Origin of the sequence: Neorhizobium puerariae (genome assembly GCF_042429745.1) — a bacterium.
GTDB classification, from domain to species: Bacteria; Pseudomonadota; Alphaproteobacteria; order Rhizobiales; family Rhizobiaceae; genus Neorhizobium; species Neorhizobium puerariae.
The window spans coordinates 1-107875 of record NZ_JBHMAA010000032.1; the positions used below are offsets into that span (position 1 = coordinate 1).

The following is a 107875-nucleotide window of genomic DNA, read 5'->3' on the forward strand; positions in this document are numbered from 1 at the left end:
CAAGCTCAAACAATTCCGACGTGTCGCCACACGATACGACAAGCTGCTCGCAAACTTCATGGGCTTCGTCAAAATCGCCGCTATCGCCATCTGGCTCAAATAGTTAATTCGTCGCTACGGCCTAGAAGACGGTCCTGTTATCCCCAACGCCAGAGTTTTCCGAAGAAATGGAGGCTTGGCGGGAGCGCCGCTGTCATAATCATCCTGAAACGGACTGGCGGCGCTTCATCACCTCGAACGGTGGTGTTCAAATCAGGCGGCAATGTCGCACCTGCGGCCACCTTTTGGGAGGGCCGCGCAAGCGCGAACCTGGGGACGATCAACTTCCCCTCGCAGATGCGGAGGGTGAGAAGACTTACGAGGCTGCAAGGAACGCGGAGTATGAGCGAATTTTGCAGAAGCATGCTCGCCTTCAGTTCGAGCGCGATAACTCGTGGTTCAGAGACTACAACGCCTACCTTGAAAGTGATGCGTGGAAGGAAAAACGGCGTCTGGTATTCAAGCGTTGCAGTGGAATTTGTGAAGGCTGCGGCATTGCCCCGGCGGATCAGGTGCATCACCTGACTTATGCGCATGCCAAACGAGAATTTCTGTTCGAGCTGGTCGCCGTGTGTGAAGCGTGTCATACGCGCCTGCATGACGGTGATGATGGATCGGCCATTGACGCACAAAGCGACTCCTCCGCAACCGATCCGACGTGGAACGAACATCCATGCAATGGCTGTCGGTTTACGGGTGAGGATAAGGGACAACATTCGTGCTTCATTTTGGATGAGCCGATTGCGGTTGCCCTGTCTGACGACGGTGGATGCGGCCCTAAGCGGGCACTCTTTGAAGAATTGAAGTGATCGTCCAATGACAAAGTGTTAGAAGGACTTCATCTGGGCACGCGATGACTGGTGATGGGTCCAGGTAGCTCCCCGGAACGAGAGCCGGATCACCCCGGCCTCATTCAGAGCTTCAAGGCCTAACGCGGTAGAGTTTTATGGCGCGGTTTGACGCGAAGCATGGGACCGACGAACAGCGCCACGCTGCGGCCATCCGAGAAATCGAGCGTCCCGCCGTCACTGATGTGGTCGCAAACCTCCTGGTAAATTCGAAGCGCACACTTGATCAGAGCCGCCTCACCCGTTTCGTGCTGTTTTGACGGGTCGGATCGACATTCGTTAGAAACGGCAGCGGGCAGCGGTTTCTAACGCGACCGGAGGGCGAGCGGCATCGAAAGGCGATTACAGCTTGAAGCCTTTCGGACGCGGCAGGACGCGCAACATGGGACCGACGAACAGAGCAACGCGCTCGGTTTCACCACTGAAATGAAGGCTGTTGCCGTTGCTGAGATGGTCGCAGACTTCCTGATAGAGGCGCAAAGCGCACTTGATCATATCGCCATCTTGGAGCCCCTGCTGTTTGGCGAGCAGTCGGAATATAGATAGCTCGGCTTCACTCAGGCAAACCGAGATTGTGTTCGCCGTGGTGCCATACAGGAGATAATCAACGGTCACCTTGGTCTCTAGCGCCGCCGTCAGGATCAGTTCCATATGGATCGTGTCGCGGTTGCGCCAGCGGTAGAAGATCGACTCAGCCACATTGAGGTGTTGAGCCATCTGCCTTTCGCTGGAGAAGCCGTAAGCCTTCTTCATGCGAGCAATGATTTCGTCAGGGTTAAGGGACGGATGCTTCAACGCAGTACCTCTTTCAGATCAGGCCACAGAGACGGTCAATCGATTTGCCATCCAGTTTGGGTTCGCGACTTCTAACGGTGCCCGGCTTTCGGAGCACCGCGTCCGCCTCGTGGAATGTTATGCCCGCTTCTACCGTCCTCAGCGTGCCGTGCTTGACGTAGTAGGTTTTCCAGCCTCGCAAAGTGTCGGGCAGGACCCCAAGCCGAGAGGCTGCCACGCCGATGCGGATTTCACCATCGATCAGCAGCTTGATGTAGCGCTCAACCTTGGGAAGTTCCGCAGGATCGATCTTCGGCCCGCCAGCCCGACAGCCGATCTCGCGAGCGGCGTTCGCGGTCCCGCAGATCGACAGGATACGGCGGACCTGACGATCCGTGACGCCCATGGCTTCCGCGATCTGGCGATTGGTCATTCCCGCCGATGCCATTGCGACATACTCATGGTCACGATTGGGGCGACCGTTGCGCGGGATATAGATTTTCTCGCCCGAGAAGTGTTTGCAGAACATCCGGGCGCGTTCGAAGCCGATGGCTTCCACGAGCCGGTGACGATCATGAAGGGTGTAGAGGTTTTGCGGAACCTTGATCGTCTGCCCACCGAGAGCGCTTCTCAGTTGCTGCCAGGCGGCGATGCCGAGAAGAGAAATAACTGTGCTTACGAAATCGTCGCTGGCGGCAGTCGCGTCAGTCTGGCTGATGGTAGTTCGTGATCTCAAGGTTATTTCCCGACCAATGTCGATGGCCGGACAATGTCCGGCACTGGGCAAGGAATGCGACCGGACGTGAGTTCCGGCATTCTGCCACCGGATCGCGCCCAATCTGAACGGCGTAAGTGCATCGGGTTGTCCGGGCAGCAGTGCGACAATCCGATTTCCGCCCTCACCCACTTCGCCGCCATGCAGTGTAGGTGGGGACCGGACTGGCGGTCGGCATGTGGAACAGACAAGCCGACCGCCGCTACTCGTCTTGCGTTTTCGGCTCTTCCCGCAAAAGTTCCAAAATGCGTTTGTTGAGCGGCCAGCTATCCGGTGTAATCTGCTGGCTATGTTCGCGGCCAAGAGCATAGGATTGTTGAACCAGCGTCCTTACATCACTTTGCGAAAAGCGTTCCGTCTCAATGATGTTCCCAACGAGAATGAGGCCTATGCTGATGTCCCGTTTGACGCAAAGGGTAATAATCGCCTCATAGGGAACGGTGTCGCCCAAGACGAGAGCAGCCACGGAAGTGCGCGATGAAAAGCCCAGCGCCTTTGAAAGCGCATAGTCAGATGGGAGGTTGAGCGCCCATTTAAGGCGATCAAACACCATTCGCGGTGTGGCTTGGGTTTTCAGGTATTCGTCCCAGTTCGTTTGTTGCACGTCATTTCCTTTCGACTAGATCGCCACAGAGCCACGCAGGCGCGATCTTGGGGATGTCATGGGAATTGTGCCGGAAAATCCGGCGATGCGCGTTAGGGTGCCGTTAGAAACGGCAAGCATGGCATCCAATCTGCAATGGCAGGGCAGATCAGCCTTGCGCGGTCGTTTTCTTGCGCCTGACCATGTTTGTCAGAGCACCAATCACCTTGTGAGCACCGTCCGCCTGGAGCCACTGGATACCGTGACCATGACGATGTTTTTCCATCCAGTGGCGCAAGCTCGTATCGTCACCTGTCCCATCGGTGAATTCGGCCCATAGCTGCCTGATCTTGCGGAGCTGCGCATCAGAAGCCTTGCCGGGACGGCGGGAAAATTCTTTCTTCTTCGCAGTGGATAGAAAACCCATGGCCTCGAAATGCGCCATGACCTTTTTAGACGACTTTGCATTGAGGCCTGTGGCACTCTCCTGCCCGGAAATCCGATGCAGGACTGCGCGGTAATCGTCATCCGAAAGTCCGAGTTGCGCCTTGGCGACTCGAAGAATGGAAAAATGCCTACCAGTAAGGTCAGCCATGGCGATGACCCTTTGAAATAAGGCTTTCCAACCGCTCGGCATCGGTCGCCAGTGGCCCGAGCTTTTCAGCAATCAGGTTGAGAATGATGACCGGGACGCGCGAAAGCTGTTCGTTGTCCTTATCGCGGCTGAATGCATGATGCCAAAGCTCCTCGCATCCCCAAGCCAAAGCGTCGATATCCCATTTGAGGAGCGACAGGCCCTTGTCAAGCCGGAGGGAAAGCTCAACCGCCGATGGCTCGCAATTATCGGCTGGTGCTGTTTTAAAAGCGGTTTTGGTCATGGTGTGGCTCCATTTTGATAATGCAGATGAAGCGCAACGCGATACAAATGCGCAGGACAGGCTCAGTCTTCCGCATGCTCAAGCAGCTTGAGGGCGGTCGTCTTTCCGTTCAGCGCCAGAAGCGCCGTGCGAATGTGATTGAGGCGAAGGGCTGCAGTCGGACCGGCCATCTTTCGGGCCTGCTGGAAGACCATGCAAAGCGTCCGGACATTGGTCTGAGTGCCGAGGTTTTCCACGGCCTCATAGGCATCCATGCCTTCGAGGCCGTAAGCCGCGCCGATATCGACGCATTCAGGCCGCGTCAGCGCAGGAAGAAAAACCCGCATGCCGATCCGGCTTTCGATCTGCTTCAGCGCCAGAGCGTCTTTCTTGCCCGAATTGGAGCTTGTGATCCGTTCCGCATTGCCGCCGAGCACAAGGGCAAGTCTGCAATCTTCCTGAATTTTCAGAAGCTCTCGCTTGGCCCGATCTTCCAGCGCCTGAAACTCGTCAATGATAATGAGGGGGCGGGAACCGTCGAAACTCCGGCTTTTCAGGGTGCTGACGAGCCGTTCGTATTGGTCCCGCTCGTACGGCCCCCAACTGTAGCAATCCAGCGCCTTCAGAAGTCCACGATACAGGCCCGATACGGATTTGGTCTGGTCGGAGATTTGGAGGAAAGCGCCGTTCTCGGCCTGAGACAAATAGTGAAGCGCAGTGCTCTTTCCATATCCCGGATCGCTGATGATATAGGCCGGATACTCGCTTTCTAACGCGTACTGGATGGCACCGCGCGTCCGCTTGACCGCGCCGATCTCGATGAAGATCGGATTGATGTAGGGTTGAAGGATAAAGGTCATTGCGCCTTCCTTTCGGTATTCCAGCCCAAGGCGGCAGCGCGGGCCTCGTCAATCAAACGAGCTTCCTCTTCGGCTGCGGCACGGCTGTTCTTTTTGGCTGGGACTGGCAGGATAGCCCGCTTGGACGATCCGCCGCGATTTAGGGAAATCACGCCGTCCGGCTCGTTAGGAACCACTGGCATCTGTTTGGCCGCATGCGCGGCGAGCTCGTGCAGCACGTCGATTGTCGGGACCGACTTCTTGAGGCGCGTCAGTTCCTTGTTTCTAACGGAGGTACGGCGGGCGCTTTCCTTCGCGCCGCGCTGATCGAGTACATGGAACGGCTCGTCGGCAACGGCGATACCGATCTCATTGCCCTTGTCATCGGTAATCAGAAGCTCCTGATATCCGAAGTATTTCGGGATATGCACCGTGACCTTGTTGCCCATAAAGCGGAGCAAGCCGTCGCAGGTGTAAGCCCTGCCGTCGACATCGATACCGTGATTGCGGACAACACGCGTATCCGCCCTGGTGAACACGCTGAGGAGTTCGGTCGGATCGAGAAGCGTGGCTTTCCAGCCTGCCTCGACGTGACCACGGAATGTTTCGGCGGGCGACTGCCCGTCCAGTGCGCCCCTCTGCGGCATCACCTCGTAGGCGTGAAGCAGGTCGCGAACTTGCTGGACGAAGGCGTCAAACCCGCGGTCAAACGGATCGGGAAGCTTGCCAAGCTCGGGCCGCTTCGGGTTCATGCGGTCATCATCGATCCAGCCCTTGATAAGCCGGAAATACTGGCGGTTCATTTGACCAAACCAGCCTTCGACATGCTTGGCGGCAGCGTTATAAGGCTTCGCCCGGATGACGCGCCTACGCTCATCCAGATCGTTAAAACCTATGACTTTCGTGCCAAGTTTTAACGCGTCGTTGAGATCGTCCGCGAAACCGTACTCGGAGCCGTTGTCGACATAAAGGTACTGAGGAACGCCATAGGCCGGATCGCGGCACATGTTGACGAAGGCCTGGATGATATCGGCGTTCCTAACGCCACCCTTCTCTTCGAATAGGACGATCTCGCAATAAACGCGGTAAGTCGCAAGATCGTGGAAGGCGAGCAGTTTCGCCGTCGCATTGGTCCCATTCTCACGGCGTACCAGCACGTTGATATGGTGCACATCCATGACCACGACTTCCATGGGCACCATGCCCTTCGTCGTGCGCCGGATACGTGGCTTGGCATCCTCGCTGCCCTTGCGGTCAACCTTGTGCCGATAGACCTTCTGGAAGTGCTTTTCCGCCCGCCAGAAGGTGATTGGCAGCGTAAAGATCGCTTTCGCATAGGCGTCCGAGACCTCGAAGCCGTGAGCCGCCGACATGGCCCGAAGCTCTTCACCGCATAGAACGAGCGCAATCTTGCGCTGGGCACCATCAAGAATAAGACCACGAAGATATTGACGAAGATCGCTCTCGATCTGCTCGCACACGGCGGCGTCAAACGGGACGGCGCGCTGCCACTGGCGGCTGATGCGGGCGGCTTTCTTGCCCTTGTCTGCTCGGACACGCTTGGCGAGGCAGAGGTTTAAACCTCCGTTAGCCTCGTAGGTGCGAACCCAGAGGTAGAGCGTAGAAAGAGCCAGCTTTACAGGTTTTCCAAGCCAGCCAGTCTTCCTGATGCCAGCCAGTTTGAGATATTCGGCTTTGCGCTCCGGTGAGCCGACCGGAGCCGCAAGAATTGGTCGGATGACATCGAGCTTCCACCGATGTTCGGCAGCGCCACCATCATCGAGGCGGAGCGTCGTCAAATCGAGAGCCTGCCTACCTGTTTCCCGCCAAGAGGATTGTATCTCAGGGGGGAGCGTATCGAGGTTAACGACGAAACTCTGACCGGATATGCCTCCACCTTGGGTCGTTGGTACTGTCCGCACGTCCAGCGGCGAACCAGACCACGATTGCGATCCGATCATCCGCTGAACGTGCCGTAGCGAGAGGCCCGAGGCCTCTGCTACATCATGAGGTGAAAGCCATTCCGACATGGTATCAGGCACTCAGCAGGCGGGTTTCAGGAGCTTTTTTGATGCCGAGTTCAACTGCGATTTTGTGGCTTACGCCTCGCTTGCACGCCAGCTTGCCTTGAACGACAGCGTAGACGAGACGAGGCGCGTAACCCCGCGCCTCAGCCCACTCTTTCATGGAAATGCCTTCAGCTTCGAACTGGAGGCGCACTTGCTCATTAGGTGTCATGCCGATATCCTTTCGTTTCCACTTCCTTCGATTGGAAGTACAATTTAGTAAACTTGAGATTGGTTTATGTCAACTAATGATACGTTAATTTTGGACGGTGTCGAAATTGACCCCGATGCTGTCATTGATCGCCTGCGAAAAGCGATGGGTGTGGACAGCGACACCGACCTCTCAACCGCCCTTGGTGTGAATAAGTCTACAGTTTCGGCGTGGCGAACGCGAAAGCGCATTCCCTACGCTGAGGTAGTGCAAGTCGCATTCAAAACGCGGGAGAACATCGAATGGCTTCTAACGGGCAAAGAGCGCACTCAGATGCTGCCCGGGGTGTACGGCGGGGAAATTAACGTCAGGCTTCTAGCTGCGACGATGTATGACGTCTGGAATGCGCGGATTTTCCAAGAGGCGTTTGGCCCAGGCACTGACAAGTGGAAGCAAGCCAGTTTCCGCGCAAAATGGATCGCAGATCGCTATAATCACTTCCAATTTTTAATGAACGACATGACCGCAGGCGGTCGCATGACGCAGGAAGAATTCACCCATCACCTAATTGATATGCTCGAGGTGAAAGAGCGCGACGAGGACACGCAAAAATAAGCAATAAACGCGCCCACAACCATGTCGCCACCTCGTCGCCACTGGCGAGTTTTTCGGGCACCCTGAGAGAGTGATGTCCTCAAAAAACGTAATGTTTTCTAATGCGGTACGAGCTACGTTAGATTCGCGAGATTTTGAAATTACCCATTTCGGGTGGCGACATGATATATTCAGGCAAATCAATGCTTTGAGCGCGGTTAATCTAATAGAGCGAATTCCGCCAATCTAAAAAAGCAAATTCCCGCGCAATACTTCACGGAAATTTAGGGACTTGCGGAACACATATGGAACATATAGTGTCCGTTCTGGATTTGTTTCCGACTCTCGGGGTGCCAAACATGCTCACGCGCAAACAGCAGGAACTGCTTCTGTTCATTCACGAACGCATGAAGGAGTCCGGCGTCCCCCCTTCGTTCGATGAAATGAAGGATGCACTCGATCTTGCATCGAAATCCGGCATCCACCGGCTGATCACGGCGCTCGAAGAGCGCGGCTTCATCCGCCGCCTGCCGAACCGCGCGAGGGCCCTCGAAGTCATCAAGCTGCCGGAAGCCTACCAGCCAAGCCTGCAGCCGCGCCGCGGCTTCTCCCCGAGCGTGATCGAAGGCAGCCTCGGAAAACCGCAGCCGGTCGCCGCCGCTCCCAGGCCGGTGGCAAACAACGACACCTCCAATGCGACTACCGTTCCGGTCATGGGCCGCATCGCCGCCGGCGTGCCGATCTCGGCGATCCAGAACAATACGCATGACATCGCGGTGCCTGCCGAAATGCTCGGCTCCGGCGAACACTACGCGCTGGAAGTCAAGGGCGATTCGATGATCGAAGCGGGCATCCTCGACGGCGATACGGTGGTCATCCGGAACACCGGCACCGCCAATCCCGGCGACATCATCGTGGCCCTGGTGGACGACGAGGAAGCAACGCTCAAGCGTTTCCGCCGCCGTGGCGCGTCTATCGCCCTCGAAGCGGCCAATCCGGCCTACGAAACCCGCATATTTCCGCCCGACCGGGTGAAGATCCAGGGCAAACTGGTCGGCCTCATCCGTCGCTATCATTGATCATCTGCTGAAGCGGTTCTGGCAGCGTGGTGTCTGAGGTGCCACTTCGCCAGTCGTAATGGCGATGCTGCATCCAGGGGCGATCCCGGTTGGCAAGGGCTGCGTGGATCTGCCAGAATTCCATATCCGTCGCCCCGCGAAGCGCGATCTCCAGAGCGCCGGTCTTTCGAAGGGTTTCGCCGTTGAACATCAGCGCGCCGGAGCGGCAATTGTCGAAACGGGCGCGTGGAGCGATGACGATATCGGCGACATCGCAGGCCGGGCCGGCATAACGGCTGTCCTCCACGGCGGCGATAATGGCGCCCTCCGCGGTCCTTGCCGCGCACCATGATCGCGCCGAACAGATGAACCGGCCTTCCGGCGCTTGCCGGATGCCGGATCGGGCGGCGTCCATTTCGGCCGGCTTGAGTTCGCGACGCTCCCCGGATTTCGCGCCGGAAGACTTTTCACCGGACGGAGACATCTCCGGTTTCGACGGATCGCCCAGCAGAAGCGCCCGCCGCCATTGGTCGTAGATGAAATCGGGAGGGCGCGCGCGATTGGTGGCGACCCGGTCGCCGGCCAGCAGGGCAACCATCGTTCCATCCTCGGATATCAGAATGTCCGGAAGCGGTTTCGATCGCTCCTGCCATGACAGCGCCAGCGCCGACGCAAGGAGCGGAATGCCGAGGAGCCGAAGCCTGGTTCTCAGAAGCGTCAGGAGGAGAAACCCGATGGTGGCCACGCCCATGAACCAGGGATGCTGCCTGCCGACAGGCACGTCGCCACCCCAGGCCGCGACATGCTTTGCTATCGCGATCACGGCGTCGAGCCCAAGGCCCATCAGTTTCAGGAACGGCGCATCGAGCCCGAAGGGCATCAGAAGCATGCCGGCAAGGCCGGCGGGCATGACCACGAAGGAGATGACCGGCATGGCGGCCAGGTTCGCAGCTAGGCCATAGGTCGCGATGCGATGGAAATGCTCGACGGAAAAGATCGCGGTCGAGACGCTGCCGATCAGGGACGTCACGAGGATACCCGACGTGAATTTCCAGAAAGCCAGTGCCGGCATCAGTGCGGGAAACCGGAACGGCGAGGGTTCCGGATCGTGTTTCCTCGATCGGTTCGTCCAGAAGGCATAACCGGCGACCAGGGCCGCAGTGGCGGAAAACGACATCTGAAAGCTTGGACCCAGAACCTCCGACGGCGAGAGGGCAATGATGATGAGAGCCGAGAGCGCCACATTGCGCAGGCTGATCGACGGCCTGTCGAAAAGCACCGCAACCAGCATGACGGCCATCATGATATAGGCGCGCTCGGCCGAGACCCCGAAGCCGGAAATCAGGTAATAGGCAGTCACCATGGCAAGCGCGCCGAAAGCGGCGAGCTTCTTGACCGGCCATGCCTGGGCAAAACCCGTAAACAGGGAGAGCAGGCTGCGCGCACCAACGAAGAAGATGCCCGCGGCAAGCGCCATGTTGAGCCCCGAGATCGCGATGATATGGGCAAGGCCGGACAGCCTGAGCGCCTCGGTCGTCTCCTCGGAGATCGCCCGACGCTCATCCGTGACGATCGCTGCGGCGAAGGCGCCGGCGTCGCCGGGCACAGTCTCGCGAATATGGTCGGCGATGGTACTGCGCAGATCGAAAAGCCGGCTCTTGAGTTCCGCACTCCAGCCATCCGTCGATTGCGAAATCCCCTCGTTCTTCGGCGCTCCATAAAAGAAGCCGACGGCGCCGACGCCATCGAAATAGGAAGAGAAGGCGAAATCGTGGAGCCCCGGCAGGGCCGGTCCCGACGGCGGGGAAATGCGCACCCGGCCGACAAGCCTATCGCCGGTTTCGGCGGGCTTGTGCCGCGCCCTTGCCAGCAACGATACGCGCTGCGGAACGCGCCGCACCTTGGGATCGGCAGTCCGCTCGACGCGGAGAACATAACGCCAGCGCCCTTCCCCATCGATCTCCCGCCGTTCGACGACGCCTGCCAGTTCCGTCGTCACAGGCGTATCGAGGATGACCGTGCCACGCCGCCACGTTTCGAGCTCCGCCAGCATCATGCCGCCGAGAAAAAGCACCGCTCCGAGCGGCAGGACGCGCGCCCGGCCGACATGGTGACGCGTCGCGAAGGCAAACGCGAAAAAGGCGGCAAAGGCCAGGCAGAACGGCCAGAACGCCGGATCTTCCGACAGGACGAACCAATACACGGCCCCGGTCCCGACGAGGACGGAAGCAAGAAGAAAGCCGTGTCCGTATGCACCCTCCTCTTCCAGCATGGACGGCACATGGCACCACAGCCGGCCTGCCCGCCGCATCGTCCGGCGCAAGGGGCCGCCCTGCGTGTGGGTGAGTGTCCGCCGTTCGAGGGCGGGAGAAAGCTCGTAGAGATGTCTCGGTCCGGCCGAGTCGGATGCGCCTCCGCTCAAGGCGGAATCCGCCAACCGGGATGCCGATCTCCCGGCCTCGGTCAACTTCGGAAACACAGTGTCTTCCGACATGGAACGCCCAGCCCGCCAGCCACAGGAATATGCGGCAATGCAACCTGCGCGTTTCTTGCTCCACCGTCAACCGCTCGGGAAATCTTAGCAATCCCAGAAGGCTGAAACGGGTTGCAACAGAAAGTTGGACATCCAAGCAAAAGCGGCTGCCCAATATGCTTTCGCGCTGCACAAAATGCTACCAACGACAGCTTGGCATCAGCTTTCGGATCATATAGCAAGGCATGGGACGCTTAATTCTTGTGGCGCTTTCAAGGCGCCACGCCGCCAAAAGGTTGGAGGATCAGCATGACGGATAAAAGCGCAAATCTGGTAATCGGCGACAGACAAGTCGATCTGGCGATCAAGTCGGGCTCCATCGGCCCGGACGTAATCGACATCGGCTCTCTCTACAAGCACACCGGTGCCTTCACCTACGACCCGGGTTTCACCTCGACGGCGTCTTGCGAATCCAAGATCACCTATATCGACGGCGACGAAGGCATCCTTCTGCACCGCGGCTATCCGATCGAACAGCTCGCCGAACATGGCGACTTCTTGGAAACCTGCTACCTGCTTCTTTACGGCGAACTGCCGACCGCCGCCCAGAAGAAGGACTTCGACTATCGCGTCACGCATCACACGATGGTGCATGAGCAGATGAGCCGCTTCTTCACCGGCTTCCGCCGCGACGCCCACCCGATGGCCGTCATGTGCGGCTGTGTCGGCGCACTCTCCGCCTTCTACCACGACTCGACCGACATCACCGATCCGCACCAGCGCATGGTCGCCAGCCTGCGCATGATCGCCAAGATGCCGACGCTCGCGGCCATGGCCTACAAGTACCACATCGGCCAGCCCTTCGTTTACCCGAAGAACGACCTCGACTACGCATCGAACTTCCTGCGCATGTGTTTCGCCGTTCCCTGCGAGGAATATGTGGTGAACCCGGTTCTGGCCCGCGCCATGGACCGCATCTTCATCCTGCATGCAGACCACGAACAGAATGCCTCCACCTCGACGGTCCGCCTCGCCGGCTCCTCGGGCGCCAATCCGTTCGCCTGCATCGCCGCCGGTATCGCCTGCCTGTGGGGCCCTGCCCATGGCGGCGCCAACGAGGCCGCGCTCAACATGCTGACGGAGATCGGCACGGTCGACCGCATTCCGGAATATATCGCCCGCGCCAAGGACAAGAACGATCCGTTCCGCCTGATGGGCTTCGGTCACCGCGTCTACAAGAATTACGATCCGCGCGCCAAGATCATGCAGAAGACCACGCATGAAGTTCTCGGCGAGCTTGGCCACAAGGACGATCCGCTGCTGCAGGTCGCCATGGAGCTGGAGCGCATCGCGCTGACCGACGAATACTTCATCGAAAAGAAGCTCTACCCGAACATCGACTTCTACTCGGGCATCACGCTCAAGGCGATGGGCTTCCCCACCACCATGTTCACCGTGCTCTTCGCGCTTGCCCGTACCGTCGGCTGGATCGCGCAGTGGGCAGAGATGATCGAAGATCCGCAGCAGCGCATCGGCCGTCCGCGCCAGCTCTATACCGGCGAGCCGAAGCGCGACTACCTGCCGATCTCCAAGCGCTGATCCAGGGCACGCCGCCAAGGCATGCCTGCAGCCGGGGAACTGACCCCGGACTGGTTCTGGGATTCGAAACCGCTCGCGGCACGTCGCCGCGGGCGGTTTTCGTTACCGAAACAAGTATCGGGAGGGCGGAGGTTCCACGGTGAATGTCGGCATTGAACCGGCCTCGGCCGGAGACAGACCATATCTGAGGGATCTTCTTTCCAGGCACCTCGAAGAATTAAGCCGGTATGGAAACGTCGATCTGAATTACCGCTATTTCGACGCCTATTGGAAGGAACCGGAAGGCCGCTGGCCCTATCTGATCCGGGAGAATTCCCGACCTACGGGCTTCGCATTCGTCAACACATGGTCTCCGTCCGGAAGAGGCACCGATTTTTCGATAGCGGAATTCTACGTCGTCCCGGATGCGCGCATGCGGGGAATTGGACGCGGTGCCGCAAGAGCACTTCTTCGGACACGTTCCGGCATCTGGGAAGTGAATGTGATGACATTGAACGCGACCGCTCAGAAATTCTGGCCCCGCGCCTTGGATGCCGCCGGGGCAAAGGACATGGAGCGGATCGAAGTGGATCGCGAGACCGTCTATCGGTTCAGGATCGCATAGGCAACCTTGGCTGCGCTGGCCGGGATAGTGCCGTCCTCTCCTCCAGAAGCCGGAGGACGATGCCTGCGGCCGCTTCGCCGGGCGGCACGGGCACCTGCAGGCGTTGCCAGGTGAGGTCGAACCCCTCCATCATGGCCCGACGCTGGGCGGTATCGAACGAGAGCCTTTCGGCCCAGCGGCAGAGACTGCCCGCCCGAACCACTTCGTTGATATATTCCGGCACGACAGCATAATCGGCGATCAGATTGGGCAATGCGCCCGACCATATCTTGATCCGCTTCGACATCAGCGTGATCAGCCAGTCGGCCTTGTAGGCGGAGACGACCGGCACGTTCGAAAGGCCGAGTTCGAGAATGACGGTGCCGGAAGCGGCGATCGCCGCATCGGCCTGCGCGAAGGCCGCCCACTTGCTCTCGGTATCCGTGGTAATTTCCGGCCTGATCGGAAGTGCCGCCGCCATTTCCCGCACCAGCTTTTCCTGACGCGGAACGGTCGGCAGGAGGAAGCGGGCCGGTCCGTTGCGATCGACGAACTCACGCGCGGCCTCGCCGAAAACCGGCAACAGCGCCCTGATCTCGGCCGAACGCGAACCGGGCAGGAGCAGGATGGTCTTCTCGTCGTCCTTTGTCTTCACCGGACGTTCGATACGCGCGGCCCGGACCTTCAGCAGCGACGGATCGTCCGTCAGCCGATGGCCGACGAATGTGGTCTCCGGCCCGCCAAGGCGTTTCATCGCCTCCGGCTCGAAGGGCAGCACCGCAAGCACATGATCGACATAGGCGAGCATCGCGGTGGCGCGATATTCCTTCCAGGCCCAGACGCTCGGGCAGACATAGTCCACGATCGGCAGATCGGGCAGAGCCGCCCTCACCTTCCTTGCGACACGGTGGGTGAAATCCGGGCTGTCGATGATGACGAGAACGTCAGGTTTCGCCGCGACGATCGCCGAAGCCGTCTGGTTGATACGCTTGATCAGGTTGGGCAGGCGGGCCAGCACCTGCGTGAGCCCCATGATCGAAAGCTCCGAGAAGTCGAAAAGCGAAACCAACCCCTCGTCCGCCAGGGCATCTCCACCGACGCCGACAAGTTCCACCGGACCGTCATGAGCTGCCTTCAATGCCGCGATCAGGTCGCCGCCCAGGAGATCACCGGAGACTTCACCGGCGATCACCGCCACCTTCAAGGTCCTGTTCATGACAATCCTCCGTTCGGCAGCCCCCAGTCCGGGAGACCGGGATCGATGCCGCAGACGAAAATACCCGCCGCGTCGGCGGCCGCGATCAACTTCGCCTCCTCCAGGATCAGGGCGCGCCCCGCCTCCACAGCAACGCCCGCCAGACCGGCTTTCACCGCGTTCTCGACGGTCGACGGACCGATAGCCGGCAGGTCCGCACGCATGTCCTGCTGCGGTTTGCACAATTTGACCAGCGAGCCCCTGCGGCGCGAGGAGATGCGGCCCTCGGCGCGCAACGCCGCCACGCGCTCCAGCATCCTGTCAGTGCCCTCGACGCCTTCCAGCGCCACGACCCGGCCGCCGACGCTCACCGCGCCCTGGCCGATATCGAGTTCCCCCAGGCGCCGGGCGGCTTCCGCGGCCTTTGCGACATCGCGCCAATCTTCCCCGGTCGGCGCGTGGCTGCCGAGCGGCCCTGTTCGCGCCAGCAGGCCGGGCGCAACCTCGTGCGCGCCGATCACCCGGCATCCCTGGGCCTCGACGATACCGATCGCCACCTGCAGCAGCGCATCGTCGCCGCCGGACATCAGCGTGCGAACCAGCAATGGCAGCTTGCGCAGGGCCTTCCAATTGGGGCGGATGTCGCGCCAATCCGGCCTGCGCGTGACGCCACCGGAAAGAACAACGCGGTCGACCCCTTTCTCCCGGAAAATCCGCGAAAAACCCACAATATCGGCAATGCTCGCCGCAGCGGTTTCAAAATCTCCGAAATCCTGGTCGGACTCGTTGCGAAGCCGGATGATGAACGGGTCCTCGCCGGCCGCCCGCGCCGCCGCCGCAAGATGAACAGGCAGAAAACCGTTTCCGGCGATGATCGCCAGCCGGCCCTTCGGCGCAGGGCTGGGAAAGCCCGGCATGGCGGGTCAGCCCTTGCCGCGGAAGGGAGAAGAAAGCGCTCTGTCGCTCTCGGCCGCGATGAAATCGAGAATCTCGATCACCTCCTTGCAGTCGGCATAATCACCGCGGATTGCCGCCGCATTGGTGCGGATATTGCCTTCGCCCTCAAAAATCTGCTTGAAGGCCCGGCGGATCGTGTGAATCGTCGAACGTTCGATGCCGGCGCGGGTCATGCCGACCACGTTCAATCCGCCGAGCACGCCCGGATTGCCATTCAGCATGCCATACGGAATGACGTCGTAGTTGACGGCGGAAAGCCCGCCGATGAACGCCTGCCGGCCGATACGCGTGAATTGATGCACCGCACAGCCGCCGCCAAGGATGGCGCGATCGGCCACATGGACATGACCGGCAAGCATGACGTTGTTCGACATGATGATGTCATTGCCGAGCTGGCAATCATGCGCGACATGGGAATTGGCCAGAAGCAAGCAATTGTTGCCGACCACGGTCCTGCCGCCGCCGCCCACCGTGCCGCAATTTATCGTCACGCCTTCGCGCATCGTGCAGTTGTCGCCGACGGTCAGCGAGGAATTTTCGCCGGCCTCATGAAGACTCTGCGAAACACCGCCGATCACGGCCATCGGGAAAATGCGGCAATTCTCGCCGATCTGCGTGTTTCCGGCGATCACTGCATGCGAGATCACCTCGACGCCGTCCTTCAGCACGACGCGCGGACCTATATGCGAAAACGGGCCAATCCGGACGTTTTCGCCGATCACGGCTCCGTCCTCGACCACCGCAAGCGGATGGATGCGCGCGCTGGTTGCAATCTTGCTCATTCTCCGCCCTTACGCATCATCGCGCCGATATCGGCTTCCGCAACAAGCGCGCCATCGACCTTCGCATCGCAATGGAATTTCCAGATATTGCCGCGCTGCTTCTGCTTCACGACATGATACTCGACCCGATCCCCCGGAACGACCGGCTTGCGGAAACGCGCGTTGTCGATGGTCATGAAATAGACGAGATAACCGCCCTCGCCTTCCTTGCGCGCACAGATGGCACCCGCAGTCTGGGCCATGCCTTCGATCAGCAATACGCCGGGCATGATCGGCCGGTCCGGAAAATGGCCGGTGAAATGCGGCTCGCTGGCCGTCACATTCTTGATGCCGATGGCGGAGTTGTCACCGTCGATCTCGACGATCTTGTCCACCAGAAGGAAAGGATAGCGATGCGGCAGCAGCTTCATGATTTCCTGAATATCGGCCGCGCCGAGCACCGGCTTGGTCTCATCAGTCATTTTTCTTCTCTCCTTTACGCTTCGCCCGCTCATCTACCTGCGCCATCTTTTCCGCCATCTCGCGGAGGAAATCCTTCATCGGCCGGGCGGGAATGCCTCCATAGATTGCCCCGGGAGGAACATTCGCGATGACACCGCTCATGGCGGCGATCTGTGCACCATCTCCGATGGTTATATGGCCATTGATACCGCTGGCCCCGCCGATCAGCACGCCGTTACCTATATGCGTGGACCCCGCGATCCCGACACCGCTGGCTATGCCGCAATGGCGACCGATCCGCACGTTATGCGCGATCTGCACCTGGTTGTCGATCTTGGTGCCCTCGCCGATTACCGTGTCATCCATGGCGCCGCGATCCACCGTCGTGTTGGCGCCGATCTCCACATTGTCCTGGATGATAACGCGGCCGACCTGCACGATCTTGAGCATGCCCCTGGGCCCCGGCGCAAAACCGAACCCGTCCTGGCCGACGCGGACACCATTGTGAATGATCACGCCATTGCCAATGAGGCCGGCCACGATGCTCGCACCGGCCGCAATGCTACAGTTCCGACCGATCTTGACATCCGCACCGATGACGGCACCGGCCCCGATACGCGTACCGCTGCCGACCTCCGCCCGCGCACCGATCACGGCCATGGGCTCCACGTCGACGTCCGCTTCGAGCCTGGCGGTCGGGTCCACGAAAGCTGCAGGCGATATGCCTGCCGGCGATGACGTGACCGGCGACGGCCGCATCGCAACCGGATGCAGGATCGCGCCGGCCAGCGCGAAGGCCGTGTGCGGCGTCTTCGTCAACAGAACCGGAATGTGATCGGGTATGATCGAACTCAGCGCAGGTTCGCAAATGATGGCAGACGCCCGGCACGTTTCGAGTTCGTGCCGGCTCTTGCGGGACAGGATGTAACAGATCTGCCCTTCGCCTGCCCGCGCGACAGGGGCCACCGAACAGACCATCCGGCCGCCGGCGCTTTCATCAAGCAGTTCTGCCCCAAGACGGGCGGCCAGCTCACGCAGGCTCACGCCATCATGGGGCGGAAAGAACTCATTGGGGTCCATAAAGCCAGAACTCCAGAACAGATTTCCGCCCGCCGCAGCAGGCGGAAACGATCAGAACTGGTTCGCCATGCTGAACCGGAATTCCTGGGTTTCGTCGAAGTCTTCCTTGACGACCGGCTTGGCGTAATCGAAGCGGATGTTGCCGAAGGGCGACGCCCACATGACACCGACGCCAACGGATGCACGCCAGGACATGTCCGTGCCTTCCGCAGTGCTGGTACCCAGCTTGACGTCATTGCCGTAAAGCGTACCGGCATCCGCAAAGACAGCGGCGCGGAGACCGAAATCCTCCGGGAAGGCCGGCATCGGCATGGACATTTCAGCCGAAGCCGTGAAGTAGGTCGTACCGCCCAGCGGATCGCCGTGCTCAACCGTGCGCGGACCGATGCCATCGTTCTTGAAGCCGCGAATCTGGCGCCCGCCGATGTTGAACTGATCGAAGACGTGCAGATCGTCACCCGTGGAGACGACATGACCGGCACCGACAGCGACCGAACCAATCAAGTCCGCTTCGGTCGAAAGCGTATGGAAGTAACGAGCGCGACCGGAAATCTTGTAGAAATCGGAGTCGCCGCCAAGGCCCGCATATTCATGCGTGATCGTTGCATAAATACCTTCACGCGGCAGCGTCTGGCTGTCGAGCGTGTTGTAGGTGAGCGTCTGAGAAATCGACGACTGAACAAACTCGCCGTGATTGATCATGCTGATATACGGATCGGACATGTTGTCGTCACCGGTAAACGGCAGCTCATCCGAGCCGTAAGCCCCGTCGTTCTTGTACTTGATCTGCTTGTAGGTGTAGCGGAATGTCGTCGCCAGATCCTCGGTGATCGGCGCCGTCACGCGCAGGGTAACGCCCTGCTCCTCATATTTGTAATAGTCGTTCGATGAAGTCTGGCTCTTGAAGAGGTCGAAACCGGCCGCCAGCCTGTAACCGAGGAAATAGGGCTCGGTGAACGAAATGTTGTAGGTGCGGGCATCGTCGAGACCGCCACCAACGGCGACGCGGATGAACTGACCGCGGCCGAGGAAGTTCTTTTCCTCGATCGAAGCTTCCAGGATGAAGCCATCGCCACCCGCTGAATAACCGGCGCCGATACCGAACGAGCCCGTCGACTGGTCTTCCACGTCGACCACGACGACCACGCGATCCGGCGAGCTGCCCTGGGCGGTGGAAACATTGACGGTCGTGAAGTAGCCCAGCGCCTCAAGGCGACGCTTGGCGCGCGAAATCATTTCCTGGTTGAAGGCATCGCCTTCGCTGAAATCGAATTCACGACGGATGACGTAGTCACGGGTACGCGTATTGCCGCGGATCTCGATACGCTCGACATAGGCGCGCTCGCCCTGGTCGACGAGATAATTGACCCCGATCGTATGGTTTTCCATGTTGCGGTCGCCGCGCGGCGTGACGCGAGCGAAGGGATAACCGGCAGCGGCAACGCGCTTGGAGATCGCTTCCATCGTCTTCTGGATCTCGCGGGCGTCGTAGGTGTTGCCCTGGCGGGTCTGCACCAGACCCTGGAGATCTTCGCCGCTCACGCCCTCGACCGTGGATTCAACCCCGACGCCGCCATACTGGTAGCGCTGGCCTTCTTCCACGGTGAACGTGATGTTGTACTGGTTCTTCGATTCGTCGAGCACGGCATTCGAAGAAATCACCCGGAAGTCCGGATAGCCGTGATTGTAGTAGAACTGCCGCAGCGCATCCTCGTCGGCGCGCAGCTTGTCCTCGCTATAGACGTCCTTGCGGGTCAGGAAGGAAAGCGGACCCGATTCCTTGGTGATGATCACGGACTTCAGGCGGCCGTCGCCATAAGCCTGATTGCCCACAAAATTGATGTCGGCGATCTTGGTGCGATCGCCCTCATTGATGACGAAGGCCAGGTTGACGCGTCCCTGCCCGACCGGCGCGGTCTGCGTGGTAATCTCCACGTCACCACGGCCAATCCCGCGATAGGCCTCACGGAGGCGCTCTATATCCGCGTTAATCATGGTCTGGCTGTAAGGGCCGAGCGGCTGGGTCTGAACGACCGCCTGCAACTTCTCGTCCGTGATCTTGCGGTTGCCGTTGAAGACGACCTGGTTGATGAGCTGGTTCTCGCTGACCGCTACGACCAGCGTGTTGCCGGAGACGCTGATGCGGACGTCGGAGAAATATCCGGTCGCATAAAGCCGGCGCACGGATTCATCGATGTCGTTGTTGGAGAAGGAGACCCCCGGACGGATGGTCAGATTGGAACGAACGGCCTCCTCGCCTGCCCGCTGCGCGCCCCGAACCTGAACGTTCCGGATCACCGCCGCTTCGGCAGAAGGTGCGGAAGCAAGTACCAGTACACCTGCGCCCGATGCAACAACACTAGCAGACAGCGCAACCGCCGACACTGCGTTCAAAAACTTTGAACCAGCCTTCATTTTCAATTCTTACCTTTTCCCGTTGTCCCTCACCGGGTGGAGCCCGACTCCGGCCACGTGTGTCGTTTTACCTTCTTTTGCCCTACAAGCAAGCGATCGCGTTAATTTCTGTTTACTTCCTTCACAGGCGTGACCCATTGGCCACGCAACAGTTGAGAATATGGTAAATAAACAGTTTCTTTCATGATTTGAATGACATCAGCCGATCAGATTGCTGATGTCGTTGAAGGTCGCGAATACCATCAAGCTTAGCACCATCGCAAGCCCTATGCGGAAAGCAATCTCCTGCGCACCGGCTCCCAATGGTCTGCCGCGCACCGCTTCGATCGCATAAAAGACGAGATGCCCCCCGTCCAGGACCGGAACCGGCATGAGATTGAGAAGCCCGATCGAAACCGAGAGGACAGCCGCAAGCTGAACGACGGCGGCGAAGCCGAGCGTCGCCATCTGACCCGACGCCTGCGCCACCCGCACGGGCCCACCCAGTTGATCGGCCTTCATCCGGCCGGTCACGAGGTTGCCGATGTAACGGAAGGTCCCGGTGACGATATGGCCCGTCTCGGTGACGCCTTCGGCCACGGCCTGCAGCGGCGAGAAAGTCTCGACCCGGAAATTGCCGCGCTCTTCGTTGGTGACGATGCCGATCAGGCCAAGCTCGACCTTGTTGCCGAACTGATCAGTAATTTCCGTCCGCTTGGGAACCATCGGCAGATCGATATCCTGACCGTTGCGCTCTACGGTCACGACGATCGAGGTCTCGGGCCTGACGCTGACATAGCGGCGGACGTCGTCGAAGGTGCGGATGCGCGAGCCGTCAAGCGCCACCAGCCGGTCGCCGGGCTGGACACCGGCCACCTGGGCCGCGCTGTTCGGCTGTACTTCGGCCACGACGGGATCGGCGACGACCTTGCCGTAGACGCTGAACAGGACGGCGAAGATCGTGATCGCCAGCAGGAAGTTGGCGATCGGTCCGGCGGCCACGGTCGCGGCCCTTTTCCACAGCTTCGCGCCCGCCAGCGTCTGCGCCTTTTCCTCCTCGCTCATACCCTGGAGCCCGCTCGCATCCGGCAGGCTCGCGGCATCCTCGTCGCCGAAGAACTTCACATACCCGCCGAGCGGAATCGCCGAAATCTTCCAGCGGGTGCCGTGGCTATCGGTAAAGCCGGCGAGTTCCGGGCCAAAGCCGATCGAAAAGGCGGTGACCCGGATGCCGCACCAGCGGCCGACAAGATAGTGGCCCATCTCGTGCACGAAAACGAGCAGCGACAGGACGAGGATGAAGGGGATGATGTAGCCGGTGATCAAGCTGAGGATGGCCATCAAAGTTTCCGTTTCAGACAGTACAATGGCGGCAAGGCTTCAAAATCCGAAAAGGAAGCCCGCGACCGACATATCAAGATGGCCCGTCGAGGCCGAGTAGACAAGGGTCAACAAGAACGCCGCGAAACAGGCGAAAACGAGGCCATCGACCCGATCCATGACACCGCCGTGCCCCGGGATGAGATGGCTCGAATCCTTCACGCCGAACCGGCGCTTGATGAAGGATTCGAAAAGGTCGCCGACCTGGCTGGTGACGGACAGCAGGAATGCGATCGCCACAGTCCAGAAGGATAGCCGGGAAAAGACGGCAAGCGTCAGGGCGGAGCTTGCAACCACGCCGGAAACGGTGCCGCCGATCGCGCCCGACCAGGTCTTTCCGGGCGAAATCCTCGGCGCCAGTTTGGGTCCCTGCAATGCCCGGCCGACAAAATAGGCGAAGATATCGGTTGCCCAGACGACCGCGAAAATGAAAAGCGTCGCGACGAAACCCGCCTGATCCTCCCCGCGGATCGCGGCAAGCGACGTGCCGCTCAACCCGGCATAGACGATACCGCCCGGCAGCCACCAGCTTCCCTTGCGCCACAAAACCAGGAGGATGGCCGTGATGGCGGCGCCGCCGAGAAGCGGCACGGCGAATTCCTTCTCGCCAAAGGCGATATTGTAAGCCATCAGCAGGATCGAGACCCAGCCGAATGCGTTTGCCCGGAAGTCCCGCTCGCCAAGCCGGGTGATCGTCGACCATTCATAATAGATCAGGACGGTCGCCACCGCAGCGGCGATGCGGAACGAAAAGCCGCCGTACCAGGTCGCGGCAAGCACGACAACCGCCAGAACCAGGCCGGAAACGATACGACGCTGCAGTTCCGTGTTCATCACCCGACCACCGCCGCGGCCGCCTTGTTCGACAAACCGCCGAAACGCCGGTCACGCGAGGCGAAAACCCTCAGGGCATCATAAAAGAGGTTACGATCGAAATCGGGCCAGTAATCCGGCAGGAAGACGAGTTCGGAATAGGCGGCCTGCCAGAGAAGGAAATTCGACAGCCGCTCCTCGCCGCTGGTGCGGATGATCAGATCCGGATCGGGAATGCCGGCCGTATCCAGGCTCTGGCTGATTCGATCGGCATCGATGTCCGACGCTTTCAGCCGACCCGCCTCGACATCGCGAGCAAGCTTTGCGACCGCGCGGGCGATCTCGTCGCGCGCACCGTAGTTGAAGGCGATGACGAGCGTGAGAGCCGTATTGAACCGCGTCGTCTCCTCTGCCTCCACGAGCAGCGGCAGGATATCGCCACGAAGGTTCTCGCGCTCGCCGATCACCCGGATACGGATGTTTTCGCGATGGAGCTCCGCGAGGTCGCGGCGGATGAAGCGGCGCAGAAGGCCAAGGAGATCGTTCACCTCGGCTTCCGGACGCCCCCAGTTCTCGGAGGAAAAAGCAAAAAGCGTCAGGTATTTGACACCCACCGCACCTGCGGCGCGCACCGTCTCCCGGACCGCCTCGACCCCCTTGCTGTGTCCCACCGTACGGGGAAGCCCGCGCTTGTTGGCCCAGCGGCCGTTGCCATCCATGATGATCGCAACGTGTTGAGGGATGATCGCAAGTTCTGGATTCGCCATATTCTTCGCGGTTCCTTTGGCGGCCAAGATCAGGCAGAAGACAAACGCCCTTTTAGACCTGCATGATTTCCTTTTCTTTGTCCGCAAGCAAGCGGTCGACTTCGGAAATCGTATCATCCGTCATCTTCTGCACCCTGTCCGATTGCGCGCGGCTGTCGTCCTGGCCGATTACGCCGTCCTTTTCGGCTTTTTTCAGGCCGTCCATGCCGTCGCGGCGCACATGCCGAACCGCCACCTTCGCCTTCTCGGCATAGTCGTGGGCAACCTTGACCAGCGACTTGCGGCGCTCTTCGTTGAGCTCGGGCAGCGGAATGCGCAGATTCTGACCGTCGACGATCGGGTTCAGCCCCAGATGCGATTCGCGGATGGCGCGATCCACGGCGCCCACCATGGACTTGTCCCAAATGGAAACGGACAGCATGCGCGGTTCCGGCACGGTGATGTTGGCGACCTGGTTCAGCGGCATACGCGAACCATAAGCCTCGACCGTCACCGGATCGAGGATGTTGGCCGAGGCCCGGCCGGTGCGCAGCGACGCGATATCGCTCTTGAAAGCCGCGACCGAACCGTCCATGCGGCGCTTGATGTCGTTGAGATCGATTGCTCCACTCATCCGTATAACTCCCTTATTGTTATCTGGGCGGCCGAAAGGCGTCCGTCAGTTGTCGTCTACGATGGTCTTGCGGCCGCCGCCGGTCAAGATTTGCGCGAAGCCGCCCTTTTCATGGATCGAGAAAACGATGATCGGGATCGCGTTCTCGCGGGCAAGGGCGACCGCCGCCACATCCATCACCGCCAGCCCCTTTTCCAGCACCTCGCCATGCGTCAGCGTCTCGAAACGGGTCGCCGTGGGGTCCTTCTTAGGATCGGCCGAGTAGATGCCGTCCACCTGGGTGCCCTTGAAAATCGCCTCGGCGCCGATTTCGGCGGCGCGCAGTGCCGCAGCCGAATCCGTCGTGAAGAAGGGATTGCCCGTGCCGCCGGCAAAGATCACCACCCTGCCCTGCCCGAGATGATGCAGCGTGCGGAGCTGCGTGAAGCTCTCGCAGATTTCCGGCATCGAGATCGCCGAAAGCACCACGGTATCGACATTCAGCTTGCGAAGCGAGGTGGCGAGCGCAAGCGCGTTGATGACGGTGCCGAGCATGCCCATATGGTCGCCCGTCACCCGGTCGCCGCCCTTCGACGCAACCGCCACGCCGCGGAAGATGTTGCCGCCGCCGACGACCACGCCGACTTCCACGCCCATGGCGCGCGCTTCGGCAATATCCGAAGCGATCCGGTCTGCGACATTGACGTCAATTCCAAAACCCTGGCTGCCCATCAGGGCTTCTCCTGAGGCCTTGAGCAAGACACGCTTATAGAGGGGCTGAGGCGACATGGGGGCTCCTTGGAATCGAAACGGCCTGCGGAGGGTCAAACGGCTTGCGGATACACGAAGGGCACCGGCTTGTCACCCGGTGCCCTTCGGTTTTGACTGGTTTAGCTAACGGATATCGATCAGCCCTTGACGGCAGCCGCAACTTCCGCCGCGAAATCCGTTTCTTCCTTCTCGACGCCTTCGCCGAGCAGCAGGCGGACCATGCCGGTCACCTCGATCGGAGCGCCGACTTCCTTCTCGGCAGCCTTGACGGCGGCGCCGACGGTCAGGTCGGGATTGATGACGAAAGCCTGCGAGAGAAGAGCGACTTCCTCGAAGAACTTGCGCATGCGGCCTTCCACCATCTTCTCGATGATGTTGTCCGGCTTGCCGGAAGCGCGGGACTGTTCGATGAAGACGTTGCGCTCACGCTCAGCAACGGCCGGATCAACCTCCTCGGCGCGGATCGCGAGCGGCGCGGTCGCGGCGACATGCATGGCGACCTGCTTGCCGATGGCGTTCAACGCATCCTTGTTGCCGGTCGACTTCAGCGCGACGAGAACGCCGAGCTTGCCGAGGCCGTCGGTAACCGCATTGTGGATGTAGGTCGCGACGACGCCGTCCTCGACCGAAAGCAGGGCGGCGCGACGGAGGTTCATGTTTTCGCCGATCGTCGCAACAGCGTCCTTGATCGTATCGGCGACCGGCTTGCCGGTTGCCGGATAGTTCGCAGCGCCGATCGCCTCTACCGAACCGCTGGTCGACAGGGCAACCTCGGCCACGCCGCGGACAAGGCCCTGGAAGGCATCGTTACGGGCGACAAAGTCGGTTTCGGAGTTGATCTCGACAGCAACGGCCCTGGTGCCGGCGCTGGCAATGCCGATCAAGCCTTCGGCAGCGGTGCGTCCGGACTTCTTGTCGGCCTTGGCAATGCCCTTGGCGCGCAGCCAGTCGATCGCCGCTTCCATGTCGCCATTGGTTTCGGCAAGCGCCTTCTTGCAATCCATCATGCCTGCGCCGGTCTTTTCGCGCAGCTCCTTCACCATTGCGGCTGTGATTTCGGCCATAGTTTACCTCTTGTCGATTCATTTAGCGCCCAAGCCTGACCGGCGGGCGCATGGATTTCGGGACGAATATACCCGGAGTATGACAGCGTGATGTTTCGATCCGCGCCATAGACGGCGGGAGAAGAAGAGGCGGCTCAAGCGCCGCCTCTCCGCAAGAATCAGACTTCGGCTTCGCCTTCGAGAGCCGGCTCGATCGGAGCTTCGGCGGAAGCGCCGATGTCGCGGCCCGAAGCGCCCTGCTGGCGGGCGATGCCGTCGATGGCGGCGCGGGCGATCAGATCGCAGTAAAGAGCGATGGCGCGCGAGGCGTCGTCGTTACCCGGGATCGGATAGTCGATCAGGTCCGGATCGCAGTTCGAATCGATGATGGCGACGACCGGGATGCCCAGGCGCTTGGCTTCGTCGATGGCGATCTTTTCCTTGTTGGTGTCGATGATGAACATCAGGTCCGGGGTGCCGCCCATGTCGCGGATACCGCCGAGAGCCTTTTCGAGCTTCTCGCGTTCGCGCTCAAGGTTCAGGCGCTCCTTCTTGGAGTAGCCGGAAGCTTCGGAGCCGAGAATCTCATCGAGCTTGCGCAGGCGCTGGATCGAGTTCGAGATCGTCTTCCAGTTCGTCATCATGCCGCCGAGCCAGCGGGAGTTGACGTAGTACTGGGCCGAGCGCTTGGCGGCATCGGCGATCTGCTCCGAAGCCTGACGCTTGGTGCCGACGAAGAGAACGCGGCCGCCGCGGGAAACGGTGTCGGACACGATCTGCAGGGCGCGCGACAGCATCGGAACGGTTTGCGCGAGGTCGATGATGTGGATGTTGTTACGATCGCCGAAAATGTACGGCTTCATCTTCGGGTTCCAGCGATGGGTCTGGTGGCCGAAGTGAACACCAGCTTCCAGAAGCTGGCGCATGCTGAAATCAGGCAATGCCATGCCTTTTTCTCCTTTTCCGGTTGAACCTCCGCAAGGCGATCAGCAATCCCGTCGGGATTTGCCACCGGCGGAAAAGCCCGGATTTCTCCCGGACGATCCCATGCCTTACGTGTGGAATGCGGCTGCCCATACATTCGATTCGCCGGAAAAGCAAGGGCATCGCGAAAAAAGCCCGGGCATTCCCGGATATCGCCCCGGATATCGCGAAGGGCGAAGAATATCCGTGGCGCTCAATCCTTCTCGTCTTCGGGGCAAGGCCACTGCCCCGACGCCGCCAGACCGGCCGGAAGCCTGGTGAGGGCATTGCCGCAGGCCATGTCCAGCTGATGCTGGTCCAGCCCGGTCGCGGCGGAGAGATCCATGCCTTCTATCCGCGTCTGGAACAGGAAAGCGTTCTGGAAGTCTATCGGACCGTCGAAAATGGCGGTCGTCAGGTCGGCGCGCGAGAGATTGGCGTAGGCGAAACTCACACCGGTGATTATGGCCCTGTCGAAGATGGCCCTGCTCAGATCCGCCTTCCGGAAGTTGGCGGCCTTCAGCTCCGCCTCGGAGAAATCGGCGCGCTGCAATTCGGCCGCCAGGAAGGAGGAACCGTTTGCGCGAACGCCCTGAAACCCCGCCCGATAGGCCTCCACCCTTTGAAAATTTGCCCTGTCCGCCCGCGCGCCGGCCAGCGCGGCGCGAATAAGCTTCGCCTTCGTCAGGTCAGCGGAGGTAAAGATGGAATTGCGCAGATCCGTATAGCTGAAATCGACTTCGGCCAGATTGGCCTGCACGAAATCGCTGCCATCCAGCATGAGGCTCTTCTTGCCGCATCCGTGCCAGTCGACGCCGGCATAGGGGCTGGACCGACAATCCTGCGCCTGCAGCGGAGTGGCGATAAAACCCGCCACCGCCGCCAGCGCCCATGAAACGATCGTCAGAATGGCCAATTCGCGCCTAGTCACCGAACCTTTTCCCCATGCCAGTTGCGACTACAAACCAAGTCACATTGATATGGGAATGACAACCGAAATCTCACAGAGGAAAATCAACCGGCGCCGCCGGGCATCAGGGCTTGCAATCCGCCTTGTCGAGGAGTTCCAGCTTGACGAGGCTGCCGGAGAGCACGAAGTCGCCATAATCCATGGTGAGGTCGCGGGTGATGCCGTTCTCGTAGAGCTTGAACGACATGTTGTAGACGGGTGTGGGATCGCCCTGCGTGGTTTCGTTGAAATAGGCGATCGTCACCGGCCAGAAAGGCGTGCCGGAAAACTCACCGGCCTTGTCGGCATCGGCATCGTCCTTCTGCGGCTCCTGCTGCTTGCCGATCACCGTCGTCGTCAGCAGCGCCTGATCGCCGTTCTCCGAACCGTCGAAAACGCGCGCCTCGAAGAAGTGTCTGCCCTGCTTGGCGTTCTTGATGACATCCAGCATATGCCCGGTCGGGAAGTCGCTCGCCGGCAGGTCGATCTCGCGTCCGTCCGGCTGGGTGATCTCCACCTTGACGCCCTTCTCCGCCATGCTCGCGTCGCCGCTCACCTGCCGGTCGAGCTGCTCGTCGGTGAAAGACTTCGTCTCGAAATGGAACTGGCGAGCGGACATGTCCTCGAATGTCGTTGTCTGCTGATCGCTGAGACGCGTCTCCTCGCCTGTATCGATCTTGGTCACCAGCCGGAAATTCGTGGAAAAGCCGGTGCAGGCCGAACCGGTGAATTCGTAGACCATGCGGCCCAGCATGCCTTCGATGCCCGAGCGTTCGGACGCATCCTTCAACTTCAGGTCGTAAATGGCGCGATGGGGCACCAGCGCAAAGGCAGCGCTGTCGGTATTCGCGTCCGCGGACGTTGCGACCATGAGGCTCGCACTGCCGGCAAGGATCACCCCGAGGCTCATTCGCAACATTCACATTCTCCTGTTGGACTCAGTTGGCGGTGTTATAAGAACGCCATCCGACCAAGCTATGGCCTTGATGCCGGATTTTTGAAGAATTTACAACAAACGGGAGTCGAAAATGACCGAAGCCATCGAAGGCCGCCTGAAGGAACTGGGGATCGAACTCCCCGTCGCCGCGGCACCTGCCGCCAACTACGTACCCTACACGATCAGCGGCAATATGCTCTATCTTTCGGGCCAGCTTCCAATCGAGGGCGGCAAGGTCGCCGTGACGGGCCTCGTCGGCAGCGACGTGGACGTGCCGGCCGCGCAGCGGGCTGCCGAACTGTGCGCCATCAACATTCTCGCCCAGGCGAAGGCCGCGCTCGGCGGCGACCTCGGCAAGATCCGCCGCGTGCTGAAGCTCAACGGCTTCGTCGCCTCTACGCCTGAGTTCACCGAACAGCACCTCGTCCTCAACGGCGCGTCCAACCTCATCGTCGGCGTGCTGGGCGAGCCGGGCAAGCACGCCCGTGCCGCCGTCGGCATGGCCTCCCTGCCCCTCAACGCTTCCGTCGAAATCGACGCCATCATCGAGATCGAAGCATGACCTGCGCTGCCTGGATCAAGGACCTTCCCGTCGCCCATCGCGGCTATCACGACATGAACCGTCAGGTCTGGGAGAACACGCTTTCAGCCTTTTCCCGTGCGGTCGAAGCGGGTTTTGCGATCGAATGCGACGTGCAGCTTGCGGCCGACAGCGTGCCGGTGATCTTCCACGATCACAACCTCGAAAGGCTTTGCGGCATCAAGGGCGACATTCGCGAACGTACGTCCGCGGAGCTTGGCCTGCTTTCCGTCGGCGGCACGAAAGACAAGGTTCCAACCCTGAAGCAGATGCTCGACCTCGTGAACGGCAGGGTGCCGCTTGTCATCGAGATCAAGGGCCGCGAGGAAGGCGAGGACGACGGCTTTGCCGAAACCGTGCTGGACGTGCTCGAAGGTTATCGCGGCCATGTGGCCCTGATGAGCTTCGACCATCATATCCTGCGCGACCTGAAAAGGGCGAACTCCCCTTACCCGCTCGGGCTGACCGCCATGGGCGACAAGCCGGAGGAATTCTTCAAACATGACGAAGCCATGCAACTTGGCCTCGATTTCATCTCCTACCACTACCCCCACCTGCCGAACAGTTTCATCACAGCCCGGAGAGCGGCCGGAATTCCGGTCATTACCTGGACAGTGAGGGATGCAAACGGCCGCGAACATACCTATAAATATGCAGACCAGATGACCTTCGAAGGTTTCGACCCGCGGGAGTCTTCCTCCCAGTAAAGCAGGATATGACCGATAACCTGACGATCCGCATCGAGAAGTCGTTCTCGGCGATCAGCCCCGAAAGCTGGTCGCGCCTTTCGAGCGCCTCCAAGTCCTGTCCGACGGAGGCACCCTACAATCCTTTCCTCTCGCACGCCTTCCTTTCGTCGCTCGAAGAATCCGGTTCGGCCAACGCCAGGACAGGTTGGCTCGGCCATCATCTGCTCCTCGAAAATGGGAGCGGCGCGCTGATTGGCGCCGTGCCCGGCTATCTCAAGAGCCATAGCCAGGGCGAGTACGTCTTCGACCATGGCTGGGCGGATGCCTTCGAACGCGCCGGCGGGCGTTATTACCCGAAGCTGCAATGCTCGGTGCCCTTCACACCGGCCACCGGGCCGCGGCTCCTCGTCTCGTCGGGTCATGACGGGCCATCGACGGAGCTGACGCTGGCCGCAGGTCTCCAGGAAGCGACACGGCAGATCGGCGTTTCGTCCGCGCATGTGACCTTCATCGCTGAGGGCCAGCTCCCGGCCTTCGAGGAAACCGGTTATCTGCACCGCACCGACAAGCAATTCCACTTCATCAACGAAGGTTATGCGGACCACGACGCCTTCCTGGAAACGCTGGCGTCGCGCAAGCGCAAGGCGCTGAAGAAGGAGCGCCGCGCGGCGGTCGAGCACGGCATCACCATCGACTGGCTGACGGGCCGCGACCTGACCGAAAACATCTGGGACCAGTTCTTCGCCTTCTACATGGATACCGGCGGGCGCAAGTGGGGCCGGCCCTACCTCACGCGCACGTTCTATTCCCTCATCGGCGAACGCATGCCGGACGATATCCTGCTCGTCGTGGCGAAGCGCGGGGGCAGATATGTCGCCGGCGCCATCAACTTCATCGGCGGGGACGCCCTCTATGGCCGGCACTGGGGCTGCATCGAAGAGCATCCCTTCCTGCATTTCGAGGTCTGCTATCATCAGGCGATCGATTTTGCGTTGGAAAAGGGCCTGAAACGGGTGGAAGCCGGCGCGCAGGGAGAGCACAAGCTGGCGCGCGGCTACCTGCCCGTCACGACACATTCCATGCATTACATCGTCCATCCGGGACTTCGCCGCGCGGTCGCCGACTATCTGGAGCACGAACGCGAGGACGTGGAGTCCATGAACGACTATCTTTCCGAGCACAGCCCGTTCCGCAAGGGCGAGCGCCAGCAGGAACAGGACTAGAGCGCCGTGCGACCGAACAGGCGCACCAAGGACGCTCTAGTCCTTTGAATCCAGAGCATCTTATCTGCGCTCAGGCGATTCCACCTGAGCGCAGATAAGATGCTCTGGGCACCGCCCCGTTTCCGGAACGATCAAAACCCGGGACGATCGCAACAAGGAGAGGACACCCATGACCGGCCAAGCCTATGACAGCAACAACATCTTCGGCAAAATCCTGCGCGGGGAAATTCCCTGCCACAGGATCTACGAGGATGCCGATACGCTTGCCTTCATGGACGTCATGCCGCAGTCGCCCGGTCACCTGCTGGTGATCCCCAAGGCCCCGTCGCGCAATATTCTCGATGCCGATCCCGCCGTGCTCGCGAAGCTGATCCCCGTCGTGCAGAAACTCGCCAGGGCGGCCAAGGAAGCTTTCGAGGCGGACGGGATCACGGTGATCCAGTTCAACGAACCGGCATCCGGGCAGACCGTCTATCACCTGCATTTCCATGTCATCCCGCGTTACGAGGGACTGGCCCTCAAGCCGCATTCCGGGCAGATGGAAGACAACGGCGTGCTTGCCGCCAACGCGGAAAAGATCATCGGCGTCCTGGGGAACTAAACCCCGATCCACCAGAGCCCTGCGACCAGCAGGGCCATCGGCACGGCGACGCCGACCGCGACCTTGCGGCCGGTCAGCAGGAAGACGGCAAAGCCGATACCGGCCGCACCGAGCCGCAGCCAGAGCGGCGTATCGGCCAGCATGCCGTTCGGAAAGACGATCAGCTTGGCGGTGACGGCCATGACCAGCGCAGTCGCCACCGCCCTCACCCAATAGAGCGCCTCGGATTCCTCGTTCAGCCGGTTGCCCGCCACCACGCCGAGCCAGCGCCAGATATCCGTCGCCAGAAAACCCGCCACGGCGATGACGACAAAGGTCCAGTAATCTCCCATCATCGCCCTCCTCCGGCGATGCGCTTTTTCCTCCGGCGTCCCCGGTCGATGAGATAGGCGGCGGTGCCGCCGCCGATACCGGCATAAAGCACGTCGAAGCCCGGCGTCGCCACGGCAAGGAGCGGGCCGAGCACGACCCCCATGACGAAGGCGAGCTTCACCACCGGCTGGTGCGCGCTCGCCCAGATGGATGCGTTGAAATAGACGGGCGTCAGGAAGAAGAGCACGCCTGCGACGACGGGCGGAAAGCTTGAGGCGATGTCGTAGAAGATCGCCACGACCAGCGTGCCGCTTGTCGTGAGCGTCACGCCGAAGCCGGCGAAATAGATCGCTCTGTACTCGCGCGGCACATTGCGCAGCGTGGTGATCGCGAAAACCCAGGACGTGATGGCGATGAAATGCGACAGGATCAGCAGCGCCCATGTCGGGGTGCGGCGCGTCCGCATTTCCGGAATGACGGAAGCCACCATGGGCGTCATGCGGATGGAGGAAAGCGTCACCGCCAGAAAACAGGCGGCGATATTAGCGCCGCTCGCCATCGTCCCGACAAGGATCACCTGCGCCGGCAGCGCCCAGATCGCGAAGGACATGAAGACCGCCTCGGCGCGGGTCAGGCCGGATTCAAGCGCGAATGCGCTGAACCCGACGATGGAGGTCATGAGGATGAGAGCCGGCAGCGAAAGAAGGCCTCGCATGCCGGTAAAGAACCAGGCGATGGCGGAACGGTTATCACTGACTGGAGACATCGGCAGCCCGGCGGGTTATCGGCATGAATCGGCTTCTTTAAAACGACGATGCCGGGACAAGCCCGGCATCGCAAGTCTTCTGTGGGAGAGCCTTATTTGCTCTTCGGCACGCGCGGCACCGTACCGCCCTTGCGTGGCGACGCCTTCGGCGCTTCCTCGGCGATGACGTCCGCATCGACCATGGCGCGCGCCTTCACGGTTCCACCGTCCTTGTCCTTCGGCGCCGACTTCTTCGGCGCCTTGGACTTCGATGCCTTGGCCTGGGCCTCCTCGTCGGCCTCTTCCACCTCGGCCTCCGGCTTCGGCTTCACCGGCGCGGCTTCCGGAATGGCGTCGAGAACGAGCTTGTCCTTGCCATCCTCGTCCTTGCCGACCGTGACGCGGACAACACCACCCTTGCGCAGCTTGCCGAACAGGATCTCGTTCGCAAGCGGCTTCTTGATGTGCTCCTGGATGACGCGGGAGAGCGGGCGGGCGCCCATCCTTTCGTCGTAACCCTTGTCGGCCAGCCAGGCAACCGCATCCTCGTGCAGGTCGAAGGTGACGTTGCGTTCCGAGAGCTGCGTCTCGAGCTGCATGACGAACTTCTGCACGACCTGGTGGATGACCTCCGTCGGCAGCGGCGCGAACGGAATGGTCGCGTCGAGACGGTTGCGGAATTCCGGCGTGAACAGGCGGTTCAACGCCTCCTCGTCCTCACCGGTGCGTTTTGACGACCCGAAGCCGATCGCGGCCTTGGCCATTTCCGACGCGCCCGCATTGGTCGTCATGATCAGGATGACGTTGCGGAAGTCGATCTTCTTGCCGTTGTGGTCCGTCAGCGAGCCATGGTCCATGACCTGCAGCAGGATATTGAAGATATCCGGATGCGCCTTCTCGATCTCGTCGAGCAGGACCACGCTGTGCGGATGCTGGTCGACCTGATCGGTCAACAGACCGCCCTGGTCGAAACCGACATAGCCGGGAGGTGCGCCAAGCAGCCGCGAAACCGTGTGACGCTCCATATATTCCGACATGTCGAAGCGCAGCAGTTCCACGCCGAGCGAGGCGGCAAGCTGCTTGGCCACTTCCGTCTTGCCAACGCCGGTCGGGCCGGAGAAGACGTAAGCGCCGATTGGCTTGTTCGGCTCGCGCAGGCCCGCGCGGGCAAGCTTGATCGAGGTCGCCAGAGCGTCGATCGCCTTGTCCTGGCCGTAGACCACCGAACGCAGCTCCTTTTCCAGGTTGGCGAGAACCATCTCGTCATCCTTGGAAACGGTCTTCGGCGGAATGCGGGCCATCGTGGCGATCGTCGCCTCGATCTCCTTCTCGGTGATCAGCTTGCGGCGCTTCGAGGCCGGCAGGAGCATCTGCGCCGCGCCGGTCTCGTCGATCACGTCGATCGCCTTGTCCGGCAGCTTGCGGTCGGAGATGTAGCGGGCCGACAGTTCGACAGCCGACTTGATCGCCTCGTTGGTGTAGCGAAGCTTGTGATACTCCTCGAAATAGGGCTTCAGGCCCTTCATGATCTCGATCGCATCGTCGATCGACGGCTCGTTGACGTCGATCTTCTGGAAGCGGCGGACGAGAGCCCGGTCCTTTTCGAAGAACTGGCGGTACTCCTTGTAGGTGGTCGAGCCGATGCAGCGGATCGCGCCCGAAGACAGCGCCGGCTTCAGGAGGTTGGAGGCATCCATCGCGCCGCCGGAGGTGGCGCCGGCGCCGATCACGGTGTGGATCTCGTCGATGAAGAGAACCGCGCCGGGATATTCCTCCAGCTCCTTGACGACCTGCTTCAGGCGTTCCTCGAAGTCGCCGCGATACCGGGTGCCGGCAAGCAGCGTACCCATGTCGAGCGAGAAGATGGTGGCGTCGGCGAGCGCTTCCGGCACCTTGCCTTCAACGATCCGCTTGGCGAGACCTTCGGCGATCGCCGTCTTGCCGACGCCGGGATCGCCCACATAGAGCGGGTTGTTCTTCGAACGGCGGCAAAGCACCTGGATCGTGCGGTTGACCTCGGCATGGCGGCCGATCAGCGGGTCGATGCGACCGTCGCGGGCCTTGTCGTTCAGGTTGACGCAATAGGCCTTGAGCGCATCCTGCGGCTTCTTGGCCGGGCCTTCCTCCTGGTCACGGGCGGGCTTTGCCTCTGAATCGCTCTCCTCGGCGCCGCGCGGCGTGCGGGCCTGGGAGGAACCCGGACGCTTGCCGATGCCGTGGGAAATGTAGTTGACCGCATCATAGCGGGTCATCTCCTGCTCCTGCAGGAAGAAGGCCGCATGGCTTTCCCGTTCCGCGAAGATCGCGACCAGGACATTGGCCCCGGTCACTTCCTCGCGCCCGGAAGACTGGACGTGGATGACGGCGCGCTGAATGACGCGCTGGAAGCCGGAGGTCGGCTTCGAATCCTCGTCGTAACCCGTGACGAGGTTGGCAAGCTCGTTGTCGACATAGTCGGTGACGGTCTTGCGCAGGCTTTCCAGATTGACGTTACAAGCGCCCATAACCGCCGCTGCATCCGCGTCGTCGATCAACGCCAGAAGCAGATGTTCGAGCGTGGCATATTCGTGATGCCGCTCGTTCGCGAAGGTCAGTGCCTGATGCAGCGCCTTTTCAAGACTAGGCGAAAATGTTGGCACGTCGGGTTCCTCACTTCTTTTCCATGACACATTGCAGCGGATGCTGGTGCTGCCGGGCGAAGTCCATAACCTGGGACACCTTGGTTTCCGCTACCTCATAGGTATATATTCCGCATTCACCCACGCCGTGATTGTGGACGTGGAGCATGATGCGCGTCGCGGCCTCCCGATCCTTCTGAAAAAAACGCTCCAGAATATGGATGACGAACTCCATGGGGGTATAGTCGTCATTCAAAAGAAGTACGCGGTATAAGTTGGGCCGCTTGGTCTTTGGTTTCGTACGGGTGATGACCGAGGTTCCGCGGCCCGCGTTGTCTCCGTCGCCACTCTTTTCGCGTTGCATCAAGATCGGCAGTGCGATCATCTTCATTCATTCCCCAGTCGTCCGGCGACGGTTCAGCAAATGGCCGATCGGTCGAACTTCAGACTTCCTAACTTAGTTCATCGAATGCGGATTTTAAGCCCCCTTTGCGCCTGCGCAATCACTATTCCGCTAGAGAGATCGTCGAAGATGCCGAAAATCAGGGTTTTCCGCATTGGCCTGAATCAAAAAGGCCGGCAGCACCAAATGCCGCCGGCCTTCCAACCTGAAAGGCGTCGTGGAATCAGGGTCTATGTCGAAGTCACGCGGCGTTTGCAGTCACCACGGCCGTCGACTTCGCGACCGGCGCCTCATAGGGCTTGTAGGCGGATTTCGCCAGCTCGGCGTACATGTCGCCCATCTTGCCCGCCTCGGCGATGAAACCCTCGCACGTCGACTTGATGTAATTGGTCTGCAGTTCGTAGACCGCCTCGATGCTGCGGCTCGCGGCAAGCGCTTCCACGAAGGTGGTCATGTCCTGGAAAGACTTCTTGGAATAGTCGCTCGCTTCCGTGGCGATCGCCTGGAAACCCTTGGCGACTTCGGAATAGCTCTTCAGCATGCCGTCCATCGCTTCCTTGCTCTTCTTGCTGGCTTCGTCGAAGTTGAACATAGCTCGGCCCCTTGTTCTATTCGGATGTGCTGATAGAAAAGGGCCGATCGACAAAAGTCAAGGATGATTTGTGCAACGCAAAATCACCTGTGGTTGCATCTATATATATGCATTTGCAGAAATCTGCGGAGCTTTCTGATTTTGCGAAGATATATCAGATTGCCACAACCACCGGGACGCGGCAGCGATGGTTTGCCTGACAACAGTGGCAAAGCGCCGCAACGGAAAAGCGGGCCGAAAAGGCCCGCTTCGCAAGATTTTCAACCTTCCGGCGATCAAACCACACCGAGGAGATCGATCAGAGATCGACATCCAGGATCGCCATGGAAAAGTTGTAGGAGCGGTCGCCGTCCTCGTCATCGATGTAGATGACGCCGAGGAATTCGTCGCCCAGATAGACTTCCGCCGAGTCATTCTTGCGCGGACGCGCCTTGACGATCGCCTGCGGATTGATCACGCGTTTGAAATAAGCATCGAGCTTCTTGATTTCGTCCGGTTTCACGATTCTCTCCGTCAGCGGTTCCGAGTTGCGGGCGCTTTTGCCACGGGACAAAGGCGAAAGTAAAGCCGCAAGAAGACGTTCCTACAGCACTTTTCCCGTTATGGGACCAGTCCGCAAAACTCAGATATCCGCGCCCAGGAGCTGGTCCATCAGGCGGGCCGGCTCCGAACACCCTGCTTCTCCCACCACCTTGGCCGGCACGCCGGCGACGGTCGACTTCGGCGGGACCGGCTTCAGCACGACCGAGCCCGCCGCAACGCGCGAGCACGATCCGACCTCGATATTGCCGAGGATCTTCGCGCCGGCTCCGATCAGGACGCCGTTGCCGATCTTCGGATGCCGGTCCGCGCCCTCCTTGCCGGTGCCGCCGAGCGTCACGCTGTGAAGGATGGAGACGTTGTCGCCGATGACCGCTGTCTCGCCGACGACAAGACCGGTGGCGTGGTCGAGGAAGATGCCCTTGCCGATGCGGGCGGCCGGGTTGATATCCGTCTGGAAGACGCTGGAAGCGCGGCTCTGGAGATAAAGCGCGAAATCGCGCCGTCCGCAGTTCAGCAGCCAATGCGCCAGGCGATGGGTCTGGATCGCGTGGAAGCCCTTGAAATAGAGGACCGGCTCCAGGAAGCGCAGGCAGGCCGGGTCGCGGTCATAAACGGCCTGGATATCGACGCGCAGGATCGAACCCCATTCCGGCCAGTCGGCCAGCATTTCCATGAAAGTCTGGCGCAGCAGCACCGCCGGCAGGTCGGCATGGTCGAGGCGTTCGCAGATCCGGTGCACCACGCATTCCTCCAGCGACTGGTGGTTCAGCACCGTCGAATAGAGAAAAGCGGCCAGCAGCGGGTCCTGCTCGGCAGCGGCGCGGGCTTCCTGGCGCAGCGTATCCCAGATGGGATCGACCGTTGCGACCGGCTCCTTCTGACGGATTTCAGTTCTTGCGGCCATGGCCGTCTCCTCGTTTGCCGTGAGGCATTCCCTGCGAGCGCACTATATAGAATAAGTTTACAGGAAGACCAATGGCTGCAAAATCGCATTCCGTTGATCGTCAGAATGAGAAAAACTGTGGTCTTGCCTGTAGCGACCGCTATCCTGCCGACAGGTCCGCATAGAAATCGAGAACAGCCTTCTTGAAGACGCGGTCGCCGACGGCAAGCATATGATCCCTGCCGGGAATGTCGAGTGCGACCGCATGCGGCATGAGGGCAGCAAGCTCCTGCGGCGAGCCGGCGATGTCGTCCCTGGTGCCCACGCCGATGAGCGTCGGCGCTTCGATACGCGCCATGTCGCCTCGGGCGACGAGATCGCGGGAGCCGCGAATGCATGCGGCAAGCGCGGACCTGTCGCTCCGCGTCTGGTCGGCAAAGGCCCGGAACATCCTTCCCCGTACATGGGTGACCTCCTCCAGGGATGGCGCGAGCAGCGCGTCGGCGATCGGGTCCCAGTCCCCCACCCCGTCCGTCATGCCGATCCCGAGACCGCCGAGCACCAGCGAGCGCAGCCGGTGCGGATGGGCGAGCGCGGCGAAGACCGAGATGCGGGCGCCCATGGAATAACCGAAGACATGCGCTTCGGGAATGCGCAGATGGTCGAGGAGCGCCACGGAATCCTCCGCCATCACCCAGGGACGGTAAGCCTCCGGGTCGAGCGGCTTGTCGCTTGCGCCATGCCCCCGGTTGTCCATCGCGATCACGCGGTATCCGGCATCGCCCAGGGTCTTCAGCCAGCCGGGATGGACCCAGTTGACGAGCGCGCTCGAGGCAAAACCATGGACCAGCAGCACGGGGTATCCGGAAGGGTCGCCTTCGTCGAAATAGGCAAGGTTCAGGCCGTCATGGGAGAAGGAAGAGAAGGCAGGGGCGTTGAGATTCATCGGTAGTCCTAATGGGGGTAGTCCTATGGGGGTCGTCCTATAGAGTCACCCGCAATGGGCATCTTTTTCGGCGGACCATAGGCGATCCGCCTTGCGGTTTGAACCCGGGCACGACATGAATTCGGCGGACCTGCGGCGGTTTTCCCACTACACAATCCGGTTGAGGGGAGATAATGTCCGCCGCAAATCAGAAGCATGGAGACCAGCATGGCCGGGCACAGCATTCCCCATTTCCAGAACGACGGCGGACATCCGGTGATCCAGATCGGCGTTAAGGAATTCATGTGCACCGGCGCTTCGGTGCCGTTCGACCATCCGCATATCTTCATCGACCTCGGGGATGACGTCGAAAAGGTCTGCTCCTATTGCTCGACGCTTTACCGCTACAATCCGTCGCTGAAGGCCGAGCAGACCGATCCTCCGGGCTGCGTCCTCCACGTCAAGGCCGCGTAAGAAACCTCGCCGAACGGCCGACAGGATGTCCATTGAAAGAGTAGCGATCATCGGCGCCGGCATGGCGGGGCTGACGGCTGCGCTCGCCCTCGCGCATCGCGGGATCGCCGCCGACGTCTTCGAAGAAGCCGCCGACCTGGTCGAGGTTGGCGCGGGCCTGCAGATTTCGCCGAACGCGTCCCGCATATTGTCCGGACTCGGCGTGCTCGACGCCCTCGAAGCGGTCTGGACGGAACCCGAGCGGATCGCACTCGTCTCCGGCCTGTCGACCAGGCCGATCGCCCATGTACCGGCCGGCCGGTTCGCCCGCGAACGGTGGCGGGCTCCCTACGGCGTCCTTCACCGGGCCACGCTGCAGAAGACCCTGCTTGCGGCTGTCCGGCAAAACCCGCTCTGCGCCGTTTATCTCAACACGCCGATCCGGGAGAATCCACGCCAGGTCCTGACGGAAATCGCCGGCCATGCCTATCCGCTGATCGTCGGGGCCGACGGGGTATGGTCGAACCTGCGCACCTGCGTCCCTCACGGCCCCGAGCCCGATTTTTCACGCAACGTCGCCTGGCGCTTCACCATACCCGGAAACGCCGTCCCGTCCTGGCTGCCTCGTGACCAGGTCACCGCTTTCCTCGGCCCCTCGACCCATCTCGTCGCTTATCCGCTGAAGGAAGTCGACGGGTTCAACATCGTGGCGATCGCATCGGGCATCAGTCCCGGCGAAACCTGGGACGCGGAAGCCAGCGAGGCCCAGCGCCGCATGCTGCTCGGACAATTCCAGCGCTGGGACCGGCGCATCGTCGGCCTGCTGGAAGGGGCGGAAAAGCCGACTTTCTGGCCGCTTTACCAGGTCAGTCCCGGCCGCTGGCAGAACGGACGGGACATTGCGCTGATCGGCGACGCCGCCCATGCGATGATGCCGTTCGCGGCCCAGGGCGCGTCCATGGCGATCGAGGACGCCTTCGTGCTCGCCAACCGCGTGGCCGCTCCCCTGCCCCTCGCCCAGGCGCTTTCCGCCTTTGAAGGCGAGCGCGCAGCGAGGGTCGCCAAGGTGCGGGCGCGCGGCCTGTTCAACCGCTTTGCGTACCACGCCCGCGGACCGGTCCGGCTCGGCCGCGACCTTGTCCTTTCACTGCGTCCGCCGCAATCGCTCGCGGCGGATCTCGACTGGCTCTACGGCTTCGAAGCCGCCTGATCAGATCTCCGCGGCCGCCGCGAAACCGACCTCCAGGTCCTTCCTGAGATCGGCGGCATCTTCCAGACCGATCTGCAGGCGGATGACCGGACCTTCCGGCGGCGCCTTGCGGATGGTGCGGTCCGACAGGTTGACGTGCAGGGCAAGGCTTTCGTACCCGCCCCAGGAATAACCAAGGCCGAAGAAGGAGAGCGCATCCAGGAAGGCATGCGCCTTCGCCCTCGCATTGTCCGCATCCGCCTTCAGCACGAAGGAGAAGATGCCGCTCGCCCCCTTGAAATCGCGCTTCCAGATTTCATGGCCGGGAAAGCTCGGAAGCGCCGGATGCAGAACGCGGGCGACGTCGTCGCGCGTTTCCAGCCACCTGGCGATATCGAGCGCGCTCTTCTGGTGATGTTCGAGACGCACGCCCATGGTGCGCAGGCCGCGCAGGATGAGATAGGAATCGTCCGGCGCGCCGCAGATACCGAGCGCGATGCGTGCTTCCTCCAGCTTCGGCCAGTATTTCGCGTTGGCCGACACCGAACCCATGATGATGTCCGAATGGCCGGACGGATATTTCGTCGTGGCATGGATCGAGACGTCGACACCGAAATCGAGCGGCCGGAAATAGAGCGGCGTCGCCCAGGTATTGTCCATGGCGACGACGCAACCGTGCCTGTGGGCAACGTCGGCGATCGCCCGGATGTCCTGTATCTCGAACGTGTTCGATCCGGGCGCTTCCGTATGGATCAGCCTGGTGTTCGGCTTGATCAGGGCCTCGATACCGGCACCGATTTCCGGATCGTAATAGTCAATTGCCACGCCCAGGCGCTTCAACATCGTATCGCAGAAATTGCGGCACGGCGTATAGACGGAATCGACGATCAGCGCATGGTCGCCTGCGGAAAGATAGGCAAGGAAGGGCACCGTGATCGCCGCCAGCCCCGACGGCACGAGAATGGTGCCCGCCGCCCCCTCCAGCTCGTTGAAAGCGTCGCAGAGCGCCTCCGTCGTGGGCGTGGCGCGCGTGCCGTAGGTATATTTCTGGGCCCTTTTCTCCATCGTCGCGGCATCGGGGAACAGCACCGTGGAGGCATGCACGACCGGCGGATTGACGAAACCGTGATAGCTCGACGGATCGTTGCCCATATGCGCCAGCCGCGTGTTCGGGCCGGCGCCGGTGAGCAGGGACTCTTTATTCTTCTTCATGTCGGGGGAAGCTTTCGTTGGCAGTCTGTCACCCGGAGTTTTGCCGCCGGAAGAGAGCATGGTCAACCCCGCCCCTCCAAACCGGTCCCGGAAACATCAGGGAGTCTTCCATCTCATGGAAAACGCTCCTCTTTTGATCAAAAGCCGCTCAAACTTTGGGTATCTGCCCATTTCCTGGGCCATGCCGATCAATTTACCTCATTTTGGACGCAATTCGAAAGGGCGACACTTGACCCTGCGTTGTTTTGCGCATGAGATAGTACACGTCCGCACCGGGAGGGTTGGCGGACGGCCGGCCGTATTCGAAGAAAACAGGGGAGCGGCCCGGTGTCACCAAACACACAAAACCAAGAGATAAGGTTGGGAAAATGAAAAAGACGCTTCTGTCAGCCGCGATTGGCGCAGCGGTCCTGGGCTTTGCCTCGGCTGCATCGGCTGCCACGCTGGATAACGTGAAGTCCAAGGGGTTCGTCCAGTGCGGCGTCAACACCGGTCTTGCCGGCTTTGCCGCGCCGGATTCGGCCGGCAACTGGACCGGCTTCGACGTCGATTACTGCAAGGCCATCGCCGCAGCGATCTTTGGCGATCCGAGCAAGGTCAAGTACACGCCGACCACCGCACAGAGCCGCTTCACCGCCCTGCAATCCGGCGAAATCGACGTTCTCGCCCGCAACACGACCTGGACGATCAGCCGCGACACCGCGCTCGGCCTGAACTTCCGTTACGTCAACTATTATGACGGCCAGGGCTTCATGATTCCGAAGAGCCTCAACGTGAAGTCGGCTCTCGAACTTTCCGGCGCCGCCGTCTGCGTCCAGTCCGGCACGACGACGGAGCTCAATCTCGCAGACTATTTCAAGGCCAACAACCTGCAGTACAATCCGGTCGTCTTCGAGAAGCTCGAAGAGGTGAACGCCGCCTATCAGGCCGGCCGTTGCGACGTCTACACGACCGACCAGTCGGGCCTCTATTCGCTGCGCCTGTCGCTCTCCAATCCGGAGGAGCACATCATCCTGCCGGAAATCATCTCGAAGGAGCCGCTCGGCCCGGCCGTCCGCCAGGGCGACGACCAGTGGTTCGACATCGTCATGTGGACCGGCTACGCGCTCGTCCAGGCTGAAGAGTTCGGCATCACGCAGAAGAATGTCGACGAGATGAAGAACTCAACCAACCCGGACGTCCGCCGCTTCCTGGGCGTCGAGAAGGACACCAAGATCGGCACGGACCTCGGCCTGACCAACGAATGGGCCACCAACATCGTCAAGGGCGTCGGCAATTACGGCGAAGTCTTCGAACGCAACATCGGCGCGAACACCCCCCTCAAGATCCAGCGCGGCCTCAACGCCCTGTGGTCCAAGGGCGGCCTGCAATACGCTCCGCCGATCCGCTGACCGGCATGAACCGAGACGGGACGAGGCGACCCCGGCCGCCTCGTCCCCGCCTAAGATAAAAGACGCATAAAAGAAAAAGACCTGCAAAAACAAGGTCACCAGGGGAAAAGGCCAGCATGACAGATCACGCTGCAATTGCGCCTTCCGAGGCACGGACCCTCATCAGGTCCTACATCTACGACCCCAAGTTCCGGGGTATTTTTTTCCAGGCGCTCACCCTCCTCATCGTCATCGCCGCCGGCTGGTGGATTTTCGACAATACCGCCGCAAACCTTGCCCGCTCCGGAACGGCCTCGGGCTACGGCTTCCTGAGGGGCCGCGCCGGGTTCGACATCGGCCAGGCGCTCATTCCCTATACGAGCGACTCGACCTATGGCCGCGCCATCCTGGTCGGCTTCCTGAACACCGTCCTGGTGGCGGTTCTCGGCATCGCCACCGCGACCATCGTCGGCTTCGTCGTCGGCCTCGGGCGGCTTTCGAAGAACTGGCTGATCGCCAAGCTGTGCACCCTCTATGTGGAGGTCTTCCGCAACATTCCGGTGCTGCTCATCATCTTCTTCTGGTACAAGGGCGTGCTGGACTCCCTGCCCCAGGTCCGGGATTCGATCGCGCTTCCCTTCAACGTCTTCCTCAACAACCGCGGCCTTGCCTTCCCGCGACCGATCTGGGGCGACGGCGCTTGGCTGATCCCGGTCGCCTTCGTCGTCGGCATTCTCGCAACCGCCGCGATGGCCCGGTGGGCGAAGAGGCGGCAGGCGGAGACGGGAAAACAGTTCCACACGATCTGGACAGGCATCGGGCTGATCGCCGGCCTGCCGATCCTCGCATTCCTCGTCATGGGTGCGCCGCTGACCTTCGACCTGCCGATCGCCGGCCGCTTCAACCTCACGGGCGGCGCCCGCATCCTGCCGGAATTCGTCGCGCTCTACGTCGCGCTGTCGCTCTACACCGCCTCGTTCATCGCCGAGGTCATCCGCGCCGGCATCCGCGGCGTTGCCAAGGGCCAGGGCGAAGCCTCCTTCGCGCTCGGCCTTCAGCCATCGCAGGCAACGCGCCTCGTCGTCGTGCCGCAGGCCATGCGCATCATCATCCCGCCGCTCACCAGCCAGTATCTCAACCTGACGAAGAACTCCTCGCTCGGCGTCGCGATCGGCTTTCCGGAGCTCTTTTCCACGACCAGCACGACATTGAACCAGACCGGCCAGGCAGTGGAGGCGATCTCCATCATGCTCACGGTCTACCTGGCGATCAGCATCGCGACCTCGGTATTCATGAACTGGTTCAACGCCAAGATGGCGCTGGTGGAAAGGTAAGGCCATGAATACGAAAAACCTCGCCTATGTCCGCCCCAACATGCTGCAGGCGGAGCCTGCTCCGCTCAGCACCAGCACGGTCTCGGGCTGGATTCGGGCCAATCTGCTGGCAACGCCGAAGGACACGGCCCTGACGGTGATCGCGATCGCCTTCCTGGCCTGGACATTGCCCGGCATACTCGAATGGCTCTTCTTCAATGCCGTCTGGTCGGGCTCCGACCGGAGCGCCTGCACGACGATCGCGCAGGGCGGCATCCAGCCGGATGGCTGGAAAGGGGCCTGCTGGGCGTTCGTCGGCGACCGTTTCCAGCAATTCATGTTCGGCCGCTATCCGATGGACGAACGCTGGCGGCCGATCGTCGTCGCGATCCTCTTCGTGGCGCTGCTCGTGCCGATGCTGATCCCGAAGCTGCCGCGCAAGGGCCTGAATGCCCTGCTCTTCTTCGTCGTCTTTCCGATCGTCGCCTTCTTCCTGCTGCATGGCGGCGCCTTCGGTCTCGCGGAAGTGGAAACCCCGCTCTGGGGCGGCCTGATGGTAACCCTCATCCTCTCCTTCGTGGGCATCGCCGTCTCGCTGCCGGTCGGCATCCTGCTGGCGCTCGGACGTCGCTCCAAGATGCCGGTCATCCACATGCTCTGCGTCGGCTTCATCGAGATCATCCGCGGCGTGCCGCTGATCAGCGTTCTCTTCATGGCGAACGTGATGCTGCCGCTCTTCCTGCCGACCGGCTGGACGATCGACAACTTCCTGCGCGCGCTTGTGGGGGTTGCGATCTTCGCATCCGCCTACATGGCGGAAGTCATCCGCGGCGGCCTGCAGGCGATCCCGAAAGGCCAGACGGAAGGCGCCGATTCGCTCGGCCTCAGCTATTGGCAGACGATGCGGCTGGTCATCCTGCCGCAGGCGATCAAGCTGGTCATTCCCGGCATCGTCAACACGTTCATCGGCCTCTTCAAGGATACGTCGCTCGTCTCGATCATCGGCATGTTCGACCTGCTCGGCATCGTGCGGCTCAACTTCACCGATACGACCTGGATCACGCCGGTCACGCCGATCACGGGCCTTATCTTCGCAGGCTTCATCTTCTGGCTGTTCTGCTTCGGCATGTCGCGCTATTCCGCATTCATGGAACGGCATCTCGACACAGGCCACAAACGGTAACCGCCGCAAACCAACAACAAGGGGATAAAAATGGCTGCTGACGCCCAACCCAGGAAAATGACGGTCTCCACCACCGATGTCGCCGTGGAGATCATCGGCATGAACAAGTGGTATGGCGATTTCCACGTATTGCGGGACATCAACCTGAAGGTCATGCGCGGCGAGCGCATCGTCATCGCCGGCCCGTCGGGTTCCGGCAAGTCGACGATGATCCGCTGCATCAACCGGCTCGAGGAACACCAGGCCGGCAACATCATCGTCGACGGCATCGAACTGACCAACGACCTGAAGAAGATCGATGAGGTGCGCCGCGAGGTCGGCATGGTGTTCCAGCACTTCAACCTCTTCCCGCACCTGACGATCCTGGAGAACTGCACGCTGGCGCCGATCTGGGTCCGCAAGATGCCCAAGAAGCAGGCGGAAGAGATCGCGATGCACTATCTCAAGCGCGTCAAGATCCCCGAGCAGGCCAACAAATATCCGGGCCAGCTGTCCGGCGGGCAGCAGCAGCGCGTCGCGATCGCCCGGTCGCTCTGCATGAAGCCGAAGATCATGCTGTTCGACGAGCCGACCTCGGCGCTCGACCCGGAAATGGTCAAGGAAGTGCTGGATACGATGGTGAGCCTGGCGGAAGAAGGCATGACCATGCTCTGCGTCACCCATGAAATGGGCTTTGCCCGCCAGGTCGCCAACCGCGTCATCTTCATGGACCAGGGCCAGATCGTCGAGCAGAATTCGCCGGCGGAATTCTTCGACAATCCGCAGCACGAGCGCACCAAGCTCTTCCTCAGCCAGATCCTGCACTAGGCTGGATGGGCCTGCACGAGGGCTCGTGAAAGATTGGAGAATTGCACCTGACAACGACGGGGCGCTGCGGTGCCCCGTTTTCGTCTCACCACCTGAAGGAATATCGGGCGTTGACGCTGGCCACGGGATCGGGCGCATCCGACACCCGGTCGAGCGCGCCGCTGACGGTCAGGTGCCTGCCGAAATTCTTCTCGACGCCCACGCCGGCGCCGACCACCCTGAAGCCATCACGACCCGAAGTCCGCGCGACCACGGCCGTGCCGCTGGCGCCATGCGAGACGCGGACGGAATGGCTGGCATCGAGACCGCACCATTGCCCCGATGCGCCGTCGTAACGCAGTCCGTAGCTGCTCCGGCGCTCGATATCGATTGCCGGCGTCGCGATTTCCTTCTCGTAGTAATTCATGGCGATCGCGGCGCTGCCGGTATTGCCATCGAGATCGACGCCGACACCGCGATTCATCCGGTAGGCGGGCGTCTCGATCTTGCCGGCCGTAAAATTGCTCCAGAACTTCACCGGCGTCTCGACCGGAGCACCGCTTTTCGTCGTGTTCACACCCATGGAGACACCGGCCTCGGTTTCCAGGCGGGTGGGGAGTTTCATGCCGAGCTTGACGGAATAACTGGTATCGGAGTTGCGGGAAGGCTTCCAGATCAGCGGCCTGTCGTCCGCCAATCCCGGACTGCCCGCGCAAAAGACCACGAGCGCGCAGGCCGCGCCGACGGACAATATCCTGTTCATGTGTATCCCCACTTCGAAGGAACAAAGACAATGCAAAGGGCTTCGGGCAATCGACCTGGAGCCCGCAAAAACCATTTCAATGCAGTGGAGGCGCGCAACAGGCATTGGCCTGCTTTTCCTGCGCCAAGTTTGCCTTCCGCTCGCGTGACGCAACGGAACCGACACCGGCATGATACACGGGAATACGGCGAGAATAGGTTTTATCCCTGCGGCCGCTCCTCGTCCTTCCGTCGGAATGGAGAAATGCCGGCGGCATATCCAGGCCATGGGCACGGACATGATCACTGTCATCCAGCTGACACATGACGATGATGTCTTCGATGCTCAGGTCCGCTGAATCGGGATCATGACCTACCCAGCCCCCGCTATGGCCTCGTCTCGCCTCGGAGTCGCCGTGAATGGAATATTACCTCGCCATCGCCTCGACAGTCCTGCTGCTCGTCAATCTGGTCGGCATAGCGATCGCGGCCTGGCGGCTTTCCCCGAACGGTAGCCCGGCTCCCCTCACGTCCAGCCAGCCGCCCGTCTCGATCGTCATCCCCGCACGCGGGATCGAGAACTTCACGCCGTTGACACTGGCGCACGCGTTCCAGCTCGACTGGCCCCATTATGAACTGATCTTCTGCGTCGCCGAGGACAGAGATCCGGTCATGCCCGCGATACGGGAGGCGATTGCGGCCCATCCCTCGATCCCGGCGCGAATTCTCGTCGGCGACGACCGCATCAGCGCCAATCCCAAGCTCAACAACTGCGTCAAGGGATGGCGGGCGGCAACGAACGACTGGGTCATACTGGCCGATTCGAACGTTCTCATGCCTCCCGACTACATTCGCCATCTCATGGCCGGCTGGCGTCCCGATACCGGTCTCGTGTGCTCGACGCCGCTCGGTTCCCGGCCGGACGGTTTCTGGGCCGAGGTGGAATGCATGTTCCTCAACTCGCATCAGGCCAAATGGCAATATGTCGGAGAAGCGCTCGGATTTGGCTTCGCGCAGGGCAAGAGCATGCTCTGGCACAAGCCGATGCTCGATGCCCGGGGCGGCATCGAGGCGCTGGCGGCCGAGATAGCCGAAGATGCGGCTGCGACAAAGCTGGTGAACGGAATCGGGCGCAAGGTCCATCTGGTCGCCTCGCCTTTCGAGCAACCGCTTGGGCGGCGCAATCTCGAGGAAATATGGGGACGGCAAAGCCGTTGGGCGCGGCTCCGCCGGGTCACCTTTCCCGCCTATTTCGCACCCGAAATCCTGCTTGGCAGCCTGCCGCCGCTTGCCTTCGGAATTGCCGCCGCCGTGATCGCCGACGTCAATGTGGCCGCGGTCGCGGCGGCGATCCTGCTGGCAGCCTATCTCCCGGAACTCTGCCTCGCCAAGGCGAAAAACTGGCCTCTCTCCGCCGCATCCCTGCCGGCAATGATGGTGCGGGATATCATGATGCCCGCGATCTGGCTCAGGAGCTGGATCGGCGGCTCCTTCGACTGGCGCGGCAACACCATGACGATCGGAACAGAGGGCTCGGAACTGAACACGCCTTCGGCAGCCTGACGGCGGAAGGCAGTAACCAATCTCCGCCAACAATTCCCAGGAAAACGGCGTTGCGCACCACGGTCGAGGGGGAAAAGGCGCGGGTTTATCCATGTCTCCGGTATGGACAAGGACAAAGGTGGCGACCCCTGCAGGACTGCCAAAAGTGTCAATTTTATAAATGATTTCAATAAAAACCGCCAATGGTGGGGGGTATTTAGGTGCGATTGTTTCCATTAAAGAATTTTAGGCGATCCCCTCACCCTTGACGTTCCGCCCGATCTACGGAATCTATCCCCTCACCCGTAGGCGGCGGTGACTGATCAACCGGGAAGGCTAAAGCCACCTTTGAGCATGAAGCCTACAGCGCCAGCGATGATGCCACCTATGATAAGCTTCACCACCCATTTGATATTCCCGTCGATGGCGTCGATCTTCGCCAGCATGTTGGCCCACTGTTCGTCACGGCGGGCATCCGCGATATCGGCGGTCTGACGGTGTTTCTCAAGCTCTGTGAGCCTTCGGTGATGATCGGTCAGATCGTGTTCAACTCTGACCATGCGGGGACGCAGATCCATGTCGTCGCTCTGTGGTGTCAACTGTATTCCCTCTTTAGACCGTGATCACGCCATCGAGGCCCATTGCCGTCAGGTTATAGACCTGCACCTCCCCAATGCGCGCCGTGATATTCTGCCCCACGACGACGGAGAGCCTCCACCAGAGCGCCAGACCGGACGAGGCATTCGCCGTGACGACATACATGGACGGCGGGAGGATTAGGGAGCCGCTTTCCCGGAACGTATTGTTCAGGTTCGCACCGGCATTGTTGACGTTGAGGCTCAGGCTGCCCTGTTGCGATCCGCCGCGCGTCGTGCGCCAGTTGCCGGCCGTATCGGTGATTTCCATCCGGCAGGTCACGCCGAGCTTGTCCCCAATCGCATAGGTGCCACCGAGGGAATAGCCCGCCGTCACGGACGCCACAGCTGACGTCCCGTCGAGTGCATATTCGAACCATTGGCCCTTCTGGAGCGTGCCGGACTTTGCCCTGACGTTACGCGTGACGGAGCCGACCGCCGCCTGCTGTGTAAACCAGCCGGTAGGGGCGCTCCCATTGTTCACCGTTCCATTCATGAGCGGATTGGAGACGAGGGTATAGGTCCCGCTCGTCACCGGCAGCGCATCGACGCCGAGAAGGGCCGCCATGTTTACCGCCTGCATGATCGGGGCAACGACTTCCGCGATGGCCAGGTGCCCGAGCGAGTTGAAGTGGACGCCGTCTGCCTTGTAAGCCGCAAGGGTATAGCCGGTGGCTGGATCGACAAGCGCCTGATGGATATCCGCCAGGCGTCCGCCTTCCTTGTGGACGACAAGCTTGAGCCACATGTTGTAGGCTTCGATGAACTTCGACCTGACGGCCAGATCGCCGGCGTCCGAAGCGGTCGGCGGTACGGTACAGACGATGGCCCGGATGCCGTAGGACTTTGCCAGCCGAAGCATGGCGACGATGTTGCCGATGAAGGTGGCAACGGGAACACCGACGCTGTTGAGTGCACTGTCGTTCGTACCGGCGAGGATGACGACGCCTTCGCAGCCGGTATCGATGATATCCGTCTTGAAGCGGGCCAGCATCTGATCTGCGGTTTGACCGCCGATACCTGCGACGGCGAAATCGACGTTCTGCATGCGTCCGGCGAGAATGACCGACTGCGCAGGAAATCCGTAGATGGAGTTCGCAGCTCCGGTGCTTGCCGTGTGGCTATCGCCGATGAAACCCCATTTGCGGCCGACGCCCTGGATGATCGGCATGGAGGCAAGCGCCTGACTGTTTCGGAAAGAACGGGTGGTGACCATTACACGGGCTCCATGAGGTAAGCGCCGTCGTCATCGAGGAGATAGGCGCCGTCAAGATCGGTGAGAAAAACGTAGCCAATGGGTGGTACGAGCCCCCCCGCGCCCTTGTTCAAGATAGGATTGCCGAGAGAGAGTGAAAGGCTGAAACCGAGCATTAGCGGGCTCCATTGAAACTGGTGCGCAAAGTATCGAAATACGATGCGCATCGCCCTGTGCGGGCGTTCTGGCGATCAAGCGCCGCCCTCTCCCTGATGATGATCGACCGCACCTCTGCGCCTTCAGCCAAGGCCGCATGCGCTTCCGTCTTCCGGCAGTCTCCAGGCCATTCAGGAAGGTTGACGCCGGCCTCGATCTTGCCTTGCGCGGTGGCGGCGGATGTCAGCCGGCTAGTCGTGCAGGATTGCGTCGATATCAGCACGATCGAGAGCACAGCGACGGTTCGCCTGAGAGAGGCGGACTTCGTATTCGAGGATCTTGGCTTCACGGTCTTTCTCCCGCTGGACATCTTCGGCGGTATCTTTGGTGATTTTCTCTTGAAGGGATTGCTTGGCGCTGTTTGAGGCCTGCAGCTGGCGCTGGAGTTCGGCCACCGTGGCTTGCGCGGCCGTCTTTTCGGCAAGAAGGACATATCCTTCCCTCGCCTCGCGGGCAGCAGAGGGATATCCGATCAGGGATGCATAGAGATGATAGACCACGAGCCCGATAGCCAGGCCGGATACGATCTTGAGATCGTCGAGGATGCCGAACACTACTTGACCCCCTCAAGGCAAAGCTCCAGTTCGCCCATACGGTTCGCATCGCCATATTCACGACGTAGAACAAGGCCGCGAATTGTCTTACCCCCGGCCTTGTTGAACCAAGTCACGGCTTGGCATGCGCCGGCATAGTTCTTTGCCTCTGCCCGGCGCGCGGCAGTCGAGCGGCAAATTGCACCGGTCCCGACATTATATGCAGCATCGAGCAAAGATGCCTGAAGGCTCAAGGGAAGCTTGTCAAAGCCCTTGACGCATTTCTGGAGCGGCCTGTGATAATCCTTCTCCAGCGTCTCGTAGAGCATTTCCTTGCATTCGGCATCGGTATAGCGATCGTCCTTCTTCACGCCTTTCGTCTCGCCTGTGCACACGGTCCAAACCTTCCCGAGCGCGTCCCAATAGGCGAGGTTCTTCGTATCCTCCCACGGTTCTGTGAGATAGGTTGCCGTCAACGCCACCAGTCCGAGACCGGATGCAAGAGCGGCCTTAGCTCTTTTGCTCATTCGGATATTCCTTTCTGGACGATGAGGCGGGCAACGAAAGCCGCCGCGACGGTGATCCCGGACAGAGCCGCGAAGAGACCGCGAGGCATCTCGAACAGACCGTCGATAAGCGGAAGGGCGACTTCAGCGCCGGACAGAAGGCCAGCCGCTATCATGAGGCGGATGCTCCAGGCACGCCGAAGCACCCGCCCTGCATTGGGGGCGAGTTTCATGGGTTTCCCCTATGATGATTTGAAGAAATGAGCTTTGCTCGGCAAAGCGGCTCGTATATCTTCCGCCGCGCAATCTGAGCGCACGGGTTTATGATCGTTCTACCCCAAGAGGATTTTCTGTCGGGGCTTTCCCTGTCTGTAGGCGGACTGTATGATCGCCCGCCCCTGCACGTCCGCGTGTTCCGAATGGCGCCAGACGGGCTGCAAAAGGAAAGGGAGGTCCGGATAGAGCGAAACAGCTACGATGAGGAAAGCCCTGTCTTTGTCTACTGGAGGCCGATTTCCAATTCCTCTGGCGCTTCCTTCAAGGTCACTGTACAGCGCCTTGATGTTCAAAACAGAGCCGTAGAATATGACCTCGCTGACTCCGAGATCCTGCCGAAGCTGATCTATTCCAACCCTCGTTCATGGCTTCATGTGCCGCAGAGCATAGGGTTTAGCCCCGTCACACAATGCAATTTGAACTGTACCCATTGCATTTCAAAGTTCTCTCGGAAGAGTCTATCGGTTCTTGATGATGCGATCTGGGAGCAGATCAAAGAACATATATCAGTCGGCCACATTACCCACTTTTGCTCCGACTACAGCGGAGACCTGCTGAATAGCGACCGCAAGTATGGCTGGTTGAAGAGGGTGGTTGCCACCGGCGTAAAACTCAACATCGACACTCACGCCAATAACCTGACCGAGGAATCCACCGAAATCCTCTTGGCGTCAAACCTGACCACGATCAATTTCTCGGTGGATAGCCTCCTCCCGGAACAATACAAAACGATCAGGAAAGGCGGAGATCTTCCGACTGTCCTCCGTAATATCCGGCACTTCGTCCACGAAAAAAACAAGCGCCGGCCAGAGATCGCCACCATGATTTCCTTTGCGATGATGAGGAGCACCATGGGCTCGCTCTTCCTCGCTGTAGACCTCGCCGCCGAGATTGGCATCAATTGGGTTCAGGGAAACCATCTGATGGTCTTTACGGAAGACATGGCCGATGAATCTCTTCTGCTTGATCGAACCTACTACGCGCAGAAGCACCGGGAACTGTTGGACTACGCAGCATCAAAGGACGTGACTGTTTCCCTTCCCGAACCTTTCAAGGAGTTGGCTCCGACAAAAGGACATGCTCCTTGTATCGTGCCGTGGGTCGGAGCCCAGATCCTCGGTAATGGCGATGTGATGGCCTGCTGCATGCCGGGCACGAAGGTCGGCAATCTCCACGAACAGTCGTTGCCAGAAGTATGGAATGGCAAGCGGATGCAGGCGTTCCGCAGTCGCGTCAACACTGACACCCCGCCTGGACCATGTGCCAGTTGCCCTATGTATCGCGTGCCAAACAACTTCTCGAGCTATGCCCCTGGCCTCTTCGGCAGCGCCCGCGAAGCATTCGAGCGCCGAGCGGCAAGTGGCCTGATCACCGATCCGGAGCGGCAGGCCAGTTAATGGCGGAAGGGTCTGGATTTTGCTCCGGGAGGTCGCGTAATGCTTTCCGATAATCCGCCCAATTTTGTTTCCACTCATCAGAATGCGATGCTTGAATGCTCGGGACTTCCGTCCAATCCGAATCATCGAGAAGTTGGTCACGCCATGCTCGCGGCCACGGGAGGGCTTTACCCGGCTCCACCCCAGAGTGTCGATCGACAGAAATAACCTTCCCTATGGCCCCGTTCTCGGAAAATGGTTGATGCAGATAATCGCCATCGTTCGGTATTACTGAACGCAAAACGCCGATAATCACCTCGGAAACGGTTCCATCTTCTGCCAATATGGCTACATCCCGACGATCATTGCTCTGCATGTCTGGCACATCGGCGTCGATTGAGATGTATGTTGCTCGAAACACATCATCAGTCATCACGGATGTATCGCCAAACTTCCCCATGACGATCCAATCCGTCGGGTTGGCATTCCGCTTGCCGCCGAAGCAAGCAACGGTGCGGGATTTATCATCCCCAGGAATTTGCGATGCCTCGACTACGGCAGATCCGGAAGGTGTCCGATAGGTTCCCATAGTCATCCTCAATAGGCCGCTGGAGTAGCCGTAAGCGTGTTGACGCCCGCTGTGGCAGCAGTAGTTCGGAGAGCATCTGTGGTGAACATCTGATTTTGTCCGCTGAATTGCACAGACCTGACATTTGCCCCGATGTTTTCACCGACCTTAAGACCGACGAAAACGCTCGGCCCGCAGAATGAACCAAGGCTTCCCGACGAAAAGCCGTTGATGTCGATGCCGGTGCACAGCGTAACAGACGCTTTGATTTGCTCGCCGTTCCAATTGTTGTCGCGCATGAACGTGAATTGGCCCTGCCCCTGGTTAGCGCGAATATACATGCCGTAGAAGGCAGTCCCATCTGTTCCCCAGCCAGAATTACCGATGATCTGGTTATCGTAGATTCTGGCGTTCTTACAGTCTTCGATCCATATCCCGACATATCCGACGTTCGCCTGGCTATTCTGGATAATCAGGCTATCGCCAATATTGACGTTCGTGCTGGTGGCTTTGTACCCAACTTTGCAACCGATCGCATCATTGTTCAGCCATTTCATCCCTTCCCATGCGCCAGACGCCTCATAGCCGGTCTCGAAGAAATATGAGATGCAGTGCTCGAACGAGCTTTCCACAGGGATGACTGTGTTTGAGCCGCTATAGTCGAAACCGCGTGATCCCGTCACTAGGCCAGCCCTTCGGCCTTCGACCGTGCATGCGATAAGCTTCGACAAACGCATGTTTCGTAGTGAAATCCCATAGATGTTGTAGTTGGCGTCACTCGTTGGCTTGACGTGCACGTTCTGTAGGAACGCTGTCTGCTCAGTGACACCACTTCCGACCGTCTCGCTCGCTTGCAGCCGGATCGCCGGCACTGAGGGAATCGCGGCATTCGACATAAGATTGAGATCACGCATTACAACTTTCGCGGTGTCGCGAAGCACGACACTGCCGATGTCGATCTCAATACCTGCAGCCGTCCCATCCAAGATGATCCGACCACAACGGTTCATGCCTTGGATAAGCCACCCCAATGTACCGTTCGCTGTTCTCGACGCTGTGATTTTCCGAGTAACACGGACATCCCCCGGAATAAGCAACGGCGTCCCAGAACGAAGGGCCGATTCGAACCGGTCGCTGTCATCTGTCGTGCCGTCCATCAGGCAGCCAAAGTCTTCGGGAGTACGCCATGCTCGGCCGTATAGCGGCTTCCAGTAAGTCAGAAAGGTCGTCGCATTGCTCTTCCGCTCCCAAGTGACATTATCATCCGAGGAGCCAACGAACTGCATCCTAAGGCGGCGCCAATCGGGCCCGCTGCTTGAGATTTCGACCTCCAGATAGCATGATTGGTTGGCCGACCCAGGAAAGCCGTTGGTCGGATTATAGACCTGATACCTTCCCGCCTCGGTGATGGTTAGAACGTTCGCGCCATCGGCCAAGGCAATCGACTTCATCCACTTGAAGCCATTCGTAGACGACCATGCTGACACGCCGGGTAGCACGAAGTCAGTCTTCTGGACGGCACCAATGATACGGGAATCGTTGCCAGCCGCGACAGTACCAGAGGCGGTCCCCACATCGAGGACGGCAGAATTTCCTAAACCAAGGTTGCTGCGGGCCATGACGACATCGTCGACATCCGCCAAATTCTGATCCGCATGGAGAAGGTTCCCGTCGATATCAGAGCTGAGTGTGGCGGGATTTGAGAGGATGAAACATTCGCCATTATGCCAGAATGAGTGGTCGGCACCCTCGACAAGGTCACCCGGAACAAGATCGATAACGCCGCTTGACGCGACTTTGCAAATCTGTGCTGTCGGCCACTCACCGAACGTAAGGGTGGGAGTACCCGTTGAATTGCTTCGATCGATGCGGAGACGGAGAACCTCGAATTCGTTGATCCTAGGATACGATACTTCCGGATCGACGATATAATCGTCACCGGTTCCCGACGTCTCATAGTAAGGGTTGGCACGTCTCCACCAGCGCTTGACGGCCGCCATCATCATGCGACCCACAGAATCGATGTAGGCCGGCATTCCACCGGGCCAGCCGTTTGGCTGCTGCTCAGTGTTCCTTTCGTCCTGCTCTGTCCAGAACTTCTCCGAAATATCGGGCATATATTCTCTCCATCAATCCGGCATTCGCGCCGTTGACGTCTGTTTCACGGGTGATGTTCTGAAAGATCAGGAGGTCGTTTCGTACCAAGCTAAAGTGGTACCCCCATCGATCCGGTAGTACCAAAAAGGAGGGACCCACATGAGCACCGCTACTCCTCCGAGTACGTACACCGGCATCATGGAGGTGGTCGTCTCCCCAACACTCCCAGAGGCGACTGTGGAAAAGCGTGCGCTGACCAAGCGCCAGCGATCGCCGAAGTTTTGATAATTAGTACCCGCTACTCGGGCACCCGCCACATCCTGAATTGTCCCGAGAATTTGGCCCGGATTGACCAAGCCCCCATTGGCTCTTTGGTAATCCACCACAACCCAGTTCCCGGACCCGAGTGAGATCGCCTCGCATGTGTCCCCGGCCCTCGTGGCGATATTCAAGCCTCCATTGGGGAGGACCATCGACGTGGCGTTTGCAACGATCGAAAGTACATCAGAGAAAACAATCTTCTTGCGTGTACCCGCATCGGCGATACCGAATGAAGTGATTGTATTTGTGCCACTCACCCTAATGAATTGAGTGGACAGAGATCCAAGATTTGTCGTCGCATCACTGGCAAGATCGGCTCGCGGCTGTTGTGTTGCTTGCCTGGTCCTCAGCGGCGTCATTAGGTCTGTATTGTTCGTACCAGCTTCCGCAGCCGGTTGCGAGGCGATCGTGAAGGTTGGCGGAATGCTGGTTAAAAGCTGGAAAGCTGCCAGCGATGTACTGTAGGCGATCGAGTAGACGTTCCCAGAGACAATATCCCCGATGACCAAAGGAACGGGGCCACTTACGCCATTCTTCAATACGGATACCGGGGCTCCGCCCCCCGCCGCCATTGTCATAGGTCCCGTATTGCTCAGCCCAGCGATGAACTGGATCGTCGCACCATCCGTCCCATTGAAGGTTCCGGCTGCAAGGGTCTGCGCATTTGCAGCGCCACCGCTCGTCCCGCCGGCTGATACGATGCCGACGTTTGGCTCGCCTGTAGCCTGGTCCCAGATAAGGTTCCCAAGCGCATCCTTGACAATCTGACGGTATGAACCGGCGCCAAAGATGACCGCCCTTCCCGCGGAATCCAGAATAACCGGATTGGTGTTCAGAATAAGCTGTTGCGAATCCAGATATGTATCCTTTGGCGACATCGTCCCCGGAATGTAAAATGACACGGTGCCACCGGCGAGAGGAATGCCGTTCGCATCGAGGAATGTGGTTTCGCCCGTGGGCAGGATCGTGGCCATTCGTTTTCCCAAAAGAAAATGGCTGTCAAAGGACAGCCCACATCGACTTTTCGGTGATTTCACGTACAATTGCCGCTTCCCTCCTAAATCAGAGAGCGACAGTGATTATCGATCACGAGAACAACGAGAATGCCAAGCTTCCCGCTTTCAACCGCATGAAGAACAGCGAGGCGGTTAGAAGCCCCAAATGGATCATTTTCCACATCGTGTTCGTGTCCGCGATGATCCTCGCTAGCATCCATTTTGAATGGGACATTGACGCGAGAGCCGTCTTCTTTATGGCAGCTCTCGGATCACTCTATCTAGCCGGCATCATTATCGCCGTCCGCGGCGCTGTGCTTCGGATGCTTCGCGCGAGAACACACTAACCGGCACAGTCGCGGCGCTCTGTAGAAGCGGATTTTGCATCGATCGGATAGGGTTCACCAGACGATTAGCCGACGCAGCTGGCGCTATGGCTTCCCGCAAACGCGTCACGTCACCGCTCAGAGCTTCAGCTATGAGACGATTGCGGGCAAGGTCGCGGGCCTGGAGCCCCTTTTGAACGCCCATCCGCCCAAGAGACAGGGCCGCCCCTGCGGCCGCTCCAGGCACCCCGCCAAGGCTATAGCCGCCACCGATCGCCATAGGCGTCGTTAAGCTGATGCCGGGGGTAACCTGTTTTACCTCCGTCAGTTTGTTGACGGCCTGACGAGGTGCCGTCTGGGAACCGGCGAACAATTTGGCATTGGTCTGAGCGATCCGCTGTTCATCCTTGAGGACTTGAGCGAGCTTATCCGTCTCGGCCTTTCCAAGCAGGATCTCGAGGCGATCCCTGTTGAATCCCACGTCGGGAATAGACGAGCCCTTCGCCGCCGCCGACCGGACGGCATTGATCTGCGTATCGATCGCTACCCGCGCCCCCTGCTTGGCTGCTTCCTTTTCAGCGTCCGTCGCCCCCTGGAACCACTGTTTCCAGAACTCGGGACGATCCTCAAGGCCAGCAGAGCCGGTACGAGTGCGAAGGATATCGAGGCCTCGAGAGAATGCGTCTCCGACGGGATCGGTGAATTGCGCCTTCATCCCGTCGATGATCTGCTTTGCTTCCTTATCTCCGATCAGGGCGGCCAGCTTTTTCTGGTTCGCCTCGATATCCGTGAGTTTAGCAATGCGGTCGACCTGATTGGCCGAACTCGCCATCTGCTGCTCTAGCGATGAGCGGGCGCCAAGCTTAAGTGCTGCCAATTCGTCGGGGGAAGCTTTCTTGATCCACGCAGAAATCTGTTCTGGCGTGTTCCCGAGAGCCGCCTTTCCCGTTCCATTGCTGAATAGGCCAAGCCCCTTGGTGAACGCCTCTCTGGCTTTGGACGGCCCAGCCCACGCCCCACGCGCTGCGGCATAATCCGAATTGATCGAATCCAGTTCTCCCAAAAAGGCACGGCGCACCTTATCTATGGCAACGCCCTCCTCCGACAACTTGCCTGTCGTTGGATTTTTCGCCGCCTCGACCATTTCATCGAGGCCCTTCTTGACGACGTTCAGGGTTCGCATATTCGGGACGCTGCCGACGACCGGGTTCCCGGCCGCATCTACGCCTGTAATCGCGTATTCCGTGGGGTTGAAAGCTTTACCTTCAGCAAGTGACTCAAGCCGCTGTATTTTAACTCCTCTTGCCAATCCCGACTGCGTGATAGGATCATCGAGAAACTGCTGAATACGGGGGCTCCAGACGGCACCTGGCGCATTTGCCGTACCGTCCTGCTGAGCCTGACGCAGACGGCTAAGAGCGCCTTCCTTTTGCGCCTTGGCGGCTGCTAGATTTTTCTCTGCCGCAGATGTCGCCGCGTCCGCATCTCGCACGGCGGAAAGTGCGCCACTTGAAGAATAGACGTCATTCCCCGCTCTGGATTCCTGAGCCCGTGCAAGGGTCTGCCGCTGACGTGCGGCCGCCAGCTCCTTGGATGCCTTCGATACCGATTCCGTGGTCTCCGCGAAGACGCCCTCGAATTGTTTTTCCAAGGGGGCCATACTCCCGCCTTCGAATGCTTTTTCATAGAGCGGCCGGCTTTCGGTCGATCGCTGGCTGATGAACTTATCAAGCGCCGATTGAGGATCGGCAGCGTCGCCCATGGCCTTATCGAGCGTGGCGCGCACCTGATCCGGCTTGAGTACAGAAGCCTGCTGCTTTTCGCGGAGGCCGGAAAGAATTTTGACGGTATCGGGAGATTCGCCGAGGGCCTGATCAAAGGCTTCGTTGACGGCACCCTTTGCGCCACCGGCTCGCTGCTGTGCTGCCTCATAGAGAATAGACCGTGGCGCTCCTCCCTGATTGGCGAGGTTCATCGCCATCTGCTGCAAGTTCGGATCGACATCCATTGCCGTCAGGCGCGGATTGAGTGCCATTTCGGCAGCAATATCATCCACCATCGTGCCGGACTGTGCTAGCGCCTCGGTGAGATTGTTAGCGGTTGCGCCACGTGGCGTCATAGCCGTGAGGCGGTTCGCAGCCGTTTCCCCTGCCCTAAGCAGACCTTCGGTAGCCAACGGCGCTGCAATCGCCGCCCCGATCCTTGCATAGGGCTCGAATGCCGTTCCCTCAGTCAGTTGTCCAGCGGCTTCGCTGGAAAGTCCTGGGATAACCCCATATTTCACGGCATTCGCGAGCAGATTTCCTTGGCCTATCACTGTCCCAGGCAGGAACTCTCCCACTGTACCCGCATACTTGCCAGCAGTAGTCTGGGCCTTATATTCAGTACCGCCTTCGGACGCCTTCGATGCAAGATCACGCAATCCGGCTCCGCTCAATGGAGATGGAGGGGGCGCTTGAATGCCAGTACCTCCCCAAAGGCTCGCGATGTCTCCGGTCACCGCGCTCATGCTCTGATCGAAGGCGTTCTGGATCGTGCCAGGAAGGCCAACCAGATCCATCACGCCACGCGCCACGCCAGCGGCACCCGACTTGATCACGTCGGACAAAGTCGATGGCTTCTCTTCGGTAGATGGTGCTTTCTCCTGCGCCTTCTCGATCGATGCGGCAGGAGCCGCGTCTGTCTTGTCGAGGCCCCACGACTTCATCAACGCTTCGTCATTGGCATCCGCTACACCTGAAGACGCAGGGACACTGTCGGCCGTGGCATCGGACAGACCCCATGCCTTCATCACATCTGCATCCGGTTCGCTTTCCGCGACAGGGGGCGCAGGAGCGGCTTGCGGCTGTTGTTGCGGCATCTGGGCCGGCTGCTGCTCGTTGCTGACCAGTGGCGCGAAGACCGGCTTCTGACCGCTGAATGGAGGCGGCACATATTGGGCGTTCTGCACCAGCGCGCTTGCCTGTGGCTGCGCCTGACCGGACGCGAGAGCATTGACCGCACCAACGACCGGAGCATCTTCATCGCTGCGCTCATAGGCATTGACGAAGCGTGATGAAGTAGTGCCCTGCTCTATGCCGCCAGGCAGGCTTGTCCAAATCGGCGCCAGCGCCCTGCCGACACCAGCAATCGTGTCACGGTCGCCAGAGCGGAGAGCATCGAGAAGATTTCCTCCTGTCTCTTCCTTGTATGCGTCCTTCGCCAGTTCCCATGCCGCGAGGTCCTGAGATTCAGGGGAGAAGTCCTTCAGCCCAAGTTTCTTGGCGTACTGATCCCATGTGCCCTTGATGAATTGGTATTTCCCGGCGGCCGAAGACGTCTTCCCCGCGTTCGGGCCGCTTTTGATTTCGACATCCAACCGCGGATGATCGGCAAAATCAGAGAATCGCTGGCCGCCATAGATGACATTGTAGGAGCCCTTGCTTTCCGGCCCTGAAATAGCGTCGAGAAGCGCGTAGGCTTCGGCAGGAAGCTTCATGGCTTATTCCACGGAAGGAGGAGAAACGATGCCGAGACCTTGGGCCGTCTTGAGCGAATTCAGGAATTTGGCCTTCCCGGCCTGATCGAGACCCTTGAAGTATTTCAGGCGCTGCGCACCGTCCATCATGTCGAAGCCATAGGCGACAGGGTCCTGAGAAGCGTTGAATTCGACCGACCACTTGCCGTATTCGGCCGGCGTCTGCCCGGAAGCCTGAAACGCCCGTGTCTGGGCGTTCTGAAGGCGACGAAGCGAGATCGCCGTCTTGACCACGTCGATCGAAGCCGCGTTGGAAATCCCAAGGCTCGGATTGCCAGCGAAGGCCGCGGCAAGCTTGTCGTTGGTGCCGGTATCTCCTGCCTCGCGCGCATACTGGACGAGATATTTTCTGACCTCGTCGAAGTCCTTCACGTCCTGATCGGGCGCGATGATGCCCATGGAAGTCAGGAACGATTTCGCCTCATTGATGGTTTCCGTGCCCGGGCCGGTCCCTGTCGGCCCGAGCCGTTCCAGACCAGCCAGCGCCTTTTCAAGCGGCAGGACATCGGCCTGATAATTTCGCTCTCGGGCGACGTCCTGGGCATACTGTTCGCCGCCTGCCTGCCCCATGACCGTCTGCGCCTGAATTTCGCCGGCCGATGGGCTCGTGACCACACCTCCGGGGGGATTCGTAGGCTGCTGCACCGGTGGCAGCGCGCGTCGCTCGACGGATGTCGGAGGCGCCACAAGCTGATTGTTCGCCGAGGGCTGCGCCGTCATCGGGTTGACGCCGGCCTGCGTCAGGATATTGCCCTTCGGGACGAGGACTGTACGGCCTTGCGCGTCCGTTGTCTGGACCAGATCCGCGCGGCTCTCAGGCGATACGGTGACATCGATCGGTGCGCCGATCTGGCGAACACCAGTGATCGGGCTTACGGTCGCCGGGATGATCCGGCTATTGTCGGAAATCGTCGTCGGCGAGCCGTAGATCTGCGAGAACCGGTTGGCCCCTTCCAAAATGGTGACGTTCATCGTCTGGAGCCATTGCGGGATCTGTGCCGGGTCCTGCGGCATCGTGGCAAGCGCCGTCTGCGCTGCCTCTGGCGTAACAAAACCCTGCTTCACCGCATTGTCGGCATACTGTCGGACCAAAGCCGGTCCTTCCGTCGTCCCGGCACGCGGGTCTTGCGCGATCGAACCGACAAGGTTCGCAAGGCCCTGATATTGCTTATGCGCAAGATCGATCTTCGCCTGGTCGATGTCGATGTTCTGGCGCTGCTGCTGGCCCTGCAGAAGCTTGTTCTGCTCCATTGTATTGCGGATCTGCATAGCCGTGCCGATCTTGTCGATCAGCGAATTGCTGTCCGCGCGAGGATAAAAACTGGTGTCGATGTCAGCCATTTCTCATTCCTCAATAGAGGCCGCCGGGCGAGGATGGATAACCATACATGCCTCCCCTCAAAGCATTATATTGAAGATAGTTTCCAACGCCGTTGGTCAGCGCGTTTGCCGCGCCCGTATACCCTGCGGCCGTCGCTGTGCCACCTGCAATCGTGTTTTGCCCGATCGACTGCGCTGTCTGTGTTCCATATGCGCCAGTCTGAGCGGCCGCGTTCTGACCTGACTGCACGAGTCCCATGAGCCGATTGTAGGCATTTGTCTGGTTGGTGACGGCGTTGTTGAACTGGTTCTGATAAGTTGAATCTGCCAGACCGGTCGCATAAGATGCAGCGCCCTTGAGCGCCGCCCCGGAATTGCCAAGTCCCCGCGCCGCCGCACTGTTTTGCGTCGACTTCAAGCCCTGCTGTAGGTTGAACTGATAACCCGGTGTTTTCTCAAGTGTTTCTTGATCCATCACGACGGGAGACGTTAACTCTGTCAGGCGGTTCTGGAGCGTCTTCAACGCCGACTGGCCGCCCTCGTTGTACGGCAGCAAATCCTCGCGGGTCTGCTGGTACATCGCCATCTGGGAGTCGGACGCTTTCTTCGTGGCCCCCGCCTGTTTCGATGCCCCAGCCATGGACGCTCCAGCGCCGACGACCGCACTCCCGATGATTGCTGTAGCCACCATGAGAATTATCCCTTATCCAGAAACTGCCAGAACATGACTTCAGTCTCCGCGAATCCACAGGACTCCAGCATCCGACGTGCGTGCACAGCATGGCGGGTTTTCATCCCGATCTGCATGAGCTGAACGCCGCGCCGCCGGCATTCGTTGATCCATGTCTTTCCGAGAAGAACGCCACCATCCGCGCCGCGTCTGTCAGGCTTGACGAAGAAGATATCGGCCGTCGCGGTCAGGCAGGATCGATAGTGCATGCCCGGTGCCACGAATGAGACGAGATAACCGATCAACTCGCCCTGATCCCGCAGCGTGACATAGAGCACCTGCCCTGCCGCTGCTCGGGCAAGATAGAGATCGAACTGCGGGTCAAGCGGGATGCCGACGATCTTGTGTTCGCTCAACTCGTCATAATGAGCTGGCAATAGACGCATGATCTCATCAAGCGTACCGTTATTGAGGTCTTCCGTCTGGGCTGTGAGCATCACGCGCACCGGATGTCGACGATGCACACAATGCGATCGTCGGTACTGTTGTTGACCACAGAGTGCTCCGTCTGGTTGTCGATCATCCAGACATCGCCCGACCGAAAGTTCACGGTTTCATCACCAATGTGAAACAGCGCGCCAGGCAGAGATTGAAGAGCGATCTGATAACGGTTGAACCACGTTGCCGGAGCGCCTTGGTCGACATGCGGCGTGATGGTCTTTCCGGGAGGAAGCCTGGTGATGATAACCCTTCCGAGCTGGACACCTTCCACAGTTCTCATCAAGTCAAAGATGATGGTCCGCAACTGTGGAAGGGCCGCCCAAGCAGGAAATGGAATGGTTTCCTTGTCGTCGACAACCCCTTCCATCACCTGATCGAGAGAATTGAAGAAAACGAGGATGTCGCTCACTTCGGCATGCGCCGTACCCGGATGCTGCGTCCGGATCGGGAACCTGTCCCAAAGCTCGGGTTGCCGTTGCAAAGCGTTCATCAGCGGCGTGACATTGATGCCGGCCGCGAGCTGCTGGAAATATTTCATGGGGCCTCACATGGGAATGAAAGAAATCGTTGGAGCCGCCGAATAGGTGATCGTCACCTCATCGCCATTGGCGACCGGGATCAGCGGCGTCCCACCTGGGATGACGACAGTTGCGCCGGCACGTTTGAATGAAACATCCGTCACAGTGCCCCCCATGATCGCCAGAGAGCCCGTCTGGGCCGCTTTGTAGGCAAATGGGCTGGCGGACACCGAAACGGACTCTACGGCTGCCGGAGGGGCAACGAGCGCGTTGAAGAACCGCTGCCATACCGTGGTGACGATGCCGCCGCCCCCGCTGATCGGCTGGACGGAAGACGGGACGACGATCTTGCTCATGTCTCGGCCGCCTCGGTCTCGATCCACGCGCTGTTCAAGCTCGTGCGAACCGGAGCGGACCAGGAGAGCTCAAAGACCCGGTCACGGGCCACGCCCAATCTCCGCCATTGTGGCGACACGAGATATTGTCCTGTCGCACCCATGGACTGCATCACAGGATTTCCGAATGTCGCGCCGCGGTCATTGCTCCACCGAAGCGAAATCATCGGCGGTTCGTCCGACATCATGCCCCCAGACTGGCCGACCTCGATATCTGCGATGAATGACTTGTATTCGATCCGGTTGCCGTTCCCAACCACGTGCGGGAATGTCCGGATGCGCGGGATCGGCTGATCTCCGTCCAGATAATAGTTCTGGTCGTAGACATAGAGCGCGCCGTTCTGGGAATCACCGACATAGCCCTTCCCATACGCGAAGGCAAAAGCGTTCGCTCGGTGGCGCATAATGACACCGTTGCTGTCGACAGATCCACGCTCATGCCATTGACCGGTTGAAAGCTCATAGACCCATGTCCGGTTCGCCGACGGGAAAGTCAGCACGTAGAAAGCATGGCCCTCGATCTGGTGGCAGTAGCCGATCGCATCGCTGATTGTCGTGTATTTCTGGATGTCCTGCTCGATCGCATGCGTAGAGATACGCACCACACCATAACCAGTTGTTTTGACAATGACTGCCGTCCCCTCCCGATCCTGGGTCAGCCAGAACAGGAATACGTCCTGCTTTGCGAGCGAATAGGCAGCGGCACAGCCGTGGTCGACAAAAGCTCCTTGAACGCGTCCGAAGGTGAAATCCGCAGATCCGGTATTGACCCAGATTTCCGATGTCAGTTCGCCAATCAGCCACAGTTCGCCATGGATGGCCGCCACCGTGACAATGTTGTCAGCCGACCCGGTCTTGCCAGCTATATCGAGGGGATCGAAGGCAGACCCGTGCACATTGTCGATGCGGTAGCTGAAGCCAGAGGCGACGGAGGAGACCATATAGCTAAAGCCAGAGCCAGTGCCACCGATACTGGCCGCCACCGCCGATAGAACGTTGGTCGCAGCGTAGCCGGTTCCCTTGGCCGTGATCGTCACGCTTGTAACGGCCCCTCCAGACACGACGACGGTCGCTTGTGCCCCTGTGCCTGCCACACCGGTCAACGGGACGTTGTGGTAGGTGCCGTCGGTATAGGCTGAGCCACCATTGGTGATCGAGCCCGCCGTGATACCGCCGGACCCAATGGCCGCAGAGGTGGAATTAAGGATGTCGCCATTCTCATAGCCACTGCCGGCATTGTTGATCGCCGCACTCGTAACGATACCGCCAGCAATGGTGAGGTTGACCGTTAGACCGGTACCCGCCCCATCCGTAAGGGGGACGTCAGTAAACGCCCCATCGGTATATCCAGCTCCCCCACCGATGATGGTTCCCGCATAAGCGGCACCAGGCGTGCCAGTGAGCATGGCGAAAGTGACGTTCGATAATGAGATGTAGAACTGCGGCGTGCCCGGCCGGTTGAAGATGAAATAGGTATCGAGATAGTCGACCTTATTCGCTCCATAAAAGGTGGGATCGCTGATCATGGCGAAATCCCGCGTCTCCATGTCGACCGCATAGCCAGTAGCTCCATCGACGAGAACGATGACAAGACCATTGTCTGCGAACGACAGTGGATTTGAGCCGGTAGGAACGGTCCCAAGGTCGTTCCATATATAGTCTTCAGCGACGAAATATACCGTCGTGTTGACGACGATATAAAGATCACCATTCGTGGCGCGATAAGCAGACCTGACCCGACCGACGACCGGCGCCTGCGATACCTTGCGAAGCCCTGGCGTCAGATAGTGTGTCACCGGAACCGGCGGCGATGATGCCTTCGGATTGTTCTCCGGGTATAGGTTCACGCAGCGCTGCGCGGCGGCGATCAGGCTGCGCGACTGGTACGCCCCGCCAAGTAGAGGAATGCGCGCCATTAACCGTTCCGATCGGAAAAGATGTTGTAGCGGCCGCCGACGTTGCGCGGCAGATCGGAGGGGAATTGCAGCAGCGGGATTTGCGTGTTGCTGTTCTTCACCGTGTTGGTGGCGATCTTCGCCAGGCCGTTCAGTTGTGGATCGAACGGCAGACGATACGACACACGAAGCCGTACAGCGAGGTTGAGCCGCAGCGCCTCCTCATACTCGGGGGGAAGCGAAACCGCGTCGTTGAGTGTCGCGAAGCTCTGGAGCGGCGATTTCAGCGACAGATGCACCTCGTAAACGCTGCTCGGCACCGGCCAGATGAAAACATGCCCCAAAGGCCAGCCGGAGTCGTAGAACAACACGCTCGGGAACGAGGGCATGCCTTTGAGCGCGATGTTGTTGTAATCCTCTCGCGAATTCAGGATCGTGAGGGGATAGTCGACGAGGTTCCCGGGTGCCCCGACGGTCTGACGAAAGAATGCGGCCTCGATCGAATCGACACGGGCGATATTGATATCGCCACCGGTGCCGAGCGAATAGGAAATTGCCCCCGTCGCCTGAAACGAGACGTCGACAAGGTGATAGACAAGCCAACGGCGGCGCGACCACTGAGCCATCATGGCGTTGAGGTTGGTGAGGGCGTCGTTCATGTCCTCGGCAAGAGGCGTCTGCCCCACGCCGATAACCCCGGCATCCTTCATCGCCAACGTGATCAGTGCGCGCGCCGTGGTCATTATTTGGTCTCAACAGCCTTGGGCTTGCGGCCCCGCTTTGCCTTGGGAGGCTCAACAGCCTTTGGCGCAACGGGCGGCATTGAGAGCGGGATTTTAGGCGCGGAATTGACGCCCCATGCCTCAAGGATTTGTTCTTCCTGCCCGGCGCTGGCTGCGATCTGGTATCGCTTGTCATCCTTGGGATGATAGATGGCCTTCGGATATTCCATCGGAGGTTCCTTCCACGAAAATGAAAGGGGCGGCCGAAGCCGCCCCAATCAGGATCAAATCTTGTCGGCCGTGGCGACGGTCCATTCCGGACGGATGTACTTATAGCCGTATATCACGTCGAGACGGGTCGCGAGCTGGTCCGTACCGATCACGTAGTCGGTGATCATGCGGATGGAGATGCCGTCGTATTCGCGACGCGCGGCCTCATGGACGCCCTTCGGAAGTACGAGGTCCGCAGTCGCCAGGGTGATAGCTTCCGGCGCGTAGGAGATGTTCTTGCGGTAGATTTCGCTCGGCTTATTGACGAGGCGAACCTGGGCCGCATTGGCAGGCGAGGAATCGACGGTCTGGTACTGCACCGCATTGCCATTTACCGGAGGGACGATCTCCGGATAGATGCTGATCGAGGTGCCACCCGACGCTACATCGGCCAGAACGACGAACTGGCGAAGCTTTCCGGTCGTCAGTTTTGTCACGCGGTTGACGGCATAGACGCCATCAATGGTGATGATGTCGCCCTTGTTCAGCGTTCCGGTGAGCGCCGAAACGGTGATCGTGCCACCGGTCTGGCCAGCACTCGACATCGCGCCGCCAGCGGAGAAAGAACCGGTGGTGTGCTTGATGACAGTCTGGTCCATGAAGAAATCGAAGCCGAGGGCGTTCTTGATCTTCCCGGTGCGGTACTGCTGCGAGATTTCCGGCGTCGGGTTGAAGAGGCCGGACAGGGTGTTGACCAGCTTGGCTTCCGTCCACGGATCGAGGACGCTTTTCCAACCGGGTGACGTCGGGGCCGAATTATCGGAGAGATACGCGCCGGCCGACAGAACCGTATCGGAGGTCGGGTTGATGATGTTGCCCGAACCGTCGACATTGGAGACGAAGTTGCAGACGCCGGTTTCGACGCCGGACATGATGTCCGCGGCAATGCCTCCGGCCAGGTTGTTCATCATCGGCATCAGGACGCGTTCGGAATAGTCGTCCAACTTCAGGGTGCGTTCTGCAGAGCTGAAGGCCACGTCGACACCCTTCTGGGTCTGAAGAGCCAGGGAGGTGTATTTTTCCGAGGTATCCTGCGCGGAGAGCGCCGTGCCGGTACGAACAACGAAGTCATTCGGCAGACGAATGCGCAGCGTGTCGCCGATCTTCGCGCCGTCGACCGCGAACTGGTTGTCATACTGAGTGTTGATGTTCTTGATGAACATGTTGCTGTTCTTGAAGAGCGAAACAGCGGCGCGGGTGATCATGTCGATCGTGAGGATCGTATTCGACATAGGATGGGCTCCTTTGAGCAAAAGGGGATCGATCGCAGCCTTTCACTGCGCGTGCTTGCGGAGCCCGGGACCGCGATAAAGGAGCTGGGCGGATGCCTGGATATCGGACCAGTTGCCGAAGGAGCCTTGAGGTGAACCGTTCAAGTCCGGTCAGTTTGCACGGCAAGGTTTGGTCTCCGGCGCTGTGCTGGCGAAGTCAGGTGCAATGAGATACACGGCAATCCAGCACCTGATTGAATTGCCGTAGGACTGGTTATCGACCACGGTTGGCCATATCCGCCAGAAACTTTTCAGCGAACTTATCCATCGGCACATCGGGATCGTCGAGCCGAGTTGAAGCCTGTGTTTTGCCGCCGATGGGCGCGACCGGAGCCGGGGCCTTCGAAATCGGCTTGGGTGTGGGTGCCGCCGGTTTGGTGACCTTTGCGGAGAGCTTGGACAAGGCCAGCGCCTGCTTGACGGGCGGCAGCCTGAGAATGCGTTCCGCCTCTTCCGGATCATCGGCGAGCGCCATGATAACCTTGTGGCCGTCTTCGACGATATCGGCATCGGTCAGGATGCTCATGAACTGGTGCTGCTGGCGGTCATCCATGAAGCCAGCGATGAGATTGCAGGATGCGTTGAAGTCGTCCGCACCGAAGTCCTTCACACCCGCATCAGCCCACGATCGTACACGGGCCTCATATTCGCGCTGCTGGACGATCTGTTGAGCGCGCTGATTGACGCGGCTTTCATCGTCCGGCCGATCGTTGCCCGACTGCTGTTCCGATCCTCCAGCGCGAAGGCGCTCATTCTCCTCGCGAATCCGTTCAAGCTCGCGTTCTGCTTCGCGCCGCTTGTTCGTCTCCTCGTGGATGCGCTTCATTTCCCAGGTCAGCTTTTTCTTGGGCTTCTGCTGTTCCTGGCTGTTTTCTTCGCCGGTTCCTTCGATTCCGGTTCCGCCCTCGCCTCCTTCGGCCGAGCCTTCGATTTCTTCGGTCTCGCTACCACGTTCGGCGTCAGAATGCTGTTCGTCATCGTTCTGCTCCGGTGCAGGAGAATTACCCGGATTGAGCGCAGTTTCGCCTTCCGGCAGGGGCTGCGTCCCCTCCAGTGCATTTGCCATGTGTCACCATGTCGTGAAGCCCTGTGTGCCGCACAGGTACGGTGCCACGGTTACCCGCCGTGTCGGGAATTTTCAGCGGCCATGCAATGTGGCCACTGCTCAGGATCATAGGCGAGGCGCTGAACGCCTTCCAAGCCTTCGTCCTTTGGGTCTGGATTGCGTTTCTGGGTTGCGAAAGCCCGAGTGATGTTGAGGCCCGCGAACATCAGGCGGCGTCGATCACTGCGGTCATCTGACCGGCGCTTGCAGCGAAGTCACGCGTCGTGCCGTCAACGATGAGCCAGGATGTGCCGGCAGTCGCAGTCGGATTGGACCCGAATGTTACCCAGACGTTCCCGCCCGATGCGGTGATCGTCCAGAAATATTGCCTCCCGTCGCTCGGAACCACTACGGTCGTAACTTGCTGAGAGGTGCCGCTTGAGGTCAGATCATCGGAGTCATACGCCGCAGCATCCGCAACCGGCATAACGGCATTGAGGCCGCTATTCGCATGGTTGCTGACAGCGGAGAGAGTGACGGCCACGGTTGCCATTTACTTCGCCTTTCCGCAAAGACCGCTCATCTTTTTCGCTTGTTCGGCGGCCATTTTCTGCACATCCCGCATGAGAGCCTTGTCCTGCTTCAGCTCGTCAGCGCGCATCAGTGTTCGCATCGCATCTTCCGTGCGCCAGCGCTTTTCATCGGCTCGCATGGTATCGATGGACGATGTGACTTGCGGCTTCGATTTTGACTTGTGCGATGTCATCGCAACCTCCTCGTGGAAAGGCTTGGCGTGCGTTCGGTACTGCGCTCGGAGAACTCCGTCAGCGCGTCATAGATGGCTTCCCGCTCGTAATCCGCTGTGCCAGGCATAGCGAGCAGTTGCGCAAGAAGGTCAACTGCGGTCTGAACGTGATCCTTCCACGCAACCTTTACAAAGGCATCCTGAGTGCCAGCATACTGACGGAAGCGCTCGGTGCGGTTCATGTCGTAGAAGGCGCCGGCGATTTCCTGAGCGGTTTTCTTGATGAGTTCCGGAACTTCTCCGGTGCGGATGTTCAGGAGCATCACATCATCCCTTGCGGCTGCATCATCGGCTGCGGTTCAGGCGGCTGCTCGAACCCGGCTTGCGGTTCTTCCGGCCCACCGCTCGAAAGCATCTGCTGGAGAAGCTGCATGAGAACAGGCTGTATCTGCTCCGGCGTAATCGTCGGTCCCGAATTGCCGATCGCAGATATGCGGCGCGTCGTGGCGTCGTATTCCTTGACGTTCAGATCGGCGTCCTTGTCGGTCAGCTTCTTGTTCAGTTCGACGATGGTGTCCTGCAGATGCTTAATCATCTGCGTCATCTGCTGGATTTCCGGCGGCGGACCCTCACCCGTGATGTTCTTCGGAATTATCCGTGACCAGCGCTCGGCAAGCTCGTCGGCCAGCGGGAAGTCGGCGGAGCGCCACATCAGGTCACCGGCTATTTCCATGAACTTGTCGTTCTGCGCCGCGATCTGCGTCATGGCGTTGAAGGCTTCCTGCCGGCGGGTCGCATAACCGGGGCCAACATCGCTCTCGACTTCGTAGCGCCCGACATTCGGATTGAAGATAGCAGCGACCGAATTCGCTTCCTTGGCTTCCTTCGGGCCAGCCTGCGGTGTCTGCTGATAAGCGTCTGTCGCCTTCGGATCGATCTGAATATCGTTCTCCGTCCCATCCTTGGCGAGGATGCGGATCACGCGTTCCGTGTCGTAAATCTTCGGGATCAAGTCGACGAGGATCACGCCGGTGAACCTGATACCAACCGATAGGCCGTCGATGAAATGGTAAGTCGCCGTATCGCCCTGGCGCTGGCGTTCGTTGATCGCCCTACCCGACGTGGCGTTTTCATTCTGCCCGAACTGCGACTGGTACTGACCAGAGGACATCATCATCTGGTTTTCGCATATCTGCATGCCCTGCATGTAGGCGGAAGCCATTTGCGGCGGCTGTTCTCGCTGCGGGCGAGGGATTTCCTTTCCATTATCGGAAAGCGCGTTATACGGCAGCACCGCAGCATTTGACGTATTCGCTTGCTGCCAATAGCTTTCGTAATTCTCGATGGCTTCAGCCGGGGCGACATATGGCGTCTTGGTCTGCAGAGCGACCTGTGCCGTGGCCTCCGACGCCCAATAATTATACATCCGCTGGGCATCCTTCATCGCACGAGTATGGCCCTTGCGATCGAGCTTTCCCTCGATGACCGTCTCTTCGCCGACGATACGGACAATCGGGATATATTTCCCTGGCCATGGTCGGCTATCGACGACGCGGTCCCCGGCGATCTTGTACCACATTATCTCGTCAGTGACGATGTCACGCGAGGTGACTGCGTCCTTCACGTCCTTGACGAGTTCATAGACGGCCTTCTGGTCATCCGTCATCTGGCTTTCGCGCACGATGATCTGTTGGCCAGCCTGCTCATAGCCTTCAGGGATGGAGAAGGCGAGAAGGCGATCCTTCTTGTCTTCCATCCGGTAATATTCGCAGATGCGGACCTTGTCCTTGCCGCCCCAGCAACCCTCAATCCCGAATGATGTGCTCGCCAAATATTCCGACTGGTCCGGATATTCCTTCTTGAACTGCTCCGCGTCGACGTCCTCGAACACAAAGCCGAAACGCGCGTCGGAACCGTCCAGTTCGGCAATATCTGGGTCGAGATAGACCGCCAAAGGGTTTTTCACTCGGCGGATGTAGATTTCCTGATCGAAGCTCTCGTCACTTACATAGTCGGTGACGATGCGCCAATAGCCGATGCCGCCCTGCACCTGAAACATCGAGGCCGTGTCATAGGCTTGCTCCGCGCTCGACTGGTATTCGATGTGCCTGACGACGCCTTCGAAGACCTGGGCCGCGTCGTAGCTCGCCCCGTCGCCCACCGGCTTGATGTTGACGCCCGGCTTGTTCTGCTTCGCATCGTTGGTGATGATGAGATTGTGCTGACGGGTCTTGTTGATTGTCAGGCACGGCTTGTCGTCGTTGACGCGGTTCGTGATGATCGCCGCATCCCACTGCCAGCCATTATCCGGGTCACCATTGGCGAATTTCAGATCCTCAACGAACTTGCGGCGGCTGTCGGATTCCCATTCCTCGCAACGGGTAAATCGTTCCTTGGCCTCCGTAACGATCTTCTCGTTTTCGGCTTGCCGGTCCTGCTTCGAGGCCATGTATTAACCCATCCAATTTTGTGTCTGGCGGCTGAGGTTCAGCTTTGGCCGTTCGCGCGGGAGCGTGACGTTTACGGCGGCGCGAGCTTCGAGAAGCCTGCCGAAAGCCCCGGATGACGCGTCCACTTGGTCTTTGATCGATGATCCCGGAAAAAGGCACAGCTCATCGATGTAATCTTCATTCCAAGAGCCGCGGACAATGTAGACATTCCCGCCTTCGCACTGAGATGCAAACGGTTCCGCTCGCGTAACCTTGTCGCCGGATTCTGGCTGTGCGGAAACGGTGAAGCCCGCGAGCTGCTTGATATAGTCCTGCGCCTGAACCTTTCCGGCTTGCCCAGGGTCTTGCGGCAGGCTGATGCGAACACCGGTTCCGTCAATCTCTGCAGTCATTTGGATGAGCTGCCGAACAGCATGACCTTCGCTTCTGGTCTTCGCTATATGACCAATGACGAATGAGCCGTCTGGCTGCTTCCCCATCTTCACGCCAGCTGTTCTGGCCGATGTATTCCTCGTGCTTGCCGCCAAGTCCCAATGACGCACCCAAACGGTGCCACGCTGAGCCTCATCGACAAAGCGGTCAGAAAACCATTCACGCTTGAACATGCCACCGTCACGCGGAGCGGGACGCTGTTGATATTGTCCGGCCCATGCATACGAGCCTTTGCTTTTCTTAAGCCGCTCGACCTCATCGCGAGGGAACCGCTCCGGGAATAGCAATTCGCCGTCCTGCGTACGCGGGTCCTCAAAGAAGAGATCGCCATTCACATATGTGCGGCACGGCCCACCTGTGCGCCTGCCGTTGGGGCTGACCCGCTCAACCTCGAACTCCATCGGGAGACTGAGGTGAACAAAGCCGATGTCAAGATCCAACGCAACACCAGCCACATCCTGGGTGTGCAGCCGCTGCATGATGATGACGATCGCCGATGTGGTGACATCGTTCAGGCGGTCGGAAATGCCCTCACGGAAGATACGGATCGTCGTCTGCCGCTCTGCATCACTTTCTGCAGTCTCCGTCGAATGCGGGTCATCGACCTTCACCCGGTCACCGCGGCCACCAGTCATCGAACTGAATGGGCGAGCCTCGCTGAACCCGTTCCCGGTATTTTCGAACTTGCCCTTCGCGTTCTGGTCATCTCTGAGCTTCAAAGGCCAGAGGAATTGAAACTTCTCGCTCTCGACAAGCCGCCGGAGTTTTAGATTGTCGCGCAACACATTCGGCTGGCTGTACGACGTCGCCAAGACCTGCATATCAGGCCGGCCGCAAGCGCCCCACTCCCACGCGGTCCAAAAGACCATCAGGAGCGATTTCATCATGCCAGGTGGAACCGTCATGAGGAGGAACTGGATGCGCCCCTCTGTGACCGCCTCAAGATGGCGACACATCGCCCGGAGAGCCCATCCGAACTTTAGTTCACGCTTCGGCTCAAGGACGCTCCAGAACTCCTTGATGAACCCTTCAAGGGTCGCACATCTCGCCCGGATCGCCTCAGCATCCTGGGCGACACGTTCGAGTTCAGCGGCTTTCTCTCTCCTCGCCTTCTCCAGTCGTATCAATCTCAGCATCGTCGCCGGCGGCACCGGCAAGTTTACCGAAGAGAGCTTCGAGGCGGTCGAGGTCATCTGCGCTCACATTCGACAGGTCTACTGTCTGGATTGGGCCGCCATTTGCGCCGGTGTGCTCATGGGATTGCGTCGGCTTCCCATAGGCGCGATCAAGGAGAGCATTTGCAGCGGCCACCCTGGCACTTTCGCTCTCGCCCTTCTTCGCAATATCGACCAAGGCCGTTAGAGCCACAGACGTGTGCGCACGCGCGAGATCGGACAGCGTGGCCTTATGTGCCCTCGTTGCCCTGGATCGCGCTCCTTGGGGTCGTCCGGCGCCTTCGCGCCTGCCCCCACGCTTTCCCGATGCCATTTGAATTCCGTTTGATTAGGCCGAGAGCACGCCGGCTGCGCGTAAGGCAGCAAGCAGCCCGTTGAAATCCGCCTGCGTCGGGCCCGCTTCCGCGAAGGCCGCATTAATGGCCTCGATCATCTGGTTCAGATCGCCGCCGGTTACAAGCCGGAATCCAGGCTGGATCGTGTAGATCAAAACGGGCATGGAAGATCCTTTCCAGATGATGGGAGGACGCGCACCACAGAGGATGCGCGCCCATTGCATGGCTCAGTAGAGCGCAGTGACGGGGCCGACGGCCTGGGTGTAGGTGGTCGGAGGGGTGATAGACGCGCCAGTCCCGAAAGTGCCGGTTGCGGAGCCTGTAGGGAGCGGGAACGTGGGGGCATTGTAGACTGCGAGGCGTGCCGTGGTGCCGTTGATCTGCACAGCGATATAGTAGCGCCCCTTCTGAGCCACATAGGCGGATGTGAAGGGAATACGCTGCCATGCGCCAGCCGTGCCGACGGTGACGCCAGCTGTTGCGGTGGTTGCAACGAGAACGCCAGCGGCGTCATGCAGTTCGAAGATGAAACTGTCAGTACCGCCCGTCGCGCCGATCAGTGCGGCGACGCCGGTGATGGTCGTCGGCGTGTCGATGTCGATCGCAATGTAGTAGCGCGTGCCGGAGACCGGCGTCTTGCTGAGCGTGTTACCATAATAGGCTACAGAGGCCGCAAGCTGAACTAGCGTCATAGCGATGGTCTGGGGAGAGGCCGCGCCAGCGGCGAGACCGGTATCGAGAACAAGCTTTTCCGCGCCGGTGATAATACCAATCTGCGGCACGCCAGAAGTGTAAAGACCAGACATGGTCAGCTCCTTTCAAGGTTTCAGGTGGAAATAGCCGCAGATGCGGAGTTGAAAATCTGCTCCGGGCAAGGTCAAACTCTCATGCTATCTTGTTCAGGACTGGCATGAGCGACCCTTCAAATTTCCGTGGCACAAAAATGATTTCTGCCTACAAGTAGCTTGTAGGCAGTCATGCTTACCTGTATTATTATACCAGAATACGTACAAGGATTCTGGATGGCGCCAAAAGACTTCACCCGCTGGCTTGCGGAAATGAAAGCAGCCGGCCTCTCTAAATCAGATGCCGAGTGCGGTCGCTTATTAGGTGTTTCTGCCAATGCGATTGTTGGCATGAAAAAGAACGGGACTGATAAGCGCACCGATTTAGCATGCAGGGCGCTGCTTCACCGAATGATCCCATACGGAGTTGGCGAATGACCGAGTATGTCTACTTCATCGGCCGTCATGGCTCAGAAGAAGGACCGATAAAAATAGGTGTTTCTGGAAATATCCAATCTAGGATCGACCAGCTTCAATCATTTTCTCCACTACGGCTTAGCTGCCTCGAATACATTGAGGCTCCAGACGGCATGGCTTATGAGATTGAAAGAACGCTCCACAAGCTCGCCCGCGATAAGCGAATAAAAAGAGAGTGATTTGATATAGAGGCAAAAGACATTATGCCTCTAGTCGAGAAGATGAGCTTAGTCCTTGGGCTGGGGTCATTCACTGTCGAAGACCACAAAGGGATACTCCCCTGAAACAATACGCGTTCATCAAGTTTTCATCGAAACGGCCCCTCACCGAGGAAGAAGAGGCCGAAATCCAGAAGATGATCGCATCCGATCCGGATAATCCGGAACTCACGGACGAACAAATCGCCAATATGAAGCCGTTTCGAGAGGTATTCCCCGATCTGGCAGCCAGCATCGACCGGGAAATCGCCAGGCGCGGCAGGCCGAAGGCAGAGCAGACAAAGCAGCCCGTCACTATCCGACTCGATCCCGACATCGTTGATCACTACAAAGCCACCGGTCGGGGCTGGCAGAGCAGGATGAATGATGATCTACGGAAGGCTGCCGGCCTGTAGCCCTCCTCGCCGGCGTTCACACGCCTATCTCGTCTCCGGTGGTCATGGGAACGGCGGAAACGAAAGTCAGCGAATAGACCGCGCCGATCTCGAATTGGTCGATGGCCGCCGGGTTCGTGATGGTCATGGAAAGCTCTCCAGACGGCGTCCACTTCGACCAATCACCATTGCCTTCCGGCAGGCCCTGCAGATAGGTGCCGAATGCGGCGGCCATCTTGACCTCGACATTCACCGCGTCGGGCTGACCGGTAGCGCGGTGATTGATTTCCTTCACGTAGAACATTGCCTGGACGCTCATGCGCCTTCTCCTTTGTTGTGCCCGGTTACCGCCGGGCGCGGATAATTTTGCCGCCACAGGAGCGTCACTGTTCCTGTCTTCCAAGCGCCGGTGCCATTATCCTGCGTATCCGGGGCGGGCTTCCTGAATCGAAAAACCCCGCCATTGCCGACGGGGCTGACGAGACGGCTTCCACGTCTCTCCGGGTATATTGCTCCCGGTGCTTTCAGGTGGTGTGACGTACGGACTTTACCGCCCCGATGCCGACCCCGTCTTAAGCCGTGCGACACCTCCAGCCTCATGGCTGGGCCACTCCAAAAAAAACCCGCCGCGGTGAGGCGACGGGCTGAACTTGTCGGACAATCAAAACACGATCAAATGCCCCAGAGGCAGGCTCCCGGCAGGATTTGAACCTGCACCTTCCGTCCCTCGTCGGGCTGCGGATGCTCTATCCGGTTGCCGCTACGGGAGCCTGCTTGCCCTCTGAGATTTGCCCTTTCGGGTCTTGAGAACGAACAAGCCTTGGCTTGCCGTTGAATGGGGTCGGGAGGACCGTTACCGGCATCTGCTGGCATAGCCAGCTCCGCATGACGTTCCGGCGCCCACCATGCCAGGGACACCTCCCGATTTGGGCGGGAAGGAATTGGGACTGAGGCCGAAGCCGATACCCATGTGTGCGGCGCGAATTATTCGCTGCCGTCCCTCTCTTCCCGATCTCTGCCTATGCGGCTTGTTTCCGCTTGCGGCGACGATTGGCCCTCTCCAGCCGCTTGATCAACGCGATCCTGTCGGGATGCTGCGGATCATTTACCGGCCGGTTTTCGTCGGGCAAATCGTGAAGTTGATATCTGACCAGAGGTGTTCTGATCTTATGCAAATCACTACCCGAATTCGGCATCATTGGCGACACCCTCGCCCAATCCGGCTCATGTAACGATTGAGCGTTTTTAATTATCTCGCTAGAAACATGATGGAATTCAGAAAGAAGCCTACGCTCTGCCGTCCTACGAATTCGGTTGGTTGTACGGCAGAAATCGCGGAATGAGCCGGCGATATGAGGCGCTGCCATGCACATAGACCACCTGCCAATCAGGGTTCGGCGCTCTTCATCTCTGACGAAATCCAGCATCCAACCGTACATCACTTCCTCCGCCCTGGATATGGCGATGGCGCTGGGCCTGTAGCGAAGACGGATCTCATTATATTCCATCGCGTGTTCGGGCCAAAACGCCTTGAGCACCGCGGGTCGGATGCCCTTGATATCGATATGCCGCATGGTGTCAGCGGCTTCGACAAAGCGAGCCTTTACGATGAACGATGCATCGGCGGCGGCGGCAGTTTCTTCCGACAGGTCATCAAACCGCAAGGCGACATTCTGGTTCATCGAGACGCTTCTCCAGTTCCTTGTAAATAAGCATGCGCAGAGACGCCCGGACGGGCCAGGGACGGCGAGCTACGGCCTCGCCACGCAATACACCGAGCGGGATTTCATCGAAGGCAGAGAGCACTTCTGAGGCACGGTCCAAAGCCCAATCCTGACGCTGTATGAGGATATCAGAAATGGCACCGATCGTCTCGCTCCACAGCTCATCGCGGTTGTTGTTGGTCTGCTTGATGCACCTGAGGACAAAGACGAGATGGCCGTCACCATACTGGTTGCGGATTTCATGCATTGTCCCTCGGGCATGGCTTTGGGCAGCCGCACGACGGCGATAGATCGGGACCAGCTTAATGCCGAGGCCGTCGAGGATCGCGTCGAGCTTCCCTTTGCTCATATACCCTCCCGCTTCGGCATGGCACGGCTGGCATGAGGCGCGCAATACGTCTTGCCGCCGGTCTCTGCGCTGCAGAATAGGAAGGGACCGCCTTGGTTCAGCGGCCAGTGGCATTCGCAGCGGCCAAGCTCGTGCAGCTCCTTCGCCACCACCAACCGCTCGGCATCGTATGACGTCGGTTCCGGCAACGCCTCGATGATCAGCGCATCCTCTTCGGCCTCGCGCTTGACGGCTTTCTTCTTGGCCGTGACGGTCATTCCGTCGCGCTTCGGGCGCTCGAAAAATCCGGTGTTTCGGTTGGGCTTGATGGCTGGGACGTTGTGCGGCTTATTGTTCCCCTTTGCGGCATTGCCCTTCTTCTTAAACAGTTTGGGCTTGCGATGTGCCAAGCCGACGATAGCGTTTCGCGACACTCCGAAAATAGGGGCGATCTGCGAAGCGGTCTTTCCGTCGTTCCATAGGTCTGCAGCTTTCAACGTCAATTCCTCTGTCCAGCGGAAGATGATGCCGGATGGCTCTTTCACATTGATATTCATGCCTTGCTCCTTTCCGGCCAGTTCCAGCGGATGCGCATCCGGCGGATGCTTTCTTTGTCCATGCCAAGCTGATCGCTGACTGCCCGGAGGGACATCCCGCTCGCGTAAAGCTCTCGGGCCCGGCGCTCATGGGGCTTCTCAGACCTCGGGGGCTTTGGCTTTGCCCTCACATCCCATTTGCACCGTCGCTTGATCGCCTTCACCGTGCTCAGGCAGACATTGAGTTCAATCGCTATGGCATCGAGCGTCTTGCCGTCGAGGTAGAGGGCTTTGGCCTGCCTATCCCTTTCGGCCATGAGAGCCATGTTCTCCCGTTTGCCGGGGAGATGGCCCAGGATGTACAGAATGGTCGTGTGCTCGCGATTGAAGAGCCGGCCGAGCGTGGTCAGGGAGAGCTTCGGGAACATCTCCTTGGTTTCCTTGACCAGCGGGTTCCGGATCGACACAAGCTCGTCGGTCTTTTCCCGGGAGATCAAGTGCTCATAGGTGATGCCGCGCTCGGCGCACTTCGCCTTGATGAAGTCCACCGGAGTCAGGATTTGACGTTCCAGCTTCACCGGCTCATTGGTGTTGGCCGGCCGCCGGACGGCTACCTTCCTCGCTGCAGCAGCGAACCGCGCCTGACGGGCCTTGTGGGCAGCGATAAGGCTGGCCTGGGTGGGGGTGATGGAAACGTGGGCGTTCATGCCTTGCCACTCCTTACGATCTCGCGCTCCAGTTCATCTCGCGTTGTCTTGAAGTCCCGGTGCAGGATCGCGAATCCTCCTTCGAGCGCCCATGCCTTGGTGTTTCGTTCGAAGTCATCAATCAGGATGTCCCCGCGCGAGTGCATGAACAGCGGCTTATTGCGGCCGCCCATGACGGGCAGGACGTGGCATGAGGTGGATAGATGCTCCCGCACCCACTCCCGCTTCTGGCGAGCGACATGGGGATAGTTCGACCGTGGGCAGGCGGAGAGGATGATCGGGTTCAGCCAGGATATCCGGTCGAAGAACTCTTTCGCACCGAGACACAGCGGCATGTCGCGGAAGTAGGACGGATGAGCGTTGATCGTCGCCCACATTTCATCGTCCAGCATATTCCGATGATCGACACCGAATAGCGCCGGGAAATGAGCGTCGAAGTCGGCCATCACGCCGTCAAGGTCCAGATAAACATTCGGTCGCTTGCTCATGCGCTCTCTCCCATCCGCTCGACCTCGACGACCTTGCCCTTGCGGAACAGCCGGTCTGCGGCCGACTTGGCGGCGAACACGATCTCCCCGTCCCGCTTCATTACCCGCTGCTCGACGGCATAGAGGACACGCCAAGCGGCCACCTCGGCAGCAAGTGCGGTGGTGAAATAAACAGGCCTGCCGTTTAGCCTCACAGGACGCCATGATGACGCCCATACAGGGCGGTACTCTCCCTCGTATCCGTTTACCGTCCAGTTGGACCGTGCGGCGGAATGGTTCATGCTGCATTTTCCTTCATGATCTGCTCCACCATTTCGATCCGGCGGCCGATCCAACGCACCGAGTTGGCCGAAAACCCGTTACCGAGCGTCTTGTAGATCGGTCCGTCGGGAGGTGGGCTCTTGCCGCGCCAGACCACCTCATCAAAGTAGTCGGCAGGAACTCCCTGTAGTCGGCAGCACTCTCGCGTTGTCAGCCGACGGACGGCCCAGCCATGGACCATGGCTGGCGTCTGACATGCGCCAAGAGTTGGAGCGATGCCGGATTCCTCGTCAAAGCCGAGAGACGTTTGTTTGCCGCCAGCTTGATGAGAGAACGCGATGGGTGGTGGATGGCCTTGAGCCGAAAGGGGATGGCAAGGATCACCAGACTGCGGATTGCTGCGATTAGCTACGCTTGTGATCTGGGTCGTATCATAAGGAATGAGCACATGCGGCTTATCCCCGCCGCCCTGGCTTGCTCGGAGAGCGTGAGCAACATCTTCGCCTATCTCTATTGTGCCACCATCTTCCCTGCCGCGGATGGCTATGGATACCGGAACAATCGGCGTTCCTCTCCCGGTGCCATCTTCTGAAGCGTCGAAGCCTTCGGCCCGAAGGCTATGCGCGACCAGGCCAGCGGCTTCCCGGAAGCCGCTGTGAGCATCGCCATTGCTTGTCATGGTATCGGCTACGTCCAGCGCCGCACGAGCGACAACGTCGTTGTCGCTATCGAGACGGTGACTATGCTGCGCCTGAGCGCGTAGCGGATTGGCGACTAAGAAGGTTTCACTGGAGAAATCCACTCGGCCAGCGGGACCGCCGTGAGCCGCCAGTCTGGCGGCTACCGCGACCGAACCGGAGCAGTTGTTGCCTCCATACGCGACGAAATTCTCCGTTTCATAGTCGAGCCGTTGAGCATAGCCCGCTGTGTCACAGCGGGCTACCGTGTCGACATGCGCAGCGGCAATGTCATTGCCGCTGGCTAGCTCGTCTGTTCCTGACTTTGCCCCAAATCCCTGAGTGAGACTGCCCGTAACGCTGAATCCAGTGCTGGAGGCAGAGATTTTCCCCGCTTCTCTGATCGGCGCAGGATTCCCAGACAGGCCTTCCCGCTCAAGTAATACCGCTGCGGCACGTCGCCAGTCTCCAAGATATCCGACAACGAACACACGCCGTCGTCTTTGAGGGATAGCCCGTCCAAAGCCGTCCACTCGGACATATTGAGTGTCAAGCACGCGCCATGCGAGGCCGTAGGCGCGCTCATAGCCTTGGACAATTCCCGCAGATTTCCATCCGCCTGGAGGGACTTCGATTCTCTGACCGGAGAGCAATCCCAAAAGGCTTGCAAAGCTTCGTCCTCGATCGTGCGAAAGGACGCCGAAGACGTTCTCCCAGACCAGCCATCTGGGCCGAAAGCGGCGAGCAATTGCAGCATAGGTGAGCGTGAGGCTACCACGCGGGTCATCCAGTCCTTCTCTGAGGCCCGCGACGGAATATGACTGGCAAGGGGTTCCTCCAATGAGAAGATCGATAGCTGCATCAGGCCATTCCTCGAAGGTTGTCATGTCGCCATAGTTCGGAGGTCCATTCGAATCCACGGGCAGAGACCGCACCGCCTTGATCGCCGCCCGACGGGCTTTCCTCTCATCATCGTCTATCCCTTCCGCCTCAGGCGAAGGCATAAAACGGGGCCGGCCGCTCGAATGATGGTGGTGGAGAACCGTGGACGCGAAAGGATCAATCTCTGCCAAGAACGCTGGCTGCCACCCAAGCGGCGCCCATGCGATAGCCGCGCATTCGATCCCTGATGAAACTGAGCCGTACCGCATCAGAACATCTCCTCTTGCGCCCTTCTGGGCTTCATGGATCGGTAGCGGGTGAACTCAGCCTCGAATTCCAGCGTCTCCTTCAGCGTGGGATCGCCGAACCGGCACTTGACGCTGCCGACTTCCGCAATGCCTTCGAGGTCGCCGACGAAGACGGAATTGATCTTCTTCCAGTCGGAGCCGGTGGCGGCGGTGGCCACGCGCTCGGCTTTGTATTTCTCCGCGCGGTAGAGGTAGAGAATCGCGTCGTAATCTGCTTTCGCCCCTTCCCCGCCATAGAGGTCTGCGGCGATCGGCCGGGGATTGTCGCGCCGGGTGCCGAAGCTGTTGCGCTGGTTGAGGATGAGGACCGAAGCCTGTGTCTCATCGGCGAGCGCCTTGAGCTCGACCGTCACCTCCCCCGAAATCCGGTCGGCGGAGAGCTTCGGATCACGCGGCTTCACCTTGCCGATGTGGTCGATGACGATAAACGCGGTCTTGCCGTTGGCGCGCTTCTTGATGAACCGACGGGCGTAGGTCACCAATCGGTCAACGCCCTCGCGCTGGCAGCGGATGATGTCGAAGGGCTGATCGTTGATCCACGTCGCGAACAGAACGCACTTGTCCCGCTCGTAGTCGGTCATGAGGCGGGATGGTTCGCGCTGCTGCCTGACGCTGATCTCGTGGACCTGGGCGATCATCTGCCGAACGCATTGCGCGGCGGACTGGTCATAGGAGAGGAAGAGGACCGGATGCCCTTCCTTCACCGCGTGGTAGATGAGCTGCATCGTGAGGCTGGACTTGCCCTCGCCCGATGAGGATAGCAAACCGTAGAGGTTCCCGGCCTCGAACACGGGCTCGGAAAGCACCTTGGCGATTTCCGGAAGGGCGATCGGAACACCGATCACGCCATCCCGACGGGCCGACGCCTCGAACATGGATAGATAGGAAGCTCCAGGCGATGCGATGGCCGTCGTTTCGCGGAACCGATTGCGCAATTCCTTGAGCCGGTGCTCCAGATGCTCGATTTCGTCTCCAAGCGTCAGGAGAGTGTGCCCCTCATCTCCGAGCGCCGCCATGAGATGGCCCTCGTGGGCGATACGGCGTCCCATGGCAGCGCTCTTGATGATCTGGAGCTTTGCCTCATAGCTGGCGCGGATATCTGGTCTGGTGCCGAGAACAAGCAACTTCCCGAGGTATTCCGCAGGGGTAAGCTCGACATGCACGTTTCGCCCTTGATCGTCCTTGACCTTGAAAAGTCTGGGAAGGCACGGCTTGAGCGACACGGCATCTACTATCTGGCCGCCGTGATAAAGCACCATGGCCTCGCGAAAAGCAGTCTGGTGGATATCAGTCCCGAAGTCCTCCGGCTCAAGGCCACAGTCGGCGAGAAGAGAGTTGTCGGAAAAGATGCACGCGAAGAAAACCTGCTCCGCTTCGAAGATATCGTCTTCGGTGATCCGGTCGAAATAGCTGCGGTCGGGATTGATGCTCATGGCTCACCACCAAAGTGTGCGGCGAACTGCTCTGGCGTGAAGTCGCGTGGATGGGAGATGACGTTCATGCTGCCCCGTCCATTGCGAAGAGATTGACGGTCTTGGCCTCGTCCAGTTCAGCAATATTCCGCACTGCCTGTCGGAAATAGCTTGGCTTGAGCTCGAACCCGATGCCTTTTCGACCCGCCGCTACGGCGCCATAAACCTCGCTTCCTATGCCAAGGAACGGCGTTAGGACCACATCGCCCGGATTACTCCATAATTCGATGCATCGCTCGATCACGTCGAGCTGCAGAGGGGAAATGTGCTGCTCGTCCTTCTCGTCTCGGCCGGCGCGATATTGAAGGGTGCGGGTCTGGTTGATGTCCATCCACACCGGGGAGGCGTATCGCTGCCAGACCAGAACTGATCGCCATTGGTCCATTGGCCACGGCCGCCAATTAGGATTTCCATCGGGAGGATTGGCGCAGTAGTGCCGATAGGCCTCATCACTGATGTCCAATCCCGTTCCGACATACCGATCGAACATACCATCAACAGGGTCTGGGTTGTCCCCCGGCTTGCGGAACATGAGCATGTAATCGGCGAGCCCCTGCCCGCTGATAGCGCTGTCCTTCGTGATCTGCTTGTGAAGCAGGCGGATGGATTTCGTCCGCTGCTGCGCGACTACAGGGTCTTTCCAGATGCAAACCTCGGAATGGAATATCCACCCGGCGTCCTCGTAGGCACGAACCACTTCGCCCCGGAAATCGCGCATGCCGATATGGCCGTGCCTGATCTTGCTGGTTGGCAGTTGCATGCAATGAACCGCGTGGATTCGGCCGGGCATGGTGACGCGCAAAAGCTCCTGTATGAGGAATTGGTAATGCGTCCAGAAGCCATCGGTGTCGTTGTTCGATATATCCCGATCGAAGTTGCTGAACTTATAGAGCCCTTCGAACGGAGGGGAGTGAATGCCGAAATGAATAGTGTCGCTCGGGATGCCACGGATGAGCTCGCAGCTATCGCCCTCGTAGATCGCATATCGGTCTGTCACCACCTGATTGACCGCCTTGATATTCATGCTGCTTCTCCCGTCAGCCATGCCGGTACGGACATTGGAATTTGAGGATCGTAATCGGGCCGGTCGCGGACCATGCCTCGGACTTCCTGGCTGGATAGGTCAGCCATGTGCATGATCATCGCTGCCGCCATGCGCTCTGCATCAGCCTCTTTGCGGCGAAGGTTGGCGACAACAGCACCTTCCATTTCGGAGGCGATGAAATGCACGTTGACCGGCTTGGTTTGCCCGAAACGCCAGAACCGACGGACGGCCTGATAAATTTGTTCGAAGCTGTCATTGAGCCCGACGAACCCCGTGTCGGCGCAGTGCTGCCAGTTCATCCCGAAACCGGCTATCGATGGCTTGGTGATCAAAACTCGGGTGCGCCCTTCGGAGAAGTCCACCATCTTCCGCTCTTTCACGTCGTCGGAATCGGAACCCGTAAGGTTGACGGAGCCGGGAATGGCCTTGGCAAGCCCCTCTGCTTCCGGGTTCATGTTGCACCACCAGACGAATGGACGGTGATGCGGCGTGATGGAGGCGGCGAGCGCGACACGCTCTCCCACGCTATCCCTGCGGGCTGCTATGCGCTCTTGAAGAGTGCGGGCCTCCATCGGGAACAGAAGGCCGGTTTCCATGCTCGGGGCATAGCCGACCTGAACTTGATGCGATGTGTACCGGAGCGGCGGAAGATCGTATCCACTGTTGTCATATCCGAGGTCCGAAGGCATCCGGAGCATGACCGCCCATGATGCCATCCACTTCCAGAACTCAGTCTCAGCATGCCCCTTCAACCGCCACTTCTGCGTATCCCCTCCGTCATGGGTGAAGAACGTGGCGAGCATGTCGGTATAGGACATGACGCCAAGGAATTCGGCGTGGTTGCCGAGCTCCATAAAGTCGTTCGGCGCTGGCGTTGCTGTGGCCGCCAACCGGAAAGGAACCTTAGCGCATTCCTCGATCAAGCGATTGCGGTATTTCCCGTCGGTGCTCTTGAGGATCGAGCTTTCATCGATGACGATCCCGCCGAACGCCGACAGGTCGAAGTGGTCGATCTTCTGGTAATTGGTGATGTTGATGCCTAGGCCACATTCGGCCTGGCAGGTGACGAGGCGAGCCGCGATGCCGAATTTCTTGGCTTCCCGGATATGTTGGGCTGCTACGGCACGCGGGGCGAAGATGAGAACAGGCTTGCCGGTAAAATCCGCCACATGCTCTGACCATGACAATTCCATCAAGGTCTTGCCGAGGCCCGTACCGGCGAAGATGGCCGATCTGCCGCGTCTGAGGCTCCACCGAACTATATCGCGTTGATGATCCTTGAGGACCGAATGCAAAGATACATCGGCCACGATGCCCGTCGCCGGGTCGATCATACGCTTGCGAGCGAGGAAATCGGCGTAAGCGTTCATGCCGCGCTCCTCTTCTGCTCATATGCCCCGGTACGCAGATCAACGAACCGCCGCTGCATCCATTCGATCTTGGGAACGTCGCACTTATGCCAGCAGGTGCAGATGCCGACGGCTTCGGCCGCGTCCCGCTGCTCGGCTTTGGTGCGGGGAAGCTGGATGCCCTCGCGCTCGCACATCTCGATAGCGAGGTCTTTCCAGTCCTGCTTTTCGGCGGGCTTCAAACCCTTGCCGAAATAGACCGGGCGCCAGGACACGGCGGCGACGGTGCCGAAGGGAATGCGCATCATCATGCAGATGGCGGTAATGGCGCCGGCAATACCAGTGAGCTGAAGGGCTGCCGGGTTGATGGTGGAAACCACCTGCTCTTCGCCGGTCAGGTCCGCCTTGCCCTTCTTCTTGAACTGGCGGACGCCGTGTTCCGGGCGTTCGATCGCAACGAAGTCGGGCTTATGGTCTTTGACGAGCCGGTAGAAGAGGTTGGCGGCAACCGGGTATTTCTCCTCCCACTGGTATTCCTTGACGGAGAAGGTGCCGCACTGGATGGAAGAGCGATGACGGGCACTGTCACGGACAGCCCAGCCGGAAGTAGTCGCAAGGTCGAGGCCCATAACGATCATCGGCCAGCCTCCAACAGAGGCGCCAGCTTGCGGTAATGCCGCTCGACGGTCATGTACGGCATCCGCATGATCGCCGCGCATTGGGCGATCTTCATCTTGCGGCGCATGAGGTCGAGGAGTTGGTCATCGTTCTCCTGCGACCAGCGGCGATGAGCCCCGAGCTGACGCTCGCGAATGCTGCGGTCCTTGATCAGCAAAGCTTCGGACGGATCGGCCTCGACGATCTTGTAGCCTTTCCCCCAGACCGTCTCGATGATCAGGCCGACCTCCGCCAGCGAGGGGCGGATATGGCAGATGATCACATCCATGATCTTCATGCCCGGGCCTTCGCCGTGCTCGTCCATGAACACGTTGTCGTAGATGCCCTCTTTCGTCGCCAGCAGCGGGAAGCAGTCGAGCAGATACTTAGCGAGCTTGAACTGCCGGCGGGTGAGCTTGATCGTCTTGTCCCCGTTGGTGATCAGGTTATTGACGGGATCGGTGAGGAACCTTGCGCCCTCGACGAACTGTAAGCAGCACGGGCAGATCATCGAATTGCGCTTGGCTGGTATTTCTTCGGCGGTTGTGGCCTGCAGCATGCGAAAGCGCTCCGAGTGGGGAAAGAAAGGCGCCGCATTCGCGCGGCAGGTGGGCGGCCTCTGTGTGTGATCAGGCCGCCGGGAGGAGATCAGTGGAGAACAATGCCGGGCGGTGCGCCTCGCGGCTTTCGCTTCGCCGGCTTGTCGATGATCTTGGCCGCGTCGAGCGCGGCGGCGATGCCGTTGTCAGGCTCCAGCCTGCAGAAGACCGTATCGGGCTTCTTGCTGCCGTCGGCGGGCCGGGCAAACGCAAGGCTGAACATCAATCCGTAGCTGGGGTTATTCCAGACACCGGAGAACCGTCCGACATATTCGGCGCCGTCGCGGAAGGTGATCACGATCCATTGACCCGGATGAATTTCCGTCCCGCTCGACTGGACGATCGCGTGGTTTGCCATGACGGTTAGTCCTCACCATCTGGGAATGGATCATCGTCTCCAGACGGTGGCTCTTCCTTCGAAGCCGCGGCCTCGATGCGAGCCATGATGTCGGGGATCTCGGTCTCGTACTCGGACTTTCCGGCATCAAAGGATTCGAGCCAGAGCTTGTCGTCGGCGCTGCCGCCGTCGTAGCCGGAGACGCGATCGAGACCGTTCAGTCCGGCGAAGTATCCCTTGGCGCGGATCATCCCTTCGTTGTCGACACGATCGACGCGGGAGAAGAGATCACCCTTGATGCTCGGATCGGGGATGAGCCCGAGGTAGGCCAAGTTCTCCATGTCTCGTTTCAGCTTGTCGACCGGCTTCTGCTGATCTTCGGCCTTGAACGATTTGAGGAGGTGATCGAGCTGCGACGACGGGATACCGGCAGCTTTTGCGTTGAGGCGGTTCTCTTTCTTCTCCGCAGAGATAGATGCCGCTCTGGCATCAAGATCACGATCCTTGCGATGATAATGTGCAAGCGTAACGCGCCTCGTTCTTTCTTCCTTGCTGTTGTCGCCAATTGTTGCTGCTGGCATTGCCATCTCCTCGGTTGTCGGAAAAATCCGAAGGTTTCGGACACAAAAAAGGACGCCGCTGTCAGGCGTCCTCATCCAGTTCAGGGGCGATCCTCAATGCCAAGAGCGACAATGAACGACCGAAACGCAGCAACGAACGGGCGATGGAAATCCGCCTCCGGGCCATCCAGCAGTGCGTCTGCCCGGGCAATGAGTTCGTCGATGGATCTGATTTGTGCGCGGCCAAATTTGACACCTGCTTTTTCCTCGATTGCCCGCAATTCTTCGGCGCTGATCGATACGCGCGGGTCGGCGTACCAAACGTCCTTGGTTCTCGTGAAAGACCAATTGAGACGCGCTGCCGCGACGCGAATACGGTCCTTCACACTTTCGCCGCACGATCTGGGAGCGATGTGCCGCTTGAGAGCAGTGGAAGCAAAATCGACGCTGGACATTTCTGATTTTTCCGATGCTTTTTCGGACATTTCCAATTTTCCCTGTGCCACTAATCCGACGCGGCCAGGGTGGTGATTGAAAGGAGCCGCCGGCCGAAACCGAAGACCGATGCTGAGAGAGAGCGGCGCGAAGTTTGCGAGACCGGAGCGCCCTGCTCTGCTCGAAATTCAGAGGAACGAGTTGTTCCCGAAATCGATCTCGTCCCGCGCGTCCTCGCACTTGCGTCCGGCGATGCAGAAACACACGACCGACAGGACGCAGAGAAGGACGAAAACCGCAAAGATGATGGTGCACGCGATCAGCATGTTGCTTCTCCCACGATGGAAATTGCCCGCGTCTTGTTCGGCAGCCGCCGGATGACGCCGCGCACCTCAAGTTCGCTGAGGAGGTGGTGAACCGTCGTCTTGGACGACACGCCGAGGAAGGACTTCATCTCGTCGAAGTTCGGAGCCACGCCGGAGTTCTCGCGGATGTAGACCTTGATGAATTTGAAGAGCTTGTTCTGACGCTCGGTCAGCCCAACGGCGGCCGGCGCTTCCGGCGTGAATGGTTTGCTGCAGTGTGGGCAGGTGATCACGACCACTCCCCCGTGCGTATCGACTTGACCTGCGCGATAGCGAGCAAGATCAGGCCGGACAAAACGACAAGCGCCTCGGGCGCCCCAACCGCGTACACGACTGGCAACGACCGAAATGCAACAAGTGCCGTGCCGAAGATGCCGAGAAGGTTGAAGATGCGAGTGAAGGTCTTCATGCCGACCTCCCCGGTCTTGCGACCTGCTTCCTGTCCAGCCCGACGCCGCGTTCAATCGCGCGCTGGGCCATTGCGTCTTCAGGATCGTCGGGAAATTCCTCCGCGAACTTCTCGCGGAACTCAGCAAGCCAGTCGTGGCCGATTGGTTCGCGTTGCGTGGTCATGCGCCGCTCCCAACATCGTCGAGGATGAAATGAGGTGCCTGTCTCTCCAGGCTGTCGCGTCCATCATCAGACGTTGCAGGCTGGTAACCGCGTCCAGCCTCGCCTACTCGCATCTCCCGGCCAGCGGCCCGCATCGTGGGGTGATCGCTGCGTTGTTCGACGGATGCTTTCGCTTCGGGATCGGTATTCGGGTGCACCGGTACGATGTACGGCTGCCACGCGAGTGGCGGCTTTCCTGTCGTTGCGAAGCCGGCCCACTGGTTCCGCTTGCCGTCCCAGGCGGTCAGGCCGATTACCTTCCCGCATTCGGAGGCAAGCCAAAGCTTGCGGTCGCGAGGGGCGGAAGCGATATCGTGGTTCCAACCGGTCATTGTACCACCCCGAGCTTCGCCTGATGGTTGGCCGCCTTCGAAATCCAATCCGCCGGCAACCTATGCAGGTTCTCGTTCGCGAGAGCATGACGCTGCTTTTTCGGTATGGCGATCATCTGCTTGTGGAGCTTGTCGAGGCCACCCTTGCGCTTGATGCAGCCGGGAAAGAGCGTTTCAGCCGCCGTCCAGAAATCCGCGTCGGTAACGAGCATGGAGGTCTTGATGCCCCTCGCCCCAAGCATTGCTTGAACGCCGTCATGGGCCGCACGCTGAACCGTCTTCTGCCGGCGCGGCGCGTTACCGCGCGCTGCGATAAACTGCTCAAGCCTTCCGAGTTGGATGCGACCGTTCTCAGGCGAGCGATCGTTGAAATCGAAGCCGCCGAACTCTGCCAACTCTGCATCGCGATATTCCGTCGCAACGCATACTGCGGCCCAGAAATGGTTCATCAGCGGGTCGGTAAGATCGGCGCGCTGGTATCGGAGCTTGTTCGCGCAGGCTGGATAGGCGGAGACGTCGAGGCTCATTCGGCGGCCTCCGGTTGGGGGGCGGCACCGAATACGTCAGGCCTTAACTCATGCCGCGAAACACCAGTCAGCCGCTCGACATCGAGCACACGCTCAGCCGGCACTTTTTTCCATTGGGAAACGGCCTGGGAGCTTACACCCCCAAGTGCCTTTGCGAGGGCGGCAGGGCCACCAGCTTTCTCTTTGGCGATTTCGCATGAATTTTCCATGCACCATTGAAAGCATATCTTTCACACTAATGCAAGCATATCTTTCGATGATTGAAAGCGCCTCTTTCGACATATTGCCGCCCATGACTACCAAAGGCGCACGCATCAAACAGATTCGCGATAAAATGCAGCTCACCCAGCAGGCTTTTGCCGGAATTCTGGGGGTATCGCGCGGGGCCGTCGGCAATTGGGAACGAGATCAGGGGATTAAGGAGGAGAACATAGAGGTCATCTCCGAAAAGACCGGCGTCTCCTACGAATGGCTGGCAACCGGCCGAGGCAGCATGGACCCTAATGAAGTCGTTGCGCCACCGGCTGACGCAGCTGTGGCCCGCCAATTTCGTATTCCCGATCTTGCCATCTATGGCGGGATGGGCGGCGGCGGCGCGCTTTCAGTCATGACTAGCGAGAAAGGTGTACCTCTCGACCCTGATGACCTTCGGGGCTATTGGACGTTCCCCGAGTACATGGTGCGCGCCTTCCGGTCGCTAGAGGGCATCTATGCTTGGGAGGTCCGTGGCGACAGTATGAGCCCAACGTTAGCGGCCGGTTCTGTGGTCTTTGTGGATACCAACCAGAACAAACTTCCCCCTGATGATGTCTATGCGATCGACTATGGGGATGGCCTCGTAGTGAAGTCGCTGCAACTCGTCGGTGGTACCGATAAAGCCCTGGTAATCTCCGACAACCCGAAATACCCGCCGTTTGAAGTGCCGCGGGATTCTGTGACCGTGTACGGCCGAATCGTCGGCTGGTTCCAGTGGAGGGGGTAATGGCTGACGAAGAGGAAGATAAGCTTGGCAACCTGTTGTCTCACGGCTTCGAGATTAAGGCCTATTCGACCGCAATGATGGCTGCAGGTGCGATGGTCCATTCCATCCTTCTACAGAAAGGTATGGACGTGGTGACGGTGAACATTATCAAGACGGGAGCCAAGGAAGTCGGCAGAACCGTCGATGTGTTTTCTCCGCCCCCAGAGAAGAAAAAGGGATGGTTTTCGTGACCAGCCCTAACCGCTTCGATCTCCGCAAAGACGGTTTCGACACCTACGAGATATTCGACGTCCGCACCGGCCGGACGGTGAGCGTCGGCGGTAAGCCGCGGGCGAAGCTCAAGCTTGATGAGGCAGATATCTATCTTGACCTGCTGAACTGAGGGGACCAAGAGGCGGATGAGGAGACGCTGCAGTGAGCAAGCGGAAGACGACACCAGAGGAGATGCTTGAGACGGCTGCGATCATTCACTCAGCGACGACAGCGATCCTCCTGGCGCTGACGAAGACGCTTGAGGAGGCCGGCGTGATTCAGGCGGAGCACTTTGAGGCGAATGTCCGGATGCTGGCTGAGCGCACCGCTCGGGAGAAGTCCAAGCCGATGGCGGAAGTGATGTTCGACTTCGCCGATCAGCTCAGCAGGGATGAGCCGGAGGGGATCGCTTGAGCACGATCACCGATTTCGTTGCAGAATTGGTGCGTGCCGCGAATGAGATCGATAAGCTTGGCGACTTTGAGAAGCGCCGGCTGCTGGAGCGATCGGTCACCACCATCCGCGACATGCGGGATGAGGTTGGAATTCGGCAAAGCCGGACGACCGCTGATGCAGTGATTGATCTGCAAACGACTGCGGCGGCGCTCTATCAGGGGAAGCGCTCCAGCGAGGAGGTAAAGGCCGCCCTGCTCCACGCCGCGGAAATGATCCGGGCGCTGAAGATCATACTGGACGCTAAGGATGAGGTTACGGGCGGAGGGACGACGCATTGACGCCCTAAACGAGCATTTCGCTTGGTTTGCTAGACCAGCACCCAGTTTGCGACATGGAGGGACGACGTTGCGTGTATTCACCCACACTTTGTCGTCTCACCTGCGCTTTATCGACAAAGACGCGCATTTTCTATTAAAACACACATTTTAAGTCGAACCACACTTTTTCTGTTGACCCGCGCCGATCAGGTGTGGCAACGATTGCGTCAATCGCAGCGAATAAAGGTGTGCCCATGAACTCCGGCTTAGACAAAATCATTTCAAATCATGAGGGTTCCTTGTCTGATGGCGCTCATCACAGTTCTCCGAAATTTAGTTATAAGACTTACTGCGTAAGCAATCTTCGCGGGGGCATCGGGAAGTCAACGTTGAGTTTTAATTTGGCATACCTGATGGCGTGCAACCATAGCACACTTGTCGCGGACCTTTGCGCCCAAGGTAATTTAACCGATAGTTTGAATAATCTTCAGGCTGATCTCGACGTTAATATATACGACGCAATACAGCCTCGGCTGCTAGGCCCAGCATTTGGAGATATTCCGGAGGATATTTCCTATCTAATCAGCGGTAAGAATGAGGAATTTAAAGGCATAAAGGCATCGTACTTTATTCCAAGCAGCCCAGGTCTTTTCGCTTTTGCTAGCTCTCTGTATCAACAGCTTCAATTAGCCTCAACGCAATCAAATTCTTCAACAAAAGTAAAGAATATTCTACACACTATAAAGACTACATTAGATAAAGAATCGGAGCTTAAAAAGTGCGATCTTCAGATTCTTGATTGCAGCCCATTTTATACCGGCGCTACACATTTGGCGTGGTGCGCAAGTGAGGCGCTAATCATTCCTGTCCGCGTTGACGAGCACTCTATCAAGTCGCTTGAATTGACGCTCGACATGCTCGGAAACCCGTCCAGCGACTTCAATCAGTGGTTAAAGCGTGGGGGCAATCTGCGTCCTCCCAAGGTAGCCGCAATCGTTATGACAATGGTCGGCGCACGAAGTAATGTAAAAAAGACAAAGGATCGCGCGTCACTTTCATTCATTGAGCGTGCGTATAACGTCGCAAGTCAATATAGCGAACTTTTCGATAAAAAACCTGAAGATGCATTCGCAATAACCGATGACTTTACGTCATCAGGTAGGATCAGCGGTGCGCTCGGCATACCGATACCAAAGCTTCAGATCGGCAAGAGCTACACAATCGAGCCCAAGAAGCGGCTTGAGGTTTATGAGGCTAATAAAAAATACCGGCGGGAACTGGAGTATCTCACCTCACTTTTGTGAGCTTCATGTTTTCCGTTTGAGCCGACACTTCCCTCAGAGAGCCCGCTCCGGCGGGTTTCTTTTTGCCGATTGCACCTCCCCCACCCTTCCAATTACTACCCTCAGAGCAAGAACCTCTGAAAAGAGATAAAACCGTTATTATGATCTACCGTTATTAGGGGGGGCGCTGGTGCACCTTTGGCAAGGGGGCGCTGGTGCACCCTAGAAGGTGGCTTGCCACGCGAAAATGAGCCGGTAGTGATTGACGGCTCGATTGCGGATTCCGCGTTGCACCTGATCCTTTGAGATCAGTCCTTCCTCAATCAATTTCCCTACAGCTCGCTTCACCGTCGAAGGGCTCAAGCCGAGATCCTTCGCGATCGTTTTCTGCTGGTGCTTGGTGTGGTTGTCGCGCCGGTTCATGTGCATGGCGATGAAAATCCCTACACGCTGACAATCCGGTGAAAGGTAGGGGCGCCCCAGGACGTGCCGTATCCATTCGTCGCGGTCGCGGTACCAGTGGCCCGCTTCTGAAAGCTCTTGATCATTTTGCATGCCCGTAAAGCTACGCTTTCGCCAGATTGAAAGCAACGCTTTCTTTTTCGCTTGCGCCGAATTGAAAGATATGCTTTCATAATCTCGTAGACAGCGACCACGAAGAAGCAAACGCCGATCTGGTCGCGGTGAGATGGCAGCCAGCCAGCAACGGGAGGCGGTCATGTGAACAGCAGCTCGCAGAACGCGGTGGGGCGCGGGCCTCGAATATCTCCACCGCACGACAGCCGCCGGACTGATCTGCCCCAGGGCACGAAGAAACCGGCCGGCGCCAGCGGGAGACCGCGCAACTGAGGATGGATGGGGAAATGACGTACTCAATCGAACAGGCCCGCAAGATTTACGCGATGGGCTTCGTCCCGGCGACGGAAGCAGGTTTCAACCCCTGGCTGGCGCTGGAGACCATCCAGAACGCCGCACAGGCAGAGCGGGAAGCCAAGGCAGAAGCCCGCAAGGCGGACCTCAAGGTCGGCATGGTCGTCAATGACGGTCGCCTCGGCACGATCCTCTCGATCGAGGGGAACCACGTGATGCTCCAAGGCTATCTCGCCAAGCGCTCGGCTCACATTGCCGATCTTCACGACTGGTCGCACACGCCCGCAGCCTAACCACACCAACGCTTACGGCGGGCCTGAGTATTCGCGTGGGCCGCACAAATTCCAAACCCTGAGGAAAACAGAGATGGCGAAAATCATCAGAACCAAGACAAGAGCGGAAGGTGGTATCACGCCGGAGGAGAAGGCTCGCATGGACGAGCACGCGAAGCTCTGGATTTCCAGGGCGATGCGAACTGATCCGATTGAGCCGGAGAAGATCATTCCGGCCATCGAAGGACTATATAAAGTCGCTGGTCTGAAAAAGCCGCGCGTTGTCATCGTACCGTCTCCGCTAGTGATGGCATTTGCATATGGAGCATCTGCGGCGATTTGGTACGGCAGGAAGATTGGGCGTCAGGCGACGGATCAGGCGACGCGTCAGGCGACGTATCAGGCGACGGATCAGGCGACGTATCAGGCGACGTATCAGGCGACGGATCAGGCGACGCGTCAGGCGACGGATCAGGCGACGTATCAGGCGACGGATCAGGCGACGGATCAGGCGACGCGTCAGGCGACGTATCAGGCGACGCGTCAGGCGACGGATCAGGCGACGGATCAGGCGACGTATCAGGCGACGGATCAGGCGACGGATCAGGCGACGGATCAGGCGACGCGTCAGGCGACGTATCAGGCGACGCGTCAGGCGACGTATCAGGCGACGGAAGCATGCAGGGATTTAGCCGGAGACTTCGGGGTTATGTGTGCATCGCGTTGGTACAGTGGATACCAGGGCGGCAACATGTGGGCTGGATACGATTGCTACATAACAGCCTGCAGAGACATCCTCGGCCTCGAATTGCGAGAGCATGAAGGATACGCCTATTGGGAGCAGGCGGCGATCCATGGCGGATTTCGTGTCATGCACAAGGAATTCTGCCTCGTATCGGATTTTCCTGAGACGCTGAAGGTTGACGAGCAGAACCGACCGCATTGCGAGAACGGGCCGTCACATCGCTGGCGGGACGGCTGGTGCCTTTACTACTGGCACGGCGTGCAGGTTCCGGCCCATTGGATTGAGGAACGATCAAGTCTTAACCCCGTCGAGGTTTTAAGAGCCGAGAACGTCGAGCAGCGCGCGGCGGGAATGCAGATTTTGGGCGCGCGTATGATCCCGGCCTTAAAGCCGCGCATCATCGACGGAGATCCGGAAAGCGATATGGGCGCTCTCGTGGAGGTGACGTTGCCAGGGTTCCCCGAAACCGGCCTGTACCTTCAAGCAAAGTGCCCTCGAAACGGAACGATTTTCGAGGGCGTTCCCAAGGTATCCGACATTGATGGATTGCCAATCAACACCGCCCTTGCCGCTCAGGCTTGGCGGATCGGCGACCCGCAGTCGGAATATGCCCACCCTCCCCGCAGAACCTAACCAGAATCTTAAACCGAAAGGACCAACCGAAATGAAACAGGTTATTGGACAGCAGGGCGAAGTTCGCATCATCAAGATCGATGCACTTCCCGAAGGTATGCAGACGAAGCCGGCAGAGCGCGTTGCCAAGGGCTTTGTGATCTCTCACAGCGAGAGCGGCCACCATCATTGTGTAACGGGCGGCGATGTCATGGAGCGCGTCGATAACGTGCCGGCTGGCATGCAGAAGTTCTACGCAATCCTCGCCAAGCCGGAAGAGTTCGTACAGGACGCAGCCAACCCGCACGGCGGCTACAAGCTCGACCCTGGCATCTATGAATTCCGGGTAAGCCGGGAGTTCGACCCCTTCTCCGAACAGGCGCGTCGCGTTGCCGACTGATCCGCTTCTGCCTCGCCCATCCGTTGGGCGAGTTGGAAACGCGATCATGGAGAATAACCATGGAAACTGAATATCTCTTCGATGAAATCCACGTTCTCGGCGAAGGCCTGCTGGCATCCGGCAAGGCGATCTTGACGAGCGCCGGTGCCGGATACGAGGGCGAGTTCTACGTCTCGTCCATCACTCTCGACCGCGGCCCCACGATCCGCCGGGACATCCTCAAGATGCCTCCGAGCCTTGAGCAGTTCGTTTTCCAGAACGTCGCTCGCCAGATCGAGGATAGCCGGGACGCGCAGTCGGAATGGGATGATTTCGAGGAAGGCTTGAAGCAGCCCGATCCCGACCGTCTCCACGACGAGCGCCGCGACCGTGCCGCGATGGGGTGGCTGTGATGGACCCGAACAAGCTCAAACGACCGCTTGAACGTTGGGCCGGTTGCGCGGCGTGCGCTATCGCCAGCGGCTCCACCGCACAGATGATGTATTTCGGGGTAGAGGATGCGAAGTCCGACATTGCCGCACTGGCGGCCGAGGTGGCCGCCCGCGATGCACTGCTGCGCGAGGCTTATTCTGCGCTCGCCTTCGCCTTCAAACGAATCCATGGATCGGCCCGCACCCGCGATACCGAACTTGCTAATGATTTCGCCAAGACGCGCGGCAAGATCGAAAAGCTGCTCGGCAAGGAGACGGAATACCGACCGGAAGAAATCAGCCAGTCAGAAGCCCTGAATTTGGGCGTCGGCGGTCGAGGAGTTGTCGAATGAAAGACGCCCTCTCCGCCCTCGACCGCGCCCGCGAGATCAACGCCCGCATGGAAGCCAAGCGGGCCGAAGCAATCAACCTCATCAATCAGGCCGTCGCGCTGATCCTCGTGCTCTGCACCGTCGGGTTTTCGGCGATCGCCTTCGGCATTCCAGAACAGCAGCGGCTCGACCGCATCAACCAGGAGATTGCCTACCATGACTGAGCAGTCCATCGGCGCGCTCGCCTTGGCGCTCGTCAACAAGAGCAGCGGGGATGTCTTTACCGGAGTTGCGCGCTCATCTTCATTCGTGCCGGACTTCTTCGAGCGCTTTTTCGAGCGGTACATTGAAGAACCCATGACCGGGTGCTGGATCTGGTTGGGTTCTCGCGGGAAAGCTGGATACGGCAACTTCACCCTGGATCGCCGCGTCTATTACGCACACCGAACAGCATACGAGGCCACGCACGGCGAAGGCTCATCGATCGGTTATATCGTCAGGCATCGGTGCGATCTTCGATGCTGCGTTAATCCTGGACATCTGGTGGAAGGCCTCCCGATCGACAACGTCGAGGACGCTTGGCGCCGGAATCGGATGAACCCGGCTCGCGGGGAGGCCTCTGGCGCGGCGGTGTTGACCGAGGCCGAAGTGGCCTTGGCTAGGTCGCTGGCGGCGCACGGCACTCCTGTCAATGACGTAGCCGCCTCCCTCGGCATCGCGCGGAACACTATCGAATCCGCGATCACCGGCAGAACCTGGTCACACATCTCAGGCGCCCTAAGCCGCGCCGAGCTGACGCACAGCCCGATGCATCAAAATCACATCAAGGGCGAAGGTCATTACAAAAGCCGCCTCACCACTGAACAGGTTTCAGCCATCCGTACTCGCGTGGCGCGAGGCGAGCGAGGCATCGACCTCGCGGCTGAATACGGTGTGGCAAAATCCACCATCACGGCAATCAAAACCGGCCAAAATAGGAGGCACGGATGACATTTCTGCAAGTTGGCGAAGTAGCAGCGGTATCCATTATCGAGCGATGGGCTTGGTATATGGCAGCGCTGAAAACTCCCGAGAAAATCGGCTCATCTGACCTTCCCATCCACCCGAACGAATACCAGCTTGGGTACTATCGCACGCGGCGCAAGGGTGGCCCCTGGGAGCCGGTCGGAATTTATCCTGACGACGACGGCGTAGTGCATGCCTATCGAAATAACAGGGAAGTATCCGACATCCCGGAGCTTTTCACCTGGTCTTGCCGGTATCCTGTCACTCATCAGGCCTACATCGATGCCCTCGACGGCAAGGGCTGGCCGGATGACGACGAGGTTGTCGCCGCTCAGGTCAAGCCGTCGGAACCGACGATCGGCGACAACTCCGCCCCGGTCGACGAAGCCGACGTGCTCAAGGATCAGATCGAAAACGCCCTCAAGGGCATCGACGCCTACAACAAGATCACCGACGACGCGACGGCCTCGAAGGCTCAGTCCCTCCGCAACCGCCTGAACGAACTATCCGGCGATGCCGACAAGAAGCGCGACGAACTCAAGCGTCCGCATCTCGAAGCCGGCAAGGCGATCGACAAGCTTTGGATGCCGCTGGTCAAGTCGGCCAAGGAAGGCGCCAATGCAGTCAAGGCATCGCTGGACGCTTGGGAGACTGAAAAGCTCCGTCGTCGGCGCGAGGAAGAGCGCAAGGCCGAAGAGGCCCGCATTGCCGCTGAGAAGGCCGCCCGCGAGCAACAGGGCGAGGTCGAGGTGATCGACGCTCCGAAGGTCGAGGCACAGCCCGCGCCTCCTCCTACCGAGCCTGTAGGCCAGATCCGCGCCACCTACGGCAAGGCTGCATCCGTCAGCGTCAAAATCGTCGTTGATCAGGTGACCGATTGGCCCGCCCTCGCCTCCTACATGTCCAACCACCCCGAATGCCAGGACCTCTTGCGGAAGCTCGCCCAGCGCGCGCTCGACGCCGGCCGCACGAATATCCCTGGCATCACGGTAACCGAGAAGGCTGCAGTACGATGACCGATTTGCTCACACCCACACTCGCCGTCGCCGCCGTCAAGTTCAAATGGCAGAAGGACGACAAGAGCTATGACTATCTGGTTCCTACCGGTCTTGATCTCTCTCCCGGCGACAAGGTGATTGTCGAGACGCGCCGGGGAGAGACGGAGGTGGAGATCGTCGAGATCAAGGCCGGGTCCGACAAAGCGACAACAACTATCCTGCGCCGCGCCGACCCGGTCGAGCCGACCGCGCCGGAAGCCAAACCTGCCGAAGATTGGAATTTCTGATGAACCAGATAGCCACTCTGCAGCCATCACGCCTTCCGATCGCTCCGGCGGTCGCCAAGGAATTTGAGATTACCTCAGCCCAATGGCGCGTTCTCGTCGACCAGACGTTCCCAACCGCCAAGACGGTCGAGGCCATAACCATGGCCTTGTCTTATTGCCGGTCGCGGAACCTCGATATCTTCAAGAAGCCGGTCCACGTGGTGCCGATGTGGTCTTCCGCCCTTGGACGCATGGTCGAGACCGTTTGGCCAGGCATCGCCGAAATCCGCACCACCGCCACGCGCACCGGCGAATATGCCGGTATCGACGAGGTTCAGTTCGGCCCGATGACCGAACGCACTTTTACCGGACGCGTGAAGAACGGCAGCAATTGGGAAGAGATCAGCAAGACTGTCCGCTTCCCGGAATGGGCGAGCGTCATCGTCTATCGCTTCGTCAAGGGTCAGAAGATCGCTTTCCATACGAAGATCTTCTGGGAAGAGACCTACGCCAGCATGGGCAAGACGGACGTGCCGAATGACATGTGGGCACGCCGACCGCGTGGCCAGTTTGACAAGTGCGTGGAGGCTGCAGCTCTTCGTCGGGCATTCCCGGAAGAAGTCGGGAGCATGTATGCGGCCGAGGAAATGGAAGGTCGCGTTATCGACCACGATGCTGGAGAGCGCCAGCCTCCGAAACCGCCAGCGCCTCCGAAGCCTCCGGTCCCGCCGGCTACGCCTCGCCCCGTCGAGAAGGAACCTGAGCACGATGAACCGTCGGTCGAGCAGATCGCCGAAGCGAACGAAGAGGTCTTCGACGCGACCGCGTTCTTTGAGGAGCTCGAAGCGGAAATGGCCCAGGCCGCGACTGTCGAGGATGTCGAGGAAGTGTGGACCGCTCGCGATCCCCTCGCCGTGTTCGACGGAGACGACATCAACCAAGGCATCGCGAAGGCGATCAAGAACCGCCGTCTCAAGGAAATCGGAGGCTGATATGTCGAAGGGCGATTTCCCCGCGCTGCGCATGATCGTCGACGGGGGCCGGCTCTCCCCGGCCACCGCCTTCGACGCGGAGCGGCTGAACAGCTACCGCCGCGGCACCGTCGTGTTCTGCAAGTTCACGGAAGAGAAAGACCGTGTCCTTGTCCGGAAGTGGTTCGCGATCATCGGCCTAGTGCTGAAACAGTGCGAGACGCCCTGGAAGAACAAGGACGAAGCCCACGAGGCGATCAAGCTCGCGCTCGGCATCGTCAACCTGTCCAAGACGGTCAGCGGCCAGTGGATGCAATATCCCCGCAGCCTCAGTTACCTTGAAGACCCGGAACTGCAGGAAGCGCTCGAACAGATGATCGCGCTCCTCAGCCGCATGACCGGTGTCGACGTCGAAACGCTCCGCAAGGAAGCCGCCGACGTCGGCCGCGAAATCGAACATTCCAATTCCGACGAGACCGCTCCCCCTCCCGGCCCGTCGGATGATGCTGGTGACACCGCCCTGCCGTCATCAGCCGCAGCGGGCGAGGAAATGGATTCCCCCTCCTCGTCTTCGCCCGCTGCCACCCTTTCGGATGCCGAATGGCTCCAGACCGCCGCCCGCATGCTGTGGGCTGCGACCAACGTCGGAGACGACACCGAGGCGAACCTATCCATCCTCAACGCTCAGCGGCTTGCCGTGGGCGATATCGAGGCCACGCCGTCACAGCCTACCAAGGACAAGGCCGGTTCGGTTTATCGGCAATGTAAGGCTGTCGTCCTCTCCGAGGTCGATCGGGCGACGGCGCTGAAATTCATTGCGAACATGGCCGGCATGGAGCCGAAGGAACTGGAGGTGAACAATGGCTAAGGAACAGCGCACCATTTACAAATGCGATTGCTGTGGGACGCCAGACCTACCGAAAGCCCGCGGACTGCACATCACAATCATGGGGGTAGACAGCGGGGGCTATCCGAATATCCAGGTGAAGCTGGAAGACGTGTGCACCGACTGCTACGGCGAGCTATTCCAGGTTTCAGCGATCTTGCGCGATACCATCGACCGGCTCCGGGCCGCGGCGAAGTCGAAAAAGGCGGGTGCAGTATGACCCGCAAAGCCCGCGCCTTCATCCTCCGCCTCTACGACAAGCGCAGCCCGCTCGGCACCGCCGACGACGACCTTCATGCTTATCTTGTGGCCGCCGGCTACTGCTACTCCACGCCTGACGGAAGGCTTCTCATGCTCACCAGAGACGGGAAGGACTACGCCAGGGAACAGCGGAGGGCGGCGGCATGAGTTTCCTCCTCAAGCGCTATGACGTCACGGTGGCCGGTTTCCGATCTCATCCTTATGACGCTCATTCTCCGGCGGCTGCCAGAGTGCAGGCTTGGCATTCCTACTGTTCCTATCGGCAGGTGTCGTTCAAGGAGTTCCTTAAGATCAGCGCCGTCAAGCGCGGGGCCGATCCGGAAGGATACGGGCGCCAGATCACCGTCAGCGGTGAGCCTGCACATTTTGTCAGCCGCGACAGCCAGTATGTTCGGTTTGTCCGTCCGGGCGAGACGCGGGCTTTAATTTCGCATCCGTTGGACGTGCGGGAGGTCTCGCCATGAGCCTATCCTTCGACAAAGAAGCGATCATGTCGACGATCACCGACGGCATGAAGATGAAATCCCAGATGCTGAAGAAGGGGATCACGTCGGCGCGGGTGAAATGCCCGAAGTGCGACGGGATGCTCCACGCTCGCCTCGCCGGTCGGAAGAACCATATCCGGTTCTGGTGCGACGGCCCTTGCAAACGCCAGATGATGGAGTGAGCCATGGCCCGCACCGAATTCACCCGTAAGACGAAGCAGGAAGCCTTGAAGCGCGCCGGCTACCGGTGCGAGGCATCTGGCACCCGCTACGGCTTCAACGAAGGCCAGCGCTGCAATTGCGACCTGTCGCTCGGCGTGCAGTTCGATCATGCTGTGCCTGATGCACTTGGAGGCGATAACAGCCTCGAAAATTGCATGTCGGTCTGCGTACCATGCCATGGTTGGAAGACGCGCAATGACGTGAAACAGATCGCCAAGAGCAAGCGGCAGCGCGATAAGCACACCGGCGTCATCCGCCCGGCGTCCAAGATCAAATCCGCACCTTTCCCCAAATCTCCGAAGGCAGCGAAGCGGCAGCCCAAGCAGGCATTGCCGCCGCGCCCTCTCTATCAGGAGCCGAACGCATGATCACGAAGGAAATGATTGAAGCCGTTGCATGGTCGCCATCACCTCAGGAAGGAATGCCGTGGGGCATGCTCCTTAATGACAGGGCAATCGAGAACATACTGAACATTGGCTTGGCGAACTGCGCCGCCCTCACCCCCTCTGCTGGTGAAGCGGAGCCGGTGGCTTGGGCGGACCCTCAGACGATAGCAGAGCTTGCGGAGGAAGAAGACGCGTTTCCCAATCCTGTCCTGTCAACGAAGAAGCGCGGCGTGTTTACCGTCCCCCTCTACACCCGCCCCGCGAAAGGAGACATGAGATGAGCGATATCGTGGAGCGCTTGAAGACGATGACGACCAACACCGGCAGAGACTATCGCTCCGGGCAGGAGTTCGTTCATGCTGGGGAGAGCCAAGATATCGTGGATACGATGCGCGATGCCATTGCCAGCATCGAGCAGATTGAGCGCGAGAACGCCGAACTGCGCTCCGAACGCACATCCGTCCGCTCACAGGCGCGGGTAGAGGCGATGGAGGAAGCGGCGAAGGAACTCGACAAAATCTCCGAAGCCTTCACGAGGATAGGAGAGCACCCGGAAGCCAATGAAAAGCGAGCGAATGGAGTCAGCAGCCTTCTAGATGTGGTCGCCGCCGCCATACGTCGCCTTGCGGAGCAGGAGGGGACGGAATGAAGCCGCGCCCGTACCGTTGCCCAGGCTGCGACAGAGAGGCGTTCGTGCACGTCCAGCGGACAACGCTGCATTCGTTCGGCAAAGGCGGTCTGGTCTATTCGATCTCATGCCGGCGCCACGATGACGAATCCATCCTCAAAGGAGGCCGTCTTCCAAATTCATGTTTGGGAGAGTGGTTTTCCGTGCGGCCGTTCACAACCGAAACCAATGCGATCAGCGATTGGAATAACTGCATTATCGAAATGGCGGCGTCAGCGCTCGGCATCACGGTTAAGCAGGCGCTTGCGATCAAGGAAGGCCGAGCCGACCTCCGAGAGGAGCAGTAGATGGGGCGCCGCGCCGTAGCCTTTACCGAGGATTCAGTTTCCCGCGCGATCCGGGCTGTAAAAAAGGCCGGCGTCGAGGTCAAGACCATTCGCATCGAGCCGAATGGTTCCGTTGTGATCAACGGGGATAACGGGGAAATCACAGAAAAGCAGATTGAAGAAAGCGCTGGTGGCTATCTCTGATGCCAGACATGCCCCGTCCTCGTTACCAATACGTTCAGCGACAAATCACCAGACACGGAAAGGTCGTCTGGTATTTCCGAATTGGGGATGGGCCGCGTGAACGACTTCCGGATGAATATGGCTCAAAAGAGTTTGTCGCCGCGTGGAAGGCTCTTATGGCTGGCCAGTCGATCGAGACTCAGCCCGCGGGGAAGCACACGCTTCAATGGTTGGTCGATAAGTACCAGCAGAGCGCTGCGTTCAAGGGGTTGAAGGAATCAACCCAGGCGAACCGCCGAAACATCCTGAAAAAGGTTTGCGAGACCGGCGGGAAACTCCTTATCTCGCAAATCAATCGAACTACGATCGCCGCCGGCCGGGACAGGAGAGCAGACACGCCTCATGCTGCGATCAATTTCATGAAGGTGATGGGCTATCTCTTCGAATGGGCTGTGGATGCAGGCTATGCGAAGGTCAATCCGGTCCGCGATGTCAAGCGACCGAAGGTGAAGTCCAGCGGCTTCAAACCATGGACGGAAGAAGATGTAATCGCCTTTTACAAAAAACATGGAGCGGGGACACAAGAGCGTCTGGCATTGGAGATCATGTTATTCACCGGCCTCCGTCGTTGCGATGCTTACCGGCTGGGGCCACAACACATCAAGAATGGCGTGATTGAGATCCGGGCACAAAAGAACGGGGAAGAACTGTTCATACCGGTTGATCCAATCCTAGCCTCATCACTGGATAGGGTGCAAACTGGTCACCTCGCCTATTTGGTGACACCAAAGCAAGGACGTCCGTTTAAGAGCGAAGCATCATTCGGGAATTGGTTCGGGAAAGCCTGCTCCGATGCAGACGTGAGCGGGCGGGCGCACGGCGTCCGAAAACAACTAGCGCAGAGGCTGGCTGAGGCGGGAGGGAGTAATGCCGAGTTGAAGGCGTTGTTCGGATGGAACTCGGATGCAATGGCGGCGCTCTATACGAAAAATGCGGATAAGCGGAAGCTTTCTCAGGCCGCGGCGCAGAAACTAAAAGCGAACAGTCTATCCCCCCACCCTAATGATGGTGAGGGGTTGGCTGAAAATGATCAAGCAAATACAGATGCTTGAAAAAGTGCTGGCGACCCCTGCAGGACTCGAACCTGCGACCTGCTGCTTAGAAGGCAGCTGCTCTATCCAGTTGAGCTAAGGGGCCGATCCCGTTGCAGCGCCCGACTGTCTGTGCCGGGCGGGCGAATTCAGTGAGTCCAGGGCTGGCTGCGGTTGAAGCGGAAATTATCGGTATAGGAAACAACCTGACGGACCGGCTCCTTCGGCTCGACCACGCGGTATTCGATACCTTCACGTTTGGCGTATGCTTCAGCCTGTTCGCGGGTTTCGAATGTCAGACGCAGTTGCTGCTTCATGTCGCCCGAGGACGTATAGCCGAGGATCGGATCGATGCGGCGCGGCTGTTCCTGATCGAATTCCAGCACCCAGAGATGGGTCTTTGCCTTGCCGGACTGCATGGCGGTTTTTGCGGGGCGATAGATCTTCGCGGACATTCCAGTAACGCTCCATGAACCGGACGGATAAAGGAGCCTCACCTGGAAAGCGTGGTCGGAGTGGAGAGATTCGAACTCCCGACCCTCTGGTCCCAAACCAGATGCGCTACCAGACTGCGCTACACTCCGTTCCTACGTTGGTTGCGAGATACACGGTTCCCTTCTGCGTCGCAACACCAAAATAGAACCTTCCTTACCCGAAAGAAAAGTTGCCGGGGATCACCACTGGTTGCCAATGCGTTTGGCGATAACCTTGTCGCCCACCGCGATGCCGAGGGCCTTTGCACGGCCGGCATTGATCTCCAGCACGAATTTCACCGGCCCCTGCGAGTCGATGATGTCCCGCGAGAAAGGCACCGCATTCTCCCTGATATGGGAGATCGTGCCGTCGCCCTGAATGAATAGCATATCGAGGGCTAGGACGGTGTTCTCCATCCACATGGAGACCCGGCGGGGCTGGCCGAAATCGAACAGCATGCCGTGATCCGGCGCCATCTCCTTGCGGTACATCAGGCCGTGCTGCCGCTGCGCATCGGTGACGGCCAGTTCGATGGAGAACTTGTAGGCCTGGCCGCCCGCCGTCCTGATCGAAAGCTCGTCGCGCGGGAAAGTCATCTCCTGCGCAACCGCGCCGCCCACCAAGAGCAGAAAAAGCGCCGCGAGGGCGCTTTTCATAAAAATGGAAAACGTAACACGCATCAGTGCGACCGGTTTACAGGGTTCGGATTGTCGGGATGGATTTCCGCAGCCATCAGCCCCTTTTCGCCGGGCCCATAGCGAACCAGCACCACCTGACCGGGACGCAATTCCGTCAGGCCAAAACGCCGCAGCGTCTCCATGTGCACGAAAATGTCCTCGGTCCCCTCGCCGCGGGTCAGGAAGCCGAAGCCCTTGGTCCGGTTGAACCATTTCACCAGCGCCCGTTCCAGACCGCTCGTGGCGGTCACCTGCACATGCGTGCGCACCGGCGGAAGCTGCGAGGGATGAACGGCGGTCGACTGATCCATGGACAGGATGCGGAAGGCCTGATAGCCGCGATCCCGCTTCTGCACCACCGCGACGATGCGCGTTCCCTCGAGGATCGTCTGGTATCCGTCGCGCCTGAGGCAGGTGACGTGCAGAAGGACATCCTGCATGCCGTTATCCGGAACGATGAAGCCGAAGCCCTTCGCCACGTCGAACCATTTGACGACGCCGGTGATCTCGATCAGCTCAACCGGCTCTCCCGAGAGCTCCTCGAAACCGGCAACGCCCTTCGATGACATCCTGTCTGCCATATCCTGTCGGCCCCTCGATTACGCGTTACGACGTGACGGTTTTAACTGATTCTTAGAGGATAGATTAACATCCCGCTAACCGTCCAGCGCAAGTCCCCGTCTTGGCTTTATCCACCTTCATCTCTATCCAGGGTGGCTTGCTCCAAGCTGGCGTCCGCGCCATATCCGACAGGCATTTTTCGGAGGGAGACATCACAATGCGTTATCTTCATACCATGGTCCGGGTGAAAGACCTGGATGCTTCGCTTCATTTCTACACGACCGTTTTCGGCCTCGAGGAAATCCGCCGCACGGAAAACGACAAGGGCCGCTTCACGCTGGTGTTCCTTGCTGCCCGCGACGACATCCGGGCCGCGAAGGAAAATCTCGCCCCGTGCGTCGAACTCACCTACAACTGGGATACGGAAGATTACACCGGCGGGCGCAACTTCGGCCACCTCGCCTATGAGGTCGACAATATCTACGACTTCTGCAGACACCTGCAGGACAACGGCATCACCATCAACCGTCCACCGCGCGAGGGCCGCATGGCCTTCGTGAAGTCTCCGGACGGCATTTCGATCGAGCTTCTCCAGAAGGGAGAAAACCTGCCGGTCGCCGAGCCCTGGGCTTCCGCACCGAATATCGGCACCTGGTAATGTCCCCCCATGGTGCGGCGGCTCCGTCGCCGCACCTTCCCGGCCGGTGCAACCTTGCACCAGGCTGACCTCGCACCCGCCCGGCGGCGCCCGACGGCTTGTCCTCATCAGGCTTCCGCGAGAAGCTTTGAGCCATGATTCGCGGCACGACAACCGCGACGCGAGCCGATGGGTCATTCCTTGCCGAAAACACCTTTCCTTCACCCGCATGTCCCTATGGCGCTGGCAATCGCCTGCGCCCTGGCACTGAGCGGCTGCACCACGACCAGCAAGACCGCCGATGCGACGGCCGGGCAGCCAAAGGCGGCCAAACCGGCAAGCGCCAAGGGCATTCTCGCCAAGGGCGGCACGACGGCTTCG

General features: G+C 59.5%; 136 protein-coding genes, 3 tRNA genes and 1 pseudogene (1 of these 140 cut by a window edge). 50 read left to right on the forward strand and 90 right to left on the reverse strand.

The genetic code is table 11. The annotated features are described in order from the left end of the window. Both ACFFP0_RS24225 and ACFFP0_RS24230 read left to right on the forward strand, forming a co-directional pair. Positions 1-103, forward strand: a pseudogene (locus tag ACFFP0_RS24225) (IS5/IS1182 family transposase); the annotation flags it as partial. 64 nt (positions 104-167) lie between these two features. Continuing rightward, a complete protein-coding gene (locus ACFFP0_RS24230) occupies positions 168-848 on the forward strand; it encodes an HNH endonuclease (RefSeq protein ID WP_377264786.1) in 681 nt (226 codons plus the stop codon). A gap of 381 nt (positions 849-1229) precedes the next feature. Here the strand turns inward: ACFFP0_RS24230 and ACFFP0_RS24235 are convergent, their stop codons facing one another. The 8 genes from ACFFP0_RS24235 to ACFFP0_RS24270 all read right to left on the reverse strand — a co-directional run bounded on the left by ACFFP0_RS24235 (position 1230) and on the right by ACFFP0_RS24270 (position 6953). Further along, on the reverse strand, positions 1230-1682 hold the full coding sequence (locus tag ACFFP0_RS24235) for a helix-turn-helix domain-containing protein (protein ID WP_377264787.1): 453 nt from the start codon (positions 1680-1682) through the stop codon (positions 1230-1232). 13 nt (positions 1683-1695) lie between these two features. Continuing rightward, on the reverse strand, positions 1696-2568 hold the full coding sequence (locus ACFFP0_RS24240) for a hypothetical protein (RefSeq protein WP_377264788.1): 873 nt from the start codon (positions 2566-2568) through the stop codon (positions 1696-1698). 70 nt (positions 2569-2638) lie between these two features. Continuing rightward, entirely contained in the window at positions 2639-3040 is a 402-nt protein-coding gene (locus tag ACFFP0_RS24245; RefSeq protein ID WP_377264789.1) for a hypothetical protein, read from the reverse strand. Between the two features lie 148 nt (positions 3041-3188). Beyond that, positions 3189-3614, reverse strand: a complete 426-nt coding sequence (locus ACFFP0_RS24250; protein ID WP_377264790.1) for a regulatory protein GemA — start codon at positions 3612-3614, stop codon at positions 3189-3191. Further along, entirely contained in the window at positions 3607-3897 is a 291-nt protein-coding gene (locus tag ACFFP0_RS24255; RefSeq protein WP_377264791.1) for a hypothetical protein, read from the reverse strand. Before ACFFP0_RS24255 ends, ACFFP0_RS24250 begins: the two co-directional genes overlap by 8 nt. Positions 3898-3959: 62 nt before the next feature. Then, on the reverse strand, positions 3960-4736 hold the full coding sequence (locus ACFFP0_RS24260; protein ID WP_377264792.1) for an AAA family ATPase: 777 nt from the start codon (positions 4734-4736) through the stop codon (positions 3960-3962). Then, positions 4733-6514: a hypothetical protein gene (locus ACFFP0_RS24265; RefSeq protein WP_377264793.1), complete on the reverse strand. Its 1782-nt coding sequence runs from the start codon at positions 6512-6514 to the stop codon at positions 4733-4735. Before ACFFP0_RS24265 ends, ACFFP0_RS24260 begins: the two co-directional genes overlap by 4 nt. Positions 6515-6749: 235 nt before the next feature. Then, complete coding sequence (locus tag ACFFP0_RS24270) at positions 6750-6953, reverse strand: BcepMu_gp16 family phage-derived protein (protein ID WP_377264794.1); 204 nt, start codon at positions 6951-6953, stop codon at positions 6750-6752. Between the two features lie 66 nt (positions 6954-7019). Between ACFFP0_RS24270 and ACFFP0_RS24275 the strand changes: the two genes are divergently transcribed. Both ACFFP0_RS24275 and lexA read left to right on the forward strand, forming a co-directional pair. After that, entirely contained in the window at positions 7020-7547 is a 528-nt protein-coding gene (locus tag ACFFP0_RS24275) for a helix-turn-helix domain-containing protein (RefSeq protein WP_377264795.1), read from the forward strand. Positions 7548-7885: 338 nt separating this feature from the next. Beyond that, positions 7886-8605 carry a transcriptional repressor LexA gene (lexA, locus tag ACFFP0_RS24280; RefSeq protein ID WP_377264796.1) on the forward strand — a complete coding sequence of 240 codons (720 nt, stop codon included), beginning with the start codon at positions 7886-7888 and terminating at the stop codon, positions 8603-8605. On the opposite strand, the gene ACFFP0_RS24285 is transcribed toward lexA, so the two are convergent. Continuing rightward, entirely contained in the window at positions 8586-11006 is a 2421-nt protein-coding gene (locus ACFFP0_RS24285) for a ComEC/Rec2 family competence protein (protein ID WP_377264797.1), read from the reverse strand. The genes lexA and ACFFP0_RS24285 overlap by 20 nt on opposite strands. A 360-nt stretch (positions 11007-11366) precedes the next feature. Between ACFFP0_RS24285 and gltA the strand changes: the two genes are divergently transcribed. Both gltA and ACFFP0_RS24295 read left to right on the forward strand, forming a co-directional pair. Then, positions 11367-12656 carry a citrate synthase gene (gene gltA / locus ACFFP0_RS24290; RefSeq protein WP_377264798.1) on the forward strand — a complete coding sequence of 430 codons (1290 nt, stop codon included), beginning with the start codon at positions 11367-11369 and terminating at the stop codon, positions 12654-12656. Positions 12657-12795: 139 nt separating this feature from the next. Then, entirely contained in the window at positions 12796-13260 is a 465-nt protein-coding gene (locus ACFFP0_RS24295; protein WP_377264799.1) for a GNAT family N-acetyltransferase, read from the forward strand. On the opposite strand, the gene lpxB is transcribed toward ACFFP0_RS24295, so the two are convergent. The 15 genes from lpxB to ACFFP0_RS24370 form a co-directional block, all read right to left on the reverse strand. Beyond that, positions 13247-14455, reverse strand: coding sequence for a lipid-A-disaccharide synthase (gene lpxB, locus ACFFP0_RS24300; protein ID WP_377264800.1), 1209 nt, complete (start codon positions 14453-14455; stop codon positions 13247-13249). The two genes, ACFFP0_RS24295 and lpxB, sit on opposite strands and share 14 nt — an antisense overlap. After that, positions 14452-15351: an LpxI family protein gene (locus ACFFP0_RS24305; protein WP_377264801.1), complete on the reverse strand. Its 900-nt coding sequence runs from the start codon at positions 15349-15351 to the stop codon at positions 14452-14454. The genes lpxB and ACFFP0_RS24305 overlap by 4 nt, the downstream gene beginning before the upstream one ends. Positions 15352-15357: 6 nt before the next feature. Further along, positions 15358-16173, reverse strand: coding sequence for an acyl-ACP--UDP-N-acetylglucosamine O-acyltransferase (lpxA, locus tag ACFFP0_RS24310; RefSeq protein WP_377264802.1), 816 nt, complete (start codon positions 16171-16173; stop codon positions 15358-15360). Next, entirely contained in the window at positions 16170-16634 is a 465-nt protein-coding gene (gene fabZ / locus ACFFP0_RS24315; protein ID WP_377264803.1) for a 3-hydroxyacyl-ACP dehydratase FabZ, read from the reverse strand. Before fabZ ends, lpxA begins: the two co-directional genes overlap by 4 nt. Continuing rightward, positions 16627-17694: a UDP-3-O-(3-hydroxymyristoyl)glucosamine N-acyltransferase gene (lpxD, locus tag ACFFP0_RS24320; protein WP_377264804.1), complete on the reverse strand. Its 1068-nt coding sequence runs from the start codon at positions 17692-17694 to the stop codon at positions 16627-16629. The genes fabZ and lpxD overlap by 8 nt, the downstream gene beginning before the upstream one ends. 51 nt (positions 17695-17745) lie before the next feature. Next, positions 17746-20109, reverse strand: a complete 2364-nt coding sequence (gene bamA / locus ACFFP0_RS24325) for an outer membrane protein assembly factor BamA (RefSeq protein ID WP_377264805.1) — start codon at positions 20107-20109, stop codon at positions 17746-17748. A 198-nt stretch (positions 20110-20307) separates the two neighbouring features. Beyond that, the gene (rseP, locus tag ACFFP0_RS24330; RefSeq protein ID WP_377264806.1) at positions 20308-21429 is read right to left on the reverse strand and encodes an RIP metalloprotease RseP; all 1122 of its coding nucleotides are present in this window, start codon (positions 21427-21429) and stop codon (positions 20308-20310) included. Positions 21430-21468: 39 nt separating this feature from the next. After that, entirely contained in the window at positions 21469-22302 is an 834-nt protein-coding gene (locus tag ACFFP0_RS24335) for a phosphatidate cytidylyltransferase (protein ID WP_377264807.1), read from the reverse strand. Further along, positions 22302-23048, reverse strand: coding sequence for an isoprenyl transferase (locus tag ACFFP0_RS24340; RefSeq protein ID WP_377264808.1), 747 nt, complete (start codon positions 23046-23048; stop codon positions 22302-22304). Before ACFFP0_RS24340 ends, ACFFP0_RS24335 begins: the two co-directional genes overlap by 1 nt. Before the next feature lie 52 nt (positions 23049-23100). Next, positions 23101-23661, reverse strand: a complete 561-nt coding sequence (gene frr / locus ACFFP0_RS24345; protein WP_377264809.1) for a ribosome recycling factor — start codon at positions 23659-23661, stop codon at positions 23101-23103. A 45-nt stretch (positions 23662-23706) separates the two neighbouring features. Next, positions 23707-24429: a UMP kinase gene (pyrH, locus tag ACFFP0_RS24350; RefSeq protein ID WP_377264810.1), complete on the reverse strand. Its 723-nt coding sequence runs from the start codon at positions 24427-24429 to the stop codon at positions 23707-23709. Positions 24430-24548: 119 nt separating this feature from the next. Continuing rightward, complete coding sequence (gene tsf, locus ACFFP0_RS24355; protein WP_377264811.1) at positions 24549-25475, reverse strand: translation elongation factor Ts; 927 nt, start codon at positions 25473-25475, stop codon at positions 24549-24551. A 158-nt stretch (positions 25476-25633) separates the two neighbouring features. After that, the gene (gene rpsB, locus ACFFP0_RS24360; protein ID WP_377264812.1) at positions 25634-26401 is read right to left on the reverse strand and encodes a 30S ribosomal protein S2; all 768 of its coding nucleotides are present in this window, start codon (positions 26399-26401) and stop codon (positions 25634-25636) included. Positions 26402-26631: 230 nt separating this feature from the next. After that, on the reverse strand, positions 26632-27348 hold the full coding sequence (locus tag ACFFP0_RS24365) for a pentapeptide repeat-containing protein (RefSeq protein WP_377264813.1): 717 nt from the start codon (positions 27346-27348) through the stop codon (positions 26632-26634). 103 nt (positions 27349-27451) lie between these two features. Beyond that, the gene (locus ACFFP0_RS24370) at positions 27452-28285 is read right to left on the reverse strand and encodes a cell envelope integrity EipB family protein (RefSeq protein WP_377264814.1); all 834 of its coding nucleotides are present in this window, start codon (positions 28283-28285) and stop codon (positions 27452-27454) included. Positions 28286-28394: 109 nt separating this feature from the next. On the opposite strand from ACFFP0_RS24370, the gene ACFFP0_RS24375 reads away from it, so the two are divergent. The 4 genes from ACFFP0_RS24375 (at position 28395) to ACFFP0_RS24390 (ending at position 31396) form a co-directional block, all read left to right on the forward strand. Further along, positions 28395-28865 (forward strand): RidA family protein, encoded by a 471-nt coding sequence (locus ACFFP0_RS24375; RefSeq protein WP_377264815.1) that lies wholly within the window; start codon positions 28395-28397, stop codon positions 28863-28865. Beyond that, positions 28862-29590 carry a glycerophosphodiester phosphodiesterase gene (locus ACFFP0_RS24380; RefSeq protein ID WP_377264816.1) on the forward strand — a complete coding sequence of 243 codons (729 nt, stop codon included), beginning with the start codon at positions 28862-28864 and terminating at the stop codon, positions 29588-29590. Before ACFFP0_RS24375 ends, ACFFP0_RS24380 begins: the two co-directional genes overlap by 4 nt. Positions 29591-29598: 8 nt before the next feature. Continuing rightward, positions 29599-30795 carry a GNAT family N-acetyltransferase gene (locus tag ACFFP0_RS24385; RefSeq protein ID WP_377264817.1) on the forward strand — a complete coding sequence of 399 codons (1197 nt, stop codon included), beginning with the start codon at positions 29599-29601 and terminating at the stop codon, positions 30793-30795. A 169-nt stretch (positions 30796-30964) separates the two neighbouring features. Further along, positions 30965-31396 (forward strand): HIT family protein, encoded by a 432-nt coding sequence (locus tag ACFFP0_RS24390; protein WP_377264818.1) that lies wholly within the window; start codon positions 30965-30967, stop codon positions 31394-31396. Here the strand turns inward: ACFFP0_RS24390 and ACFFP0_RS24395 are convergent. The 8 genes from ACFFP0_RS24395 to ACFFP0_RS24430 all read right to left on the reverse strand — a co-directional run bounded on the left by ACFFP0_RS24395 (position 31393) and on the right by ACFFP0_RS24430 (position 38438). Further along, positions 31393-31731, reverse strand: coding sequence for a branched-chain amino acid transport AzlD family protein (locus ACFFP0_RS24395; RefSeq protein ID WP_377264819.1), 339 nt, complete (start codon positions 31729-31731; stop codon positions 31393-31395). The two genes, ACFFP0_RS24390 and ACFFP0_RS24395, sit on opposite strands and share 4 nt — an antisense overlap. After that, positions 31728-32474 carry an AzlC family ABC transporter permease gene (locus tag ACFFP0_RS24400; RefSeq protein ID WP_377264820.1) on the reverse strand — a complete coding sequence of 249 codons (747 nt, stop codon included), beginning with the start codon at positions 32472-32474 and terminating at the stop codon, positions 31728-31730. The genes ACFFP0_RS24395 and ACFFP0_RS24400 overlap by 4 nt, the downstream gene beginning before the upstream one ends. Before the next feature lie 92 nt (positions 32475-32566). Then, a complete protein-coding gene (clpA, locus tag ACFFP0_RS24405) occupies positions 32567-35092 on the reverse strand; it encodes an ATP-dependent Clp protease ATP-binding subunit ClpA (protein ID WP_377264821.1) in 2526 nt (841 codons plus the stop codon). A gap of 10 nt (positions 35093-35102) precedes the next feature. After that, positions 35103-35456, reverse strand: a complete 354-nt coding sequence (gene clpS, locus ACFFP0_RS24410; RefSeq protein WP_085425081.1) for an ATP-dependent Clp protease adapter ClpS — start codon at positions 35454-35456, stop codon at positions 35103-35105. A 259-nt stretch (positions 35457-35715) separates the two neighbouring features. Continuing rightward, the gene (locus tag ACFFP0_RS24415) at positions 35716-36066 is read right to left on the reverse strand and encodes a phasin family protein (RefSeq protein ID WP_377264822.1); all 351 of its coding nucleotides are present in this window, start codon (positions 36064-36066) and stop codon (positions 35716-35718) included. A gap of 298 nt (positions 36067-36364) precedes the next feature. Further along, positions 36365-36568 carry a DUF3126 family protein gene (locus tag ACFFP0_RS24420; RefSeq protein ID WP_037087332.1) on the reverse strand — a complete coding sequence of 68 codons (204 nt, stop codon included), beginning with the start codon at positions 36566-36568 and terminating at the stop codon, positions 36365-36367. A gap of 120 nt (positions 36569-36688) precedes the next feature. After that, entirely contained in the window at positions 36689-37513 is an 825-nt protein-coding gene (gene cysE, locus ACFFP0_RS24425) for a serine O-acetyltransferase (protein WP_377264823.1), read from the reverse strand. 139 nt (positions 37514-37652) lie between these two features. After that, on the reverse strand, positions 37653-38438 hold the full coding sequence (locus ACFFP0_RS24430) for an alpha/beta fold hydrolase (protein ID WP_377264824.1): 786 nt from the start codon (positions 38436-38438) through the stop codon (positions 37653-37655). A 207-nt stretch (positions 38439-38645) separates the two neighbouring features. On the opposite strand from ACFFP0_RS24430, the gene ACFFP0_RS24435 reads away from it, so the two are divergent. Both ACFFP0_RS24435 and ACFFP0_RS24440 read left to right on the forward strand, forming a co-directional pair. Further along, a complete protein-coding gene (locus ACFFP0_RS24435) occupies positions 38646-38891 on the forward strand; it encodes a zinc-finger domain-containing protein (RefSeq protein ID WP_377264825.1) in 246 nt (81 codons plus the stop codon). A gap of 25 nt (positions 38892-38916) precedes the next feature. Beyond that, complete coding sequence (locus tag ACFFP0_RS24440) at positions 38917-40080, forward strand: FAD-dependent monooxygenase (RefSeq protein ID WP_377264826.1); 1164 nt, start codon at positions 38917-38919, stop codon at positions 40078-40080. On the opposite strand, the gene ACFFP0_RS24445 is transcribed toward ACFFP0_RS24440, so the two are convergent. Then, on the reverse strand, positions 40081-41271 hold the full coding sequence (locus ACFFP0_RS24445) for a cystathionine beta-lyase (RefSeq protein WP_377264827.1): 1191 nt from the start codon (positions 41269-41271) through the stop codon (positions 40081-40083). It abuts the gene before it with no gap. Positions 41272-41639: 368 nt separating this feature from the next. On the opposite strand from ACFFP0_RS24445, the gene ACFFP0_RS24450 reads away from it, so the two are divergent. The 4 genes from ACFFP0_RS24450 (at position 41640) to ACFFP0_RS24465 (ending at position 45944) form a co-directional block, all read left to right on the forward strand. Next, positions 41640-42662 carry an amino acid ABC transporter substrate-binding protein gene (locus ACFFP0_RS24450; protein ID WP_377264828.1) on the forward strand — a complete coding sequence of 341 codons (1023 nt, stop codon included), beginning with the start codon at positions 41640-41642 and terminating at the stop codon, positions 42660-42662. Positions 42663-42778: 116 nt separating this feature from the next. Then, on the forward strand, positions 42779-43975 hold the full coding sequence (locus ACFFP0_RS24455; RefSeq protein WP_377264829.1) for an amino acid ABC transporter permease: 1197 nt from the start codon (positions 42779-42781) through the stop codon (positions 43973-43975). Between the two features lie 4 nt (positions 43976-43979). After that, the gene (locus ACFFP0_RS24460; protein ID WP_377264830.1) at positions 43980-45137 is read left to right on the forward strand and encodes an amino acid ABC transporter permease; all 1158 of its coding nucleotides are present in this window, start codon (positions 43980-43982) and stop codon (positions 45135-45137) included. A 30-nt stretch (positions 45138-45167) separates the two neighbouring features. Next, positions 45168-45944: an amino acid ABC transporter ATP-binding protein gene (locus tag ACFFP0_RS24465; protein WP_377264831.1), complete on the forward strand. Its 777-nt coding sequence runs from the start codon at positions 45168-45170 to the stop codon at positions 45942-45944. 85 nt (positions 45945-46029) lie between these two features. On the opposite strand, the gene ACFFP0_RS24470 is transcribed toward ACFFP0_RS24465, so the two are convergent. Continuing rightward, positions 46030-46686: a hypothetical protein gene (locus tag ACFFP0_RS24470; RefSeq protein ID WP_377264832.1), complete on the reverse strand. Its 657-nt coding sequence runs from the start codon at positions 46684-46686 to the stop codon at positions 46030-46032. Between the two features lie 398 nt (positions 46687-47084). Between ACFFP0_RS24470 and ACFFP0_RS24475 the strand changes: the two genes are divergently transcribed. Beyond that, complete coding sequence (locus ACFFP0_RS24475) at positions 47085-48227, forward strand: glycosyltransferase (RefSeq protein WP_377264833.1); 1143 nt, start codon at positions 47085-47087, stop codon at positions 48225-48227. 302 nt (positions 48228-48529) lie between these two features. On the opposite strand, the gene ACFFP0_RS24480 is transcribed toward ACFFP0_RS24475, so the two are convergent. The 5 genes from ACFFP0_RS24480 to ACFFP0_RS24500 form a co-directional block, all read right to left on the reverse strand. After that, positions 48530-48805 carry a hemolysin XhlA family protein gene (locus ACFFP0_RS24480; RefSeq protein WP_377264834.1) on the reverse strand — a complete coding sequence of 92 codons (276 nt, stop codon included), beginning with the start codon at positions 48803-48805 and terminating at the stop codon, positions 48530-48532. Between the two features lie 13 nt (positions 48806-48818). Beyond that, on the reverse strand, positions 48819-50057 hold the full coding sequence (locus ACFFP0_RS24485) for an SGNH/GDSL hydrolase family protein (protein ID WP_377264835.1): 1239 nt from the start codon (positions 50055-50057) through the stop codon (positions 48819-48821). Positions 50058-50443: 386 nt separating this feature from the next. After that, complete coding sequence (locus ACFFP0_RS24490; protein ID WP_377264836.1) at positions 50444-50806, reverse strand: hypothetical protein; 363 nt, start codon at positions 50804-50806, stop codon at positions 50444-50446. Beyond that, on the reverse strand, positions 50806-51312 hold the full coding sequence (locus tag ACFFP0_RS24495) for a lysozyme (protein ID WP_377264837.1): 507 nt from the start codon (positions 51310-51312) through the stop codon (positions 50806-50808). The genes ACFFP0_RS24490 and ACFFP0_RS24495 overlap by 1 nt, the downstream gene beginning before the upstream one ends. Then, positions 51309-51524 carry a DUF7940 domain-containing protein gene (locus ACFFP0_RS24500; protein ID WP_377264838.1) on the reverse strand — a complete coding sequence of 72 codons (216 nt, stop codon included), beginning with the start codon at positions 51522-51524 and terminating at the stop codon, positions 51309-51311. Before ACFFP0_RS24500 ends, ACFFP0_RS24495 begins: the two co-directional genes overlap by 4 nt. Positions 51525-51614: 90 nt before the next feature. Here ACFFP0_RS24500 and ACFFP0_RS24505 point away from each other — a divergent pair, with 90 nt between their 5' ends. After that, positions 51615-52964: a radical SAM/SPASM domain-containing protein gene (locus tag ACFFP0_RS24505; RefSeq protein WP_377264839.1), complete on the forward strand. Its 1350-nt coding sequence runs from the start codon at positions 51615-51617 to the stop codon at positions 52962-52964. Here the strand turns inward: ACFFP0_RS24505 and ACFFP0_RS24510 are convergent. The 21 genes from ACFFP0_RS24510 to ACFFP0_RS24610 all read right to left on the reverse strand — a co-directional run bounded on the left by ACFFP0_RS24510 (position 52936) and on the right by ACFFP0_RS24610 (position 75203). Continuing rightward, the gene (locus ACFFP0_RS24510) at positions 52936-53532 is read right to left on the reverse strand and encodes a tail fiber assembly protein (protein ID WP_377264840.1); all 597 of its coding nucleotides are present in this window, start codon (positions 53530-53532) and stop codon (positions 52936-52938) included. The genes ACFFP0_RS24505 and ACFFP0_RS24510 overlap by 29 nt on opposite strands. 8 nt (positions 53533-53540) lie before the next feature. Then, entirely contained in the window at positions 53541-55628 is a 2088-nt protein-coding gene (locus tag ACFFP0_RS24515; protein ID WP_377264841.1) for a hypothetical protein, read from the reverse strand. Positions 55629-55694: 66 nt separating this feature from the next. After that, positions 55695-56903 (reverse strand): hypothetical protein, encoded by a 1209-nt coding sequence (locus tag ACFFP0_RS24520; protein WP_377264842.1) that lies wholly within the window; start codon positions 56901-56903, stop codon positions 55695-55697. Positions 56904-57218: 315 nt separating this feature from the next. Beyond that, positions 57219-60728, reverse strand: coding sequence for a glycoside hydrolase family 24 protein (locus ACFFP0_RS24525; protein ID WP_377264843.1), 3510 nt, complete (start codon positions 60726-60728; stop codon positions 57219-57221). 3 nt (positions 60729-60731) lie between these two features. Beyond that, complete coding sequence (locus ACFFP0_RS24530; RefSeq protein ID WP_377264844.1) at positions 60732-62108, reverse strand: nucleotide exchange factor GrpE; 1377 nt, start codon at positions 62106-62108, stop codon at positions 60732-60734. Between the two features lie 10 nt (positions 62109-62118). Continuing rightward, the gene (locus tag ACFFP0_RS24535) at positions 62119-62778 is read right to left on the reverse strand and encodes a DNA transfer protein p32 (RefSeq protein WP_377264845.1); all 660 of its coding nucleotides are present in this window, start codon (positions 62776-62778) and stop codon (positions 62119-62121) included. Between the two features lie 5 nt (positions 62779-62783). Then, positions 62784-63254: a hypothetical protein gene (locus ACFFP0_RS24540; RefSeq protein ID WP_377264846.1), complete on the reverse strand. Its 471-nt coding sequence runs from the start codon at positions 63252-63254 to the stop codon at positions 62784-62786. Further along, on the reverse strand, positions 63254-63796 hold the full coding sequence (locus tag ACFFP0_RS24545) for an aspartyl/asparaginyl beta-hydroxylase domain-containing protein (protein WP_377264847.1): 543 nt from the start codon (positions 63794-63796) through the stop codon (positions 63254-63256). Before ACFFP0_RS24545 ends, ACFFP0_RS24540 begins: the two co-directional genes overlap by 1 nt. Before the next feature lie 6 nt (positions 63797-63802). Then, complete coding sequence (locus ACFFP0_RS24550; RefSeq protein ID WP_377264848.1) at positions 63803-64132, reverse strand: hypothetical protein; 330 nt, start codon at positions 64130-64132, stop codon at positions 63803-63805. Next, positions 64129-66087, reverse strand: coding sequence for a packaged DNA stabilization protein (locus ACFFP0_RS24555; RefSeq protein WP_377264849.1), 1959 nt, complete (start codon positions 66085-66087; stop codon positions 64129-64131). The genes ACFFP0_RS24550 and ACFFP0_RS24555 overlap by 4 nt, the downstream gene beginning before the upstream one ends. After that, positions 66087-66809 carry a hypothetical protein gene (locus ACFFP0_RS24560; RefSeq protein ID WP_377264850.1) on the reverse strand — a complete coding sequence of 241 codons (723 nt, stop codon included), beginning with the start codon at positions 66807-66809 and terminating at the stop codon, positions 66087-66089. The genes ACFFP0_RS24555 and ACFFP0_RS24560 overlap by 1 nt, the downstream gene beginning before the upstream one ends. Further along, positions 66809-67018 carry a hypothetical protein gene (locus ACFFP0_RS24565; protein WP_377264851.1) on the reverse strand — a complete coding sequence of 70 codons (210 nt, stop codon included), beginning with the start codon at positions 67016-67018 and terminating at the stop codon, positions 66809-66811. The genes ACFFP0_RS24560 and ACFFP0_RS24565 overlap by 1 nt, the downstream gene beginning before the upstream one ends. A 54-nt stretch (positions 67019-67072) precedes the next feature. Further along, a complete protein-coding gene (locus ACFFP0_RS24570) occupies positions 67073-68290 on the reverse strand; it encodes a P22 phage major capsid protein family protein (protein WP_377264852.1) in 1218 nt (405 codons plus the stop codon). Between the two features lie 253 nt (positions 68291-68543). Continuing rightward, positions 68544-69395: a hypothetical protein gene (locus ACFFP0_RS24575; protein WP_377264853.1), complete on the reverse strand. Its 852-nt coding sequence runs from the start codon at positions 69393-69395 to the stop codon at positions 68544-68546. A gap of 205 nt (positions 69396-69600) precedes the next feature. Beyond that, the gene (locus ACFFP0_RS24580; RefSeq protein WP_377264854.1) at positions 69601-69927 is read right to left on the reverse strand and encodes a hypothetical protein; all 327 of its coding nucleotides are present in this window, start codon (positions 69925-69927) and stop codon (positions 69601-69603) included. After that, positions 69928-70140, reverse strand: coding sequence for a hypothetical protein (locus ACFFP0_RS24585; protein ID WP_377264855.1), 213 nt, complete (start codon positions 70138-70140; stop codon positions 69928-69930). Continuing rightward, on the reverse strand, positions 70137-70442 hold the full coding sequence (locus ACFFP0_RS24590) for a hypothetical protein (RefSeq protein WP_377264856.1): 306 nt from the start codon (positions 70440-70442) through the stop codon (positions 70137-70139). Before ACFFP0_RS24590 ends, ACFFP0_RS24585 begins: the two co-directional genes overlap by 4 nt. Beyond that, positions 70442-72568 carry a portal protein gene (locus ACFFP0_RS24595; protein ID WP_377264857.1) on the reverse strand — a complete coding sequence of 709 codons (2127 nt, stop codon included), beginning with the start codon at positions 72566-72568 and terminating at the stop codon, positions 70442-70444. The genes ACFFP0_RS24590 and ACFFP0_RS24595 overlap by 1 nt, the downstream gene beginning before the upstream one ends. Before the next feature lie 3 nt (positions 72569-72571). After that, on the reverse strand, positions 72572-74194 hold the full coding sequence (terL, locus tag ACFFP0_RS24600; protein WP_377264858.1) for a phage terminase large subunit: 1623 nt from the start codon (positions 74192-74194) through the stop codon (positions 72572-72574). 310 nt (positions 74195-74504) lie between these two features. Further along, positions 74505-74675 carry a hypothetical protein gene (locus tag ACFFP0_RS24605; RefSeq protein WP_377264859.1) on the reverse strand — a complete coding sequence of 57 codons (171 nt, stop codon included), beginning with the start codon at positions 74673-74675 and terminating at the stop codon, positions 74505-74507. A 63-nt stretch (positions 74676-74738) separates the two neighbouring features. Continuing rightward, positions 74739-75203, reverse strand: coding sequence for a hypothetical protein (locus ACFFP0_RS24610; protein ID WP_377264860.1), 465 nt, complete (start codon positions 75201-75203; stop codon positions 74739-74741). 330 nt (positions 75204-75533) lie between these two features. Here ACFFP0_RS24610 and ACFFP0_RS24615 point away from each other — a divergent pair, with 330 nt between their 5' ends. From ACFFP0_RS24615 to ACFFP0_RS24625, 3 genes are all read left to right on the forward strand, one after another. Then, the gene (locus tag ACFFP0_RS24615; RefSeq protein ID WP_377264861.1) at positions 75534-75734 is read left to right on the forward strand and encodes a hypothetical protein; all 201 of its coding nucleotides are present in this window, start codon (positions 75534-75536) and stop codon (positions 75732-75734) included. Continuing rightward, entirely contained in the window at positions 75731-75952 is a 222-nt protein-coding gene (locus tag ACFFP0_RS24620) for a GIY-YIG nuclease family protein (RefSeq protein WP_377264862.1), read from the forward strand. The genes ACFFP0_RS24615 and ACFFP0_RS24620 overlap by 4 nt, the downstream gene beginning before the upstream one ends. A gap of 176 nt (positions 75953-76128) precedes the next feature. Further along, positions 76129-76386: a BrnA antitoxin family protein gene (locus ACFFP0_RS24625; RefSeq protein WP_377264863.1), complete on the forward strand. Its 258-nt coding sequence runs from the start codon at positions 76129-76131 to the stop codon at positions 76384-76386. A 16-nt stretch (positions 76387-76402) separates the two neighbouring features. Here ACFFP0_RS24625 and ACFFP0_RS24630 read toward each other — a convergent pair whose 3' ends face one another. The 24 genes from ACFFP0_RS24630 to ACFFP0_RS24745 form a co-directional block, all read right to left on the reverse strand. Continuing rightward, on the reverse strand, positions 76403-76684 hold the full coding sequence (locus ACFFP0_RS24630; protein WP_377264864.1) for a hypothetical protein: 282 nt from the start codon (positions 76682-76684) through the stop codon (positions 76403-76405). 371 nt (positions 76685-77055) lie between these two features. Further along, positions 77056-77135 (reverse strand) — tRNA-OTHER (locus tag ACFFP0_RS24635). Between the two features lie 249 nt (positions 77136-77384). Next, positions 77385-78047 carry a hypothetical protein gene (locus ACFFP0_RS24640; protein WP_377264865.1) on the reverse strand — a complete coding sequence of 221 codons (663 nt, stop codon included), beginning with the start codon at positions 78045-78047 and terminating at the stop codon, positions 77385-77387. Then, positions 78019-78438: a hypothetical protein gene (locus tag ACFFP0_RS24645; RefSeq protein ID WP_377264866.1), complete on the reverse strand. Its 420-nt coding sequence runs from the start codon at positions 78436-78438 to the stop codon at positions 78019-78021. The genes ACFFP0_RS24640 and ACFFP0_RS24645 overlap by 29 nt, the downstream gene beginning before the upstream one ends. Then, positions 78435-78974: a GcrA family cell cycle regulator gene (locus ACFFP0_RS24650; protein WP_377264867.1), complete on the reverse strand. Its 540-nt coding sequence runs from the start codon at positions 78972-78974 to the stop codon at positions 78435-78437. Before ACFFP0_RS24650 ends, ACFFP0_RS24645 begins: the two co-directional genes overlap by 4 nt. Next, entirely contained in the window at positions 78971-79660 is a 690-nt protein-coding gene (locus tag ACFFP0_RS24655; RefSeq protein WP_377264868.1) for a hypothetical protein, read from the reverse strand. The genes ACFFP0_RS24650 and ACFFP0_RS24655 overlap by 4 nt, the downstream gene beginning before the upstream one ends. Continuing rightward, on the reverse strand, positions 79657-80148 hold the full coding sequence (locus ACFFP0_RS24660; RefSeq protein WP_377264869.1) for a 5' nucleotidase, NT5C type: 492 nt from the start codon (positions 80146-80148) through the stop codon (positions 79657-79659). The genes ACFFP0_RS24655 and ACFFP0_RS24660 overlap by 4 nt, the downstream gene beginning before the upstream one ends. Further along, the gene (locus ACFFP0_RS24665; RefSeq protein ID WP_377264870.1) at positions 80145-80429 is read right to left on the reverse strand and encodes a hypothetical protein; all 285 of its coding nucleotides are present in this window, start codon (positions 80427-80429) and stop codon (positions 80145-80147) included. The genes ACFFP0_RS24660 and ACFFP0_RS24665 overlap by 4 nt, the downstream gene beginning before the upstream one ends. After that, the gene (locus ACFFP0_RS24670; protein ID WP_377264871.1) at positions 80426-82237 is read right to left on the reverse strand and encodes a DNA cytosine methyltransferase; all 1812 of its coding nucleotides are present in this window, start codon (positions 82235-82237) and stop codon (positions 80426-80428) included. Before ACFFP0_RS24670 ends, ACFFP0_RS24665 begins: the two co-directional genes overlap by 4 nt. Beyond that, positions 82237-83709 (reverse strand): DnaB-like helicase C-terminal domain-containing protein, encoded by a 1473-nt coding sequence (locus ACFFP0_RS24675; RefSeq protein ID WP_377264872.1) that lies wholly within the window; start codon positions 83707-83709, stop codon positions 82237-82239. Before ACFFP0_RS24675 ends, ACFFP0_RS24670 begins: the two co-directional genes overlap by 1 nt. A gap of 64 nt (positions 83710-83773) precedes the next feature. Further along, positions 83774-84772 (reverse strand): DNA-methyltransferase, encoded by a 999-nt coding sequence (locus tag ACFFP0_RS24680; RefSeq protein WP_377264873.1) that lies wholly within the window; start codon positions 84770-84772, stop codon positions 83774-83776. Further along, positions 84769-86163 carry a DEAD/DEAH box helicase family protein gene (locus ACFFP0_RS24685; protein WP_377264874.1) on the reverse strand — a complete coding sequence of 465 codons (1395 nt, stop codon included), beginning with the start codon at positions 86161-86163 and terminating at the stop codon, positions 84769-84771. Before ACFFP0_RS24685 ends, ACFFP0_RS24680 begins: the two co-directional genes overlap by 4 nt. Continuing rightward, complete coding sequence (locus tag ACFFP0_RS24690; RefSeq protein ID WP_377264875.1) at positions 86160-86780, reverse strand: hypothetical protein; 621 nt, start codon at positions 86778-86780, stop codon at positions 86160-86162. The genes ACFFP0_RS24685 and ACFFP0_RS24690 overlap by 4 nt, the downstream gene beginning before the upstream one ends. Next, entirely contained in the window at positions 86777-87358 is a 582-nt protein-coding gene (locus ACFFP0_RS24695) for a winged helix-turn-helix domain-containing protein (protein WP_377264876.1), read from the reverse strand. The genes ACFFP0_RS24690 and ACFFP0_RS24695 overlap by 4 nt, the downstream gene beginning before the upstream one ends. A gap of 89 nt (positions 87359-87447) precedes the next feature. Then, entirely contained in the window at positions 87448-87756 is a 309-nt protein-coding gene (locus tag ACFFP0_RS24700) for a hypothetical protein (RefSeq protein ID WP_377264877.1), read from the reverse strand. 5 nt (positions 87757-87761) lie between these two features. Then, positions 87762-88316, reverse strand: a complete 555-nt coding sequence (locus ACFFP0_RS24705) for a hypothetical protein (protein WP_377264878.1) — start codon at positions 88314-88316, stop codon at positions 87762-87764. A gap of 80 nt (positions 88317-88396) precedes the next feature. Then, entirely contained in the window at positions 88397-88780 is a 384-nt protein-coding gene (locus ACFFP0_RS24710; protein ID WP_377264879.1) for a hypothetical protein, read from the reverse strand. Positions 88781-88918: 138 nt separating this feature from the next. Further along, complete coding sequence (locus ACFFP0_RS24715; protein WP_377264880.1) at positions 88919-89056, reverse strand: hypothetical protein; 138 nt, start codon at positions 89054-89056, stop codon at positions 88919-88921. After that, positions 89050-89334 carry a LexA family protein gene (locus ACFFP0_RS24720; RefSeq protein ID WP_377264881.1) on the reverse strand — a complete coding sequence of 95 codons (285 nt, stop codon included), beginning with the start codon at positions 89332-89334 and terminating at the stop codon, positions 89050-89052. Before ACFFP0_RS24720 ends, ACFFP0_RS24715 begins: the two co-directional genes overlap by 7 nt. Then, positions 89325-89504: a hypothetical protein gene (locus ACFFP0_RS24725; RefSeq protein WP_377264882.1), complete on the reverse strand. Its 180-nt coding sequence runs from the start codon at positions 89502-89504 to the stop codon at positions 89325-89327. Before ACFFP0_RS24725 ends, ACFFP0_RS24720 begins: the two co-directional genes overlap by 10 nt. After that, complete coding sequence (locus ACFFP0_RS24730; protein WP_377264883.1) at positions 89501-89668, reverse strand: hypothetical protein; 168 nt, start codon at positions 89666-89668, stop codon at positions 89501-89503. The genes ACFFP0_RS24725 and ACFFP0_RS24730 overlap by 4 nt, the downstream gene beginning before the upstream one ends. Next, complete coding sequence (locus ACFFP0_RS24735; protein ID WP_377264884.1) at positions 89665-90039, reverse strand: hypothetical protein; 375 nt, start codon at positions 90037-90039, stop codon at positions 89665-89667. The genes ACFFP0_RS24730 and ACFFP0_RS24735 overlap by 4 nt, the downstream gene beginning before the upstream one ends. Further along, a complete protein-coding gene (locus tag ACFFP0_RS24740; RefSeq protein ID WP_377264885.1) occupies positions 90036-90566 on the reverse strand; it encodes a hypothetical protein in 531 nt (176 codons plus the stop codon). The genes ACFFP0_RS24735 and ACFFP0_RS24740 overlap by 4 nt, the downstream gene beginning before the upstream one ends. Next, a complete protein-coding gene (locus ACFFP0_RS24745; protein WP_377264886.1) occupies positions 90563-90775 on the reverse strand; it encodes a transcriptional regulator in 213 nt (70 codons plus the stop codon). Before ACFFP0_RS24745 ends, ACFFP0_RS24740 begins: the two co-directional genes overlap by 4 nt. A 47-nt stretch (positions 90776-90822) precedes the next feature. Here ACFFP0_RS24745 and ACFFP0_RS24750 point away from each other — a divergent pair, with 47 nt between their 5' ends. The 6 genes from ACFFP0_RS24750 to ACFFP0_RS24775 all read left to right on the forward strand — a co-directional run bounded on the left by ACFFP0_RS24750 (position 90823) and on the right by ACFFP0_RS24775 (position 93817). Continuing rightward, positions 90823-91548 carry an XRE family transcriptional regulator gene (locus ACFFP0_RS24750; RefSeq protein WP_377264887.1) on the forward strand — a complete coding sequence of 242 codons (726 nt, stop codon included), beginning with the start codon at positions 90823-90825 and terminating at the stop codon, positions 91546-91548. After that, positions 91548-91778, forward strand: coding sequence for a hypothetical protein (locus ACFFP0_RS24755; protein ID WP_377264888.1), 231 nt, complete (start codon positions 91548-91550; stop codon positions 91776-91778). The genes ACFFP0_RS24750 and ACFFP0_RS24755 overlap by 1 nt, the downstream gene beginning before the upstream one ends. Then, positions 91775-91930 (forward strand): hypothetical protein, encoded by a 156-nt coding sequence (locus ACFFP0_RS24760; protein WP_377264889.1) that lies wholly within the window; start codon positions 91775-91777, stop codon positions 91928-91930. Before ACFFP0_RS24755 ends, ACFFP0_RS24760 begins: the two co-directional genes overlap by 4 nt. 32 nt (positions 91931-91962) lie before the next feature. Next, complete coding sequence (locus ACFFP0_RS24765) at positions 91963-92214, forward strand: hypothetical protein (RefSeq protein ID WP_377264890.1); 252 nt, start codon at positions 91963-91965, stop codon at positions 92212-92214. Then, positions 92211-92534, forward strand: coding sequence for a hypothetical protein (locus ACFFP0_RS24770; protein ID WP_377264891.1), 324 nt, complete (start codon positions 92211-92213; stop codon positions 92532-92534). Before ACFFP0_RS24765 ends, ACFFP0_RS24770 begins: the two co-directional genes overlap by 4 nt. 233 nt (positions 92535-92767) lie before the next feature. Then, positions 92768-93817, forward strand: a complete 1050-nt coding sequence (locus tag ACFFP0_RS24775) for a ParA family protein (protein WP_377264892.1) — start codon at positions 92768-92770, stop codon at positions 93815-93817. Between the two features lie 201 nt (positions 93818-94018). Here the strand turns inward: ACFFP0_RS24775 and ACFFP0_RS24780 are convergent, their stop codons facing one another. Further along, a complete protein-coding gene (locus ACFFP0_RS24780; protein WP_377264893.1) occupies positions 94019-94516 on the reverse strand; it encodes a helix-turn-helix domain-containing protein in 498 nt (165 codons plus the stop codon). A 143-nt stretch (positions 94517-94659) separates the two neighbouring features. On the opposite strand from ACFFP0_RS24780, the gene ACFFP0_RS24785 reads away from it, so the two are divergent. The 21 genes from ACFFP0_RS24785 to ACFFP0_RS24885 all read left to right on the forward strand — a co-directional run bounded on the left by ACFFP0_RS24785 (position 94660) and on the right by ACFFP0_RS24885 (position 105166). Further along, positions 94660-94959, forward strand: coding sequence for a hypothetical protein (locus ACFFP0_RS24785; RefSeq protein ID WP_377264894.1), 300 nt, complete (start codon positions 94660-94662; stop codon positions 94957-94959). Between the two features lie 73 nt (positions 94960-95032). Further along, positions 95033-96316, forward strand: a complete 1284-nt coding sequence (locus ACFFP0_RS24790) for a DUF6745 domain-containing protein (protein ID WP_377264895.1) — start codon at positions 95033-95035, stop codon at positions 96314-96316. A 31-nt stretch (positions 96317-96347) separates the two neighbouring features. Beyond that, entirely contained in the window at positions 96348-96695 is a 348-nt protein-coding gene (locus ACFFP0_RS24795; RefSeq protein ID WP_377264896.1) for a DUF8820 family protein, read from the forward strand. Positions 96696-96754: 59 nt separating this feature from the next. After that, positions 96755-97087, forward strand: coding sequence for a hypothetical protein (locus tag ACFFP0_RS24800; protein WP_377264897.1), 333 nt, complete (start codon positions 96755-96757; stop codon positions 97085-97087). Next, positions 97087-97458, forward strand: coding sequence for a hypothetical protein (locus ACFFP0_RS24805; protein WP_377264898.1), 372 nt, complete (start codon positions 97087-97089; stop codon positions 97456-97458). Before ACFFP0_RS24800 ends, ACFFP0_RS24805 begins: the two co-directional genes overlap by 1 nt. Beyond that, positions 97455-97661, forward strand: a complete 207-nt coding sequence (locus ACFFP0_RS24810; RefSeq protein WP_377264899.1) for a hypothetical protein — start codon at positions 97455-97457, stop codon at positions 97659-97661. The genes ACFFP0_RS24805 and ACFFP0_RS24810 overlap by 4 nt, the downstream gene beginning before the upstream one ends. Then, positions 97654-98427 carry an HNH endonuclease gene (locus tag ACFFP0_RS24815; protein WP_377264900.1) on the forward strand — a complete coding sequence of 258 codons (774 nt, stop codon included), beginning with the start codon at positions 97654-97656 and terminating at the stop codon, positions 98425-98427. Before ACFFP0_RS24810 ends, ACFFP0_RS24815 begins: the two co-directional genes overlap by 8 nt. After that, positions 98424-99458, forward strand: coding sequence for a hypothetical protein (locus tag ACFFP0_RS24820; protein ID WP_377264901.1), 1035 nt, complete (start codon positions 98424-98426; stop codon positions 99456-99458). The genes ACFFP0_RS24815 and ACFFP0_RS24820 overlap by 4 nt, the downstream gene beginning before the upstream one ends. After that, positions 99455-99727 carry a hypothetical protein gene (locus ACFFP0_RS24825; protein ID WP_377264902.1) on the forward strand — a complete coding sequence of 91 codons (273 nt, stop codon included), beginning with the start codon at positions 99455-99457 and terminating at the stop codon, positions 99725-99727. The genes ACFFP0_RS24820 and ACFFP0_RS24825 overlap by 4 nt, the downstream gene beginning before the upstream one ends. Then, entirely contained in the window at positions 99727-100698 is a 972-nt protein-coding gene (gene bet / locus ACFFP0_RS24830; protein WP_377264903.1) for a phage recombination protein Bet, read from the forward strand. The genes ACFFP0_RS24825 and bet overlap by 1 nt, the downstream gene beginning before the upstream one ends. A 1-nt stretch (position 100699) precedes the next feature. After that, complete coding sequence (locus ACFFP0_RS24835; protein WP_377264904.1) at positions 100700-101545, forward strand: hypothetical protein; 846 nt, start codon at positions 100700-100702, stop codon at positions 101543-101545. Then, the gene (locus ACFFP0_RS24840) at positions 101538-101783 is read left to right on the forward strand and encodes a hypothetical protein (RefSeq protein ID WP_377264905.1); all 246 of its coding nucleotides are present in this window, start codon (positions 101538-101540) and stop codon (positions 101781-101783) included. Before ACFFP0_RS24835 ends, ACFFP0_RS24840 begins: the two co-directional genes overlap by 8 nt. Further along, positions 101780-101971, forward strand: a complete 192-nt coding sequence (locus ACFFP0_RS24845) for a hypothetical protein (RefSeq protein ID WP_377264906.1) — start codon at positions 101780-101782, stop codon at positions 101969-101971. Before ACFFP0_RS24840 ends, ACFFP0_RS24845 begins: the two co-directional genes overlap by 4 nt. After that, positions 101968-102288: a hypothetical protein gene (locus ACFFP0_RS24850; protein ID WP_377264907.1), complete on the forward strand. Its 321-nt coding sequence runs from the start codon at positions 101968-101970 to the stop codon at positions 102286-102288. The genes ACFFP0_RS24845 and ACFFP0_RS24850 overlap by 4 nt, the downstream gene beginning before the upstream one ends. After that, positions 102285-102491 carry a hypothetical protein gene (locus tag ACFFP0_RS24855; protein ID WP_377264908.1) on the forward strand — a complete coding sequence of 69 codons (207 nt, stop codon included), beginning with the start codon at positions 102285-102287 and terminating at the stop codon, positions 102489-102491. The genes ACFFP0_RS24850 and ACFFP0_RS24855 overlap by 4 nt, the downstream gene beginning before the upstream one ends. A gap of 3 nt (positions 102492-102494) precedes the next feature. After that, positions 102495-102899, forward strand: a complete 405-nt coding sequence (locus tag ACFFP0_RS24860; RefSeq protein ID WP_377264909.1) for an HNH endonuclease — start codon at positions 102495-102497, stop codon at positions 102897-102899. Further along, a complete protein-coding gene (locus tag ACFFP0_RS24865) occupies positions 102896-103198 on the forward strand; it encodes a hypothetical protein (RefSeq protein WP_377264910.1) in 303 nt (100 codons plus the stop codon). Before ACFFP0_RS24860 ends, ACFFP0_RS24865 begins: the two co-directional genes overlap by 4 nt. Next, entirely contained in the window at positions 103195-103566 is a 372-nt protein-coding gene (locus ACFFP0_RS24870) for a hypothetical protein (protein WP_377264911.1), read from the forward strand. The genes ACFFP0_RS24865 and ACFFP0_RS24870 overlap by 4 nt, the downstream gene beginning before the upstream one ends. Then, positions 103563-103892, forward strand: coding sequence for a hypothetical protein (locus ACFFP0_RS24875; protein WP_377264912.1), 330 nt, complete (start codon positions 103563-103565; stop codon positions 103890-103892). The genes ACFFP0_RS24870 and ACFFP0_RS24875 overlap by 4 nt, the downstream gene beginning before the upstream one ends. Then, positions 103893-104075: a hypothetical protein gene (locus ACFFP0_RS24880; protein WP_046797163.1), complete on the forward strand. Its 183-nt coding sequence runs from the start codon at positions 103893-103895 to the stop codon at positions 104073-104075. It begins immediately after the preceding gene. 155 nt (positions 104076-104230) lie between these two features. Beyond that, positions 104231-105166: a tyrosine-type recombinase/integrase gene (locus tag ACFFP0_RS24885; protein WP_377264913.1), complete on the forward strand. Its 936-nt coding sequence runs from the start codon at positions 104231-104233 to the stop codon at positions 105164-105166. 8 nt (positions 105167-105174) lie between these two features. Here the strand turns inward: ACFFP0_RS24885 and ACFFP0_RS24890 are convergent. From ACFFP0_RS24890 to ACFFP0_RS24910, 5 genes are all read right to left on the reverse strand, one after another. Continuing rightward, positions 105175-105251 (reverse strand) — tRNA-Arg (locus tag ACFFP0_RS24890). Between the two features lie 43 nt (positions 105252-105294). Continuing rightward, positions 105295-105600, reverse strand: a complete 306-nt coding sequence (locus ACFFP0_RS24895) for an ETC complex I subunit (RefSeq protein ID WP_377264914.1) — start codon at positions 105598-105600, stop codon at positions 105295-105297. Between the two features lie 52 nt (positions 105601-105652). Then, positions 105653-105729, reverse strand: a tRNA-Pro gene (locus ACFFP0_RS24900). Positions 105730-105819: 90 nt separating this feature from the next. Further along, on the reverse strand, positions 105820-106275 hold the full coding sequence (locus ACFFP0_RS24905) for a DUF192 domain-containing protein (RefSeq protein ID WP_377264915.1): 456 nt from the start codon (positions 106273-106275) through the stop codon (positions 105820-105822). A gap of 23 nt (positions 106276-106298) precedes the next feature. After that, on the reverse strand, positions 106299-106877 hold the full coding sequence (locus ACFFP0_RS24910; protein WP_377264916.1) for a cold-shock protein: 579 nt from the start codon (positions 106875-106877) through the stop codon (positions 106299-106301). Positions 106878-107074: 197 nt separating this feature from the next. Here ACFFP0_RS24910 and gloA point away from each other — a divergent pair, with 197 nt between their 5' ends. Both gloA and ACFFP0_RS24920 read left to right on the forward strand, forming a co-directional pair. After that, on the forward strand, positions 107075-107515 hold the full coding sequence (gloA, locus tag ACFFP0_RS24915) for a lactoylglutathione lyase (RefSeq protein WP_377264917.1): 441 nt from the start codon (positions 107075-107077) through the stop codon (positions 107513-107515). A gap of 216 nt (positions 107516-107731) precedes the next feature. After that, on the forward strand, positions 107732-107875 hold the 5' end (the start) of the coding sequence (locus ACFFP0_RS24920; protein WP_377264918.1) for a hypothetical protein. The gene runs 360 nt beyond the window's last position; only the first 144 of its 504 coding nucleotides appear in the window; the start codon lies at positions 107732-107734; its stop codon lies off the right edge, out of view.

Bases quoted from the DNA above. Each gene is read 5' to 3' on its own strand.
- ACFFP0_RS24230 (WP_377264786.1), top strand. From the start codon at position 168: ATGGAGGCTTGGCGGGAGCGCCGCTGTCATAATCATCCTGAAACGGAC.
- ACFFP0_RS24250 (WP_377264790.1), bottom strand. From the start codon at position 3,614: ATGGCTGACCTTACTGGTAGGCATTTTTCCATTCTTCGAGTCGCCAAG.
- ACFFP0_RS24255 (WP_377264791.1), bottom strand. From the start codon at position 3,897: ATGACCAAAACCGCTTTTAAAACAGCACCAGCCGATAATTGCGAGCCA.
- ACFFP0_RS24260 (WP_377264792.1), bottom strand. From the start codon at position 4,736: ATGACCTTTATCCTTCAACCCTACATCAATCCGATCTTCATCGAGATC.
- ACFFP0_RS24270 (WP_377264794.1), bottom strand. From the start codon at position 6,953: ATGACACCTAATGAGCAAGTGCGCCTCCAGTTCGAAGCTGAAGGCATT.
- ACFFP0_RS24275 (WP_377264795.1), top strand. From the start codon at position 7,020: ATGTCAACTAATGATACGTTAATTTTGGACGGTGTCGAAATTGACCCC.
- lexA (WP_377264796.1), top strand. From the start codon at position 7,886: ATGCTCACGCGCAAACAGCAGGAACTGCTTCTGTTCATTCACGAACGC.
- gltA (WP_377264798.1), top strand. From the start codon at position 11,367: ATGACGGATAAAAGCGCAAATCTGGTAATCGGCGACAGACAAGTCGAT.
- lpxB (WP_377264800.1), bottom strand. From the start codon at position 14,455: ATGAACAGGACCTTGAAGGTGGCGGTGATCGCCGGTGAAGTCTCCGGT.
- ACFFP0_RS24305 (WP_377264801.1), bottom strand. From the start codon at position 15,351: ATGCCGGGCTTTCCCAGCCCTGCGCCGAAGGGCCGGCTGGCGATCATC.
- lpxA (WP_377264802.1), bottom strand. From the start codon at position 16,173: ATGAGCAAGATTGCAACCAGCGCGCGCATCCATCCGCTTGCGGTGGTC.
- fabZ (WP_377264803.1), bottom strand. From the start codon at position 16,634: ATGACTGATGAGACCAAGCCGGTGCTCGGCGCGGCCGATATTCAGGAA.
- lpxD (WP_377264804.1), bottom strand. From the start codon at position 17,694: ATGGACCCCAATGAGTTCTTTCCGCCCCATGATGGCGTGAGCCTGCGT.
- bamA (WP_377264805.1), bottom strand. From the start codon at position 20,109: ATGAAGGCTGGTTCAAAGTTTTTGAACGCAGTGTCGGCGGTTGCGCTG.
- rseP (WP_377264806.1), bottom strand. From the start codon at position 21,429: ATGGCCATCCTCAGCTTGATCACCGGCTACATCATCCCCTTCATCCTC.
- ACFFP0_RS24335 (WP_377264807.1), bottom strand. From the start codon at position 22,302: ATGAACACGGAACTGCAGCGTCGTATCGTTTCCGGCCTGGTTCTGGCG.
- ACFFP0_RS24340 (WP_377264808.1), bottom strand. From the start codon at position 23,048: ATGGCGAATCCAGAACTTGCGATCATCCCTCAACACGTTGCGATCATC.
- frr (WP_377264809.1), bottom strand. From the start codon at position 23,661: ATGAGTGGAGCAATCGATCTCAACGACATCAAGCGCCGCATGGACGGT.
- pyrH (WP_377264810.1), bottom strand. From the start codon at position 24,429: ATGTCGCCTCAGCCCCTCTATAAGCGTGTCTTGCTCAAGGCCTCAGGA.
- tsf (WP_377264811.1), bottom strand. From the start codon at position 25,475: ATGGCCGAAATCACAGCCGCAATGGTGAAGGAGCTGCGCGAAAAGACC.
- rpsB (WP_377264812.1), bottom strand. From the start codon at position 26,401: ATGGCATTGCCTGATTTCAGCATGCGCCAGCTTCTGGAAGCTGGTGTT.
- ACFFP0_RS24370 (WP_377264814.1), bottom strand. From the start codon at position 28,285: ATGTTGCGAATGAGCCTCGGGGTGATCCTTGCCGGCAGTGCGAGCCTC.
- ACFFP0_RS24375 (WP_377264815.1), top strand. From the start codon at position 28,395: ATGACCGAAGCCATCGAAGGCCGCCTGAAGGAACTGGGGATCGAACTC.
- ACFFP0_RS24380 (WP_377264816.1), top strand. From the start codon at position 28,862: ATGACCTGCGCTGCCTGGATCAAGGACCTTCCCGTCGCCCATCGCGGC.
- ACFFP0_RS24385 (WP_377264817.1), top strand. From the start codon at position 29,599: ATGACCGATAACCTGACGATCCGCATCGAGAAGTCGTTCTCGGCGATC.
- ACFFP0_RS24390 (WP_377264818.1), top strand. From the start codon at position 30,965: ATGACCGGCCAAGCCTATGACAGCAACAACATCTTCGGCAAAATCCTG.
- ACFFP0_RS24395 (WP_377264819.1), bottom strand. From the start codon at position 31,731: ATGATGGGAGATTACTGGACCTTTGTCGTCATCGCCGTGGCGGGTTTT.
- ACFFP0_RS24400 (WP_377264820.1), bottom strand. From the start codon at position 32,474: ATGTCTCCAGTCAGTGATAACCGTTCCGCCATCGCCTGGTTCTTTACC.
- clpS (WP_085425081.1), bottom strand. From the start codon at position 35,456: ATGATCGCACTGCCGATCTTGATGCAACGCGAAAAGAGTGGCGACGGA.
- ACFFP0_RS24415 (WP_377264822.1), bottom strand. From the start codon at position 36,066: ATGTTCAACTTCGACGAAGCCAGCAAGAAGAGCAAGGAAGCGATGGAC.
- cysE (WP_377264823.1), bottom strand. From the start codon at position 37,513: ATGGCCGCAAGAACTGAAATCCGTCAGAAGGAGCCGGTCGCAACGGTC.
- ACFFP0_RS24430 (WP_377264824.1), bottom strand. From the start codon at position 38,438: ATGAATCTCAACGCCCCTGCCTTCTCTTCCTTCTCCCATGACGGCCTG.
- ACFFP0_RS24435 (WP_377264825.1), top strand. From the start codon at position 38,646: ATGGCCGGGCACAGCATTCCCCATTTCCAGAACGACGGCGGACATCCG.
- ACFFP0_RS24440 (WP_377264826.1), top strand. From the start codon at position 38,917: ATGTCCATTGAAAGAGTAGCGATCATCGGCGCCGGCATGGCGGGGCTG.
- ACFFP0_RS24445 (WP_377264827.1), bottom strand. From the start codon at position 41,271: ATGAAGAAGAATAAAGAGTCCCTGCTCACCGGCGCCGGCCCGAACACG.
- ACFFP0_RS24450 (WP_377264828.1), top strand. From the start codon at position 41,640: ATGAAAAAGACGCTTCTGTCAGCCGCGATTGGCGCAGCGGTCCTGGGC.
- ACFFP0_RS24455 (WP_377264829.1), top strand. From the start codon at position 42,779: ATGACAGATCACGCTGCAATTGCGCCTTCCGAGGCACGGACCCTCATC.
- ACFFP0_RS24460 (WP_377264830.1), top strand. From the start codon at position 43,980: ATGAATACGAAAAACCTCGCCTATGTCCGCCCCAACATGCTGCAGGCG.
- ACFFP0_RS24465 (WP_377264831.1), top strand. From the start codon at position 45,168: ATGGCTGCTGACGCCCAACCCAGGAAAATGACGGTCTCCACCACCGAT.
- ACFFP0_RS24470 (WP_377264832.1), bottom strand. From the start codon at position 46,686: ATGAACAGGATATTGTCCGTCGGCGCGGCCTGCGCGCTCGTGGTCTTT.
- ACFFP0_RS24475 (WP_377264833.1), top strand. From the start codon at position 47,085: ATGGAATATTACCTCGCCATCGCCTCGACAGTCCTGCTGCTCGTCAAT.
- ACFFP0_RS24485 (WP_377264835.1), bottom strand. From the start codon at position 50,057: ATGGTCACCACCCGTTCTTTCCGAAACAGTCAGGCGCTTGCCTCCATG.
- ACFFP0_RS24495 (WP_377264837.1), bottom strand. From the start codon at position 51,312: ATGAGCAAAAGAGCTAAGGCCGCTCTTGCATCCGGTCTCGGACTGGTG.
- ACFFP0_RS24500 (WP_377264838.1), bottom strand. From the start codon at position 51,524: ATGAAACTCGCCCCCAATGCAGGGCGGGTGCTTCGGCGTGCCTGGAGC.
- ACFFP0_RS24505 (WP_377264839.1), top strand. From the start codon at position 51,615: ATGATCGTTCTACCCCAAGAGGATTTTCTGTCGGGGCTTTCCCTGTCT.
- ACFFP0_RS24510 (WP_377264840.1), bottom strand. From the start codon at position 53,532: ATGGGAACCTATCGGACACCTTCCGGATCTGCCGTAGTCGAGGCATCG.
- ACFFP0_RS24515 (WP_377264841.1), bottom strand. From the start codon at position 55,628: ATGCCCGATATTTCGGAGAAGTTCTGGACAGAGCAGGACGAAAGGAAC.
- ACFFP0_RS24520 (WP_377264842.1), bottom strand. From the start codon at position 56,903: ATGGCCACGATCCTGCCCACGGGCGAAACCACATTCCTCGATGCGAAC.
- ACFFP0_RS24525 (WP_377264843.1), bottom strand. From the start codon at position 60,728: ATGAAGCTTCCTGCCGAAGCCTACGCGCTTCTCGACGCTATTTCAGGG.
- ACFFP0_RS24530 (WP_377264844.1), bottom strand. From the start codon at position 62,108: ATGGCTGACATCGACACCAGTTTTTATCCTCGCGCGGACAGCAATTCG.
- ACFFP0_RS24535 (WP_377264845.1), bottom strand. From the start codon at position 62,778: ATGGTGGCTACAGCAATCATCGGGAGTGCGGTCGTCGGCGCTGGAGCG.
- ACFFP0_RS24540 (WP_377264846.1), bottom strand. From the start codon at position 63,254: ATGCTCACAGCCCAGACGGAAGACCTCAATAACGGTACGCTTGATGAG.
- ACFFP0_RS24545 (WP_377264847.1), bottom strand. From the start codon at position 63,796: ATGAAATATTTCCAGCAGCTCGCGGCCGGCATCAATGTCACGCCGCTG.
- ACFFP0_RS24550 (WP_377264848.1), bottom strand. From the start codon at position 64,132: ATGAGCAAGATCGTCGTCCCGTCTTCCGTCCAGCCGATCAGCGGGGGC.
- ACFFP0_RS24555 (WP_377264849.1), bottom strand. From the start codon at position 66,087: ATGGCGCGCATTCCTCTACTTGGCGGGGCGTACCAGTCGCGCAGCCTG.
- ACFFP0_RS24560 (WP_377264850.1), bottom strand. From the start codon at position 66,809: ATGACCACGGCGCGCGCACTGATCACGTTGGCGATGAAGGATGCCGGG.
- ACFFP0_RS24565 (WP_377264851.1), bottom strand. From the start codon at position 67,018: ATGGAATATCCGAAGGCCATCTATCATCCCAAGGATGACAAGCGATAC.
- ACFFP0_RS24570 (WP_377264852.1), bottom strand. From the start codon at position 68,290: ATGTCGAATACGATCCTCACGATCGACATGATCACCCGCGCCGCTGTT.
- ACFFP0_RS24575 (WP_377264853.1), bottom strand. From the start codon at position 69,395: ATGGCAAATGCACTGGAGGGGACGCAGCCCCTGCCGGAAGGCGAAACT.
- ACFFP0_RS24580 (WP_377264854.1), bottom strand. From the start codon at position 69,927: ATGGCAACCGTGGCCGTCACTCTCTCCGCTGTCAGCAACCATGCGAAT.
- ACFFP0_RS24585 (WP_377264855.1), bottom strand. From the start codon at position 70,140: ATGACATCGCACAAGTCAAAATCGAAGCCGCAAGTCACATCGTCCATC.
- ACFFP0_RS24590 (WP_377264856.1), bottom strand. From the start codon at position 70,442: ATGCTCCTGAACATCCGCACCGGAGAAGTTCCGGAACTCATCAAGAAA.
- ACFFP0_RS24595 (WP_377264857.1), bottom strand. From the start codon at position 72,568: ATGGCCTCGAAGCAGGACCGGCAAGCCGAAAACGAGAAGATCGTTACG.
- terL (WP_377264858.1), bottom strand. From the start codon at position 74,194: ATGACCTCGACCGCCTCGAAGCTCTCTTCGGTAAACTTGCCGGTGCCG.
- ACFFP0_RS24605 (WP_377264859.1), bottom strand. From the start codon at position 74,675: ATGCCCGTTTTGATCTACACGATCCAGCCTGGATTCCGGCTTGTAACC.
- ACFFP0_RS24610 (WP_377264860.1), bottom strand. From the start codon at position 75,203: ATGACGCTAGTTCAGCTTGCGGCCTCTGTAGCCTATTATGGTAACACG.
- ACFFP0_RS24615 (WP_377264861.1), top strand. From the start codon at position 75,534: ATGGCGCCAAAAGACTTCACCCGCTGGCTTGCGGAAATGAAAGCAGCC.
- ACFFP0_RS24620 (WP_377264862.1), top strand. From the start codon at position 75,731: ATGACCGAGTATGTCTACTTCATCGGCCGTCATGGCTCAGAAGAAGGA.
- ACFFP0_RS24625 (WP_377264863.1), top strand. From the start codon at position 76,129: ATGATCGCATCCGATCCGGATAATCCGGAACTCACGGACGAACAAATC.
- ACFFP0_RS24630 (WP_377264864.1), bottom strand. From the start codon at position 76,684: ATGAGCGTCCAGGCAATGTTCTACGTGAAGGAAATCAATCACCGCGCT.
- ACFFP0_RS24640 (WP_377264865.1), bottom strand. From the start codon at position 78,047: ATGAACCAGAATGTCGCCTTGCGGTTTGATGACCTGTCGGAAGAAACT.
- ACFFP0_RS24645 (WP_377264866.1), bottom strand. From the start codon at position 78,438: ATGAGCAAAGGGAAGCTCGACGCGATCCTCGACGGCCTCGGCATTAAG.
- ACFFP0_RS24650 (WP_377264867.1), bottom strand. From the start codon at position 78,974: ATGAATATCAATGTGAAAGAGCCATCCGGCATCATCTTCCGCTGGACA.
- ACFFP0_RS24655 (WP_377264868.1), bottom strand. From the start codon at position 79,660: ATGAACGCCCACGTTTCCATCACCCCCACCCAGGCCAGCCTTATCGCT.
- ACFFP0_RS24660 (WP_377264869.1), bottom strand. From the start codon at position 80,148: ATGAGCAAGCGACCGAATGTTTATCTGGACCTTGACGGCGTGATGGCC.
- ACFFP0_RS24665 (WP_377264870.1), bottom strand. From the start codon at position 80,429: ATGAACCATTCCGCCGCACGGTCCAACTGGACGGTAAACGGATACGAG.
- ACFFP0_RS24670 (WP_377264871.1), bottom strand. From the start codon at position 82,237: ATGCGGTACGGCTCAGTTTCATCAGGGATCGAATGCGCGGCTATCGCA.
- ACFFP0_RS24675 (WP_377264872.1), bottom strand. From the start codon at position 83,709: ATGAGCATCAATCCCGACCGCAGCTATTTCGACCGGATCACCGAAGAC.
- ACFFP0_RS24680 (WP_377264873.1), bottom strand. From the start codon at position 84,772: ATGAATATCAAGGCGGTCAATCAGGTGGTGACAGACCGATATGCGATC.
- ACFFP0_RS24685 (WP_377264874.1), bottom strand. From the start codon at position 86,163: ATGAACGCTTACGCCGATTTCCTCGCTCGCAAGCGTATGATCGACCCG.
- ACFFP0_RS24690 (WP_377264875.1), bottom strand. From the start codon at position 86,780: ATGATCGTTATGGGCCTCGACCTTGCGACTACTTCCGGCTGGGCTGTC.
- ACFFP0_RS24695 (WP_377264876.1), bottom strand. From the start codon at position 87,358: ATGCTGCAGGCCACAACCGCCGAAGAAATACCAGCCAAGCGCAATTCG.
- ACFFP0_RS24700 (WP_377264877.1), bottom strand. From the start codon at position 87,756: ATGGCAAACCACGCGATCGTCCAGTCGAGCGGGACGGAAATTCATCCG.
- ACFFP0_RS24705 (WP_377264878.1), bottom strand. From the start codon at position 88,316: ATGCCAGCAGCAACAATTGGCGACAACAGCAAGGAAGAAAGAACGAGG.
- ACFFP0_RS24710 (WP_377264879.1), bottom strand. From the start codon at position 88,780: ATGTCCGAAAAAGCATCGGAAAAATCAGAAATGTCCAGCGTCGATTTT.
- ACFFP0_RS24715 (WP_377264880.1), bottom strand. From the start codon at position 89,056: ATGCTGATCGCGTGCACCATCATCTTTGCGGTTTTCGTCCTTCTCTGC.
- ACFFP0_RS24725 (WP_377264882.1), bottom strand. From the start codon at position 89,504: ATGAAGACCTTCACTCGCATCTTCAACCTTCTCGGCATCTTCGGCACG.
- ACFFP0_RS24730 (WP_377264883.1), bottom strand. From the start codon at position 89,668: ATGACCACGCAACGCGAACCAATCGGCCACGACTGGCTTGCTGAGTTC.
- ACFFP0_RS24735 (WP_377264884.1), bottom strand. From the start codon at position 90,039: ATGACCGGTTGGAACCACGATATCGCTTCCGCCCCTCGCGACCGCAAG.
- ACFFP0_RS24740 (WP_377264885.1), bottom strand. From the start codon at position 90,566: ATGAGCCTCGACGTCTCCGCCTATCCAGCCTGCGCGAACAAGCTCCGA.
- ACFFP0_RS24745 (WP_377264886.1), bottom strand. From the start codon at position 90,775: ATGGAAAATTCATGCGAAATCGCCAAAGAGAAAGCTGGTGGCCCTGCC.
- ACFFP0_RS24750 (WP_377264887.1), top strand. From the start codon at position 90,823: ATGATTGAAAGCGCCTCTTTCGACATATTGCCGCCCATGACTACCAAA.
- ACFFP0_RS24755 (WP_377264888.1), top strand. From the start codon at position 91,548: ATGGCTGACGAAGAGGAAGATAAGCTTGGCAACCTGTTGTCTCACGGC.
- ACFFP0_RS24775 (WP_377264892.1), top strand. From the start codon at position 92,768: ATGAACTCCGGCTTAGACAAAATCATTTCAAATCATGAGGGTTCCTTG.
- ACFFP0_RS24780 (WP_377264893.1), bottom strand. From the start codon at position 94,516: ATGACCGCCTCCCGTTGCTGGCTGGCTGCCATCTCACCGCGACCAGAT.
- ACFFP0_RS24785 (WP_377264894.1), top strand. From the start codon at position 94,660: ATGACGTACTCAATCGAACAGGCCCGCAAGATTTACGCGATGGGCTTC.
- ACFFP0_RS24790 (WP_377264895.1), top strand. From the start codon at position 95,033: ATGGCGAAAATCATCAGAACCAAGACAAGAGCGGAAGGTGGTATCACG.
- ACFFP0_RS24795 (WP_377264896.1), top strand. From the start codon at position 96,348: ATGAAACAGGTTATTGGACAGCAGGGCGAAGTTCGCATCATCAAGATC.
- ACFFP0_RS24800 (WP_377264897.1), top strand. From the start codon at position 96,755: ATGGAAACTGAATATCTCTTCGATGAAATCCACGTTCTCGGCGAAGGC.
- ACFFP0_RS24805 (WP_377264898.1), top strand. From the start codon at position 97,087: ATGGACCCGAACAAGCTCAAACGACCGCTTGAACGTTGGGCCGGTTGC.
- ACFFP0_RS24810 (WP_377264899.1), top strand. From the start codon at position 97,455: ATGAAAGACGCCCTCTCCGCCCTCGACCGCGCCCGCGAGATCAACGCC.
- ACFFP0_RS24815 (WP_377264900.1), top strand. From the start codon at position 97,654: ATGACTGAGCAGTCCATCGGCGCGCTCGCCTTGGCGCTCGTCAACAAG.
- ACFFP0_RS24820 (WP_377264901.1), top strand. From the start codon at position 98,424: ATGACATTTCTGCAAGTTGGCGAAGTAGCAGCGGTATCCATTATCGAG.
- ACFFP0_RS24825 (WP_377264902.1), top strand. From the start codon at position 99,455: ATGACCGATTTGCTCACACCCACACTCGCCGTCGCCGCCGTCAAGTTC.
- bet (WP_377264903.1), top strand. From the start codon at position 99,727: ATGAACCAGATAGCCACTCTGCAGCCATCACGCCTTCCGATCGCTCCG.
- ACFFP0_RS24835 (WP_377264904.1), top strand. From the start codon at position 100,700: ATGTCGAAGGGCGATTTCCCCGCGCTGCGCATGATCGTCGACGGGGGC.
- ACFFP0_RS24840 (WP_377264905.1), top strand. From the start codon at position 101,538: ATGGCTAAGGAACAGCGCACCATTTACAAATGCGATTGCTGTGGGACG.
- ACFFP0_RS24845 (WP_377264906.1), top strand. From the start codon at position 101,780: ATGACCCGCAAAGCCCGCGCCTTCATCCTCCGCCTCTACGACAAGCGC.
- ACFFP0_RS24850 (WP_377264907.1), top strand. From the start codon at position 101,968: ATGAGTTTCCTCCTCAAGCGCTATGACGTCACGGTGGCCGGTTTCCGA.
- ACFFP0_RS24855 (WP_377264908.1), top strand. From the start codon at position 102,285: ATGAGCCTATCCTTCGACAAAGAAGCGATCATGTCGACGATCACCGAC.
- ACFFP0_RS24860 (WP_377264909.1), top strand. From the start codon at position 102,495: ATGGCCCGCACCGAATTCACCCGTAAGACGAAGCAGGAAGCCTTGAAG.
- ACFFP0_RS24865 (WP_377264910.1), top strand. From the start codon at position 102,896: ATGATCACGAAGGAAATGATTGAAGCCGTTGCATGGTCGCCATCACCT.
- ACFFP0_RS24870 (WP_377264911.1), top strand. From the start codon at position 103,195: ATGAGCGATATCGTGGAGCGCTTGAAGACGATGACGACCAACACCGGC.
- ACFFP0_RS24875 (WP_377264912.1), top strand. From the start codon at position 103,563: ATGAAGCCGCGCCCGTACCGTTGCCCAGGCTGCGACAGAGAGGCGTTC.
- ACFFP0_RS24880 (WP_046797163.1), top strand. From the start codon at position 103,893: ATGGGGCGCCGCGCCGTAGCCTTTACCGAGGATTCAGTTTCCCGCGCG.
- ACFFP0_RS24885 (WP_377264913.1), top strand. From the start codon at position 104,231: ATGGCTGGCCAGTCGATCGAGACTCAGCCCGCGGGGAAGCACACGCTT.
- ACFFP0_RS24895 (WP_377264914.1), bottom strand. From the start codon at position 105,600: ATGTCCGCGAAGATCTATCGCCCCGCAAAAACCGCCATGCAGTCCGGC.
- ACFFP0_RS24905 (WP_377264915.1), bottom strand. From the start codon at position 106,275: ATGAAAAGCGCCCTCGCGGCGCTTTTTCTGCTCTTGGTGGGCGGCGCG.
- ACFFP0_RS24910 (WP_377264916.1), bottom strand. From the start codon at position 106,877: ATGGCAGACAGGATGTCATCGAAGGGCGTTGCCGGTTTCGAGGAGCTC.
- gloA (WP_377264917.1), top strand. From the start codon at position 107,075: ATGCGTTATCTTCATACCATGGTCCGGGTGAAAGACCTGGATGCTTCG.